Source organism: Streptomyces sp. M41(2017), assembly GCF_002078175.1.
Classification (GTDB): domain Bacteria; phylum Actinomycetota; class Actinomycetes; order Streptomycetales; family Streptomycetaceae; genus Streptomyces.
The window spans coordinates 1-82,610 of record NZ_MWFK01000004.1 but is presented as its reverse complement, the minus strand read 5'-3'; the positions used below and the strand labels follow the sequence as shown (position 1 = coordinate 82,610).

The window sequence follows — 82,610 nt, the reverse complement described above, 5'->3', positions numbered from 1 at the left end:
TCGCCGGGAGCGGCCGTGGATGGGCTTCAGTACTTATTCATTCCCTGAATGGAACTGCTCTCTATTTGCCTCATATGAAGGGGCGAGAGAAGGAGACAAGAATGCCATATGTGTTGCGTCCGCATCAGATTGAGGCCGTTGATTCGGTTCTAAGGATTCTTTCGGAACCGCCCGGAGGGCGTATGCCGCCTCAGGGTCTACGAACACAGGTAATTGCCGCGACTGGGTCCGGTAAGACGCTGATTGGTGTGGAGTCTGGGAATCGCCTGTCGGCGCGTCGTGTGCTGGTGTTGGTGCCGACGTTGGACCTGCTGATGCAGATGGCCGGCGCGTGGCGTGCTGGTGGTCGGCGTGGGGCGATGGTCGGGGTGTGCTCTTTGCGGGCTGAGGAGAGTCAGGGCATCCCGTGTACGACGGATCCGGCGGAGTTGGTGGCGTGGACGTCGGGGCCGGAACCGGTGACGGTGTTCGCGACGTATGCGTCGGTGGGCCAGGGGGTGTTGCAGCGTGCGCATGAGGTTGGCCTGCCGGTGTGGGACCTGATGGTCGTCGATGAGGCGCACCGGGTGAGTGGTGATGCTGGTCGTCCGTGGGCTGCGGTGCATGATCAGCAGCTGATTCCTGCGGTGCGTCGGCTCTATATGACGGCGACGGCTCGTGTCTGGGAGGCGGGGGGTGAGGGACCGCGGTTGGTGGCGAGTATGGATGAGGACTCTCCCGTGTTCGGGCCGGTGGCGTACAAGTTGCGGCTGACGGAGGCGATCCGGCTCGGGCTGGTGGCGTCGTATCAGGTGCTGTGTCTGGACATCCGTGACCCGGACCTCTACGCCGCGCTGACGAGCGAGGACACCGGGTCCGCGGCCGTACGTGGGGCTCGACTCGCGGCGGTTCAGGCGGGGTTGATGCGCGCTGCGGTGGAGGAGCGGTTCCGTCGGGTGCTGGCGTTCCACAGTCGGGTGGGTGAGGCGGAGGCGATGGCGGCCGGGGTGCCGGCGGTCGCGGGCCGGCTCGCTGAGGAGGATCCGCAGACGTTCCCGCCGGCGGAGCGTGTGTGGGCCAACTGGCTGTACGGCGAGCACGCCCCGTTGCATCGGCGCCAGGTGCTGGACGAATTCGCCTCCGATTTCTTCGGAGGGGCAGAGTTCGAGGGGCGTGATGTTCCGGCTGCGTTGCGTGTTTTGTCGTCTGTGCGCGTTCTCGGGGAGGGGGTTGATACTGCGCAGTGTGATGCGGTTCTTTTTGCTGATGCGCGGGGGTCGATGATTGACATCGTGCAAATGGTCGGACGGGCGTTGCGGATGCAGCCGGGGACGGGGAAGTTGGCCTCGCTGATCGTTCCGGTTTTCCTCGGGCCGGATGAGGATCCGAATGAAATGCTGACCACGACGTCCCTGAACACGTTGGCGAAGGTCCTCGGGGCCCTGCGGTCTCACGACGCGGAGACGATCGAGGCGCTTGCGGATCCTCGGATCCGCAACAGCCGTCCGGCGCCTGAACAGGACGCAGAGGAGGGCCAGTTGGGGAGCGGGGAGGGCGGCCAGGAGCAGGGCGAGGATGGTGCGCGGGTGAGTGGGGCTGCGGCGGGGGTGCTGCGGTTCAGTGAGGAGCGTGATCCGTTCGCGCTGGCGCAGTTCGTGCGGCTGCGGATCATCGACCCGGAAGGCGCGTACTGGCGGCGTGGCATTGAGGCGGCGACGCGGTGGCTGCGGGAGACCGGGAACACGGAGCTGCGGGTGCCGTACCTGTTCATGGCGCCGGCGGAGTGGGGTGCTGTGGGCGGGTATCCGCTGGGGCGGTGGATCGCGGACGTGCGTCGCTACTACGCGGCCGGCACCCTGGAGGCTGCGCGGGTCACCGAGTTGGAGACGCTGGGGATGGTGTGGTCGGCGTGGGACACCGCCTGGGCGGATGGGCTCGCGGTGGCCAAGGACTACGCCGCGGTGCACGGGCATCTGGTGCCGGCCACGAACGCGGTGTGGGGCGGGGACGGGATGGCGTTGGGGGTGTGGCTGAAGAACCAGCGTGCAGCCGCCCGCAAGACACGTGAGAACGCCGAGCGGCGCGCCGCCGGGGAAACGGGTATCTCCGCGGCGGGTGAACTGTCTGAGAGCCGTCTGGAGGCGCTGGATGCGATCGACCCGGCCTGGTGCCCGGCGTGGGGGATCGACTGGCAGCGCGGATTTCACCTCACCCTGCAGTACCTGCGCTCCGCCGGCGTCCTGCCTTCGCGGGCGGGTGAGGTGATCGTGCAGGGCGAAGACCTGGGTGCTTGGACGATCGCGCAGCGGATCGGGTGGGACAAGCTGACACCGGTCCAGCAGTGGATGCTCGACAGCGTCCTCGGGCTGGAGCCCGCGGGTGAGGGTGAGTTGCAGCCGGTGCGGAAGACACAGGCGGACCGGTGGGCCACCCACCTCGCCGCGGCCCGGCAGTTCCACGCCCGCGAGGGCCATCTGCGCGTCCCGCGCAAGCACGTGGAAGAGATCGCGGGTGGCGACGGACAGGTCGTTGGCCTGCGGCTTGGTGGGTGGCTGGACAATACGCGCCGCCGGGCTGACAAGCTCAGCGCGGAGCGTCGGGAGGAACTCGAGGAGCTGGGGATGCGGTGGGGGTGACCTGGTATCCGGAGCCGGTTACGGGCGGGTGGTAGGCCGAAGCGCGGTAGATGTCACCACGGCGGGCGTGTTGCCATCAGGGCCGCCAGCGGGGCCTGCCGGGCTGACCGCCGGGGCACGGGGTGCAGCTCGGGTGGCTGGGTGGGTACATGAGCTGGCGACGCTCCCCCTGACTTCGCGCACTGCTGGTGATAGGTGGCGCCACAGCCACCGTGCTTTGTGCGCTTGAAGTCGCAGGTCAATCGACACCGATGGTGACAACTGTCGTGCTTCGGCACACGCTCTCGCGGCCGGAGCTCCTGTCCAGCCCCGCTGTCGTCGGCCAGCCGAAACGACCCCAGCGCGGCCTGCTCCGGCTTCGAACCTCATCAGCCGGGATACATCAGGTGCTCACCTCGGTGATGGCGTCCGCGATCAGGACGGGCAGGTGGTTGATGGCGCGTTCCAGGAGCCGCTCGATCTGGACCGCGTGCCGGCTGGTGTCGACGCTGATGAGCGTTCCCCAGACCGCAGGTTGGTAGCGGGCGAGCATGGACAGCGTGTACAGCACGGCCCACCAGGCCATCAACGGGTGTAGATCACGCTTCATCGAGCCCAGGACCGGCAGGAAGTAACGGCCCCCGGCGTAGCCTCGGGTAATGGTCCGCAAATGGGCCTGTCGTTCGGCCATGGTGGCCATCCCGTCGAACCCCGTGCCCATGCCTTCGGGCATCATCCAGTTCATCGACAGTTGGCCCCCGGCGTCGTCGTAACGGACGTAGTTTGGAAGCGCCGCCGCCCCGACATTCGAGTAGCTCTCGTGCTGGGCGACAGCCGGGTAGGCGGTGAGTAGGTCGGCCAGCGCCTCACGAGTGCCGGCCGTGACGACCCGGTCGGGGATGTTGCACACGAAGACGCTGAGCAGGGAGTGGTCGCCTTCGTCGACGCTGCCCTCGCTCGTGTAGAGAGGGGTGAGCCGGTCCCTGGTGGTAAGCGGGTAGCGGAGGTTCGTCGGCAGCAGGTCCCATATGTCTTCCAACCGCATCGGGTCCTTTTCCCACACGGGTGAGTCGAGGACTTCGCTGACTTTCACGAAGCTGCCCTGGGTGCCGAACGGGTCGGTGCGGATCTCGATGTCGGGGAAGGGCAGATGGAGCGCCTTGCTGCTGATTCCGTGGGTGTCGAGGCGCCAGTCCTCACCCTTGAGGGACCAGGCGGCGGCCGTGATAGCGCGGCCGGCCTGGCTGAGGCCGTAGAAAGCCAGGATCGGGCTCGTGGCCGGGCCCACGACGGCGGCGGCGTGGAGCAGCTGCTGAGTCTGCTCCAGAGCCGCCGTGTAGGTCTTGCGGCGGGAGGCGCTGCTGGCTCTGGCCGGTGGATTGGAGCGGCTGGCCCGCAGCCGCTCCCACGCCTCATCGGAGTCGAGATCGCTGTGCATGACCAGGGACGCTACCCGGCTGCGAGTAGCCCGCGCCGCAGATTTCTAGCTTGCGTGACTAGGCAGCGGATGGGGCTGGATGGGTGTGCCTGATCGGCCTGCTGTCGTTGGGTCAGCTTGCTGAGTGCACCGCGATGTCCTGGTCTTCGGCGAGGCCGTCTGGGATGAAACGTGAGTAGCTCTCGCGCAGGTGTTGGGTGACCCGTGCGTCTGTGGCCTCGTAATTCAGCTGCCGCTGGAAGAACAGCAGCTTCTTCTCGGCTGTATCGAAGATCTCGGCCCAGCTCTTGACCCAGACCTCGTACTCGTCCTGATCGTCGAGCAGCCCCGCTGGCTTGTCCTTCTGCCGGATGTCCCGAAGGACCTTCTCCGAGTAGTCATAGGTGATGAGGTAAAACCGCCACTTGCAGCCTTCCACCCCCCGGTACTGCGGGTTGTCCACGATCGCGCGGGCGTAGCCCTTGATCTGGTCGAGTTCCTTCTTGCCGACCTTGACGGTAGGGCGCTTGAGCTCGATCACGAGACGCTCGGTGGAGTCTTCGTCGCGTCGGCTACGGAACATCAGGATGTCCACCCGGCCGCGGCGGCCATCCGGCTGCGTGGCCACCAGTTGATTCTCCAGGACGACGTCCTCGCCAAGTTCGTCCAGGTGAGCTTGAAGAACGTTGGTGAGCCCGACCTCGGTGCGTGCCCAAGCCCAGTCATCGCCGAACATCCACAGGTTCTGGGCGATCATCGGGTGAAGCTGGTCGACCTCACGGAATTCACGCCGCAGCGCGTCGTCGGCGAGGATCTTGCGGAGTCCGCCGATGACGTCAAGGCGGTTGGTCACCTCGGTGGCGGCGCTGATGACGTGGGCAAGGTCGGTGCTGTGCAGGAGATTCTTCAGGTGCCGACGGTCGTCCAGGCTGAGGGCCAGGACCTTCTCCAGGATGTCGTGAAGATCGCCGGGGTTGGACTCAAGTGCCGTGCGAATGAGATCTACAGAGAGCCTGCGGGCCATGCCCCTGCTTGGGAGAGCTTCGCGGGCCACTGTCACTACGACGTCGAAGGTCTGCCGCTCGATCGTCTTCGTCCCAGTCGTCGGCCCCTCCTGGTACGGGTAGATGCCCTCGTCCTTCAGCTGGCGGACGACCGCTGCCGAGATCTGAGCGCCTCGCAGAGCCAGATACTCCCGGACAGCCTTTGCTGCGGCGTCCAGGAGCGCAGCGTGGGTCATGGGCATCATGTGGAGGTCGTCCACGGTGAGGTTGTTAAACCGGTCGGACCGCAGGTAGGGGGTGAAACTGACGATGCTGTCTGACCAGTCCTTGCCCTCCTCGTACAGGGCGATGCCGTCGGCGTTGCAGATGAGCATCTTGCGATCGCTCATCCGTCGGTTCCACTCCACGACGGTCACAACCGCCGATGGGCCGTCGTCACTGTCCTCTTCCGGCAAGGCCAGCGGGAGGTCGACAGGCTCGCCCACGATGATGTCGGCCGGGTCCAGACGCCTGCCCTCGTACGTGACGGTGACGTCGGGGTAGGCACGCAGGTAGAACGCGAGCTTCGCGGTGAGATTGGGTACTGCGTCGTCATGTTCGAGGTAGCGCAGGGACTTCTCTTCGGGAACCCTAATCCGGACTGTTGTTCCCGGCTCTTCTCGGTCGGGTTCCGTCTCTACGACCTGCCAGATGGTGGCGTGGTCAGCGTCTCCGCTGGCACGGACGCCGACCAGGGTGTCGTCTACCAGGGCTGCGGAGTCCCAGGTGAGCTGATCTCCAAGAGCAAAGGCGAAGAGCCGTCCTTCGCCGTTCCTGCCATGCAGGATGCGGGTGTTGTCCTGGGTGTGCGTCTTGCCGGCCTTCCACGTCTCGCCGTAGCGGTAGAAGGACTCATGAGCGCGATCCGGCGTCATGCCGTGGCCGTTGTCGGTCACCACGATCTCCGTGATGGCGCCCAGAGCGGAGCGCTGGAACCGGATGTCGACCTTCGTGGCATTCGCGTCGAGGGCGTTCCACACTAGCTCCGCCACGGCGGCAATCTGTTGTTTCTTCTTGAACTGGAGGATCTTCGCCTCACCCACGGACAGCATGAATTCCGTCGTGCGCGAACTCGCCTGTTGCGGTAGGGCGGCGATAGCGGCCTCCATCGCTACCGCTGCACTGGACGGGCGCTGTGCGTCGTGTTCCCCTGACATGCGGTGACCGTATCGGCTTCTGCCAACGCGGTACACATCGCAGAGGGGAGAAGCGAGGGCTCTAGCTGGCACACGAGAACAGACAGTGCGGCTCGTGCGGCCGGTGGGCGCCGGGTGCGATCAGTCCACGTCGGCTGAGGCCAGAGTGACCACGAGCGCGATGTGGGAGACGCGCTCAGACAGAGCGCTGCCGCCGTGCTCCGCTCGCGCATCGGTTGAGGTCCGATCCCGACCTTCATTGATCCTCTGAAGGGTCAGCGGCAACGTAGATCAACTCTTCTGTCTCACATTTTCGGAATGGAGTGCTGGTCTACGGGGGCATCTGCCTTACCGAGGGATGATCAGATCGGTGAACTGGCCCGTGGCGGGCATCCGTCCGCGGTTGAAGACGACTGCGATGAACACGACCACCAGTGGCAGCAGGGGGACGAGGGCAGCGTCGGGCATTCCGAGGACGGCTGCACCAATCATGATCATTACGACAGTGAGTCCTATCCCGATCGCTCGCGTGCGCTCTCTCGGTACGGCCGGTGTCGCGCCCTGGAGTTGGTCTGCGTCGAGGAGATCATCGATTCGGCCCTCTGCGTAGCGTTCGGCGATGGTTAGGAGCATCACGGTGAGGTCTTCGAGGGCTCGGCTCGATTGGGAGTCCTACTGCGCCCCACCACGAGTGCCGCATGAGCCTTGAACTGTCGTTCGTTGTGCCGCCTGGCTCTGGCGCGGCGGGTTCGGTGCGCTCTCCGCCTGGCGGCCGCCATCCGAACTGGCGTCGAAGCAGACCGGCCGCAGCACCATCCCGTCGTCGAGGACCACACCGACCGCACCGGTGTGACAAGGCCCGAACTCCTACGTCGTCCACCTCTCCCGCTCGCCGTCCTCCACAGACCCGCTCCTTCCCGCCTCGCCTGCGGGAATCACCGAAGAGGTGACCAGCACCTGGGGCGGGTGATGGCCCGCATGCGGGAGATGGGAGCACGCGGTGTCGGATCCACGATCGCGGGATCCGGACAGGGCGACAGTTAAATCCTGACATCCTGCCCACTCGGACCGCCCGCGCTCTCCGGCTGGCTCCGGCGCTCAGTCGTCTGGCCGAAAAAGTAGCCCAGGACGATCAGGAAGCTGTTACTGATCAGCTCGGAGACGGTCGTGCCCAGAAACATCGCCACCACCAGCGTTACGGCCAGCCCGACGAGGAGGATCGCGCCGATCATCGGCGCGATCGCGTCACGGGCCAGCAGCTTCGAGCGGTAGGACCACCGGCGTTCCGACAACTGGATCTTCAGGAGTGCCAGATCGCGCTCGCGCTGGAACTGCAGTGCGCTCTCCTCCGAGGCCACGGCCCGCACCGCAGCCTCGGACTCGACGGACTGCCGCTCCAGCTCGTCCAGCTGGTCGACGAGCGCCTGTCGTTCATCGCCCTGCGGCAGCCGGTCGATGAGCTCGCGCAGACCCGAGATCTTCTGCTCGCTGCGCAGTTCATTGAGTCGGTCGACGATGAGCCTCTTGCGCTGGAGCAGGACTGGCAACAGGCTGACGCCCTCTTCCGCGGAGACGACCCACGTCTTGAATGTCATTCGGGGAAGCTGATCAACGTGCTCGATAGCGTCGTTGACGCGGTCGAGCGTCGCCTCCAGGCCTTGCAGATCGGCGGCCTTGATCTGGGCACTCCCGAGCCCCATCCCCTCCAGAACGCGCTCCGCCATTTCGGCGAAGTTCCACAATCCCGTCACTTGCGCGTGCAAACCCATGTCTGTACTCCGTCCCCCGAAACCTGGCACCCAGGTGCCACCTTGGTCCAAATCGAAGCGGTTGGCAGCGACTTCTGGAATCCGCAAGCGCGGCCGCCGCGTCGTCGATTCGGATCGTGCTCCGGTCGTGACGTCATCGGGCCCGAAACCGTCGTGTGCGACGCCGCTGACACGGGTCTGTCTGCCGCCCGTGGACCACTTCTGGTGAGGGTAGGTATCAGTCGGTACAGGTGTCGACCATGGAGGACAGGGCTGTCTTCTCATCGTCGGTGGTGGTGAGTTTGAAGACCGCCTTGATGTGGATGTAGTCCTTGCCGTAGGTACACCAGAAGGCGTGGTTCGCGGGCTTCCAGTCAGCGGGACCGCTGTCGGACTTCGAGGAGTTGGAGGACTCCGAGGCGATCAGCAGCTGCGGGTCCGTGAGGTCGTTACCGAACGCTTTGCGCTGATCGGCAGTCCACATGTCAGCCCCCGAGCGCCAGGCTTCCGCGAGCGGGACCATGTGGTCGATAGTCGCATCAGCGACAACGGTGACGGTTTTGTCGTCGTAGGCCGAGTACCAGGACCCGCTGGCTGGCTGGCAACTGCCGGCCTGGCCCTGCACATCCTTGCCGTCACGGGCGAGGAGGTCCTGGCGGGTGGTGCAGCCATCGGGCTGGGAGGCCCAGATGTCGAACTTGTCGCGGGCGTAGCCGTCCATCGAATGCGGTGCGGCGACCGTTAGGGCTGCGAGCTCGGTGCGCGCCGTGGTGGTCGACGGCGGGGCGGGCGGCTCGGCCAGAGCCTGTCCCGCGAACACGCCGAGGATGACGAGCGAGGCGGTGGGCAGGCCGAATACGGCGCGACGGAACATGAACTCTCCAAAAGATGTGGGGGGTTGGAGATGCGCCCTTGAGGTAACCGCAGCCCGCGCCCGCCGCGCTACGCGCGTCGACCGGACGTTTCAACCCCTCCACGCCGCCTCCACCCCTCTCCCCCACCACGGAGGCAGAGACTGCGGCGGGGCGGACCGGCACACGGCCGGCCCGCCCCGCCTGGTCCGTTCAGCGCTGGATGCCTCCGGGATCCGTGGCGGAGGCACCCAGCTCAGGTGGGGTCAGCGGTGGTGGTGGCCGCGGTGACCCCAGGAAGCCTCGTCGACCAGACGCCGGTGGTCGTTGCGCAGGGTCGCGGTGTCGGAGTCGTTGTCCCACACGTAGTTACGGCGGTCCTGGTAGACATCGCGGCGGGTGTCCAGGCCGGTGCCGGTGTGGACGCGGACGGTGGCCCGGCCGCCCAGACGGTAGTGGTCGAAGGTGTAGGTGCGGCCGTCCTCGTCGGAGAGGGTCCAGCCGTCCAGGTTCACGCCGTGGCGGGAGTAGTTGGTGATCTCCACCCACTCACTGTTCAGGGAGCGGTTGGAGCGGTTGTCCCAGCCCGGGGAGTCGTACTGGACGCCGCTGATCTCCACCCGGTCGCGGTGCGGACGATGGTCCGCGGCGGAGGCGGGCACGGCGATCGCCGCAGTGACGGCCGCGGTGGTCATGGCGGCGGCGGTCAGACGGCGAGCAGTCGTGGATACGGTCACAGGTTCCCCCTGCATTCGTGCGGCCCAACCCCAACACGCCCTGGTGGCGGCCGGGTTGTGCGGTGTGCGGGTGACGGCCGGCTTGGCCGCGCATTCACACCCTGCCCGCCGTGGCGGCGTGATGTGAACGCGGCGCAGGAGGCGTTGCTGGTTGCTCACACCGCCGTGACACTCGCCTGCAATGTCCATCTATGTCATGAAGGATTGACCGGGCCATCCGAGAAGGGTCCAACCCTTGGGAGGACTGGGCACCGCCTCTGGCCGTAGGCCTTGCGCCGCGGCGGAAAGCTCACCCGTCACCCGTAAGTGAGTAACAGCGCCCCGGCGAGAAGACGTCCAGCGGAGCTGCGCAGCAGCTCTTTCCACGCGGCGTTCCTGCAGCGCTCATCCTCATCGTGATCGCCGAGCCGCGTGAGAGACCCCTCGTGACCACCGCCTGACGGTACGACCGGTGGTCGGCGGCAAAGGCGGCCGCGGCGATCGCCGCGGTAATAGCCGCGTCGGGTCAGCGCGGCGGCGCATCGTTCTGCGGCAGTGCGTGACGACGGCCTGGGAGGAGGGTCGTCGACTGGGCCGGCCGTCGGCTGCTCATCCGCGACAGCGACGCAGGCATCCTTCACGCCTTCCCAGGAACGAAGAACGGGCGTGATTCGCACAGCGACAACGACGGCGACCAGCGCCGATGAGGACCGCCGTATCCGGCTGCCTGTTCCGTCGTTGGACAGGACAGCGCGCAGGCTACTTCCCCCGGCCCGCCGCGCAGTCGTTGAGGGCCCCTCCCGTGCGTGCACCACCGGGAGCGGGCCCTCAGCCCTTCCCCGGGCCGCGGCGAACGCCGGATCGGCACTGACTTCACCGCGGTGTGCCAGGGCTCGAAGGCCCGTCGTTGAGCAAGCCATCGCGCTGTCCGCCCTACTCGCCGGCGTGGACCGCCTGGACCGTCCGCTACCTGCGGCGAGACCGCACTCCGCCTCCGGCCGATACAGATACCGACACCGAGTAGGAGCAACTGCCGCCCCGGCACACCCCGGCAGCTCGATTGAGACGACAAAACGCTGGGCACCGAGCTGCCCGGAGCTCGCGCCCTACGCGCGCAGCCACCGCATCAGGGCAGCCGGCTCCTGTCCGGACGGGGCAGCCACCCGCGCCGGGGACTGGGGAAGCGGTGGCGTGTCCGGCTGCGGGAGCGGGGCAGCCAAGGGCAGCACCAAGGCGCATCTGGTCGCTAGCGATTAGCCAGTCACGATGTAGCCCCGGGGCTGGCCGGGGCGGTCGCGGTGCTGTCGGGATTTCGCGGATCATGCGCTCCGAGCCACTCCTGAAGTTCCCGGTGGCGGAACTGGTAGGCCGATCCCGACACTCGAAGCAGGCCCGCTCCGTAGGCCCAGCGCAGGAAACGGCCGAGCCGCCATGGAAGCTGTCCGCGAGCGCAGAGCAGGAACACCAGATAGCGTCGACCCGCCCCGGTCAGGAAGTACAAGCCGACCAGGAGGCCGAGGACGAGAAATACGGCGACATCTCCGAACGTGAGGGTCCAGGAGTCGAGGCTGATCTGGACCACCTGGGTGAGCACCAGTCCGCCGGGAAGGAGCATCAGGGGGATTAAGCCGAAGCCGACCACAAGGTCGTGACGGATCGCGTGGTGCGGGTCTGCGCGGGGCTCGACGATGGTTCCTATCGAACGGCCGTAGGTCAGCCTGCGCCACTTCTCCGCCCAGACCAACCGGCCAGAGTCGGACGGCGTCGTGGACGTCGGCTCCCTGGTGATGGGACCTGTCAGAGCACTCAGTATCCCAAAAATGATTCCGGCGGGGAGGCTAAGGCCGGTGAAGACAAGGGTGCAACTCACCAGGAGGAACAGCTGTTTTCCCACGTCGAGGGAGAGCGTCACCAGGTCGATGACGCCCGAGACCAAAGTCAGGGCGGCTGCGGCGAGGAAGCCGATCAGGAAGCCCGAGGCGCCTGCTCCGACGATGCGCCGCCCTATCAGCCGCAGCCCGACCAGGGTGCCCAGTCGGCCGATCTGCGCGGCGCGTGGCACGACTCGGCGTGTCCAGGCACGTAGCCCGAACGGCACAATGAGCACGACGGTGTAGATCGTCCAAACCTCGCTCGCCTCAGGCTTCGCAAGCTGTCCCCACCCGCGCAGGAGTGCGGCCCACAGCAAGACCAAGAGCAGCTCGGCGATCCGCACCCGTCGGGGCATGAGTTGCCAGAGCTCGTGCAGGTAGAGGTCCGTCCTGGCCTTCGGCAGCCCCTGGGCTAGGACGCCGAGCCATCTGCGGACGGCCTCTACGGAGTAGCGGTCGGGAGCGGTGGGGTGCAGGGCTGATGCTGCGGGAAGGTAGAGCCCGAGCAGGTGCTCACCCGCCTCCTCAGCGGAGGTGAAGGCCAGCAGATCGGCCGGGTCGCGTTGGTATGCGAGTTCGGCATCGCGCTGCTCGTAGACGGTGGCAGCCAGGTTCAACCGCCATGGGGTGTTCAACACGGCGGCAAGGTGAGCCGGTTCAGATCCCGCCAGGCGTCTGAGCACCGGTTGCCAGCGCTGGGGGGCGGCCGTGCGGTCGGTGAGGTAGGTCACCGCCTCGATGGCGGACACCGCTTCGATGCGGACGCGGGCCGCGTCCCGCACTCGCACCTGGCGTCGTGCGAGCCGTTCGTAGAGATCGGTGCGACAGGTGAGCACGGCCGGCGCGCTACCCCCTGTGTCCTGGTAGGAGTTGAGTTCCTCCAGGACCTGGTAGGCCCGGCTGCGGGCGAGCGGGGTGTCGTCAGCATCCATTTCGTCCAGGCCGTCGAGTACCGGAAGGATCCGGCGGCGTTCGACCAGGGCAACAGCCCGGCGTCGGCTGATGCCTTCGGTGGCAAAGCGGTCTGCCACTTGTTCGGCCAACCACGCCTTGAGCGAGAGGCCTGGGCTCCAGCTCGCCAACGAGAATCGCACCGGGACCGGATCCGACCGGTGCCGGGTCCGGTCCGAGAGCAGTGCCAACAGAAGGTGGATGGCCAGCAGGGTCTTCCCGGCACCCGGCTCGCCGGTGATAACCAGACGAGCGGGGTGGAGCGCCAGGTAGAAAGCCTGGGCATCGCTCAGGTTCCCTCGCTCCTGGGCGCCAGCCGCGTTGTTGGCCAGCTCCGGGATGCATCGGAACACCAGATCTATTCGGTGTCCTCCGGGCCCCAGCAGTCGGGAGGCATGTTCTGTCTCTTCGGCGAGGACCTGGCTGGCTATTCGGGCCGCTGCCTCGTCGGTCCAGGTGTCACCGATGCTGGTGCCGGCGCGGATGCCTCGCGGTGACGTGCCGTCAGGATGGGTCGCTCCAGCCGGTCCGGTGGCGACAACAGCAGCTGCTGGAGGCTGCGTCATCGCGGCGATGTTCGCATGCAGTGCCAGGAGCCAGTCCCGATTCAGCCGGAGACTTTCGGCCAGCTTCGCAACCGTGATCGCGCTGGGAGCCGGGGCACTCATGCTGAATGCCTGGATCACAGTTGTTTTGCCGAGTCCGGTCCGGGCGACCAATTGTGTCTTCGTCAACTGGTGAGTCGCCCGCCCCCGCTCCAGTGTCTGACGTAGCAGCACGAGTGCGTCACGCCCGGTAACCGATGCGGTGTCGTGGGCGGCCTCGATGCCGTCCTGCTGAGCCACGCCGCCCCCTAGCGCACGGTCCCTTTTGGTTCAGAAAGGTTCAGCCGAACCACGTCGAACCTTCTCGAGAGCAGTGTCCACCCTGTCAGCACCCAACACTCGGGAAATGGGGACTACTCATGAACACTTCGACCAAGGTGGCCGTCATCCTTCTAGGCGCGGCCAACATCGTCGTCATCGCGCTGATGGTCGGCTGGACGGCCGGCCTCTTGGCCCACCGGGACGGGGCTGGCTGTTCGCAGATGATCGGCCGGGCAGCGATCGCCTGCGGCGGCACCCTGACCCTCGCTGCGACCCTCGTGCTGACGATCTCCCAAGTCCTCCAGTGACCAGGCCCTCCATTTGGACGGCGCACAGTCTCGCGAGGCTCTCTTGTTGCCTGGCACATTGCGCCATACGCGGTGTGCCAGCTGCCCTTCTAGCGATCAGCGGCGGGCGAGTGCTTGGAGTCCCAGAGACAGTCGAGCTGGGACGGTGCGGGGAAGCTTCAATTTCGTCGCCGAACCAGTCCAGACATGCCAAGCACTGCCCCATCGTCCTGCGCCACTACTGGACACGATCTCAAGCGTGCGCTCGCCTTGACCGCTGTTGGCGGCGGCACAAGGGTGCAGGGCCGGACGTCGTGTCCGGTCACCTACGGCGTCGTCGCACAGGACGTCGCACACCCGTTCCCTGTCTCCCACACCGTGAGGGTGCCCGACGGCTGACAACTCGACCGTCCGCTGCCCGGGTTAGGGTTCCCAGCCGTGGCCCGGCCCGGCCCGCTCTGGATGGGACCGGGCTACTTACCGCGCCGACGTTTGCCGAAGAGCACCTGGCGCAGGGTCGATTGCTGGTAGACGTCAGCGCTGGCGGCAGAGCATGCCGGACAGAGCCAGCCATCCTCGGGCGCAGCGACCGATGCGTCGTCCTGGCCTACGGGGCAGGTGGTCGGCAACCCGCACCGCTCGCACGACACGACCTCGCGCGCGGCTTCCGGCTCGGGCGGCTCCGTAGCCCACCGCTCCTCCTCAGCCCGCTCACGCTCGCGTTCGCGCTGGGCCAGCTCTTCGTCGCGCCGAGCGCGGCGGGCTGTGTCCCGGGCCTGCCATGCCCGGTGGTCGGCCGGGTTGTCGAGCGCGTCGGGGAGCGTTTCCCACTGCCGGTGGCCGCACCGCCACCACACCGATGCGTGCGGGCCGCCGGCTTGTAGGCGGTCCAGGGTGGTGAACAGGACGGGGATGGCGTCGCTGAAGTCGTAGTAGCCGTCCCGCTCCGGCACCGGGATACCGTAGCCGCGGTCAGCCTGATAGTTCCCGGACCAGACCTGTCGCGTCCCTTTCAGGACCGTGGTCATGCGGTTCTTCAAGGCCTGCGGTCCGATGCGGGTGCCGGGGTTGAAGACGAACACCAGCGGCGGGTGACCGTCCCGGTGCGAGGGCCGGTAGTGGGTGCGCCACAGCGGCATCTCACCGCCTACGGAACTCTTCGTCGTCAGGCGGAAGTAGCGCAGGTACCTCTCGAACTTCGTCTCCAGCGTCTCGGGCGGCTCGGTGCAGTTGTCGACCTCCACGAACAGCACCGGCAGGCCGGCCTCCGGCGCCGTGAGGACCGCGTCCGCACGCACACCGGCCCGCCCGCTCCGGCTGGACGGAGCGGCGAGCGGGACTTCGGTCGACCAGGAGCCGACCCATCCGATCCCCGGCGACGCGTCTGCCGGCGGCACGGGTCCGGCGGTCGCAGTGGCGGGCGCGGGGCTGGTCTGCTGGCGGGGCACGGGGCGGGTCGCCGTGGCGGGGGTGCGGGTGATCGCGATGATCGTCTCGTTCACCGCCATCGCATGCGGCGCCCCCGAGCGCGCCGCACCGCGGGCGATGCCGCCCATCTCCCCCACTGGCCGTCCCAGGACTTCGGCGGCCGCGTCCAGGCCGACGGGGGTCAGGTGCCAGATCTTGTGGCCGTCCCGGCTACTGCCCTCGGACACCACCAGGCCGTGCCGGGCCAGGTCCAGGGCGGCGTTGCGGAAGCCTTTGTTGTCCTTGTGGCCGGGCGCCATCAGCCGGTGCATCTGGTCCGCGGTCGCCAGCTTCAGCACCCCCAGCGCCGCCAGCACGTGCCCGCGCACTGCGGTCGTCGACCCGTACGGATACGCCTTCGTCCCGCCCACCCCGAAGCCACTCCCTCTCGCCCCTGACTGCGCGACCGTGCGCATTCGTGGCTTGATCGCGATCACCGTACTGCGCAGCCCTGACAGCACCACCGGAGCCGACTGCGCAGACGCGACGATCAATGGCGACGGTGCGCACCGTGACAGCGTGGACTGCGCACAGCCACCGCGGTTGCGCAGTCTGTCCCGCGCAACACTCCGATCCCCCGCTCGCACTGCGCAACCTCCTGCACATGCCCCGCGCCCGGTGTTCGGTCATCGTCCGCACGGGGCGGGATCCGGGGTCAGCCGGTGACAGCTGGCCGTGGCGCCGAATATCCGCCCCGTGCGGAACGAACCGGCCCCTCCCGCAGGGCGACGGCAAGAGGGCCGGCTCGCCTTCACCGTAGGAGTGGAGGGGCCGACCAAAGCAACCCGACCAGGCACATCAATTTCCGGTAACGAGCCCCCACCAGTACCTACTTGACCCGACCACAACCCCCACCACCGCAGGTCATAGCCCCAGCACACGGAGCTCCAGGAGCCGAAAAATCTTGCTCTGAGACGGTCCGGCCCTGGCCCCACCAGTGGCCCCACCGGTCCGACCACAGACCCGACCACGCGCCCCACCGAAACCCCCACCGGTGACCACGGACCCGACCACAGCCCCCACCAGAGGCCCCACCGGTCCAGGTCAGGCCGCGCTCCACTCGTGCGCAGGACCATCCCGCCACTGAACCCAGCGCGGATCGTCCAGCACGGCGTCGGCGTCGGCGATGCCGGCCGCCTAGAGGAACACCACCAGGTCGTGATCGCTGTATGCGGTGCCGAGGATCTCGTCACGCCCGTGCCGGTGCACACTCACCCGCCGGCCGCCCGACAGAGACGGCCGGTGCACAACGACCGGCGCACTGGTCATCCACCCAGCGTGCCGCCGGCGATGCGCTCCGGCGACCTGGACGCGACCTCTGACCTGGCGCAAGGAAGGTTGAGTGATTCTCAGCGAAGGTTGGTGACCGCAGGCTTCTCTGCCCAGCCGCTTCCGGCGCGGAATTCTCCGGCGGTCGCTAGTGTCGGCCCATGTCCAGTCCTGGAGACGTGCCGCCGGAGATCCTGAACCGGTCGCGGTCGATCTGCCGGCAGCTGCCCGAGTCATACGAGGAACCAGCCTGGATTGGCGTGCGCTGGCGGATCCGTACGCGGACGTTCGTCCATGTCTACACGCCGGACGTGGATCGCTACCCGGTCTACGCCTCGTATGCGACCGCAGATCAGGAACTGGTCGTGATGACTTTTCGGGTACCCGTCGACGACCTGCTCGGCCTGACCGCCGGTGGGTTCCCGTTCCTCCGTGCCGACTGGGGCCATAACGTCGTCGCCACCGTTCTCGGTGACCACACCGACTGGACCGAGCTTGCGGAACTGATCACCGACAGCTACCGCGAGATGGCCCCGAAGTTCCTCGCCGCGCGGGTCCCCCTCCTGCCACCGATCAGCTGACCGGCGATGGGTCTCGTCTCCCGCCACAAGGACCGAATCCGCCAGAAGCAGCCGCTCAACCTTCGCTGAGAATCACTCAACCTTCATTGCGACAGGCCAACCTCGCAGCGGACTCGCCACCCGTTCCCACTTCCATTAGATTCGTACACGTGATCGATTCTTGGCGGGATGCCGAGCCCGCGCCAGCGCCGGACAGGGCGGCCCGGGTCCATCGGTACTCGCCATACGAAGTGATCCGCGTGAACCTGTTCGTGGACGGCGACTCGTACACCGGCATCGCCCGCGCCAGCTACGAAACCGCTGGCCGACTCGCCTACAGCCTGCTGCTGTGGCCGCGCCCCGACCAGTCACCCTCCGGCTGGTACTGGTACGACCCCACACGCATGCGCCGCCGCATCTACCCCGACACAGGACTCCGACCATGACAGCCCTCGGAAATCCGGTGGAAGCACGGCCCTGGCGGGAGGGCGACGGCCAGGCGCCGACGGTGTGGACCTGGCCTCTCACCGATCCGCCCGCCTTGTGGGTACGCCACAACGGCAGCTGGAGGTGGGCGAGCGTGACCGCCCGGCATGACTGGCCCGACGGCCGCACCGCCTACCAGGTACTCATCGACACCGACGGGACCACGTCGAAGTCGCACCGCACGTTCTGGTGGCCCCACGACGGACTGCGCGTCGCCCACCACAGCGCCGCCGAACCCACCACCGAACCTGGCCGCGGCGGAGACCTGCCCCGCCCACCACGACGAACAGCCAGCGGCCGATGAGATTTCAGCACGCGCACTACGCCCAATCGGTGCCGGCGTCATCACCTATCTCGTCACCGCAATCCCAGTCCTGGACCCCGTGGCCGCCGCGATCCCGGCAGTTAGGGCGCTGAGTGTCGGTCAGGAACAGGCCCGGACGGGGCCAGTCAGTGCGTTCGACGCGCAGGCGAGGCATGGGGTCCTCTCGGAGGGGCGGGGTATTCGGGGTGCCATGGGGACATCGGGTGGAGCGAAGAGCGCAGTGGCCGTCTGGTGGTCAGGGACACCGCGATCAGTTCGGTTGGCGGTGCTGGCCCCTTTGTTGATCGCCGTCTGGACGGTCGGCGCCGTGGTCTGGCACGTGCTCACGGGTCACTCGTGGCTGGAGTCGTTCGTGTACGCGTTCGTTTTGGGGGCGTCGCAAGTAGCGGTCCAGTTCTGGATGGACCACCGGCAGAAGCGGCGGCAACGCGACCAGTGAGGGTCAGCCGTAGAACGTGATCCGCTTGATCATGGCTCTACGGATGTTGACCGTGGTCCCGCCCCCTGAATCGGCCGCCGCTCTTTTTCCGGTCGGTGTCCGGTCCTGCCCCCGCTACGCTCCTGACGCGCCGCGTTGCTGGTTGAGACGGTCGGATCCGCCATATCGCGCGCGCTGAGTGAAGTGTCAGGGGCAGTCGGACGACGAATCGATGACCGACACAGCCGTGGGACAGTGCGACAACGTGGGGGCACGCATGGAGTGGGGAACGGTTGTCAGCGTTGTCGCTGGCGGCCTCATAGGCCTCAGCGGCGACACCATCGGCAGAATCGGCGCCCGGCGCCAAGCTCAGCGGGCCCGACAGGAAGCCCTGGAGGATGCTGAAACGGCACGACGGCGCGCTATTGAGGACGAAGGCAGGAAGACCCGGGAAGACCGCCAGCGCCACGGAGTGGAGAACATTCTGCGCGCCTACCTGGAGCACCCGATCATGCTGGTCGACCAGGCCCATGAAGACACGGTGCGAAGCGCCACCAAAATATGTCTCGTCCTGGGATCCGAGCAGTCGTTCCTGTTGGACGAAGAACTACGCCACCGCATCACAGAGATCTGCTATCTCGTGGACATCGCCGCAGCCGGCGGAGTACCGGGATACTCCCTGCCAGAGATCGCTTTCCTGTCCAGGAGCGAAACACGGATGCTCCTGGGGGCCTGGTCCCGCGGCAGCGAGCTGCCAGAATCCATCGAAGGCTGGCGCGAGATACGGCGGTTGCGCCCGCAGATCGAAGCCCAGTGGCAGGCGAAGCTCCGCGACAGCGGCCTGTCCATCAGCGTTCCGCCGCTCTCCATCTACTGAAGGCCCTGGAGCAGCGCGAGACATGACGTGACCCTCTACATGCAGCAGCTCCCGACCGGATCCCGGTCGGGAGCTGCTGTACGAGCTGTGGTCGTGAAGGGCGGTCGCCTACGCGGCGAAAGGCTCCATGAGGCTTCAGCCGAACGATCTTCCTCATGGGCTATAGGTGAGGCCCGGGGACACTATCCCTTCACGTCCACGCCCTCTACAACAGAGCGGACTCCCACCGCATTCCCGGGCGTTGACGCGGCTCACGGCTCGCCGGGCGTCGTCCCGTCCGGGCCGGGCATCTCGGAGCGCAGGACCTGCAGGGTCTTCTCGCAGGCGTTCGCGATGTGCTCCCGGAAGGGCGCAACCTTCGGGTTCGTCACCGCTTCCCGTCGCAGAGCGGCGAGTGCCTCGATCCACTCGACCGCGTCCTCGGGCAGCGTGTAGGGCTGCCCGCTCAGACGCTGCGCCGGCCGCGGCGCCGCCGAGCCCCGGCCGGCGTCCTGGACTATCTGGGGTCGCACCACCGTCTCGGTGCGCTGCACGATCTCGCGCACCGGCTCGGTACTGCGGCCGCCCTTGCTCACCGGACGGCCGGCGCGTTCCTCCGCGCTGCGCACCTCCCAGGCCCGCCGCCGGTGCACCGGACTGCAAAAGCGCGGCGGCCGGCCCCGCCCGCTATACGCGACGGGCTCACCGCACCAGGCGCAACTGCGCTCCACCAGCTGCTCGCGCACCATCGCTTCCTCTACGGGAAGGCGCTGCGACGCAGCCGCGACTGCGTCTGGCTGCGCCTCGTTGCCAGCGCTTCTTTTCGTCACAAACGAAACTCTATGGCCCTTGTTTCTGGGCTCTCCGACGGGGCCCCTTCCCCGGGGGCTGAGCGCCCCGTCAGTCGGAGCGGACGCCAGATGGCGTTCCGTCGGGCGTCGGCTGCATCAGGTCAGACGTCTGCGGGTCGGGACGCGAGTCGAGATCTCTCCTCGCACGGCCGAGGTTGCGCGCCTTGCATACCGGTCGTGTACCTCTGATCGCCCACGGGGTCTGAAGGCAGGTAACCAACCCAGCAGACCCACCAAGACGGCAGACATTCAAGAGCTCCAGGCCCTCGAATGCCCCGGTCCGCCCTGCCAGTTTCAAGGACTTGCGCCGCTTACTGCGCTACCCGCCAGAGTGCCGCCAAAGAACTGAACCGCCCCTGTTGCTGTCCTGCCCCACCCCCACGAACCAACGGGTGAAGGCACCCTGCCCTGCCCCCTCACCCCTTGGAGTCCCACGATGGAACGGCCCACCCTCCACGACGCTTTCAGCACCCTGACGGGCGGCGCTCTGGCCGCGATCGGCGGGCTCTCGTCATGGATCGCAGTCTTCGTTCTACTCCCCCGCCTGCTCATGGCACTGGCCCACCTCATGACGCAAGCCTGTACCACCTGGACCACTGCACGCCGTGACTCCATGTGGACCAGACACGAGGAACGCCTCCTGGAGCTCGTCGACCCGCTTGTCGCCTTGCAGCACCTGGAGCGGGTACGACGCGACAGCGTCCAGAGCACGGGGCAGAGCCAGGCAGCCGCGGCCGCCGACTCCGGGAACGAGGGCCCTCCGCAGGAATCGCCCCCGTGACAGCGACGGCGCCAGCCGCGCAGTGGAAGGGATACCGCGTGACCTGGACACTGCCCGAACCCATGCTGAGCACCCCCACCCCCCGGCCTGACCTGCCCCCGGGGATGGCGGGTGAGCCCAAGTGGGACGGATACCGAGCGCTGCTCTCCGTCGACGCCGGGAAAATGGAACTCCGCTCCCGGCGCGGCACGGACCTGCGCGCCGCGTTCCCGGACATCGTGACCGGGGCCGCGCAGCTGCGCGACGGGACCGCCTTGGATGGTGAACTGGTCGTGTGGGAGGAAGGCCGGCTCGCGTTCGAACGTCTCCAGCACAGGATGCAGAGACGCGGCCCCGCCGCGGCCCGGGCGGCGAGCAAGTGGCCGGCGCACTTCGTCGCCTTCGACCTCCTGCGCCTGAACGGCAACGACATCACCAGCTGGCCCTACCGGCGCCGCAGGACCGCCCTCGAATCCGTCTTCTCCGCTCGCCGGCTCACCGCCCCATGGACGCTGTGTCCATCGACCACCGACCAGGACGTCGTGAATGAGTGGCTCACCTGGAAAGCCGTCGGCATCGAAGGCGTGATCTACAAGAGACTCACCGAGCCGTACAGGCCAGGAGCCAGGGGATGGTTGAAATACAAACCGCGCGAGACGACAGAAGCCATCGCCGGCGCGATCACCGGCCCTCTCGCGATGCCCCGCACCGTGCTGCTCGCCAGATACGACACCAACGGCAACCTTCAGTACGTGGGCCGGACCACCCCTCTGGCCGCAGCCGCGAGCAGCACCCTCGCTCCCCTACTCACTGTGTCAGCCGGTGAACATCCCTGGACGGGCTGGACGTTCTCAGCTGGGTGGGGCAGCCGCGAAACGCTGGACGTCACCCTCGTACAGCCCGACGTGGTCGGCGAGGTCGGGGTCGACGTTGCCCGCGATGGCGCCGGGCGCTGGCGCCACCCCGTTCGATGGCACCGCGCCCGCTCCGACCTCTCCCCCGTCGATGTCCCCGCATCGAACCCCGATGAAGAGGAGGACTTCACTGATCGGAGCACGTCCGCACAGCTTGGGCACTCCCATTGGGTCATGGTGGGCGGCAGCCACGATGCGCCCGGTCTCGGGCGGTAGGCCAGCAGTTCCATGTCCGCTGTCGGCTCACCGCAGCACGTCCGGCTGCCTGGCAGACCATGAGGGTCACCGTCGTCGGCGGGCGCCGCGTGTACCGCCTTGATGCCCAAGACAGAAACGTCCAGCCCGGAACCCTGGGAACGAGTCTTGCGCAGTTCGCGCGTCACGACGATCTCCATGGCGCCACTTTCACGGATCGACCCGACCATCGCACCCCGAGGACATGACCTCGTCTCTGGCCTCCGGCACACACGCCCACTCCTGAGGGACACCAAACAGCTCCGCCCTGGACAGATTCATAGCGGGGCTGGAGGCCAGCACGACACCCTTCGCCTTCGCTTCCTCGCTTTCTGCCGGACCAGGCCGGGCCGTGCGGCACCGTGTGTCGCCGTCAGCGCCTCGCCGTGCCGAGCTGTTCGGGAACGCCCCGCACGTAGGGCCTTTCGACGGACTCGGGAAGAGAGCAGCCTCGTTTCCTGCCGGTGGAACCTGTGGCTTTTTTGGACCAGGTCCGGGGGTGGTCGCCTGCGGCGAGGAGGGCGTTGATACGGCGGACGAATTCGTGTCCTGGCAGCGGAAGCTCAGAGTCTGGCTCTCGTAGGTAGCCGGTGGTGACAGCTTGGGGGATGTAGCTCATGAGTTTGCTGACTCTGGCTGGTCGGGATCGGACCGTCTGCTTGGCCAGGTGACGCAGGACGCGCATGAATTGTGCCGTCGAAGCGCTGGTGATGCGATGTTCGGCGGGGTTCCAGCTGCTGTCTTCGATGCTTGGGGGCTGTGGCGGGGTCTGTACGTCGTCGGCTTGCTGATGCCACCAATGGGCAGCGGCACTCTCCCCCAGTGCCAGGTGATGGAGGTAGAGGCAGTAGGCGGCAGCGCCCTGTCCGGCGCCGGCCGCGTACTGCCACCAAAACCGGGCGCCCTCGGTGGTGTCGGTCAGCTGCAGGACACAGGCGAGGATGAGGGCGCTGCGTGGTTCGGGCAGCTGGTCGGTGACGAACTTGACGACGGTGGCGGTGGGCGTGTGGCGGACGAGCGTTTCGCACAGCGCGTACAGGTCCTGCGCGGCGGCGTTGGGCTGGTCGTCCTGTCCGAGGGCGACGTCGCAGGAGGGGTCGGCGGCCCGCGGGGTGGGACGGGGGACGACGTCGTGTGGCACGGTGCGTTCGCGCACGAGCAGGGCTCTGGACAGGAGCTCTTCGATGCCGGTCACGGGGTGTTCCCTTCGGTGGTGAGAGGCGTGCACAGCACGCTGTTCAAAAAACGTGTGGCGTGGCGTTCGTTGGAGCGCACGGTGGCCAGTGAGGCGCCCAGCAGCGCAGAGGTCGATTCGACGAGGAATCCGCACAGGCGGCGCAGCACCATGACGTCGAGTTGAGCGGCAGGCAGTCGGCTCATCGCGGCGAACAGTTCAAGGCTTTCCGTGATCTGGTCCATGGCGTCGTCGGGAGTCTTCAGGGACCGCAGTGCGACCGTGTCGAAGGCGGCCTGGCCCATTTCGGGGCGCCCGTCGCGGTGCGGGGTACGGGACATCACGGTGGCGCGGAGGACGTTCCAGGAGTACCGGCGGGTGTCGTGGCTGGCGAGGGCGTCGTTCCACGACAGCCAGAGGATGTCGAAGGTGTCGGATACGGCGGCGTCGCGTTGTTCGTCGTCGAGGAAGGCCTGGGCGAAGAGGCTGTAGTCGTTCTCCACGAGTTCCCGGAATGCCTGGTGTTCCAGCGGTGGCGGGGTGGGGGCGGTGGTCAGGATCGGCGTGTGGTCGGTGCAGTTTTCGATCCAGTCGCTGCTCTTGTGTGCCTCGAACGCTGCTTGTCGCCATAGCCGGTGCAGGGGCCAGCTCGGCATGTCGAGTTCGGTGGCAAGTAAGGAGACGATCTCCCATCGTGGGTAGAGGCCGGCGCCGCGCAGTAGTTCGGAGAGTTTGGATTTGGCGAAGCGGAGGCGGGTGCTGAGTTCGCTCAGGGTCAGTCCGCTGGCCAGGTAGCGGACGCGGAGGGGATCCAGCCATGCGCGGTGGGCGCTGCCGATGTTGGGCAGGACCGGGCCGAGCTTGCGGCCGGGGCGTGCAGGAGTGGGTCTGCCCGACGGTGCTGGTGGTTCGAGGGGGGTCGTCACGGGGCGTCTCCCTCTTCGTCTCCTGCGACGTCTGCGCGCCTGTTGGGCCTGGCGGTGGGGTGGGAGCGCGTGGCTTGGATGATCTGCTGCACCGTCAGGGCAAGGGCAGGGGCGAGTGCGACGACCGCGGTCGTCTGGCCGGCTGCGACCAGCACTGCGCTCCAGGCGAAGACGGTGGCCGTGATCGTGATGACCACTATGGGACGAGGCTTCATGCATAGCCCTCTGTGCTAGTTGGGAGCGGCCGGTGCTCCATCCGGAAGGAGGCACCAGTTCACAGCCAAGCGGGTGCCGAGCCGGCTTGGCTGAGAGGTCAACCAGCATGGCCAGTGCGGCAGTTGCCACGCCACGTGATCACGGAATCACGGAACAATGTCGATCACGGGGATGCGGGCGGCGACGGGGAAGCACCGGGCGGGGCGGGAGGCAAGGAGGCACGCTGGTGGGTGGAAGTTCCCAGTTCTCCTTGCAATTGCACGTCTGAGCGACGTCAATAGAACGTGACGCCAGTTGGTGTCGGCCTTCCATCCGGAAGCGCCCGTCCCTGTGCCGAACACTGGGGGAACCGGGCATCGCCGCTCTCGCCTGGCCAGCCAAAGAGGCCAGGCGAGAGCGCACGTCCCAGCGGGACCGTGGCGACGGTAGCCACAGCACTGACACTCCGCGCCCCCTCGTCCCGAACAACGGCTCGCCTCGGCGCGCGACTGCGGCCCGGGCCCACCCGCACGCGGTGAGGGCTCAGGTTGGATCACACGACGCACGAGGGCATATGAGGCCGAACGGGCCGGGCTCAGGACAGGGGCGTCGCTTTGCGCGGAGGCGGGATCATCGGGAGAAGCTCCCACAGAGGACGGTGACCCGTGGCCCACTGTGCCAGCACCCGACGGTCGACCAGGTGCAGTCGCTGCTGCCGGGCAAAGGCGCGGCCCGGGTCGGAGATCCGCCCGTTGGTCACCATGACGACGACGTCACCCTTGTGGACGGGGCGCCCTGTTCCGTTCAGGGTCTGTAGATCAGGGGTGCCGACCGCGGATCCTCTGTCGCCGCTGCGACGGTGCTTGCACTGGATGACCCAGCGCCGCCCGTGCGGGTCGGTGGCCTTCACGTCGGCGCCGAGGTCTCCCCTACCGCCCACGCGCAGGGCATCAGCGCATCCGTCCCGCCGCATCAGGTCCCGGACAGCGAACTCGAACCCCTCGTGGGTCAGGGAGTCGATCTGAGCGAGCCCGTAGCGCAGGGCTCGCTGCTGTACGCGCTCCCATTCCTGGCGCTGGGTGCGCTGCTGCCACCACCCCCCGCCGGCCAGCGCCGCCAGCACGAACACTGCCAGCAGGATCCACCAGTGCGCCAGCAGCCAGTTGACGATGACGACGACGAGGCCGACGGCCGCCACCGTCACGACAGCGGCGGTGACGAGCTGGGATTCCTGCTGCTTACGGCCCCGGCTAGGACGTCGGGCAGGCCGTCGCCGGGCGGGTCGACGGGCGGTCACCGGCTGCTGCCGAGGGTGGAGAAGTCGATCGGGTAGGAGACCGCCGGTGCAGGCCGCTTCACCATGACCTTGGGGCTGTCGAACTTGATCGGATAGGACACGGTGGGACGGGGTTCAGCTCCGCGAGGTGACCGGCCGCTGTTCTCACTGAAGAGCACCGGGTACTGACCGGGCGCCTTCCGCGGTTCAGTGTCTTGAGCTGCCTGGCCCCCGTTGTGGCCAAAGGCCACCACCGCCACGGCGACGGCGGCAACGATCGTCATCTCCCGGCGGGCACCGGGCGCCCAGCGGTAGTGACTGCGCACGACCGTTCCGTCGGACTTCACATACTTTTCGATGAACGGCATCTGATCCCCCCACAGGTCCTTCGTGTCGTGTAAGCGCCATCGTGACGACGAGCACTGACAAAGGATCAGCCGTTGGGCAGTCTGGTCGGCGACGTGCGATCTTTCAGGACATGCGCAGGTCAGCGCATACTGCAGACCCTGTCCCAAAGCTTTCGAACGCCGTTCGCTTTACAGTCTTTTTTCGTTGTACGACACACTCCAAGCGGAGTCTGTTGACCCCTGAGGCTGGTAGGCGCGATCACAACAGGTCAACCCAGCTGTGGCTTGTTAGAAACCGGCTGCACCGTCAGCCTCAGGAGTTGGACGTCGCCGGCACGGAAGGACCGCTCGGGAGGCGCGCCGCGTGGACTGAACGATGGCGGCCGCAGGGCGTTGCCGAGGAACGGCCACCCATCACGGTGCTAACTGGGGCCAATGCGCGCACGTTGATCACGTACTCCTTTGAGCGCAGTTCGTTAACGGGACATGTCTGAGGAGTCGAATTGCCCTCGCTGCGCCGGACCGATGGACTGCCTTTGGTTCTAGGAGTCTGGCCCGAGGGAACCATGGCATCTGCGTGCCGTGTGAGAACGATGAGAACATTCATCGTTGGAGCCATCAGCCGCTGCCCGATCCTGCTCACTGGCCGGTACCCAGGCACCTGCACCTCTGCGAGATGGCGGATACCTGGCCGCTGCACAGTCTCATGGGGGGCCCGAACCCGTTCATGTATCTCAGCAGGCGTGACGCGAAGCCGGAGCCAGCGGTGCAGGGTGCTCCTTCATCGCCGCCACCGAGAGACGTTCCTGGAACTACCTCCGGTACCAGGCCCTAGAGCGGGTTCGTTGTCCGCGGACAACAACCGTCATAGCAGTGCCCGGTGCGGCGCCACGATTTCGCGGCCTGTCCCGTACCTGGCGAGCCCGGCCCGAGCGCAAAGGCACAACGTCTGCAACGACGGATCCCCCACCCCACCGGCGGGGCTACGGGTAGCGATCTGCTACGCCGTGGAGTAGCCAGACCCAGTCTGCGTATCCGTCTCCCCGGCTTCGGAACCGTTGTGGAGGGCACCAACAGGAAGCATGACGAGTGCGGTTGTCCCACCGGAGTCGGACGGCCGGAGTTGGATGCGGATGCCGTGGCGTTGCGACAGCCGGCCAACCACGAACAGACCCATCCGGCGGGAAACAGATATGTCCACGGTGAGCGGCGAGGCCAGCCTCTCGTTGATCGCGGCAAGCTCCTCGGGAGATAGGCCGATACCGGCGTCATGGATCTCGATCAGCAGCCGGCCATCAGGCAGGGCATGGCCGGTGACCTGGACTGTGGTGTCGGGCGCGCTGAACGAGGTGGCGTTCTCCAAGAGCTCCGCGAGCAGGTAGACGAGATCGTTCACGGCGCGGCCAGCAATCTCGGCGATCGGAAGAGAGGCACCGAGCTCGATGCGCTTGTAGTGCTCCAGTTCTGTGACTGCGGCGCGTAGCACGTCAGTCAGCGGGATGGGGCGGCTCCAGACAGGTGCGGGCTCCTCCCCCGCTAGAGCGAGGAGATTCTCACCGTTACGACGCATCCGGCCTGCCAGGTAGTCGATCTGAAACAGCGAGTTCAGACGTTCCGGGTCGTTCTCTCGGGACTCTAGGCCCGAGATGAGCGTGAGCTGGCGTCGGATGAGGCCTTGAGAACGCCGCGAAAGGTTGGCAAACATTGCCTGTTCAACCGCGAGGCGCACGGCTGCGCGCACCACGTTGTCCATGGCATCCGCGACCCGACTGATCTCAATATCGGCATGCACGCCCCTCGCTGACGATGGCAGTGCAAGAGGTGTCGTATCGCCCGTTGCGAACCGGCTCGCCAACGTGGGGAGTTCCGAGGCAGCGCGTTCAGCCTCCATCCGCAGCTGCTCAAGCGCGGTCCTGCGCGACCGGTTAAGTCGCAACCCCCACCGCCTCCGGGGCGCCTTGCTGAGAGATACGCGGCGATCCGCGCTTCCGGGAGTCGTGGTCCCCCACTGGATCTCCAGGTGTTCATCCAGGAGCTGTTCGGCAGCACGAAGCTCGCTCACCAACTGGTCATGGGCGTGAACCACAACGTGCTGCTGCTGCAGGGCCGCCACTAGCTCGGCCGAGTGCTGCTTCCACTGCACCTCAAGCCGGTCACGTTCAGCGACAACCTGCGCCATTGCCTGGCGCACCACTTCCAGGTCGCGGTCGCTTCCTACCCGCACCTCCAGCTGATGCAAGCTCATCTCAAGCTCACGCCTTCTTTGTTGCTCTGCCTGCAGTTCGGCTCGCAGCTCCCAGACGGCCTCCTCGGCCCGTTCAGCCCGTTCTTGAGCCGCCGCCACCGCATCTACGAGCATGTAGACCTGGTAGCGCTGCGGCTCGTACGTTCGGCAGGCCGCCAGGTACAGCTCCCTCACAGATGCACGTACCTCAGCCCCCATGCGGCTGTGGGTGCGGGCGAGGATCGCGTCGTCGAGCTTGCTGATGAAGCTGATCTCGGGCAGGCGACGGCCGCTGAGGTAGCGCGACAGAGTGGTGGCGTCGATACCAGCGAGGCGTTCGAACTCTCCCAGGGTCATTCCGAGGTGTGTGTAGAACTCCCGGAGTCGGGTGACCCAGGCCGTCATCTCGGGTGTCAGATCACCGCTCAGTGGGCTGAGCGGACGGCCTCGACGTGGTTCTTGCATGCCCGGCAACAACTCCTCCCTGCAGCCATCCTGTCAGGGGTTGTTGCCCCTCTGCGGCACGAATGTCATCTCCGCTGGTGCAAGAAATCCGGCCCTGCGAGGTTCGTGATGCGCTGACAGCGCTCAACGCACCCTTAAGGGAGAAAAACATGCATATGGCCGGGCTGTGTATCGAGTTGGCCGGAGTGGTCGTGCAGCTCGCAGCGACGCTGCTTGCAGCACGTGGTGCTTGGCGTAGCCGTCGGGGGTGCCGTGGGAGGAAGGACCTGGATACGACGAACGAGCCCTGACAGCTACCCAATCCCCCGTGTCTGGGGTTGTTGTCCGCGGACAACAACCCCAGACACGGGGGATCCTGCTGTCCTGCACCATGCGGGGTAAGTAAGGTAGCGCCATGACCGCCCCATACGACCCCAGTGATCGGGAAAAGGTAGTCGCCAAGCTGCCGGCACCTCTACGCAAAGAGTTGAAAGTCCGTGCAGCTGAGACAGATACCGACATCCAGGACGCCGTGACGCAGGGCGTCGAGGCGTGGCGCAAGGCCAAGAACCGTCCGCTAGTCGACACCACCGGTGGCACGTCCTTCGCGACGTACCTGCCGGCCGGGCTGTACGACAAGCTCAAGAAGGACTGCAAGTCCCGCGGCATCACGTACAACCAGGGCGTTGCCCAGGCGATCCGCCTGTGGCTCGACGAGCATCCGTCTTCCCGTTCCAAGCCGCAGCGAGGCACGGGTGCGCGCCGCATCATCTTCGGCAACCAGAAGGGAGGGGTCGGCAAGACGTCGGTGTCCGCCGGCGTTGCCCAGGCTCTGGCGGAGTCCGGCCACCGCACCCTGCTGATCGACTTCGACCCTCAGGGCCACCTGACGAAGCAGCTCGGTCATCCGCTTATCGGGATCGACAGTCCAAGCCTGGCCAAGCACATGCTCGGCGAGGTCAAGGAAGGTGAGCTCGCTGATCTGTTGGTGCCGATAAAGGGCGGTGACTTCGAGGACCACCTCTGGCTGCTGCCGGCCTGCAAGGACGCTTTCCTCCTGGACGCCAAGCTGGCCACGAGCCGCGTGGTACGTATCAAGGAGACCGCGCTCGAGAAGGCGCTGGAGCCGTTGGAGAGCGACTTCGACTTCGTCGTCGTCGACTGTCCCCCGAGCCTCGGCTACAGCATGGACACGGCGATCTACTACTGCCGTGCCCGCGATGGTGAGGACGTCGGCACGTCGGGGATCGTCATCCCGGTGCTGTCCGAGGACTCTTCGGCCGACGCGTACGACATGCTTGAGGAGCAGATCCAGGACCTGGTCGAGGACTTGGACGTGGACATCGTCCAGCTCGGCTTCGTGGTCAACATGTACGACAGCCGCAAGGGCTACGTCGCGACGTCCTCGCTCGAGGAGTGGCAGAAGATCGGGGAGCCTCCGGTACTGGCGATCGTGCCGGAGCTGAAAGACCAGCGGGAAGCGGTGCGGGTGAAGGCTCCCCTACTCGCGCACGCTCCCTACTGTGAACAGGCGGAAGCAATGCGGACTATCGCACGGAGGATCAGCGGATGAGCGTCGCCGACCGGTTGGGAACCGGCTCTTCATTCAGTGAAGCGCGGCGTACCCGCAGTGCCCGTGGTCGGGCGAAGGCTGTGACGCAGGGGGATGTGCCCGCGTACGAGCTGGTTCGGCTGCGGCTGGATGAGGTCTCCCCCACTCCCCTCAATCCGCGCCGCAACTTCGGCAGCGACGAGGACAAGGCTCGTTTCGGCGAGGAGCTGCGCCAGGCGCAGCTTGCCGCGTGTGTCGCGGTCTCCCGCCCTGCCTATCTCGCCCTGTGGCCGGACCACGATGAGCGGATCGGCAAGGCCGAACACGTCCTCGTCAACGGCGAGCGCCGCTTCCGCAGCGCCGTCCATGTCGGCCTGGATTCCCTGGACTTCGTCGTCCGCGACGACCTGGCCTCCAGCCGTGAAGCGTTCATAGACCACCTCCTCAAGGAGAACCTGGAACGCGAAGACTTCGATGTCATCGAGCGAGCTCGCGGTGTCGAAGCACTCGTCACGGTCTGCGGCGAACAGTCCGAGCGAGGCGCACGCTCCCGAGCCGCTGAACGACTGGGCAAGGACCGCTCCTGGGTGACCAACCAGCTGAGCCTGCTCGACCTTCCTGAAGAGATTCAGATCATGCTCAGCTCGGGCGACCTTCCCGAGCGAGACGGCCGGTCTTTGGCCAGGCACTGCAAAGAAAACCCGGGCGTGGATGCGGCCGACCTTCTCGACTACCTCAAGGATGCAAAGGCTGTCGCCGCGCGAAAGCGCGCCGAGGAGCTCGCCGCTGTCCAAGCAGTGCGGTCAGAGACTGCGGGCAACTCGGATAGGCGCTTGTTGTCCGCGGACAACAAGCAGCAGCCAGATGGAAGCGAGTCGGAGAGCACTGCGGACTCGGGTAGTTCGTTGTCCGCGGACAACAAGTCCGAAAGGGCAGCCGTTCCGTCTGATGCGTCCTCGGTTGAGATAGCGGCAGTCGTTGCTCCGGTTTCTTCCTTGTTGTCCGCGGACAACAAGGAAGAGCAGCCGCCGGCATCTCGTGCAAACTCTCGGGGTTTGCCCCCGCAGCAGAGGGGCTCGAAGACTCCAGTGGCTGCGGTCGCTCCAGTTAGCCCGCGGCAGATCGCTGACGAACTCGCCGAGCAGCTCACCGCGGATCAGCTGACTGAGCTGATCGAGTTGTTGATGGAGCGGGTCTCTGCGGGCACATCCTCTAGCTGAGTCGTCAGCCCCGCGTTCCATCAAGATCGGTCTCGCCCAATTGGGCGAGACCGATCTTGATGGGTGTTCCTGCAGTCTTCCCCCCCTTGGCACGGGGGACGCGACCGCCCTCGTACCCCAGCGTCCTTCTCCGGTCTCACCCAGATCGGGATGAGGGCTTGTTGTCCGTGGACAACAAGCAGCGGGCAAGGTGACGGAGCTGAGGCAGGAGGACACCCCTGGCGGTCGTTGTCCGCGGACAACAAGGTCGTCGGTTCGGGCGATCCTTTGGGGCAGGGGCGAGCCCTTGCGCGTTGGCTTGGCGGAGGCGGTGCGGTGATCGCTGGCCATCGGACAGCCGGCGACGAAACCACCTGCCACGGCCATCTTCCTTAGGATCGCGCACAGAGAAGAATCGAACACCTCGAACACGGCGTCTTGGTGACGGCCTGTACGTCTAGGCTCGCTGACCATGACCGACGACTTTCATGAGCAGCTCGCCGCGTATGACCGGGCCGTGGCCCTGTCGCGTGAGACGTACTCCGGCATGACCTCGGATGAGCGGACCGTCAGGTCGGTCGCCGGTGGCCACCTTGCCGAGCATGCGCCGAGCAATCGCGCTAATCCGACGTGCACGGGATGCGACGGAGCGCCGTGGCCCTGCGACATGGTTCTTGGGGCCATCAAGTACGTCGACCCCCGGTCCAACTAGCGCGCCGGAACCTCTCGCAGGCGACCGGCCGGGGTCCGCTCAAGCTGAGTAGCCACCCGCGCGCTGGCAATGCGATCTTGGTGGATGCTCTGAAACGGCTATCCTCCGACACCCGAGAGGGCCTCCCGGATCAGCCCGGGAGGCCCTCTCGACGCATGTGGAGGGAGCCGGCCCCGCACTCTGGGGCCGGCTCTCCGCAGTCTCACGCTGCAACGCGAGGCCATAGATCCCTGTTCGGCATGCGATTGGAGTCAGCAGCAACCAGGGCAGGGCCCGCCGTACTCGGTGAGCTCCTGCTCGCGGATGGTGGCAACAACCCTCGGCTCGTGCAACCGCGATCGGCGCACTGCTGCATCAACTCGTTTATTTACCATCGGGCACCGGCAGCGCTCTCATTTTTGATGCAGCTTCGGAAATCCCAGGCCATCGCTACAGAGGCGGCACGACGTTGACTCTGCGTGGCCTTTCTCCGCCTGACGGTCGTTAAGTTGCGGTGAGACTGCGACGCATCAACCCCCTTCGAGGAGGCGTCCGTGGTTGGGATACGGCCCGGTGCTCCTGTCACCATCATGTCCACGCACCACGCGGGGGCGGCTGCAACTGCCCTGTGGTTCGTACCCGATTGGAGTCAGCAGCGTGTCCGGTGGCCCGCCGGACAGAACACAGGGAGCATCCATGTCCAAGCCTCATTCCGTCTCGTGTGTAGACAACGGGACTCCGTCCCTTCGACGCCTCAGCGGCGCCGAGGCAGTCGTCATCATCGTGATCATCACCGTGGCGGCGCTACTCGTCAGTGTCGCCGGTATGACCTTGCCGCTGGTACTGCAGCTTCTCTCGGGCGCCGGCTCAACCGCCGTTGTCCTGGTCTGCCTGCTGACCGGCATTCCCGGCCGGGGCTTTCGAAAGGCGCTTCGTGCCTTCCTCACCGCGTCTGCATGAGGTGATTCTCATGTGCCGACCCGAGAAGCCGATCACCACCAGCAACAAGGCACTGCGTGAACTCCAAGAGTGGCTGCGCAGCCAGCGGAAGCGCAGTCAACAGGGCTACCGAGCGCTGTCGGTGCGGGCTGGTTGTCACGCTACAACGCTGCAGCGCGCAGCGTCCGGGCTGAACGTGCCGAAGCTGCCAACCGTGCTCAACTACGCTCGCGCCTGCGACGCTTCACCCGAGGAGGCAAGGATCCTGTGGCGCCGGGCTAGGTACGAACAGACTCGCCGCGCCCGGGGTGGTCGTAGCCTTTCCGCTCCGCGGCCAGAACTGGTTCGCGACTTCGTCGATTTGAGCGCCGCACTCCAGGACCTGCACGAAAAAGCCGGTTCGCCCCCGCTGCGGACCATGGAGCAGCGGGCGGGCGGTTACGGCGCTCTGCCTCGGAGTACCGCACACCGCATTCTGACCAAGCAGACAATGCCGCACAGTTTGCACCAATTCCAGGCTTACTTGAGATCCTGCGAGGTGGCGGAAGCGGAGCGGCCAATCTGGGAAGCCGCCTGGACACGTGCATGGCGCCACGAAAAGCAGCAGGACGACTTCACAGCTCGTGCGCCCAGCGAAGCTGACGTGTCGTTCATGCAGGATCTCGTCTTCAGAGAAAGTGGGCGCGAGGCTTACGAGCGAGTGACGCAGCAGCTCTGGCGGCACCGGTTTGTCCAGAAAATCCGTAGGCCCGGCGCTCCTGCCGTTGAGACCACTGATGACGGCAGCCTTCGTCTGCAGGTGTCTGTCCCGACGATGCGTCGTAAGCGGAGACACGGAACAGGGAGCAACCGGGCCGCAAACACGACGTATATGCATGATCGCCCGTTGCCTAGTCAACTGCCCATCTTTCTTGATGAGCCTGCGTTCCTGTTCTGACCACTGAAGCGCTCGATCGTGTACTGCCGTACCAGGCTGAGGGGGTGAAGCTGCTGCTTGTTGTCCGCGGACAACAAGCAGCAGCGGACTGCGGTAGATCCAAGTCAGTGAGCCGAGAGTTGTTGTCCGCGGACAACAAGGCGGGCACGACGGAAGCCCTCTCCACACTCAGCTTCAGCCCAGAAACCGGCTCTCCATCCAGACGCAGAGAAGACTGACCGCTCCGCTGCCGACGCCGTAGGCCACACCGCGGGCCAGCTGCCTGTGAAGCTGCCAGCGCAGCAACCGGCGTCGCAGCTTCCTTATGTGGACATGCAGTGCTTGAGGAATTCGTGCCTTGCTGGCCGCCGTCTTGCTGTCGTCGCTCATGACGGACCTCCGTGATGTCAAAGATCAGTTGAGAGTCGGGGAATTCCGCCCAAGGCCCGAGAAGACTGCCGGGTGAGTCGCTCCCATCTCGCCGGGCTGACTGCCCCGCTGTGCCGACTTTGCACCCGAGTCCGTTGTCGGGACAAGGCCTCATGTTCGGGGGCGAGTTAAGGAAGAGCCCAGCTCAACAGTGGTCTCTGACGGCAACAGTAAAGGGGCAGAACAATGTTGCTCTCCAACTTCCCAATCTGAGCTTGATCGTGGACAGCCGATGGATACGACCATTGCAGTAGTCGTCGCGTGAGCGTCGACCAGGGTGAGGTGGTTCGTGCCCCGACATCTTCAGGTTGCCTAGGCAGATCCGGGAGTAGCCCGGCTGACCTCTGATGCCCGCATGAAGCGGAGCTTCCTTGAATGCCAGGCCGACCACGACCTCCGATGCTGGCTCCCTGAGAACACGACGAGGCCCCGGCCTCCGGAGGATGCGGTGCCGGCCTGAGAGACGGAGCACGGACCGTCTCTGCCGGAAACGTAAAAGGGCCCGGACCTCCGCAATGCGGAGGTCCGGGCCTTGGCGAGCCGATCGGCTCTCACAGAGCCCAGTTGGCGAACAGGTCGTGGTCAGGGTTGGGGATGGCGGTGGCCTTCAGCGCTGCAGCGGGGTGGCGCATGGCGGTGATCGGTACGACGTCGGGCTGGTAGTCGGGTGCCCATGCCATGCGCCAGGTGTCGTCCCACTCGCAGCTGCACGGGTGGTCGGGGTGCGGGTGGTAGAGGAACGCGCCGTGGGCGTGGACCGCGCGGGGGATGCGGGGGATGAGCACCGCGGGGTCGTCACCCGGGTACAGGTGGAGGCTGCGCCAGCCGTGGACGCGCGCCATGTAGGCTGCCGCGGCTTCGATGGTGTCGGCCCACGTCTGGTGTCCCAGGACGATGAAGCCAGCCGGGTAGAGGGCGTCGTCCCCGGAGCTGGAGTCCAGGCCGGTCACGAGCAGGCCGCGGTGGTCGATGAAGCCGTGCCCTTCCTTACCGTCGGCGCAAGGAGTCCAAAGATGCTCAGCAGGCTCGAGCGTGCCCTCGTCTGTTTCGCGGGTCGCGATCTCGTACGTGGTCGTCATGGGTGAGGGAGTCCTGTCTGGGTGCAGGTGGGCAGGGGTTGTGGAGGCGGCCGGCCAGGAGACGTCCGGCCCTCTTCTTGCCAACGCGGCGCATGCGGACTGCGTCATGGGCAGGCGCCCTCCGACCAAGATCGAACTCGCCCAATTGGGCGAGCGGCCCGGATCGGCTTCCTACGGGGGCTGGCGCGCCTGCCCGCCGCATCGCGGGGTTGGTCAGGATGCCTGCTCCAGAGCGCGAGCCCTGCGGGACCCCTTCGTGGCCGCGGCGAGCCGGGCGCGGTTGCGGCGCTGACGAGCAGGCGTCATCGGGCACGGCATGGGCCCGTTCATTTCGTGGTCGAGGCGAACAACACGGGTCTGGGCGACGGTGAGTGGGTTGTTGCGGGCGGCGACGGCTCGTTCGCGGCGGGCCTTGATCTGGTCGGCCAGGGCGTCGACCCAGTCCGGTCCGAGCCGGTCCGCGATGCGCTTGCGCAGAGTGTTGCGCTCTCGTGGGGTGGTGGCTGCCCAGATACCGACGCGGGTCGCCTGCTTGTTGACCAAAGCCCACAGCAGGCAGTCCGAGGCCGCCGGACAGCCGGCGCACGCAGTGCGTGCCGCTTCGATCCGCTGCCGGGTCTCCTCACCGCCAGCGGTCCGGTCGCCGTTGGCGAAGTCAAACCTGCCCGGCTCGCTCTGGCAGCGGGTCTGCGCGGTGGGGAAGGGGAAACGGGGATCGGTGGGGAGGTGATCGTTGCTGACCTTGACGACACCGCTCATGACAGGGCCTCCATGAAGAGCATTTCGGCAAATGGGAGCTGGACCAGGACGTGCGCGTACTTGGGCAGGGGAGAGGTGTTCATGCGGCACCCGCCGGAAGGTGCGCGCCATCGCGGCCGGCACGGCGGCCGTTCACGGTCTCCGCGTAGGCGTCGCCGTGCGTCGCCCGGTACGGGAACGCCTCCCGCCCGGTTTTCACCTCGTACATGGCCTTGTCCGCGCCCCGTAGGAGGCGGCTGGCGTCCTCGCCGGGTAGGTCGCCAGCGCACGCGAAACCGATCGACACGGCAGGTTCGAGGACGTGACCGCCGTCCAGGGCGAAGGGCCGTTGCAACTGCTCGCGCAGCGCGGCCAGTTCCTGGAGCGCGGCCGGTGCGGGCAGCTGGACGGTCAGCCCGAATTCGTCACCGCCCAGGCGTGCGGCGCAGGCGTCGGGACGGCCGGATATCCAGCGGGTGAGGCGGTGGCCGTAGACGCGGATGAGGGCGTCCCCGGCCGCGTGCCCGAACGTGTCGTTGACCGCCTTGAGGCCGTCGCCGTCCAAGACCAGGACGTGGACGTCCTCGCCGCGGCCGGTGCGCAGCAGGCGGTCGATATGGTCGACCAGGACGTCCCGGCCGTGCAGGCCAGTGAGCGGGCAGCGGCGGGCCGCGTCCGCGAGACGGTGGGCGGCGGCCGCGCGCCGGCGGGCGAGGACGTCGTCGACGACCGCGGCCAGGGCGAGCGGCACCGAGGCCGCGACGATCAATGTGCGGACGGGCTGCCGTAACAGAGTGGCAGCAGGCATGATGGATCTCCTGTCTCGCTCCTTCGGAGCGGGATCGAGAGAGGCGCACCCCGAGCTGTCCAGGCTGGTAGGGGTGCGCCTCTTGCTGTGCGCGGCGTCACGCCTGGGATAGGCGGACGCTCAGGCATGCTGGAGGTGCTCCCGTCTCACGACGGGGATGAAGCGGTCCGGGACGGTCTCTTGCGCCTTAGCCGATGCTGCGGGCCGTCCCGGGGCTGCTACCGCCATGTGCCGACGCCACCGCGGGGCGCGAGGCCTGGCCCGTTGGCGTCAAGTTCCACCCGGTCACCCGTACGCGGAAGCGCTGATGAAGCCTGCACAGAGGCAGGGTCACTTGCACGCTTTGATGAGCTTCGAATTCATTGGCAAACGTCAGCTGAGCTTCCACCCTGGCTGCACATCAACTGGGTGAGGCTCGCAGCAGATCTCGGGCACGCCCATCTGCAAGTGGAGGACTGATGGGCAACGTGGCGGGTCGGCTTGCAAGCTGTGCGGGCGCCCTGACCTTGGTCGGTATGGCCTTTGTTCAACCAGCATCGGCATCGACTCTTCCCCCGCCGGGGACCTGCACGAGGATCGAGAGTGACTCCAACCCCCGGCATTTCTACTGCTACAACACGCCCGGCATCCGGGTTGAGTGGGCTGGTGAGACGGCTGGCTACCTGCACACCAACCTCAACTGGTTTGTGTGCCGATACGAGGGCGACCGGACCGGTGGTGGCGGTCCGCACCCGAATCGCTGGATCTACACGTTGGCCGATGCGGCCATCACCCATGACGGCTGGGGCTTTGTGAAGGACAGCGACGTCAACGACGAGACCAACCCTTTGCCTCCATGCTGACGCCGCGATATCGCTGGTGCCGGACGTGGCGCACTACAGGGTGGTGCCTGTGCCCGTAGCTGATGCTGCGGCCTCCGCCCCTGCCCGGCGTCAGCACGCCAGGCAGTGGAGTGTCGCTCAGGCGGCGAGCCCGTGCCCGCGAGAAGGCGGGGGTGCGAGATAGGTGGAGGGATCCGCGGGAGTCCCGTCATGGCATTCCTGGCAGGAGCCGAATCGGCGCAACGGGATGTCGTGGTGGTAGCGGCGGCAGCATTTCGGGCACCGCTGCCTGGCTTCCATGGCCCGGTCCAGGCCGCGCTCCATCGCCAGCGTCATCGGCCGAACGGGCTTGGCGAGGTCGATGCGGTACAGGAACGTCGGCCGCGTGCAGACGCGCTCGGGGTAGTTGCGGCACTTGCGGCAGCGCAGCACGATCGGCGTCTGCCCGGCCGGGCGCAGGCCTTGGGCGCGCAGCTGGCGACGGGTGGCGAGGCCTTCCGGCGCAGTGCGCCAGTCATACTCCTCTAACAGCCGGTTCCCGTCGACAATCCGGTCGGCCATCACCGGGTCCAGGCCGGGGTGACGCGGGCGGGGCGGTGCGGGTAGCGGGGGCCGGGGCGCTGGGGGCGGGGCCGGCCGATCCGGCGACGCGGGCGGGGGATGAGCATCAGCAGGTCCTCCAGAACACGGATGAGCCGACAGCTGCGCCCCGCCCCGCCGGGATCAGCAGGACGGGGCGCGGGGCTGCGGCGAGTGCGGGTCAGGTGGAGCGGGGCGTGATGTGCAGCGGGCCGGGGCTGCTGTGGCCCGGGCGCGGGGTGGCCGGCGGGCTCGCCGGTTCACCGTGCAGGTGCAGACCTACCCAGTAGCCGACGAGCAGGCCGACGGTCAGCAGCACCTTGTGCCTGTTGGCTCGCCACCAGGTCGGCTTCGGGGGCTCGGTCAAGATGCCTATGACGGCAGGGCCCTTCGCCACGAATGATCTCTCCTTCAAAGATTGGCAGGGGTGGTGCTGCGGCCGGGCGGCCTGTCCCGCACCCGATCCGCAAAGGCGGAGCTCGGGTGCCAGGCGGGTGGTCCGGCAGCGGTTACAGGCCTTTGGCGTCGGCGAGGCCGGCGGCCTGGTCGACCATGCGGAGCGGGACTCGATCGTTGCCGTGGGCGTCGTTGAAGGACGGCACGGAGTCGACGTCGTCGCCGAACTGGCGGCGGATCGCGTCCAGGAGCACGGTGGCGGCGTCACTTTCGAGGCGGCGGTCGCCGCCTGCTTCGATGCGGATGGCCCCGAGCATGCAGCGGGCACCGTCGGTGTCGACCAGGGTGTTCGTGCACCAGCCACCGCTGACAAGCCTGCGGTGGGCGCGCTGTAGAACGGCGGCAACCGGGGTGGGGTACCGGTCCGGCGCCGTGGCGGGCGGGGTATCGATGGGGCCGGTGACGACGTCGGCGAGGTCGACGGGCTTGGTGTCGATGTGGGCGGTGTTGACCTCGTACGCAACGGCTGCTTCGTCGAGGCGTGCCGTCATGGCCGCGTTGACGAGAGCGAGGCGCTCTTCGAGGGACAGCGGTGGGGCGGCTGCTGGCACCGGGGTGGTCGGATCGGGTCGGGCGAGGGACGACAGGCGGGTGGACATCGGCGCTCCGGGAAGGGCACAGCTCGCAGGCGCCACCGTCATGTGGGCCGCGCCCGCAAGGGGGATGCTGGGGAAGGGTGGGCGACCTGCTGGCGTCAACGTGGTTGGCGTGTGGGCCTGTTGCCGCCCGGTCGTTGTGGCGGACAGCCTGTAGGCAGGGCGGCCAAGGGGAGGCGCGGCGTGAATTTCGTGTTCGTGTGCGGCTGGTGCGATGAGGAGAACGTGGTGTTCTGTCGGCGGGCCGGTTTTTGGGGCAACCAGTTCGAGGATCCGGAAACGTTCGACTGCTGGTCGTGCGGTGGCACCTGCACCACGCCCTACAGCCCGTGGACTCCGGCGTGATGTCCTCGGGCAGAAAACGGTGTGCTCCTTCGCCGTAGGCCTGGTCTAGAGGCCGGCAACGAGTCCGGCGAGTGAGCTGAGCGCGCCGTTGATGAGGGGCGCCAGGCCGGTTGCGGCGAGGGTGAAGCCGAACAGGGTGCAGGCCAGCATGGAGCCGAACCTCACGTAGCCGCCCTTCAACAGGACGATCACGATGACGGCCAGCAGCACGGCAGCGGACACGGTAAAGACCACGATCAGTCTCCTTGATGGGGTGATCCGGCCGGGGTATCCGGCCGGCTGAGGTGCGAAGGGGCCCAGGCTGGTGTGGCCGGGCCCCTTCGCGTGGGTCAGTCCTGGAGGACCGGTCCGAGGTCGGCGCGCAGCTCGCGAAGGACGTCCTCGTCGGCGCCGATGGGCACGAGGACCTCGCGGGCCTTGCTGCCGTCGGCCGGGCCGACCAGGCCGCGCTCTTCCAGCGCGTCCAGCAGGGCGCCGGCGAGGGCGAACCCGACGCGCAGCTTGCGCTGCAGCATCGACTGGGATCCGAACCGGGTGGTGACCACCAGGTCGGCGGCCAGCATCAGCAGCTCGGCATCGACTCCCTCGGGCAGCTGCTCACCCTCCACCGGTCCCTGCTCGGGGCCAGCGGTGACGTCGGCGCCCGCGGGGGCGTAGACGCCGTGTTGCGGCTGCCGGAGCTTCCCGTCGACGACCAGGTCACTCAGGGCGTTACGGATACTGCCGGCCGCGGCGTCGACCTGCTCGCGGACTTCCTTGGCCGTCATCTCCCGGTCGACGACGGCGAGGATCTTGTCCTTGACGTTGCTCTTCTTCGGCTTGCGGGCCGCCGGGGGCGGGGTGAACGAGCCAATCAGGGCCGCGCCCCCACCGTCCCCGTCGTCTTCCCTCCCGGTGGGCGGCGGCATCGTCCACTCGTGCCACAGACCGAGCGCGCTGAGGGCATCGATCTCGCGGTCGGTGAGGGTGTTGATGGCTCCGCTGGCCGGGAAGATCTCGTCGAGTCCGTCGGGGGAGCCGTCGTCGGGCAGGTGCACGTACAGGGTGCGCATCATGGTGGCGTCGGAGCCGGTGACGGTGTGCCCCATGCCCTGCGTGGTTTCGCCGGGGACGTCGGTGGCGGTGCCGAGCATGCGGTCCATCAGCGACATGTGCGCGCCGAGCCGGTCGGGGACCGGCGGGAGGTCGGTGTCCCCGGCGAGGCCGCCGGTGGCCTGGCGGGCGGCGATCCCGCCGGTGATGCGCAGGACGACGCCGATTCCGCCCTGCACCTGGTCGCGCAGCGAGCTGGACCCGCCGAGCTTGTCGAGGTTGAGGGACTGCCCGGCGAAGATGACGCCGATGCCGAACTTTCGGCCCTCGCGGGCGAGGACGTCCGTCATCTGCGCAATCTCGTCGCCGAACAGGTCATCCCCGGTGAGGGAGTTGAACTCGTCCAGGACCAGGGTGAGCGCCGGGTAGGGGGAGTGCGGGGAGTAGTCGTGGCCGGCTTCGGTGTTCATCTGGCCGCGGACGTCCATCAGGGCGACCGCGGCCTTGAGCAGCCACCAGGTGAAGACGGGGCCGGAGCCCTGCCGGTCGACGTGCCGGCCGACCGCGGACATCTGTGCGTCGGGTCGGGCGGAGGTCACCCAGCTCGCCATCCCGGCCAGCGCCCACGCCGCGCACATCAGCGCCAGTGACACGGTTTTGCCGGAGCCGGTGACGCCGACCAGGAAGCCGTGGAAGGTGCCGGACGCGGACCGCATGTGGACCTTGGCGTCGGATCCGTCGTGGGCGGTGCCGATCGTGTAGCGGCCGTACGCGTCCAGGGTGAGGAGCTCGCGGGTGGCGCGGCGGGCGACCTTGAGCGGCGCGGCCTCGTAGAGGGTGACGAGGACTTCGTTGCCGCGGCTTTCGACGACCAGGCGCATCTCTTCGGCCTTGACGCCGAACGCGGAGCACAGCTGGTCGAAGTTGACGCGGGCGACCTCGCCGGGTTCCACGGCGGCGAGGATCATGCCGCGTGCGGGTAGCTGGCCCTGGGCGTGCTGGCGTTCCACCCGGACGATGGTGCTGCCGGGGATGGCGCCGCCCGGGCGGGAGATGAGCGTCGACCAGAGGTCGTCGATGCTGCGGCCGGCTTCCTGGGTGGGGGCGACGGTCAGCCGGATCCGGCCGGGCCCGTGCTCGGTCTCGCGCAGCGACACGGCCAGGGTCGGCACGCCGAAGCAGGCGGCGATGACGCTGTCGTCGATTTTCGAGACGGGCTTGCCGGTCGGGGCGACGATGTCGCAGGTGAAGTCGGGGTGGCTGGGGGAGATCGTCTGCTGGATGTTCTCCAGCCGTGTGCCGAGGGCGACTTCGTGCTGGTCCCACAGCCGCATCACCAGGCCGGCGAACCCAGACGGGTAGACGGTGGTGAGGTCGCCGGGCGGGGTCCAGGTGGAGCGGCTGGCGGGAAGCCAGGCTGACATGAGGGCACCCCAGCCGACGGCGAGGGGGATCTCCCACCAGCTGTTGCCGGGTGCGATGGCGGCCGTCGCGTAGACGGCGCTGCCGGTGAGCGGGCCCATCAGGCGCTGTGCGGAGCGCAGCGCCTTGGGGAAGTCGCCGTGCTTGACGCGCTGGTACAGCCACCAGGTGCTCACGCCGCCGATCGCGGCAACGGTCGCGTGGGCGGGCAGCAGTTCCATGTTGGGCAGCACCGCGAGGGCGGCGGTGGATGCCCCGTAGGCGGCGAGTTCTGTCTTCGCCCGTGTGGGCATCCTGCGCATCACGGCAGATCGGTCCTTTCCAGGGTGAGGGGCAAACGGGTGGGGCTGCACCAGGTCGGATGCAGCCCCACGGGGTCGTGCGGTCGGGTCGGGTGCGAGTTAGAGGGGCTGGTAGAAGCCGGGCTTGGCCTGGCGGGCCCTCGAGGCGGTGGCGGCGGCGTGCACCGGGCCGTACTCCGCCTGGTGGGCGGCCTTGACGTCGGTGGCGGCCTGGTGGGTCTGCTCGGCGGAGCTCAGCAGGCGCTTGCAGCCGCCGACGACCTGCCCGAACGCTTCACCGACCTCGGCGACGGCCGCGACGTGCCGGGCATCGGCTTCCGCGGCCGCGCACAACTCCGCGACGACGACCGCCGAATCGGCGTTGGCGCGCATCCGCTGTGCGATCTGCTCGGCGTGCTCGAATAGGCCGGCGGCCGCCTTCTGCAGGGCGGTGAACTTGGCGTTGATGGACAGGTAGCCGTTGGCGGCACCGTCCGCTGCGACGGCAGGAGCGATCTCTCCCATGGTTCTCCTGGTCAGTTCTCGTTGTGGATGCGGGCGCTGGGGGCGGCCAGGCCGGCGTCGATGGCCGCGGTCTGGGTGGGCCGGTAGTCCCGCTCCATCGCGGTCTCTTCCGCCTCGGCGAGCTCCGCGGCGTTCAGCGCGGACTTGGCCATGCGCTCCGCGTTGCCGGCGAGCATCCCGACGCTCTCCATCAGCACACCCATGGCGCGCACGGTGCGCGCGCCGGTGATGTTGTGGTGGTTGGCCAGGTCGTTGGCCATCACCTCGAGCTCGGTGAACAGGCGCCGGGCCTGATGCATTAACTGCTTGCAGTCGTCATAGGTCTCCATCCCCTCGGTGGTCAGCCGGGTGAGTGCCTTCACGGCACCGTCGAGGCTGATCTCCGTGGCGTGCCGTCCGGCCATCGCATTCGCGGGCGGGGGCGTCACCTGGACGACGGGGGAGGGGCTGGATGCGGATGGGGGCATAGGGATGGGGTCCTTCCTGCGGGTGGTTCCCGGCCGGGTACCGGCCGAGCGTTGCGGTGCGCGCGAGAGGACGGGGGTGCCGCGCGCGGGCAGCTGGCGGCGCGATGGGGCGATGGCCTCCGGTTCCCAGCGGCGGGCGTGGGTGCCGGGCGGGTCGACCTGCTCCACCGTGATCGTCACGTTGGTCTCGGCGTCCGTGTCGAACGGCGAACTGCGAGGACCGGAATGGCCGGGCTCCGGACCGGTGCGCGCGCCCGGTCCGGGAGCGGCTCCACCCGGGCCGGCCTTGGCCGAACCGGGCCGAGCGGTCCGGCCGTTGGTGCCGGGGGAGGGGCGGCGGGTGCGGGGACCGCCCCTGGCTTTCCACTGGTCGCGGCGTTTGGACCAGCGCTCGTTGACCGCATCGAAGACAGCCGAGCGGAACGTGGTCCGGCCGTTCGGCGACCAGCCGTCATTGACGCCGGGGGCGCCGCCCGAACCATCCTTCTTCTGCTTGCCCGTCGCGTCCGTGGATGCGGCGGTGCGGGCCTGGCGGTTCTTCCACCGGTCCTGCAGCCGGTCCCCGGCCGCCTCCCAGAACGTCGGCGCCGTGGCACCTCCGCCCGTGCGGGACTGCCGGGTCTTCTTCAGCGCGTTCTGGATGGCCGCCGACCGGTCGCCGGCAGCTCCTTTCTGCTGCGCCCCTCCACCGCTGCCTGCAGGACCGGGACCTTTGCCCTTGCCCTTGCTGAACCAGTCGGAGACGGCCTGCCGAGGTGAGCGGCGACCGGCACCGCCGCTGCTGGCGCCCTTGCCGCCACCGGTGCCGCCGCCGTGTCCGCCCGACCCCGGGCTTCCCGGGCCCTTGCCGTTGCCGCCGCTTCCCTTGCCGTTGCCGTTGCTGCGGCCGCCGCCGGCTCCCGGACGGCTGCCGCCACCGAACAGCCCGGCGCCTGCGCCTCCGTTGCCGCGTCCCGAGGTGCCGTCCGGGCGGCCACGGTGACCGTCGTTTCGGGTGCCGCCGCCGAACAAGCCGGCTCCGGCACGGCCGTGACTGGAACGGCCGCCGGGACCGTGCGGAGAGCCGTTGAACAACCCTCTGCCGCCTCCCCGCCAACCGCCCGAACCCAGTGCGCCACCGGCCCGTCCGGGGCTGCCAGAGCCCCGCCCGAGCGCGCTGCGGCCGTAGTCACGGCTGGACTGAACACCCCCGCCGCGATGGGTCTTTGCGCGTGCCGCGTCGGCTTCCGCGCCGTGCCGGGTGGCATCGGCGCCGGCCTTCGCGGCGAGCAGTTCCATCTCCCGCTGGTGCGCGGCGGCTTCCGCCCGGCGGGGCCCGGATTCCTGGATCCAGGTCTGCAGCCCCTCAAACGCGGCCAGCGCGATCGCGAGGATCGCGGCGAGCGACAGCGCGCCGGTGCGGGGCGGGCCCGCGTCGGGTGGCTGCTCGCCCTCGCTCAAGCCCTCGCTGCGCAGCGCCGCCCCTGCCGTGGGCGGGGGCGGCGCGTGGGGTACTTCGGGGGCGTCGAAAGCGGAAATTCGAACAGGCCCGGGGGCTGAATCGCGGTCCTCGTCGGGGCCGTCCAGGGTGACGGGGGGTGGCACGGACGGGGGCGGCGGGGAGCCGATCCGGGGCAGTTGACGGACGTTGTCCGGGGGGTCGTCGTCGGACACGGGGCCCTCCTCTCACGGTTACTGCCGGTGAAGGAGAAGAGGCGCCTCGTACGCGTACGCGTACGCGTGGTTGGGAGCCCCGTCAACCCTCATTTCGGCGGTGATGATGATGACGATGACGATTACTGGCAGTGATCCCGGTAGATGCGTTCCAGCTCCGCCGACAGCGCGTTGAACACGCTGTGGTCGCCGGTGCGGCGGGCCTTTTGGATGGCGGAGACCTTCACCAGGTCGAGCCAGACGCGGAAGAACTCCTCAGGCCCGCGCTCACCGGCAGCGCGGGCTTGTTCGAGTCGGCGGTTCCAGTGGGCGGCCTGCTTCGGGGACAGTGGCGTGCCTGCCATCAGGCGCCTCGCCGCTGCTGGCCCGGGCCGAAGAAGTCGCCCAGCAGCCGGGCCTGCCCGGCCGGTGCGCCCTCCTCTGTGCCGGGGGCGAGACGCTGCAGGGTCTGGTCGGCACTGTTGTAGGCAGTGACCTGCACGTTCTGCTTGCGCTGCGCCTTCTTCAGCGCCTTGTCCTCCCGCCGGCGCAGCACCACCTCAGGCTGGGTCTCCTCATAGGCGGCGACCACGCTGTTGATGGCCTTGGCGGCCTTGCGCATGGCGCGCGCGGTGTCCCGCAGCGGCCGGACCCGCTTACGGGCACGGGACGCCGCCGACAGCCCCCAGGGCAGGTCACCGTCCAGGCGGCGGCCCTTCAGATCGGCCTCGACGGCGTCGGCGAGGGCGTCGTAGGCCTGCGCGTCGGAGAGCAGGCTGCCGCGGTGCTGCGCCTGCCAGCCCTCCCGCTGTCCGGGGAGCGCCAGCGCCTGCACGCCGGTCGTCACGCGGGATGCAATGTCCTTACTCATCAGGGGTTTTCTCCTCAGGTGGGGTGGTGCGGGGATCCGGATCCGGGGGAAGGTTGGGGCGGCGTCTCGGCGCCTTCACCGTGTCCCCGAGTTGTCATCAGCAGCTCGGGGGCCGGTGGAACCGTCGGACGGGTGTTGCGCCAGCTCAGGGCCGGTAGCCGCCTGCCAGCAGTTCGGCGGCCTCCTGGCGGTACTCGGAGGCGGTGCCGGGCGAGGTGACGGCGAGTTCGCGCTGGATTTCGGCGAGCGGCAGCCGGTCGGTCTGGCCGTCGACGGCGAGGATCATTCGGGCGACCTTGCGGACCGCGCGCTGGCGCGGGCTCAGCTTCGCGGCGTCCTCGATTTCGACCGCGCGCCGCTCGATTTCGGCAGCGGCCAGTCGCGTTTCGGCGGCGGCCAGTTCGGCTTCGGCCTCACGCCGCCGGGCCGCTTGGACGCCGGCGTCGGCGTTCGCCTGGCGCTCGGCTTCTTCGGCGGTGAGCCGCTGGGTTTCGGCAGTGACGCGCTGCGTTTCGGCAGCGGCCCTCTCCGTTTCGGCAGCACGCCGGTTCGCTTCGGCGGCGGCCTTGCGGGCTTCGGCAGCCGCCTGGGTTTCGACCGCCTGCGCCTCTGCAGCGGCAGCACGGTCGGCCTCTGCCGCCTGCTTCCGCTTCTCGGCTGCCTGGCGCTCCAACTCCGCTGCCCGCAGGTCCGCTTCGGCTGCCCGCTCGCGTTCCTGTGCGGCCTGGTGCTCTGCCTGCTCCTGGCGGGCGCGGGCTTCGGCCATGAGAGCCGTCTCCAGCGCCTGCTCTTCCTGCTCAGCAGCCCGCTCGGCGGCACTGGCCTGGGCGCGGGCGTGTGCCCGGGCCTGCGCGGTGGTGCCCTCCACCTGGGCTCGCACCGCCTCCAGCTCCCCGTCGGCCTGCAGCCGGTCCGCCTCGGCTCGCTTGTCCGCGACCTCCCGGCGGGTGTCCGCGTCGCGGCGTCGGCCCTCGGCTTCCTCCGCCCGCTGCTGCGCCTTGGCTTCCTGCTGCTCGGGCATGGCGAGCGCTTCGTCGACGGTGTAGCCGTAGGCGGCCATCTTCATCGGCAGCAGTTCATCGTCGCTGGCCTTGGCCAGGTCGCCTTTGTACTTGCGGGAGAGCCACTGTTTGTAGGCGGTGAGTTCCTGCTGGCGGCGGATCATCTCCGGGTAGGAGGTGACGTTGTGCAGCCGCATCCGCCGGTAGAAGCGCGGGGTGCCGATGGGGGAGAGGATCCAGCGGTGCAGCGGGATCCGGTCGGTGGCCGTACCCGCTTCGATCTGCGTCTTCTTGATGAACAGCCGGCGTGCGGCCTCGACGCCGATCACGAACAGCAGCGGCATGACGCCGTGCGAGGCCGCCCTGACCGGGTCGTCGCTGATGTGGCCCTGCGAGGACGCGTTGAACCAGATCGTCGCGAACGTCATCACGTGGGCGGCCGCCCGCAGCAGCGGCCACGGAGTGTCCTTGCGGATGAGGTACAGGTCCAGCGCGAGAAACACGATGATCGACGCGTCCACGCCGACCGGGAACCAGGGCGCCAGATCGGGGCTGAATCCCCAGCTCAATGCCTTCTTCGCGAGGGTGCTGTAGGACATCGCGAAGCCGATGGCGCCGATCAGCGGCCCGCCGGTCGCGGCGGCCACCGACAGGATCGTCATCAGCCGGTCGCGTCCGGGCTTGACCGCGTTCCGCTTCGGCGTCTGCGAAACGGTGGAGGCCGCTCCCGAAACCGAGCGGGGTGTCTCCGAAACGGTGGTGGGTGGGCGCGAATCGGGAGTGTCGGGTGCCGCGCGCTGCGGCACGTCAGTGATCGCCATGAGGGCCTCCGGGAGAGGGGGTCAGGGGGGTGCGCGAAACGGCGGGGGCTGCCCGCGAAACGCGGGCGGCTGCTCCCGAAATGAGCAGGCGCGGCGCCGAAACAGGGCCGTGCGTGCTGTCAGTTGGCCGGGCGCCGTGGGCGTGGAAGGCGTCAGTGCGTGGCGAGGGCCGGCCGGTGCGGGGCGACGATGCGGCCGTCGGGCAGCAGTTCGCCGGTGTCCGCGAACACGAACACGCCGTTGCACAGCAGACTCCAGCCCTGTTCGGGCTGGCCGGCCACGACACGGGCGCCCTCGGCGTCACTGCTGTCGGCGGCGGGACAGGCCGGGGTGTGCCGGCAGAGCGACGGCGGCTGGCGCCGGGAGGTCGACGGGGTGGGCGCGATGCGCATTGCGATGCCTCCGGAAGAGGTCGGGGTGGGGTGCGCGGCTGCGCGGCTCCCCTGGACCGCGCACGGCCCCAACCCACAGGAGTGGGTGGGGCCGTGCGGGTCAGGCAACCGACAGAGGTGGCGGTGTCGGCTGAGACAGTGGCTCAGCAGGTCAGACGTGTACGAACTCCATGGCACTGACGACGCGGGCGCCGTGGAGTGCGACGACGGTGAGCGGGCGGCCGTCACGGGTGCACAGCTGCTCGCCGCGGGCGTTCTTGGTGTGGACGTGGGTCTCGAACCCGGCGACCAGGTTCGCGCCGATCACGCGGTGGGCTTCGTCCTCGCTGACGATGGTGCGCTTCGCGGACAGGACCGGTCCGGCGAACGTCTGGTAGGTGGTCTCGAATCGCATTCGCTCTCCCGAGAGTCGGTGTCAACGCCGCTGCTGGCGCTGACGGTTGAGGTAGGCGTCCTGAAGGCGGGTGAACGCCTCGTACAGGCGCTGTCCGGTGGGGCAGCGCCTGGTGTCGGTGCAGGTGGTGCAGGTGCGGGCGTGCTCCTGGTGCGCGGTGTGCGCGTCCTGGTAGCGGCGGTGCAGATCGTCAGACACGGGCTACCGGCCGATGGCGATACAGGCCGCGCAGACGCCGCCAGGCCAGTCGTCGAACCAACCGCTACACCGGCTGCACTGCCCGGCGCCGCGCAGTACGTGCAGGTGACGTAACCGAGCGAGCCGGGCCTTCACCGGGCCGCCGCCTCTCGCACCAGACGGTCGGACGTCGTCCACACGGTGCCGATGACGAAAGGTTCACCGTCCGGGCGCAGCACGTCGCGGACGATCACCGCCCACTGCGCGCAGCGTCGGTGGAGTAGGCCCCGGGCGCGCTCGGGGTCACGGGTGACGGAGAGGACCTCGAAGGCACCGTCGCTGTTCTGGTAGATCGCACCCGGCTTGCGGGGGCCGATCTGCTGCTCGACGACCAGGCGCAGTGCTTCCAGGATCGTCGGGTCGCCGACGATGTGCGCGGTACGCGGGTGCGGCCGGCCACCGGACGGGGTCGGCCGGTCCGGCGTCCGCTCGTGGGGGACCGGGCGGCGCGGCAGCTCCGGCCGGGAGGCGGCCTCGGCAGGGTTGATCAGTGCTGTCATGCTGGGCATGCAGGTCGTCCTCTCTAAAGGGACCTGCGACAAAGAACCCCCGGGGAGGGCAATCCCTGGGGGTTCGTCGCGTCATGACCCCGCCACCGAACGGGGCGGGAAGTGCGTCCTGCGCACTCCGCCGGCCACCGAGTCCCGAAAAGGCGAGCTCGGTCGGCGGCGGGCAGCACAGGCTGCGAGGTTGCACGACACCTGGGGGTGTCGAATCTCCGATAGATGCGGGCTGCTCGTCGTCCGGGAGATCCGTCCGGACGGGTCAGTCACAGCAAAGGTGTGCCGCATCGTTCTTTAGCGTCATGGGGGTGTCGACCCTCCGTACTACCCGTCAGTAATGAGCGCCTGGCTGCGTCTTACCGCCTCCAGGCCGCCAATGCTGAGCGCCTAACGGGTTGTTGCACGTGTCGACTGCCACCACCGTGGGTGATGGCGCCTCACGACGGATCTCCACTCACTCAGCCGGTGTGGTCACGGCTGTCGTAGCTGTGGTGGATCACGCTGTGGAGTTCTCAAACAGCTGACGCTTCCCTTGAGCCCTCGCGGAGCCCTCCGGGGCGATCAACCTCGTTAACGAGGTGAGGCAAGTACACTCTTGCTCGTTAACGATGTCAAGAAGTTCGCTAACGAGCTACACTGCGTAACACAAAGCCTGTGCCGATCTCGGCACCCGTTCCAGTCCTCGATCACGAGCGGCCGTAGGATCGCTAACGAGGTAGGGAGACGGGACTACGTATGGCGAGCGAGAACGGGCCTCAGCGGCCGAAGTATCAGCGCATCGCGGATGACCTCAGAGAGGCCATCGCGGCTGGTCAGTACGGCCCTGGCGATCGCTTGCCGGGGGAATCCGCGCTGGCGGAGCAGTACGACGTCGCGACTCTCACGGCCCGGCAGGCGTTGAAGGTCCTTCGGGTCGAGGGGCTAGTGGAGACAAAACGCGGAGCCGGCGCTCGCGTCGTCTCCTTCCGACCGATCCGACGCCGCGGCATCCAGCGTCTCGCCCGGGACCATTGGGGCGAAGGGAAGTCCATCTGGTCGGCGGACGAAGAGCGACCGGTGTCGATCGATGTTCGAGTCGATACCGTTCCCGCGCCTGCGCACATTGCGCACTTGCTTGGGCTGGAAGAGGGCACTCCTGTATGTGCCCGCTCTCGGCGTTTCGTGCTGGATGACCGGTCCGTCATGCTCGCCAGTTCGTACCTGCCACTGCAGCTGGTCAGCGGCACGGCTATCACCCGTGTCGACACTGGGGAAGGCGGCATCTACGCCCGTCTTTCCGAGATTGGACACGCTCCCGCGCACTTCCGGGAAGAGATCCGGTGCCGGTTTCCGAGTTCCGATGAAGCACAGCGCCTTGAGCTGCCCACAGAGCGGCCGGTCATCAAGCTGTTCCGTACCGCCTATGACGCTGAGGGTTCCGTCGTGGAAGTGAACGAGATGACCATGGACAGCGCTTCGTACATCCTGGAGTACGACTTCAACGCCTAAGTTCCAAATCTTCATAATTGGCCTCCGCCTGACAGTTCCTCTGTGTGGGGCCCATCACAGCGGCTGTGCTGGCGAGCCAACATCACAGCGGCTTGTCGAAGCCTGTACGCATCCTCATTCACGGGATTTCAACATTCGCGTACACATGGGATTTCCGGCCTGCACTCTAGGCTCGCGGCCATGAGGATGACGGAGCGGCAAGGGGTGGGGAAGCAACGCGCAGGCTGGCGCCCGGACAGGTTGCGTGAGCAGCGCGAGGCTCATGGCCTGACTCTGGAGAAGGCGGGTGAGCGTCTTAGGGAAGTCGCTGAGCAGGCCAAGCTCAAGGGCATTCCCGCAGCGAATCCCCAGACGTTGTGGCAGCACGAGCAGGGTGAGGTCTACCCAGGCCCGCACTACCGGCGCGCCTACTGTCTGCTCTACCGCGCCACTGAGCCCGACTTGGGCTTTCGTACCGCCTTGCCGGGTGAAGAGACGTCCTTCAAGCTCACGCCGATGGACGACCGTCTCAACGGCGCTCAGGTCCTGGCGGTCGAGCGGGCGATCCATCGCATAGCTCCCGGCGATGGCGATGCCGATCACTTCTCACTGCAGCAGCGCATCATCGACGCGTGGAAGCGCCGGCACACTGGCGGTGACCCGCACCGCCCTGTGCTGATCCTGGTTGGTGGGTTCGCCGGCAGCGGGAAGACCGAGTTGGCCCGGTTCTTCGTCCAGCTCACGGGCTGGCCGCTCCTCGACAAAGATCCGCTGACCCGGCCGTTGGTGGAGCGCCTCCTAGTCGCGCTGGGGGGCGATCCGAACGACCGGCACACCGAGCTTTACAGGAAGGAGGTCCGGTCCGTGGAGTACGACTGCCTCATGCAGTCGGCCATGGCCAACATCAAGTGCGGCATCTCCACGGTGTTGAGCGCGCCGTTCATCGCGGAGATGACCGACGCGGCCTGGATGCAGCGCCTGTCCAACAGGGCGGCGTCCATGGGTGTCGACGTGTTCCCGGTCTGGGTGCGCTGTGACGAGGAGTCGATGCGGGAGTACATCACCTTCCGCTCTGCGGCCCGGGACGCGTGGAAGCTCCAGCGGTGGGACGAGTACATGGCGACCATCGACCTGGACCTGCGGCCCGCGGTGCCGCACCTGGTCGTCGACAACCGACTGGGGACGGCAGTGTCGCTTGCGGACCAAGCCCGACAGGCGATGGGGACGGTATACGCGTGACCGCGAAGCAGGGACTTGTCCTCTATGGGCCGCCAGCTGCGGGCAAGGACACTGTGACCGCGGCACTCACCGAGTTGCACCCGGCGAGATACGCGCAGTTCGCGCGGCTGAAGGTCGGGTCCGGCAAAACCGCCGGCTACCGGATGAGCACGGCGGAGCAACTGCGCAAGCTCGAGGCCGCAGGCGACGTCGTGTACGCGAACCACCGCTACGGCAACACCTACGTCATCGACAAGCCTGGCCTCGACACCGTGTTCGCGGCCGCCGTGCCGGTGATACACCTGGGACAGATCGACGGCGTCCGCGCTGTGGTCGACGGCTATCCGGCCGACTGGGCGACGGTACTGCTGTGGTGCCCGCGCGAGGTGACCGCGCACCGTTCCGAACGGCGTGGTGACAGCGACACCACGGCACGTCTGGCGGCGTGGGACGCCACCCGCCACGACCTGGACGCATGCCCGGAGACGGTCTGGGACCTGACCGTGAACACCGCGGTGGCATCACCGTCGGACGTGGCGCGGCTCGTCGACCAGCTGCTGGCTCAGCGCGCGGGAGCGGCGATGGCATGAGCACGGGCTACGGGCGGGCGAGTCGGTCCAGGGCATCGTTGAGCGTGAGCTCGTGGTCGTCCTTGACGTCGTTCCACCGTGCCAACGTGGACGCGGCAGCGCGCAGCATCTCCGGCGGGAGGCCTGCGTCCGCGAGCATGTCGGCGGCTTCCTCCAGCTCCGGGCCCCAACGCCAGGCGCGCGCAGCGGCCTTGGCGACGTACTGCGGTTCTGCCAGGTACGAGTCGGTACGCCGGGAGGCGACGTCGATGAGGTCCTGGTCGACGCCGTGCTCGCGTGCCATGCCGACCGCGAGCGCGACAAGCACGCGTGAGGTCTTCTGGAAAGTGGCGTACGACAGCTTCAACGCCGAGGCCTTCCCGACCTCTGTGCCCAGCGTCGCGGTGTGCACGGCGGTGCCTGCAAAGAGCGCCTCGATCCGCGCGGTCGCGTCGGACGGCCCGGACAGATACAACGTCGGTGACTTGCCCCCGGTTGGCGGCGAACCGACGACACCTCCGTCCACGACGGCTTCGGCGGAGGGGGTGAGCAGGGCCGCGATGCGCAGCATGCGGTCGGGGTTGATGGCGTTGGCGTCGACGTATGAGCCACCGAAGCCGTGTGATGCCACGTCGGCTGCGAGTTCTTCGGCGGCCGCGGGCGGGCAGAGGCTGATGACGACGTCGCTGCGGTCCAGCAGCTCGGGAAGCGTGGCCACCGGTGTGAGACCGAATCGGGCAGCCCGCTCTGCGGACGCGAGGCTGCGTCCGGCCTTGCACCACAGAACGTCGGCGGCGTTGGTCGCGGCGCATGCTGCGACGGCGGCGCCCATGCTGCCGGGGTGGAGGATGCCGACGGTCGGCTGGTCCACGGTGCTACTCCGTCTCGTTGAGCAGGATGGTGATCGCGTCGGTCACGTCGTCGACGACGTGGTCCGCGGCGAGAAGATCGTCCGGCCAGGGGCGACCCCGCAGCCAGATGGTGCGCAGGCCGGCTTGATAGCCGCCGCCGATGTCTCCGGCTGGGTTGTCGCCGACCATCCAGCCGCCGTCTTCAAGTCTCGAACCGCAACGGGAGGCTGCAAGGTCGTACAGGCGCCGGTCCGGTTTACGAATTTCCAAGTCGCCCGAGACCGCGACGCCGTCGACAAGGTCGGCGAGGCCGGTGGCGACGAGTTTGGCTCGCTGGATGTCGCTGGCACCGTTCGTGATGACGCCGACCGTCCAGGTGGCCGCTCGCAGGCGGGACAGCCCTTCGATGACCTCGGGGCGACAGGTGACGGCGGCTGCCATGCGGTCGACGTACTCCTGCCACAGTTGCAGCGCTGGCGCATCCAGTCGGAACGCTTCCCGCAGCCGCTCGAAGTCAGTTGGAGCAGCTCGCTGGACCAGCTCTGCCAGCAACCACGCTTCGACATCCGGCCCGTAATTGCGCTCGTTGCACAAGTCGGCGATGGCGTTGGGGAAGACAGCTGTGCGACCGACCAGTGTGTTGTCGAGGTCGAAGAGGACGAGCCGCATGGGTGTGACCCTAGGCGCATCGCCACTCGACACGCCGTCAAGTCCTCGATGGCGCCTTACGACAGATCACTTTCGTGTAGCGTTCGGGATGCCAGTTACTGAAGGGAGGCGTATGTCGACCGCGCAAGAACTTCCCGCGCCGATCGAGTCCTTGCTGAACCGGGCCGCTGCTCTTCCAGGCCCTGCAGAAAGGGCTCGGCTTCGCCTGGCCGGAAATCTGACCCAGGCCGAAGTGGCAGATGCCCTCGGCGTGCATCGAGTGCAGGTGGCCCGGTGGGAGACCGGACGGGCGGAGCCACGGCAGCCGCACCGCCAGACGTACGCCCGGTTCCTGAACGCACTTGCCTCGAAGTTCCCTCAGCAGGACTGACGCCTGATCTAGAAGGAGAGCATGCAACCTCCGTAAAACGCCGAAGCGGCCCCCGTCGCCACAACGGAAGCCGCTTCCCAGCGTTCGACTCAGCCGATTCCAGCGCCCTGAGTCGTGAGCAGCGAGGTGACCTCGTCTGCCGGGTGATGCCCGTGAGCCAACAGGCTCGCGTGGTCACCTATACCCAGAGTATGCGCAGGAATCTGCGCAACGCCACTATTCCGGGTCCCTGCTAGGTCACACGCGCTGATCATGGCTCCCCTCATCTGGGGAGATGACCCCTTGCACAGCAAGCAACACCCACCGCGCGCGGCGATCGCAGCCGCGGCTCTGGCCTGCCTGAACCCTGCCCGGTCTGTCGCGGCCGGCGTCGCGGGGGAGGTAGGCCGGTGATCCAGCACATGAACCTGGTCTTCCAGGCTGACGGGTTGAGCGTCGGCGAAGGCGCGTTTCTGATGGCGTGCTGCAACCACACCGACGCCAAGGGCTACGTGATCGCCTCCATGCAGCAGCTGGCGGACGAGGCCCACATGAAGGAGTCGGCAGCCAAGGCGAACAAGCAGAAGCTGATCAAGAGCGGTCTGCTGGCAGCCAAGGAGCGGTACAGCCCCAAGAACAACGCGCGGATCGCCGACCTGTACCGCGTAAACCTCGACCTGCTGGCGAGCATGAAGCGGGCGCGCACCGACTACGGTCCGACGCTCGTGGAAGAGCTCACCTTCAGCGCCCCTCAGGAAAACCGCAGGTCAGACCCCGGGTCGGATTCCGACCCCTCCCCCCGTCGGATTCCGACCCCCCCGGGTCGGATTCCGACCCCCCCCCGGTCGGATTCCGACCCCACACCCCCGTCGGATTCCGACCCCCTTCTCCTTCCTTCTAAATCTCCCTCTTCTCTCTCTCCTGTCTCAGCCCACGCTGAGGGTGCTGCGAACGTCCCGACGGACGGAGAGAGAGAGACCGATGCTGCGCCCCAAGGGCCCAACCCCTCAGGGGCTGAGCTGCCTCAGCAGCGCGAGCAAGGGAAGGCACACTCGGCAGCAGGACGGATCGTGGATGCCTACGCCGCTGCCCTGGGACGCCCGTTGCTGAAGGCCACGCATGCCCGGCTGGAGGGTCAGGCCACTGAGTTGCTGGCGCAGGGGCTGCCGGAAGGGTGGCTGTGTGACCGCGTCCGGGAGATGGCACCGCGGGGCTGGACTAACCTTGCCCAGCATTCGGAGCGATCCACTGTGCCGGTCGCCATCGAGTCCGGTCGTTCGAGCAAGAGCAAGCGCGGTCTGCCGGAGTGGTGCGGCGAGTGCGGGCCTGGCACTCCCGCTGCCCTGCGCAATCCCCGGTTCCGGACTCTCGGCGAGCTGGGTTCTGGCGAGAAGTGCGGAAACTGTCATCCGGACCGCGTGGCTCTCGTGGATGCCTCGTGATGAGCCGCCAGGAGCAGACGATGGATGACCGCAGTGCGATTGACGCCCTGCTCGCCGCCGCCAGCCCCGACCGGGCGCCGCTGCCGCCCGCCGAGGAGCGGCGCCGGCGGCGCGAGGAACTCCACCTCTCGCGTGCCCAGCTCGCGGCCGCGCTTGGGGTCAGCACTTCTACGGTCGGGGGCTGGGAAGCAGGGCGGGAGCCAGGCGGTGAGCTGCGGGAGAAGTACGCGTACTTCCTCGAGGGCGCAGCCGCCAAGCTGAACGCCGCCGCGGTGACCGCTCCAGCGCCCAACGACGTCGCGCCCATGGACGAGCCCACCGACGAGGGCCGGGCCGTCGTCCTGGACGACGTCGGCGAGCTGGCCGCGCCGCAGCCGTGCGTGTTGTGCGGGCAGCCGGCGCGCCAGCAGGTCGAAGGCTTCCCCCAGCATCTGGATCCCGTCGAGTGCGCTGCCTCGGCACCGGCGTCTGCACCCGTCGTGTCCACGAAGCCGCAGCCGTCTGAGCCGCGGGTACAGCCGGCCCGCTCGCAGGCTGTGCCGAGCCAGCGGCCGGGCAAGGCCGCGCGCACCGGGTGGCAGGGCGGCCGGGCTGCGGCAACCAAGGGTGTGAAGGTGGCACCGGTCGGCCGTCGGGTGAAGGCAGCCTCGGACATCGTCGACCCGATCACCTCCGCCGTGGCGGCCGTCCTCGAAGAGCACGCCGGCGATGTGGAGGCGGCGACGACCGCGCTGGTGAAGCGGGCGATCCCCGACGCGATGGCGCTGCTGGACCACACGCGCAAGGGCGGCCGGTACGACGTCGTCGCGCACCCGTGGCTGCCGGACATCCTGCGCAAGCAGTCCGCACGTGGCGCCGACCAGATCTGGGAGGCCCGCCCGAAGTGGACGCGGGGCGAGCTCCCGGCCGGTGCGCACGAGGTGACGGCGTTGGACATCAACGGTGCCTACCTGTCCGCCCTCAAGACCCACCTGCCGCTCGGGCAGCTCGAGCACTCCACCGGCAATATCCACGACCGGAAGCGCGCCGGCCTGCACCTGATCACCCCGCCCGTGTGGGAGCACGACGCGGTCCTGCCCAACCCGGTCGGCCAGCGCGACGAGCCGGGCCCGCTGTGGGTGACCGAACCGACACTGAGGCTGCTGCTGCGGGTATCCGGTCCGAAGTACGGGCTGTGCGACCCGCCGGAGATCCACGAGTCGTGGACGTCCGGCTCCACCGAGGGCCTGCTGGAAAAGTTCCGGACCACGCTCCGCGACTCTCGCGACCGCGCGATCGCCGAGGGCGATGAGGTGACGCTGGAGTACGTGAAGGCGATGTACTCCAAATTCGTCTCCACGCTGGGAGAGTCGAACTACAACCGCGAGCTCTACCGCACCGACTGGATGCACCTCATCCGCTCGCAGGCCTTCGCCAACCTGTGGGCCAAGGCGTTCAAGGCCTACGACGAAGGCCTCATGGTCGTCCGCGCGATGGGCACCGACGAACTCCACCTCATCGGCGACTGGCGGGCCGTCTTCCCCGAGGGCCGCGGCGTGACCGAGGTGAAGGTCAAGGACGTCTATACCGTCGGAAGTGATCCACAACAGCCCGAGAACGCCCCTGGCGGTGCCTCCTAGCGTCGATCACCTGCCTCGGCGTCAATTCCCCCGCCGGGGCGGCCAATCGGCCCCCAGGAGCCCGTACAGTGATCCACAGACCTTGAGGACCGGAGACCATGCCTGAACGCAACATCGAGTTCGGGAAGTTCGGGGCCCGCGGCATCAAAGGCCACGAGGCCGTCGCCCGCCAGCTCGACCAACTCGCCGGCTACATCGCCACCCCGATCACCGCACGCCGCGGCCTGAGCGCCCGGCTGAACTACCTCACCCGCACCGCCCACGCCCGCGCCGCCGCGGCCACACTCGGCTTCACCCCCACCAAAGCCCAGCTGCGCGGCTGGCGAGACGGCAGCATCACCCCGCGCCGCGCCACGCTGGAGAAGATCGAGCAGGCCTACCGCACCGTGCGACGGGAGAACGTCGCCCGCTACCTGCTCGCCCGCCTCAACCGCGAAGGCCGCGGAACCCGAGTGGAGATCCACCCGCTCAACCAGTCCCAGGTCGACCGGCCCCGCCAGCGCGAAGTGGGCCTGCGCCACATGAACGTACGCCGCTGGGACCGCATCGTCGCCGCCTGGGTCGTCGGCGCGGACCAGGAACTGGACGACGCGTGGGTCGAACAGGTCATCGACCTCGGCTCCCAGTGGGGTCAGTACGAGTACGTCACCAACGTCGGTTTCGCTGCGTAGGGTTCGCCCGCCACGGGCTTCCCGGGGCCGTCAGGGTTGCAGCAGCTGGCCGGGCGGCGTCTCAGGATGGCGGACCTGATGGCGTAGTTGTTTTTCCACCTCGTACCGGTTGAAGTTCTTCGTTCGTGCGTAGCGGGTGACGGCCTCCTGGACGGCAGCGGCAGCCTCGAACCACACCTGCCGCTGCTGGGCCTGTTCGGTGGGGTCGTCGAGCTGCCGCAGCTGTTGATGTGCGTTGTCGGCAGCCTGCTGCAGGGCGACGAGCTCCGGCGTGAGACTGCTTCGATGCGATGTGGGGCGCGGTTGCGGGCCGTGGGCCGGAGCGGTCGGGGTAGGACTCGTTTCAGCAGTTGGTGGGGCCGGTTGAGCCGGAAGCCAGGTAGCGGGAAGCCCGATGCCGGGAGCTGGAGCGTTCGGCATCACGTGAGCCGACGGGTTGCAGGTTGGCCGGTTGCGGCTGGCGCGCCCCGGCAAGTCGACGTCCGGGACGGGCGGCAGTCTGGTGTCGTCGCTGCGGAGGTTTTCGAGGCGGTCGTGGTCGGCGTCGGTGACCCAGAAGCGATGGGTGGTGGTGCCCATCCGGAACTGCACCGGGACGATTTCGGCGGCCGCGGTTTTGCGCACCAGGTCGTCGAAGAGGATGTCGCGCGGCTTGGGCGTGGCATGCGCGCGGCCGCACCGGCGTACACCCTTCGGGCAGGGATACAGGGCGCGGATATCGCAGCGCCAGAAGTCCATGACGCGGAAACCAGAGACGACACGCAGATCGCCGGTCTTGGCGATCACGTGCGCGGGAAGCGCGTCACTGCGCGTCCATTGAGTGTCGTTGCGGTGGGCGTAGTCGCTGCGATCCGTGTGCCACGCGGGGGTTATACCGTTCTTCTCCGCTTTCGCCGCACGGGCGCGGACGCTACGCGGTCCCTCGACGCCGGCGGAGGACAACTGGACTTCCCAGCCGATGCGTAGGCCGTCGGTCCCTTCGACAAGGGTGTCGGTCTGGATCCAACTGCGCCCCACACGGGTGCGGACCTCGTTGTCGCCGCAGAAGCCTCCCTCTGCGGCCGCCCGTAGGATGCGGTCTTGGTAGGCCTTGTGTTCGTCGCTGATAGGGACGAAGTGTCGTTCTTCGTCCTCGCGCCGCTCGTGAACGGCCTCCCGTCGGCCGTTGGTGCGCAGGCGGAGGTGCATCGGCGCTTCCACCCCAGCGTCTTGGCACACGCCGCCGCAGAGCAGATCCCGTTCGGCGACCGTGACGTTGCGTGCCGCTTGGAGACGGTCCATGTCGTAGATCGTGTCCCAGAGCCCGGCAAGCTCCTCGTGGCCGAGGTCGTCCCTGTTCAGGTCCAGGTGAAGGCGCAGCTTCTTGTGCCAGACGATGTTGGCCAACCCACTACCTGCCCGTCTAAAGGAAATGGCGTCAAAACCACGGTAGAGGGCGGCACTGACAACCGGCAGATGGTGCAGTCGCATTTCGTCGCTGGCACGGATGTCGGTACGGCTGCAGATACTGCTTTACGCGTCGACACGACGCCCTGCACTGTCCGGGTCTGGCTCGCCGGCGCCTGCTCATCCATCCGCGCGACCTCGCATGATCGAGCAGGCAGGTCTTGGGCACCATGCGGCGGGAGGACGTCGTCGGCTTCAGGTTGCACGCCTGAAGTACGAGGGCCGCGGAACCCGTGTGGAGATCCACCTGCTCAACCAATCCCAGGTCGACCGGTCCAGCCAGCGCGAAGTGGGACTGCGCCACATGAACGTGCGCCGCAGCGACCGAATCGTCGCCGCCACGGCCGCCAGCGCCGACCAGCAACTGGACGATGCGGAACGCCGGCTTCGCAGCCCGGTCCCCGCATTTTTTGACGCTAGGAGAATTGCGTGTCTTCCATTTAGTGAACCCGGCAGGCAGGCTACGGTATTTTGAGTTGGAATGGCCGCGTGTCTATTTCACCTTGAGTCGCGTGCGGTCTATTACAGCACTAGAATTTCAGTTGCTGGCAGGGTTGGGAAATGGCCCCCAGTCGATGACTGTGCCGTCGTACGCTGCGTCAGTGAAGCGAACCGCGCCCCCGCCGTGTGTCGAATTGGCGAAACTGAGGGTACCTGCGCTCAGGATTGTGTTAGCGAAGCTGACGGTGCCACCGTTGAAAAGCGAGACGCGAAAATCGCCCTTGATGCCACTGAAGGTTGCGTTGTCGAACCTGACCGTGCCGCCGCTGAACGTTGTTTCGTTGAAGTATAGGGCTCCACTACGCAACTCTGCGCTGGCGAAATTGATCATTCCATCGGTTATCTTTGCGAGGAGGAAGGTAAGTGTGCTTCCGGTGAAATGTGCGCCGGCGAAATATACGTTGCCGCCGTTGAACTCGGCTTGATTGAAGCTGATTATGCCGCCGATGAATCGCGCGTTGGTGAACCAAACTCTTCCGTTAAACTTCGCGCTGGAGAAGTCGATCTCGCCGCCGCTAAAGGTCGCACCGCGAAAGTCGACCGTCCCATCAGCGAACAGTGCGTGGGAAAAGGATATAGGTCCGTCAAAATGACTTCCGCTGAAGTTTCCTCCGTCGAAGACCGCGCCGGTGAAGTCGAGACGATATCCGCACCAGGATGTGTTCGCATCGCGGTCTTGGAGATGCGTGCGGATGACATTGATGACTGTAAACCGTACTTCTCTTTCTCCGACTCTGTGCCCTGGAGCGTCGAGGCTGGACTCGTAAGGCATACGTAGATAGGCACACAAGACGTCGATGCAGACCTGGCGTTGCTCCTGCCAGTCGTCGGCAAGGCGGGCAAGGGCGTAGACGCCGGCGAGGCGAACGGCCGCTTGGTCGTGGCCAAGCTGTTCAGCCGCTGTGGTGTAGCGGTCAGCAAGTTGACTTGCATCGGCCCGATGTGCGTCGCCCTCAGACAGAAGCTGCTTGCGGTACGCGTAGAGGCCGGCAAGAACCGCACCGACCAAAGTCAGCACTGTGACGGTGGCCTTGATCACGTCGTTAACGTCGACGGGCTCGGCCGGGACCTGACTTCCGGCTGCTTGAGCGAAGTGGTCATAGGCGTACTGATAGATGGCCCACGCGGCGACCCCGACGGCCATCATCGCGACGGGCGCTACTATCCAGACAGGCCAGAGGTTTGGGGTGTACCGACCGCGGGAGGCGTCGCGCTTGCGCCGGAGTGAGATCGCCATCTGAGGATCATGGATCCCAGAGCCCGCTCTGTGCGGAGTTTGTCGAAAAGCGCTTGCTCTCGGGCGCCCCTCGGCGCTGACAACCGGCCTGCCCGCCTGAACCTGCTCTGAGTGGATCAGAGCTGTGAACCGCCCTCTGCGAGAGAGGGTGCTTCACAGCCCTGATCCCAAAACTGCTGTGCAGGGTTGTTTCCTGTCCGGGCAGTCCCTTGATCTGGCCTTGGCTGTGTCCCGAGGTTTCACCCCACGCCTCCGTCTTCCACGGACCGCAGAAGACGGTCACTGTTGACAATCAGAACCGTCTGAGGCGCCTCAGGCTCAGCTGGTGGCGACGGAGGCAGAGGCAGAGAGGGCTGCACCGACGGCTTTCCCCACGGCAGCCAGCCAGCAAGGGCCGAGAAGATGTAGCTGATGCCGAGGAAAGTTGTAGCAAGCTCCCCAGGAGGGACACGCCTTGCCAGCAAGAGCACGGTGCCACAGATGGCACACACCATGATGGAAGCAAGAGAGAAGAGCACGACAAACAGCGACGGCGCAAAGGCCGCGAAATTGAACAATTCAGACATTAAAGCCTCCAGATATGAGAAAACCCCCCAGCGGGAAACCAGGGGGGGGGTGACGGTTTCTTTACTTAGTTAGACAAACGAAAAGGGCCTCGCGCGCACCAGTGGTGACGGAGAGCCCTGCGGTTTCGGGTATGCGAAAATCGCCCTTGGCTTAAGGATGCCACAAGGACTGACCCCATGTCAACCACGCGGCACACGGGGGGAGTTCGCTTCGTACGGCTTAGAGGTTACAGCCGCCCAGCCCGACAGGCAACGCCCCGTACCGGCCATAACGGCTCTTATGCGGCTCTCAGCCTCGCCAGACGAGTCGTAGGGCAACAGCAGACGGAGCTCACCGGCCACGGAGAACATTCACAATGAGCGACGCCCGGGCGCTACCGTGGATCCACCGCTACGCGTAGGAGAGCGCCATGAACCAAGAACCGGCCGCACGCCAGCCCTTGGAGCCCGCGGTCGCCGACGCGATCCGCGCTTACGCTGCTCGCACCCGAGCTGATGCTGACCGGCTTGCTGGCGCCCTCGAGGACATCGCAGCCAACGGCCTGCCGGCTGTCGAGGACTGCACCCCGTGGGAGGAACTGCGCGAGGCCCACCTTGCCCGCCTCACCGCGCAGCGTCCGGCTGTCGCCTGATGCCTGCACGCCGCCGCGCTCAGATCGCCTTCAGCGACTCCGCGGCGAAGCAGCTGGAAAACCTCACCGACGAACACCAGATCCATGCCTTGGACCGCTCCCTGGTCGCCATCTCGGTCGACCCTGACATCGGCGATCCGATCCCCGGCGACACCACGCAGCCGGAATTGCGGCAGTACGCCGACGACACCGAACACGTCCGCGTTCTGTACTTCGTCACGGCCCTACGCACCGTCGTGGTCGTCGCCTACATCGAGGTCTGAGCTCTCCTGCCCGGTTGGACCGTGCGGTTGTACCCAGGAAGCCGCAGGGGCCTGCCGACAGAAGTCGGCAGGCCCCTGCGTTCGGGGTGGGTATCAGGCGCCAATGGCGCCACCGGCGCAGGACCGACGGCTTCCTCGCCTGCCCGTAGCCTGAACCCAAGCCCCTTGCAGCGAACCGCCTCTTTGCCCCGTTGGCGTTGCCGGAGTCGCGTACAGAGGAACAGCGCCAGAACCTGAGCTTATGAGCGAACCCACGCCTCCAGAACCGCCGCGGCATGATCCGTCCCAGCCTTCGTGGGGACACGATGCGCAGCAGGGGCCGCCACCGGGCTGGGGACAAACCCCTCACGGTCGAGGCGTGCCCTACGAAGGCGAGAAACCACGCAAGAGACGCCGGAAGTGGCCATGGGCGCTCCTAGTGCTGGTTCTCTTGGTGGCAGGAGGATGCGCGGCCGTCATTGCCGGCATCTCGCATGAGGCGTCCAAGACGGTCGAGGTGGAATACACGGTCACCGGGAACGCACGAGACGTGGACATCACCTACTCCGTCTGGAACGACGACGGCATCTCCACGCGGTCCGAAACGGTCAAGAAGCTGCCATGGAGGCAGGTGGTGAAGACGAAAGGCTTTACAAAAGGCGGTTCGCTCCTCATCAGCCTCAGTGGCTCGGGAGGCACCGCCACCTGTTCAGTGACTGTCGACCACAACGCACCGAAGAAGTCCACGGCCTCAGGGGCGTCAGCCGCCGCTTCCTGTTCCGGCTTCTGAGGCCGTTACGTCACACGCCCTGCCATTCGGCCTCGTGATGCACCGCCGGTCCAGCTGCTCAGGGTCAGATGTCGGATTTGTGGTGCCGCTGGCGTGGCTGGGTGCGGCCGGGCCTTTTGCCGTTCCTCTGTCCTGTTCTGTCCCTGCCAGCTTCTCACAGGGCGGAATCAGGACAGAGGAACGGCAAAAGGGTCCGTCGTGCGGCTGCCGAGTGACCGAAGCGATGGTCGCGGCCTCGGCGACCACTCGCTGCCATCTCCGCGTCATGCCGCCGTGCCAGCCCGGCCGCGTCGGATGTCTCCCGCCCAGCGCAGCGTCTCCAGTGCCAAAACCACCTACCGGTCGTGCTGTGCACGACCCGGCCCACGGCCGGGCATCCCCTAGATGTCTCCGTCGAGCAGTGGCCCCGGGGGTGAGAGGAACGCAGTCTCAACGGTTCGAAGAAGCGAAGAGGAGGCACCCGCTATCAGCGGAGTCCGTTTCATGTCGCAGGGCATCCCACTGCTCGTGTAGGGGCCGGGCCGGGCTTGCTGCTCTTGCTGAGCACGCCAGTGGACGGGTCCGGTAGATAGCCGACCGTGCGCTGGTCAACCAGGCTCATGGAGCGGAATGGCCCCACCGGCTTGGAATACGTGTGGCCGTCGTAGGAGTAGCTGATGACGAGACTCCACTCGTAGTTGCCCTTGCACGCCTGCGTATCCACACGGACAATCGCTGGATCCTTGGCGCTGACAGTGAAGCCAGGGCCCAGAGGGTTGGGCGGGGCTTCGTCATCTCCGCTTGCTCGCTGACCTACAACGCCGCGATCAGCAAAAAGTGGTTTGTCCAAGTCGAAATCGAAGACTCGACCGTAGGAATCCCCACAGCCGCCGTTCACCTCAGCGACCCAGGCAGGCGGATCGATCTTCTTGGGGAATCGGGTCGATGGCCTGATGTCGTTGATGATCAGAGTTTTTCCTGTTTTGGCGCTCAGGGTGAGGTACAGGTGGCCGGCACCCCATGTGCCTCCTCCGTTGGCTGTCACGGGGATCCGGAAATCTTGATCATTTGAGAGGAAAGACGCCAACGGCTTCCCTCCCGCGGGCATCGCCACAGAGGTCGCGCCGTCGCAGCTTGTGATCGTCGGCCAAGACTTCGTCAGGAGCAGTAGCCCCTTACTGTTCCCGGACTTCGATGTGGCCGTGGTCCCGGCTGTCGCGCCCGGATTGTTCTTCGCGTCATCATCATGACCACTTGGCCACGCGATGAACGAGACCGTTGCGATCACCGCTACGGCAACCGCGCTGAAGGCGATCTTGCTTCGTGATGGCGATGAGGCAGGGAGCCGGTCAGCTGGTGGAGCGGGAGGGGGGAACCGAGGGCCGGGATCGCCACCGCATCTGCGATAGGCCTGAGCCCACTCGTCTAGGACTTCGGCGACGGATTGGTTGTGCTGGTTGGCCCAGATCCGGACGAGTAACTCGACGTACCGCCAGTCTGGGGGTGTCAGAAGCGCAGTACTGAACAGCTTGCTCCAGGTTCCTACCGATGGAGACCTATCCAAGCCGGTGACGTCCTTGACTACCTGATCACCGAGGTCCGGTAGCTTGGCGAACACGAGTACGGGCGGGACTTCGCGGAAGGCGTCGAGAGCCTCCCGATACTTGGGCCAGTCGCCCTGCGTCACATCATTCAGGAGATCTCGCCATGTTCTGACCGTACTCATCTTTCGATGCCCTCCTTCGTCTGTGAGCACAGGATCCCGCACGGGGTGCCTCTCACGACGGGGGAATGACTAGTACGGAGGAACCCGGTGAACGGCTCAGGGGCTGCGCAAGCCTCACCTGCACATACATGGTGAACGACGTTCAGAATCATTTAGTAATGATCTTGGTATGGAGTCCCGCAGGTCCCCTGCGGTCTGCTCGCTCCATGCCGCCTCCGCGGCTGGGACAGCACTTCAGCAGCTGACCCTGGATACGAGCAAGGAGGGAAGGCTCATGGCCACTCCAACTCCCCCCATCCCGCCCGCGCCTCTGGACCAGACCAAGAAGGTCATGGCCGTAATCATCGCTCTCCTCTGCGGCGTCGTTGCTGCTCTACTTGCTTATGTTCTTTGCCAACACCTCGGCGGCACTCCGCTCGTCGGATTGGGCTACTCCGGCGGCTCCTTCATCGCGCTCACCACCCTCATCGTGATGCTCGAGAAAGAACTCGGTCTGCTCTGACAACACGCCGGGAAAAGCGCGCAGCAGCTCTAGGGGGCGAAGACACCATGCTGCTCAGCCCCGACCCACGAACAAGGTCGCATCCCGAAGCTCCTTGCGCTGAATCAAGCGTGATGGACCGCAAGTTCAAGCGACCTGCTCTACGCCGAGGAAGCGATCCCGCAAGTCGCAATAACCCTCCTACCTCCCCTCCGTACCGGTTCCGCCCTCTGACGTTCTGCAGGGGGGGTGGGTGTAGAACACCCATTACGGAGAACGGCAAGAGGGCCGGTGCCGGGCTGGGTGTCACGCGTCGGGCGGCGGCCTCCGTGCTGGTGCCGACTGAGGCCGGCGCCCCCGGAGCGGGGTGGTGGGACGGAAGGCGTCAGCATGATGTGTCCCTCTCCGTGTGCGCATCTGTGGCGGGCCCAGTTCTACCCACCCGTGCATTGGGCCGGGCAGTCATCGTCGTAGGCGCCAGGTGCCGTAGAGGCCGGTGACGGCGGCGCTGATGACGGAGAAGCCTCCGTCGCCGACGGCGCGGTAGACGCCTGCGCACAGGGCGAGGAGGCCGAAGAGGACCAGGCCGTCCAGGAGCGGGTAGCGCGGCCCGTTTCCCGCGGGCACCGGCTCTGTCTGGTCGGTGGGCGGCTGGTTGGGGTCGGGTGGCTGGGGCGTTGCTTCGATGTCGTTCACGTCTTCAGGACACCCCGTCGGCAGCGCAAGATCCCAGGGTTTTGTACGGTCCCGCTGGAACCCGGACAGTGCAGGTCACGCACGGGACGATGTGATCCGTTGCTGAACGGTGCGGGGTGTTCAGTTCCGTTCGTCCGATTACCGGGACGTTCGGCCAATACCTCCTCTACCGTTGCCTTTCTCTACAGAGAGGATCCTTCCGGTGGCAGAAAGTAGCCCCGGTGAGGTGGAGGACTCCGCGGAACTGGCCGCGTACCGGGAGGCCCTGCACGACTTCGCCGACGAGCTGAACCGGCTCCACATCAGCTTCGGCGCCCCGCCCTACCGCGAGATGGTCAGGGCGTCGGTGCGGCCGAAGCTGACCAACGCGGGTATCAACGAGGCCCTCACCGGCCGGCGCCTGCCCTCGCAGGAAACCCTCCTGGAGTTCGTCCGCGTCATCAGCACGCTCTCCGACACCCCGCCCGGTGCAGCCGGCGCGCGGCTTCGCCCGGAGCTGGCCGCGCACTGGCGTGGCCGCTGGCAGGACGTCAAACTCCGCCAACGCCAGGCCCAGACCCCGCTGCGACACCTGCGCGCCACGGTGAAAGAGCTCGTCGATGCGGCCCGTGAGGAAGCCGAAGGAATCCGGGCCGCTGCGCACGAGGACGCGGCCCGCATCCGCAGCGCGGCGGAAGCCGATGCCGAACGCCTGCGCGCCCAGGCCTCATCCGAGGCGGCCGAGCTACGGCAGCAGGCCGCGCAAACCGCCACGCCGCCCGGTCCCGAAGCGCGAAAGCGGGACAGTGCTGAGGTCGCGTTGCGAGGCAAGAGGCGAGGGCAGCTGATCAGCGGGCTGGCCAGCCGACGGTGGGTTCCGGCCGCTGTGGTGGGCGCTCTGGCCGTCGCCGCCGTCACGGTCTACGCCGTGACGGGCGGATTCGGCGGCCAGCCCGATTCCTGTACCTCGGCCTTGGAGCGCCCGGCCGGTGTCGTCGCGCGGAGTGGCACCGGAAACGGTCGTGGGACGGATGGTGTGGTGGACCGGGCGGCGCTGGACTTGCTGCCGCAGGCTTTCATCACCATCTTCCCCGGCTCCTGGCCGACGAAGACGTTCGTATCCACGCCGCCCTCCACTGCCGAACCCGACCCGACACCGTCCACCTCACCCACTCCTACGCCCACCCTCACTCCCAGCGTGAGTGCCACCATCACTGCGCGGTCTGGGCACCGATGCCGGTAACCGCGGCTGGCACAGCGAGAACCGCCGCGGCCGGCACGCGCCGGGAGGCGGCCGCGGCGGGTGCAGCGCGGCTGGCCGGGAAGCCGACTCGCTCGTGACGGTGGTGGTCAGGGAGCGGGCGGGGGAGTGTCGGGTTCGCTCGAATCGGTGCCGGGGCGCTGCGTGCGGCGGGTCCAGTAGCCGCGCCACCAGTCCAGGCGGTGGGCGGAGTCCTGGGGGATGAGTGCCTGCAAGGCGGACTGGGTGAGGACGACGAGCAGGCCGGCGAGGGCGAGAGTGAGCACCATGGGCCAGGGGGCGCCGGCGAGGGAGACGCTCAGGACGCTGACGCTGGACAAGCCGGCGCCCGCCAGCGCCGGGACACGGGAGGGACGTGCGGTGGTCGGCGGGGTGGTGGGTGTGATGGCCATGAGGGCTCCTGCATCCGGTTCGGGCGGGTGGAACGCCCACGGTCCGGGCTGCTGGATTTGTGCAGAACGTGATCGCAGCAAGTCGCAATAAGTTCAAGGGGGAAGAAACGTGGCGCGTCCGGGACGGCCGCTGCGGCCGGTCGCCGAGAATCTGGTGGCGCCGGTCAAGAGCTGGGCGGAGACCTTCCGCAACACGGTGGTGAGGCCCCTGGTCGTGGGGGATGATCCGCTGACGCTGGAGCAGGTCGCCGCGTGGCTGACGGAACGAGCTTCCCCAGACCAGCAACAGCAGAAATGGGGGCAGGCGGGAGCGGACCGGCTGCAGAGCGTCCACTCCGGCCGCGGCCAGTCCTCAGTGCAGCGCATGGTCTCGGGCACCCTGGTCCCCACACGGGATGTGGTGCTGGATCTGCTGCAGCTCCTCGAGGACCGCGGCCTGCCGGTGGGCCCGGAGGCTGTCGAGAAGCTGTGGCGGCTGTACCGGCCGGCGCTGCGCAGCCGGCGCCCGGACGTCGCCGAGGCCTACGACATCATCGACGAGCGGGACACAGCCCGCACGCAAGCCGACCGCCTGCTCCAACAGGTCCAGGTACTGCAGGCGGACCAGAGCACCTCTCTGCTTCGCCTTACCCACGCTGGGCTGAGACTGCTCACCGCCCACCGTGCCCTGGCCTTGTCGCAGAAGGAACTGAAGACCAGTGCCCGCTCCCTTGAACTCGTTCGTGCCGGCGAGCACCAGGCGCGCGAGCACCTCGAAGCGGCCGTCGACCGCCTGGACCGGCTCAAGGACGCCTACGAACAGCTGCGTGAACAGGCCCTGGCCGTCCAGCAGAACGCCACCAAGGATCACGCTCAGTGGCAGGAGCGCCAGGCTGATCTGCTGGAACGCCTGTCCCTGGCCGAGGAAGCGCTCGCCCGGACCGTGCAGGACACCCAGGACGCCCGCCAAGAACTCCAGGACGAACGCCGCAACTCCGAAGCCGCCCGCCACACGGCACACACGGCGCAGGAATCGGCCGGCCAGTCCCGGACCGAGGCAGCCGCCGCACGACAGGAAGCAGCCGCCAGCGAAGCCCGCCGACTCGCCGAAGCCGCCGCCGCACAGCGCACCATCCACGACGCAGAAGCCGACCACGCACAGGCCCTGAACGCGATCACCCAGCTGGAAGAGGAACTGGGCCAAGCCCGGACAGAACTGAAGACCGCACGCCGGCGACTGGTACGCGCCGACGCCGAACTGCTGCGCACGATGCGGGAACGAGCCGTGGAGGCAGACGCCCAGGACGTCCTCTCCCAAGCCCTGACAGCGATCAAGGACGATGCGGGCTCGACACAGCATCTGATGATTCCCGCAGGTCCTGAATCAATCGATGACACCAGGTCAGAAGACATCCCGGACGACCGCAGAAGCACAGGGGCGGCGTCGCACCCAACCCCCGATATGAGCAACGACGTTCCGCCCCGGCCGGGCGGGAGCGACCCGGAACGCCGGACGGATGACGGACCGCAGGCCAAGCGGGAAGCGGCCGCCGGCAACACGAGCCGGCCATGGATCGGTGATCCGCTGCCGGATGAAGCGGAACCCGTGCCGCTCTACAGAGGGCCAGATCCATATCAGGATCACGTCAGTCCTCAGCTGCGCAGGGCGATCCGGTACCGGCCACCGGGCTACCACCGCAGACTCGCCCTCCTCGTGGCCGCTGCAGTCACCGTGGCAGCGGGTGTACCCGCCCTGGTGTGGTGGTCCTCCCGCCAGGACACGCCGCTGGTGCACGGCCGTGCAACGCCCACCGGCAGCGGAACCCCGAAAGCAAAGAAGACGCAGAGTCTGCCGCCCCAACCGGCAGCGGACTCTGTCGCTGACATCGGCGACCAGCCCGTGAACACGAGCACGATCATGAAGCTGCCTGCCTGCACCGGTTTCAGACTGTCCCTGCGACTCAGCTCCGAACGCAACACCTACTCCGGCTCGGATCCACACCTGACACTGACGATGAAGACCATCGGAGAAACAGGCACGGTGTCCTGCAGGGTGAACGCCAGCCGCACCGACGCGCCCCTCACCATCGCCGCCGCGGCGCAGGGCACTTCGATCTGGAAGTCCTCAGCATGCGCGGAAGGGCACTCCGGTCCCCGCTGGCTCCAGGCAAGCCACAACAGTCCCGCCACCATCGACTTCCACTGGAAACGGATCGCCAGCGGCAAGCACTGCGAAAAGGGGCAAACCGCCCCCTACACCACCTATCTCGCCGAGGTCTCCCTGGCAGGCACCGCTCCGGCGCAGACGAGCTTCGTCCTGCAGCCCAAGGAATCCAGCAAGCCATCGGCGACACCGACTCGAACCCCGTCCCCCAGCAGATCCGCTTCGGGCGACGCGTCTGCTTCGTCAGGCGGCTCGAGCGGAACTAACGGAGGCTTGTGGTCCGGCGGCACCGCGCAGACCCCGTCAACTAAGCGCGCCTCCCCTTCCAGCGAGGCCACCAGCGCCAACGGCGGTGGGGGCGCCAATGGGGGTGGTGGCGCCAATGGAGGGACAGGCGCGAACAGTTCTACCGGCGGAGGAGACGACGGCCTCTTCGGCGGCAGTAGCTGACTCAGCGGGGCGGATTGTCCGCCGTCCGGCTCTACTCATCGCGTCCGTTGATGGCGCTCGCGAAGCTCATGTCTTGCTCAGGGATGGAGCGGAAGCTGGTCATCCGCCGAAGAGTACTGCCAAGATCTCGACAGCTGCCGGTGCCGAGATCATCGCAGGCAGTAATCTTCCCCTGACCAAGGAGATGTCATGCGCATGCCCCGAAGGGCGTTGCTGGTACCTGCTGTGGCCGCTGTCGTTCTCGCCGGAGCGGGGCCGGCGTTCGCGGACGACCCGACAACAGACCCGGCCGACACCGTCGCGACGGCGCCGCCCGCCCAGCCGGAGGAGACGGACCTCACCGAAGGAGCCCCAGACGTCCCTGCGGCAGCTCCCTCTGACGCCGCCTACCAGGTGCCCTCCAGCCGCGGTTGCGAGCAGGGCTGGTACTACAAGGCCAGCAGCAAGTCGAAGGACTACCACAAGGGGGTCGGCGCCGAGCAGGCCAACCACAACGGCACGTCCCGCACCGCCAAGTCCACGTTCACCTCGGACGTAACCGGCACGGTAGGCATCGCCTACACCGGTGAACTCAACGTCAAGGGCAGCGCGGCGGTCATCGAGATCTCCGGAAAGTTCGGAGTGACCGTCTCTGCCTCCCTCACCGCGAAGCTCGGCAACGCGATCACGGTGGACACCCCCGCCCGCAAGACCACGTACGGCCGGTACGGCGTCTACCGTTTGAAGAGCTACGGCTACAGCCAGTACACCTATGTCAACTGCGGGAAGGGCGCCAAGCACAACGTCACCATCTACACGCCCCACCGCGTCGGCTGGGCCATCTGGGAGGACTGACGTGTCACGTCGAACCCGCGCAGCCCTGATCCTCGCGTGCGCCACGCTGCTCGTCCCCCTGACTGGCTGCTCGTCCGGGCATGACGACAGCAAGGCGTCCCCGGCCACACATTCGTCCGAGCCGTCCGCGAAAGCCACTCCCACCCCGAGCACGACACAGCCCGCGGTCCAGCAGCCTCCCGAGCTGGACGCCGGAGAGAGGCTCGCCGGCCGTCAGAAGGCGACCACCGGAAACGCCGCCCTCGCCTTCACCAAGGGTAAAAAGGGAGACGCGCTGATTGTCGCGGTGCGCTGCCAGGGCGCCGGGAAGATCAAGGTCGCTGTCCGGTCCGTGCACATCTCCTTCCCCCTGGAATGCCAGGCCGGCGAAGTCAGCACCACCTACAACCAGGTCGCCGTCAAAGGCGTGGAACGCAACGGCGTCGTGTCCGTCGAGGCATCTTCTGCCGTGCACTGGTCCATGACGATCGGCCGCGGTACCCCAGCCGAAGAGGAATCGCCCACCTCGACAGCAGAGTCCCTGTAGCCAGCCTTTGGGTGGTGGTGCCGTGCGCAGCGGCACCACCACCCACACGGGCAAGTCGGCCCAACCGACATTGCCCGCGTCACCGTGCAGCGACCGGCGGTGGCCTGATGCCCGCACACCGCCGTGCGCAGATCGCTTTCAGCGACGCAGCGGCGAAGCAGCTCGAGAGTCTCACCGACGAGCACCGGATTCACGCCTGGACCGTGCGCTGGTCGCCATCTCTGTCGACCCGCACATCGGCCGTCTGTCTGGTCTGGTCGTGTCCGACTTGGTGGTCACCGACGCGGGCGCCACCGCCGAGGACACGGTCAGCGTGAACGCGGACGCGGTGCAGCTGGTGGTGGAGCTCGTCTCGCCGGGCAATCGCAGGATGGACCGCAAGGTCAAGCCCCTGCTCTACGCGGAGGCCGCGATCCCGCACCGCGCCTGATCGCCAGCGAACGCCGCACCGGCCGCTACGTGGAGACGGTCACCGCCCTCGCCAGCATCACCACCCAGCTTCGTGCGCCGTTTCCGGTGGACATCGACCCGGCGGGCCTCGCCCGCCAGTAGGTGGTCAAGGGGGCGCCGATTCCCCTACCGGTCTCCCTACCGATTCCCCTACCAACTCCCCTACCGGCACTCTCACACGGGCCCGTACGATCCGTGCAGGTCAGGCCCCTTGACTAGGCCCAACCGGCCGTCTCGACCACCCTCTTACCTACCTCCAACCTGGACTGCCCCCTGTGAAATGGCGGGGGCAGACCAGGACGGAGGTGCGGCGCGAGGGTTCGGGGGCCGCCTGCTGGGTGTCGCGCGTCGGGCGGCGGCCCTCCGCGCTCGCGCCAACGGGTGCGCGGCGAGGCTGGGTGAGGCGGGGACGTCATGACGACGCGTCCCCGGCAGTCTGCTCGTACTCGAACGTCGCGACGGCCTCCACCACGGCGCGCTGCCGACTGCGCGCGAGGCCGCCGTGCTCGCGCGCAGTCGGCAGCCAGCCCGCGCCGCGGACCGCCCTCACGGAGCAGCACCTCAAGCGCCCGCGCTCTGACGAGCAACGCGTTCCTTGACTGCAAGGCCCTACCTCATCGGCCCTCTGGAAGTCCGGTGTTGGGAGGTTCATTCTGAGAGCGGCCGCGCGGAGGATGGAGTCAGACACGATGATGGGTCCCCACACTGAGCTCGCGCTGGATGGTGAGACGCTGTCAAGCTATCTAGAAGCTGCAGGAACAGTGGCAGCAGTGATAGTCGCGCTCTTCATTCAAGTCTACCTAGTTTGGCGGCGGCGACCGGTTCTCTCCCTATCTATATCGGAAGACAGGGACTCGGAGGATAACGTCGTTGTCCGACTTGAAGGACACGATCCCCCAATAATCGAATTCTGGGTCCGAGCGAAAGTGGAGGTCCGAAACGGTCGGGATGCCGCCGATGGAGTCAAGGTAATCGTTGCCAAAGCGGAACGTCCAGCGTGGGACCCAATAAAAAAAGTCATACCATCCGGTCACCCCCTAGCGTGGTCCAGCATCGGGGGAGCGGCTCAGACGATACTCCCCGGAACCTGGCTTCGCGTCGATGTCCTGAGGTACAGAATTCAATACCCGCAATACCCGAGGCAAGTTGAGATGGCTGTAACACCCGGAAGTCACAGCTTCGACAATAAAGACCTTCAACGTGTCTTAGGGGCCGACGGGCAGTACAGCATCACGGTATTGCTCGGGGGGCGTAATTGCAAAACAAGCACATGGAAAATTTCGTTTCACCACCTTGCCGATACTGCTGCGGAAACGGATGAAGAAATAATGGATCAAATCCGAAACATCCGCGTAAGCAGAGTTCGCTGAAGGGTGCCCGCCGCGGACCTGCGGTGGGCGTCGGTAAGCCGTCGCAGCACGCCAGCGGGCAGGCGAACGTTTTGCCGCCCTCCGCGCATGCGCCTCAAGGGTGCCGGCGCACCCGGAGCGGGGCGGCGAGACGGGAGCCGTCAGCGCGACGCGTCGGCACCCGCCTACTGCTCGCTCCGTCCCAGGGAGTGAGCAGCAGGCGGCGAGTGGATGCATCCTCGGTCACAACTCCTGCTGACACCACCACCGCCATCTTCACGGGGGCCGCCAGAGAATCCATGCATCACCGGTCTGTTGGTCTTGCCGTGAGCACGGCAAAATGTCGCCATGGACCAAGGGGTGGCGGGGGTCTGGGCAGCGAGCGTCGCGGGCTTCGCGAGTGCAGCCGGCGCAGCCATGGGAGCAGGACTCGCAGCCCGCGGGGCACGGGTACAAAGCCTTCAACAAAGCGAGTTGGAGAAGCAGCGTTCAAACGACGAGCAGCGTCGACAACACCACGAGTGGCTACGTCAGCGATGCCTCACGTTTCAAGAAAAACTAGGATTCGCGCTCACCGCGTTGGACGACCTCATGTACGCCCTTGTCGACGGTCAACCCACCAAAGAAGCACGGGATAAACTGAGAAAAGCAGAAAGCGACATGATCCAAGGCCACTTCGATTGTGTACTCGTGTGCGGAGTGGATGAACTGACGCGCATATCCGTAACAAGCCTTGAATGGTTCGAAGAGGCTACAAAAGCAGTTGATGCGCTCCGTAAGGATCCCGGGCATGTGGCAGATATTGAGTCACCGCTTAACCGGCGGTGGATCGATCGACGCAGGGGTCTCGTCGGTGCCTATGAAATGTACGCAGGAGCGATTCACCGAAATTTTCGTCCAATATGAGCGTTACATACTTCGTTTTCGTGATGAAGTCCCCTGCGGTTCCCCGTAGGCCGGTCACTGTCGTCGTTCAAAGCGGCGAAGACTGTAGTCCTGCCCAGATCGGCCTGCCTCGCCACTTGGGTCTTGGTCAAAGCTTCCGTGCCAAGACGCTCTCGAAGCCTCCAACGTAAATCTCTCAACGCTTGGGCTGCCTCAGCGTCCGTCACCTCCCCAAAGGTGCAGTTCATGACTGTTCATCTTCGTACGGTTGGACCCTGACGCACACCTGAATCGGCAAGGTCGCTGCATCCGCTCGTCCTCGCAGCGAAGGAGCTGGCTGTGTCGTCGCCCTACACCATCGTTCTCACCATCCTGGCCATCAGCGTGGCGATGATCATCGCGACGCTTACAGGGCTTGCTGCCGGGCTACTGGCCCATGCGGACGGTGCCAGCCCCGCAGCAGCAATCAGCCGCGGAGGCGTCGCCTTCGCAGCAACGCTCTCCCTGCTGGCAGTCCTGGCCAGCACCGTGACCGGCCTTCTCACATGAGTGGAGTTAGAGGGAAACGATCAGTTGGACCGTGGGGGGCGAGCGCTCTGCCCTCACCCACCGGTCGCGTCGTTCTGCGGCGTTCACTCTCCGCCTACGTGGCCGGCGCAGCGGTTCGCGCCTGGCTCACAGAACAGGCCGTATCCCCTCTTGTTGATGGTGATGTTGATGGCCATGTAGGGCTCACGGCTGATCGTGATGGAGGAGCCTGCCGGGTCGTTCGGGAGGGCGTCGACTACGGTGCCGGCGGCTTCGTCGGCTGTGCGGCCTTGGTGGAGAGTTCCGGAGGCTTTGCCTCCCATTTTGGCGCCTTGGTCGCAGGGAGGGGCGTGCTCGGAGCACTGCACCATGGTCAGGTAGCGGTAGGTGAAGGTGCCGTCGGCCTTGATGGTGATGCTGGCGCCGGACCAGCTCCAGGTCCCGACGAACTGCGCCAGTGGCCCTCGATTTGCCGGCGCGGAGGCACTGGGGGAGCTGGGGGCGAGGTCGCCGATCCAAATACGGGCATGTGCGGGGTCGGAGGTCTCCCAGGACCTGCGCGAGGCGAGGACCACGACCTTGTCCTTCCAGGCGGTCAGTGCTGTCAGCGCCCGCAGCTTGTCGAACCCGTTGGCCCGGGTGGCCTGTTTGCTCCATTTCTTTCCGTCGGCGGAGAACCAGAGGGCGCCGACCGCGGAGTTGTCGGCCGAGCGTGCGGAGCCGATGGCGATGAAGCCGCTGCCCGCCGCTGTGACGGCGAGCATTTCCTGGTCTTTGCGGGGGACGACGCCGGCGTCCGGCAGGCGGCCCGCGTCGAGTGGCGCGCCGGTGTGCCAGCCGTTGTTGCCCTGTCTGTACCAGGTGTGGGGCTCGGTGGTGTGCTCGACGTTGTCGTCGGCCTGGCCGCCTGCCAGCACCATGGTGTCGCCGTTGCGCGCGAGGTGGTCGAACTCGTTGCCGTTGTCCGGCAGAGGCTCCTTCTTCCATCCGTGTCCGTCACGGGAGGTGAAGAGCTCATCCGCGGGCCGGAAGTCACCGGTCGTGCAGTTCGTCAGCAGATGGGAGGCGTCCTCGGCGACGAGGATCTCCGCTGAGGCCTCGCTGCCCTCGTGGCCGCCGCAGGGTGTCTCGAACAGCTTGGCGGGGCGCCCGGCCTTCTTCACCCGCCACACGCGCAGACTCGCCTGCTGCTCGTCGGGCTTTCCGCTGCCCGGCGTCACCTTGGTGACCACCAGAACTCCCCGCTCTCCGGCCGCCACCGCGACGGGTATCTCCGTATCGGGGGACCGGGGCAACAGCATGGGGCCCTTCCACGATGACCCGTCGTTGTTCGTACTCCACAGCGCCGTGCGGGCAGGCGAGAACCCCCGGCCGCCCAGGATCCACGTGGTCGATCCGTATGAGGCGAGCGACTGAACGGTTGCTGCCGTGCTCATTTCTTCCGGGGTACGGTCCCGCCAACGACGGCCGTCGCGACTGGCGAACACCTTCTGCGGCACATCGAGTGAGGTGGTGGGCAGGTAGCCACTCGCAGCGAACAGGGCCCGGCTGGAGGAGGCCATGGACGACGGGTAGAAGTCGACGAAGTCTGCCGGGAGTTCGGCCACAGGGATGCTCTGCCAGGCCGGTGCTTTCGACAGTGCCTGCGGCTTGTCGGACCCGGACTTCGAGCCGGACCCGGTGCACGCCGTCAGGAGGAACAGGCCGGCCAGACACACGACGGCCCTGCGACCTGTGGCGAGGCGATGGTTCAGGAGGCGCATGTCTTCCCGTCCGTCAGCGGTACGAGGCGGGTGGAGGTGGAGGGGTCCGGACACAGCCAGGTCGCCCGCCGGTCCGCCGTCGTCCGGAAGGGCTTGCCCTGGTCGTCGATGCGAAGCTCGCCCCTTTTCCCGTTCCACGCCCACTTCAGCCGCAGCGTGAAGGTCACGTCGTGCGCCCGGGTGGATGGCTGGAGGACGAAGTGTTCCGGGTCGCTGCCGCTCACGGTGTAGGGCCAGCCGGTGTCGGACAGGCTTCCTCCGTCCCCTGCGCGGGCGGCGGCTCTGACCACCTGGGGGCGGGTCTGGTCGAGGTTCACGGAAAGGTTGCGATTGGGCGGGTCGCCCTGACACACCGCGGGTATCCGGGTTCCTCGTAACGGCTCGTGCTCGGAGAGGACGTCCACAGACAGGCCGAGGAGAGTCACGGTCTGTCCGTCCCGCCCCTGGACGGTGAAACCCAGGCCTGTCTTCGAGGCCGAGACACCAGCCGCCGGCCGGGGACCGGGAACCATCTGCGATGCACCGACAGCCCCAGGAATCACGACTGCGTCGCCGCACTGCCAACTCGGAGCATCTGCCACGAACGTCAAGGGCACCGGCCCTGAGCCGGACGACGCGGCATGCGAAGGCTCCTTGGACGAAGGGTTCTTGTCGTCGGCGCTGAATGCGCCGCTCAGCCACAGCGGGATACCGACGGACAGGACAACCGCCCCGGCCCCGGCAGCAATGAGCCACCCCCGCGGCCCTGTCCGGGACGGCGGCTCCAGTACAACCACGTCTGCGGAAAGCGGCGGGGACGGCTGGAGAGTCGGCTCCGATCTCTTCGGGTCTGCGCGCTCCCACAACTCGTGCAGCTCCGAGATCTCCTCGCGGCTGAAACGCAGCACCGTCGCGATCGCCGCGACGGTCCGCCACGACGGGCGGTCGGGACGGTCATTGAGAGCGTTGCTGATCGTCGTTCTACCCCGGCGTGTCCGGGTGCTCAAATCGCCGGGGCTCAGGTCTTCGGTGCCGGCTCTTTCCCGGAGCTGCTGGCGCAGCCGGGCCAGCGCCTCCTTTGCCTCACTGCTCTCCATGCCTTGTCCCCCTGGCACAAGCGCTGTTCAGGATCGTTCATCTTCGTACGGCTGCACCCTGTCGCACATCCGAATCGGCAATGTCGCTGCATCGCTTCCGTACGTGCAGATGAAGGAGCTTGTCGTGACATCGCCTTACACCGCTGTGATTGCTCTCTTGGCCGTCAGCGTGGCCGTGACCGTCGCGATGCTCGCGGCGGTCACGGCCGGCTTGCTCGCCCGGGCTGACGGAGCCACTCGCGCCACCGCGGTCAGCCGCGGCGGCATGACCTTCGCGGCCACTCTCACGCTTGTCGCTGTTGTCGTAGCCACCGTTGCCGACATCCTCACCTGACCGTGATCCGGCGCAGCGCAGCCGGCAGGTACGGGTGTCCAGTTGGAGCGGCGCCGCCGAGGCGCGGGTCAGCGTCGCAGGCGCCAGGTGCTGAAGGAGCTGGCGACTGCGGCGGTGATGATGGAGAACCCGGTGCGGCCACGATGGGGTAGACCCCTGCTCACGAGGCGAGGAGGGCGAAGAGGAGTGGCTGCTCAAGCAGCATGAGGCGGTGGCGGCCGTCCTCAACCAGTCTCGGTCGCTGCGGCGTTGAGGACTGCACGCCGTGGGAGGAAGCGCTCGAGGCTCCCCTCGCCCGCTTCACCAGGCAGCGTCCGGCTGTCGCCTGATGGCTGCACGCGGCCGCGCTCAGATCGCTTTCAGCGACTCCGCGGCGAAGCACCTCGAGAGCCTCACCTGAACTGCGGCAGTACGCCGATGCCATCGAACGTGTCCGCGTCCTGTACTTCCTCACCTGCTGAGTGGGCTCCGCGTTGCCGACGGTATTGCCGGAACAACAGAATGCACGCACCACAGGCGTGACCTGAGTTCCTGGCATAACCGGGCTTCAAGACGCCACCAAACTTCCCTACTGGTGTCCCTACCGACTCCCCTGCCGGCGCTCTCCCGGATGTGCCTGCCATCTGTGCAGGTCAGACCCTTTAGCCACGCTCAACCAGCCCCACGACACCCCTCTTGCCTCTCCCCGTACCTGTCTGCCCCCGTTATAGAAGGGGGTGAAGATGGGCGCAGAACAGGTACGGAGGAGAGACAAGAGGGCCCGAGCCGGCCTGGTGGGTGTCACGCGTCGGGCGGCGGCCTCCGCGTTCGCGCTGGACCGAGCCCGGCCCTGGAGGGGGCGGTGAGAACCGGTCAGCCCGTGGCAGGGGTGACCGGTTGTCAAGGCGCTGCTGTCAGCGTCGTAGGCGCCAGGCTCCGCTGTGTCGAGCCAGTTCGCTTGGGCTTCAGCGGCGAGTGTGTCAGTGGTGGCCGGTAGCCTTGAAGTGGCAATTGCCGGAAGGAGCCACAGTTGGCCGGGTTCAAGATCAATCAGCGTGGGATTGACCAGATGATGCGCCAGATCCAGAAGGGTGTGGAACGCTCGGCGCAACGCCATCCGATCACCGTCCCGATTGATACGGAGGCGGCCATCCGTTCCGGCAGGCATGGCGACATTGAGCTTGACCCGTACTTGCCGAAGGCCTTGCTCTGGCTCCACGAGCGGGCAGCCGAGCAGCGCGGGCACTTCCAGGACATGGCGGTGTTCACCGAACGGGAACACCTTTCGCAGGATGAGGCCGGGGGCCTCGCGCTCCAGTTGGAGCAGCACGGTTTCGTTCAGATCGCACGCAGTTTCGGCGGTGACGACACTGCGGTGCATTTGACGGACGAGGGTCGGGTAGAGGTTCGGCGGCTCAAACAACTCGCTGGTGACCGCGTCCGCCGCGCCGACTACGCGACCAACGCTCTGCTGCGATGGCTGTACGACCAGCACGCGTCAGTCGATCCTGGGAGGTTCGCAGACACCCCCACCGCCTACTTCGCTGGTACTCCGCTTACTACTGGGGAGATCTCCGGAGCTGTTGCCGAACTTGTCGGCTGGGAGTTCGCGGAGAGCCCGATCCAACGCAGCCACAACGATCCGTATCTGTTGCGGATCACCGACGCTGGCAGAGCCTGCATCCGTAGCGGTCGCGCAGTAAGGAACCACATGGACACCCAGAGCGCTGCCGGGACCACCAATAACTACCACGGCAGCACCGTCGTGCACGGCGAGGTTAGTGGCGGAGTGGTTCTGACTGGTGATCACAACACGGTCAACGCCGGCAACGGTATCGATGCCGGAGCCCTCGCCGACCTTGTACAGGGTTTGCGGGACATTACCCCACAGCTCGGGCTCGACCCGGTCGATGCTGAGGACTTCCAGGCCGAAGTCGCTGAACTCGAACTCGTCGGCGGTGATCCAGAGCAGGGAGGCCGGATCTGGCGCAGGATCATGCGCCTGGCTGGCCCCGCGCTGACCACGACCGTGGCCACTGGTGTCGGCCAGCAGTTCGTCGAACTCGGTGCCAGCATCTACAACTAACCAAACCGCTATGAGGGCACCGATCTCGTACGTGACCGGCACCTTCGTACTGTCACCCAGGTTGGCCGCGCCACAGCGAGCACGTCAGCAGCTTTCGCCCTGGTCGGAGGAGGCCACCCAACAGGCAGGAACCGGCTCCACGCGAGCTATTGGGCCCGCGTGCAGCTGACGCGGTGCGCGCCTATGCTGCCCCTACGCGAGCTGATGCCGACCGATTCACGAGTGCCTGGAGGACATCGCGAGTAGCGGGCTGTCGGCTGTTGAGGGCTGGATGCCTGTGTCGTGCAGCAAGCAGGTCCTGGCAGTTGCGCCCGCTGTCGGCCGTCCTTCGGACGACTTCTTTGAACGGGCGCCGCGGCGTACTCCTCTTGCAGTTTTCACGTCGCATCCCAAAAGACGTCGGCATGGGTTGAGTGAGGCCAACGCTGCGGCTTGGACGGGGCATGGGGGTGAGGAGTGTGATGCGAAAGTTGTCAGCATTCGTTGCCGGCGGTTCCAGCCCAGCTCAGAGGGCGAGCAGCGATACTCCAGGACTGCTTGAGGTATCACCGCTGCTGCGTTATGTCCTGATATGCGGGCATTCACCCTTTTGGGTGAACGTAGAAGAATCTTGCCGGACAGCTAAACGGATCGAGGGCTGACGTACTCTCTACTACGTAGGGGTCTTTCACTGGGCTCCTTCACAAGGTGCGCGTTTGAGCGCGCCGGGATTAAGCCTCTACCCGAGCTCCGGGCAAAGAGACGCGGGGACGAGGCTCGATGGGGCGAGGTCTGTGATCTCGCCCCATCAATCTTTCTGCTTATTTGAGTAGCGCTTCAGTTGCAAACTTGAGGCAGGCCAATTGCTAACCCATTGCGACTGCATGCCCTTGGCAACTGCGTTGTTCTGTGCACGCCAAAAATCCTGGGGCCATGGCATCACGCAGGGTCTCCCGAGAGCTTCTGCAAGTTTCTTTAAGCGGTCGACTGTATTCGAGTCGTTAAAATGTCAATCCAAGTAGATGTATCACGCATGATGCCTCTAAATCTTGACGCGCTCACGTCATTCTTCTTCAATTGAAAAAGCCGTGTAATTCACGTACATAGGGAGATTTCCCGCCCGAGAATTTCGACGCATCTCAGGCACCGGATAAACACTCTGTACAACGCTTTGTGCCGCGTCGGCGTCTGGGCACAGGAGGGGAAGAACCGAATCTGGAGGTTCTCCTTGACGTCCGCGTCGAGGAGGACGGTGACGTCCGCGTCGAGGAGGACGGTGACGTCCGCGTCGAGGAGGACGGTGACGTCCGCGTCGAGGAGGACGGTGACGTCCGCGTCGAGGAGGACGGTGACGTCCGCGTCGAGGAGGACGGTGACGTCCGCGTCGAGGAGGACGGTGACGTCCGCGTCGAGGAGGACGGTGACGTCCGCGTCGAGGAGGACGGTGACGTCCGCGTCGAGGAGGACGGTGACGTCCGCGTCGAGGAGGACGGTGACGTCCGCGTCGAGGAGGACGGTGACGTCCGCGTCGAGGAGGACGGTGACGTCCGCGTCGAGGAGGACGGTGACGTCCGCGTCGAGGAGGACGGTGACGTCCGCGTCGAGGAGGACGGTGACGTCCGCGTCGAGGAGGACGGTGACGTCCGCGTCGAGGAGGACGGTGACGTCCGCGTCGAGGAGGACGGTGACGTCCGCGTCGAGGAGGACGGTGACGTCCTCAAGCAGCTCACACGCGGCAGCGCGGCGGGGGAGCCGGCCAAGCTGCCGCGACCTCCCCGCCGAGCTGCCGGTTACTCTTGTGGCTACTCCCAGGACTCGTGGATGTAGCGTCGGGCTTGCATCAGATGAACGCGAACCGTGCTCTTGGCGACGCCGAGGTCCTCCGCGACCTGATCGACACTCATGTCCGCAAGGTAGTGCAGCGCCGTCGCACGCTGCTGCTGCTGCGGAAGTTCATGCATCACAGCCATGATCGCCATCCGCAGATGGACGTCATCCGTGACGTCACGCTCGATGCCCTCAGAGCCGAGCTCCTCCACAGGCACAAGAGTGGGTGCCTCCGTGGCCTGTTTGGCCAGGAGATTGCGCAGCACCGTGCGTACGTACCTGTCGGGGTGTTCGATGGAGCGCCACCGCCCCAGCACGGCCAGGAGGGCTTCTTGCACCGCGTCCTCGGCCCACCCGCGGTCGCGGGTCCCACGGGTGGTCTCGCGCACCAGCCTTTTGAAACTTTTGTCGTAGAACCGGCTGAACTCTGCATCAACGCGAGGATCGTTGATCTGAGCCGTGGGCTGCGAGACACCGCGACCACTCAAACGAGCGGCTCCCGCGCTGCTACTCGCCATCGGGCGACACCACTTTCTCCGTTGACGTCGTCGGTGTCGACTGTTGGTCCGTACCGGCATGCGTCAGGTACACGTTGATGCCCAAGATGGTGGTGCTGATCAAGGAGACCAGCAACGAGACAAAGGCGATCTTGGTGCCGGGCTCCCAACGCGACCACCAGCCCTTGG

79 protein-coding genes and 4 pseudogenes are annotated in these 82,610 nt (G+C 67.0%); 37 read left to right on the top strand and 46 right to left on the bottom strand.

Features of this window, described 5'->3' with window-relative positions; all coding sequences use genetic code 11:
* Positions 1 to 101: 101 nt before the first annotated feature.
* Positions 102 to 2,615, top strand: a complete 2,514-nt coding sequence (locus B0675_RS39645; RefSeq protein WP_081224678.1) for a DEAD/DEAH box helicase — start codon at positions 102 to 104, stop codon at positions 2,613 to 2,615.
* 382 nt (positions 2,616 to 2,997) lie between these two features.
* On the opposite strand, the gene B0675_RS39640 is transcribed toward B0675_RS39645, so the two are convergent.
* The 7 genes from B0675_RS39640 to B0675_RS39610 form a co-directional block, all read right to left on the bottom strand.
* Positions 2,998 to 4,032 (bottom strand): YaaC family protein, encoded by a 1,035-nt coding sequence (locus B0675_RS39640; RefSeq protein ID WP_081224677.1) that lies wholly within the window; start codon positions 4,030 to 4,032, stop codon positions 2,998 to 3,000.
* A gap of 112 nt (positions 4,033 to 4,144) precedes the next feature.
* Complete coding sequence (locus B0675_RS39635) at positions 4,145 to 6,211, bottom strand: ATP-binding protein (RefSeq protein ID WP_241540207.1); 2,067 nt, start codon at positions 6,209 to 6,211, stop codon at positions 4,145 to 4,147.
* 327 nt (positions 6,212 to 6,538) lie between these two features.
* The gene (locus tag B0675_RS42390) at positions 6,539 to 6,682 is read right to left on the bottom strand and encodes a hypothetical protein (protein ID WP_241540206.1); all 144 of its coding nucleotides are present in this window, start codon (positions 6,680 to 6,682) and stop codon (positions 6,539 to 6,541) included.
* 548 nt (positions 6,683 to 7,230) lie between these two features.
* On the bottom strand, positions 7,231 to 7,959 hold the full coding sequence (locus B0675_RS39625; protein ID WP_081224674.1) for a hypothetical protein: 729 nt from the start codon (positions 7,957 to 7,959) through the stop codon (positions 7,231 to 7,233).
* A gap of 217 nt (positions 7,960 to 8,176) precedes the next feature.
* Entirely contained in the window at positions 8,177 to 8,812 is a 636-nt protein-coding gene (locus tag B0675_RS39620) for a DUF1524 domain-containing protein (RefSeq protein ID WP_081224673.1), read from the bottom strand.
* 243 nt (positions 8,813 to 9,055) lie between these two features.
* Positions 9,056 to 9,541 carry a lamin tail domain-containing protein gene (locus tag B0675_RS39615; protein ID WP_081224672.1) on the bottom strand — a complete coding sequence of 162 codons (486 nt, stop codon included), beginning with the start codon at positions 9,539 to 9,541 and terminating at the stop codon, positions 9,056 to 9,058.
* A 1,225-nt stretch (positions 9,542 to 10,766) separates the two neighbouring features.
* Positions 10,767 to 13,172, bottom strand: coding sequence for an NACHT domain-containing protein (locus B0675_RS39610; protein ID WP_081224671.1), 2,406 nt, complete (start codon positions 13,170 to 13,172; stop codon positions 10,767 to 10,769).
* A gap of 119 nt (positions 13,173 to 13,291) precedes the next feature.
* On the opposite strand from B0675_RS39610, the gene B0675_RS39605 reads away from it, so the two are divergent.
* Complete coding sequence (locus B0675_RS39605; RefSeq protein ID WP_081224670.1) at positions 13,292 to 13,501, top strand: hypothetical protein; 210 nt, start codon at positions 13,292 to 13,294, stop codon at positions 13,499 to 13,501.
* A gap of 452 nt (positions 13,502 to 13,953) precedes the next feature.
* Here B0675_RS39605 and B0675_RS39600 read toward each other — a convergent pair whose 3' ends face one another.
* Together B0675_RS39600 and B0675_RS39595 are read right to left on the bottom strand one after the other, a co-directional pair.
* A complete protein-coding gene (locus B0675_RS39600; protein WP_143661176.1) occupies positions 13,954 to 15,408 on the bottom strand; it encodes a replication-relaxation family protein in 1,455 nt (484 codons plus the stop codon).
* A gap of 583 nt (positions 15,409 to 15,991) precedes the next feature.
* A pseudogene (locus B0675_RS39595) lies at positions 15,992 to 16,216 on the bottom strand (hypothetical protein).
* Between the two features lie 161 nt (positions 16,217 to 16,377).
* Between B0675_RS39595 and B0675_RS39590 the strand changes: the two are divergent.
* From B0675_RS39590 to B0675_RS39575, 4 genes are all read left to right on the top strand, one after another.
* Positions 16,378 to 16,797: an MmcQ/YjbR family DNA-binding protein gene (locus B0675_RS39590; protein WP_081224668.1), complete on the top strand. Its 420-nt coding sequence runs from the start codon at positions 16,378 to 16,380 to the stop codon at positions 16,795 to 16,797.
* Between the two features lie 239 nt (positions 16,798 to 17,036).
* Positions 17,037 to 17,222 carry a hypothetical protein gene (locus B0675_RS39585; RefSeq protein ID WP_143661175.1) on the top strand — a complete coding sequence of 62 codons (186 nt, stop codon included), beginning with the start codon at positions 17,037 to 17,039 and terminating at the stop codon, positions 17,220 to 17,222.
* The gene (locus tag B0675_RS39580; RefSeq protein WP_081224666.1) at positions 17,219 to 17,566 is read left to right on the top strand and encodes a hypothetical protein; all 348 of its coding nucleotides are present in this window, start codon (positions 17,219 to 17,221) and stop codon (positions 17,564 to 17,566) included. The genes B0675_RS39585 and B0675_RS39580 overlap by 4 nt, the downstream gene beginning before the upstream one ends.
* A 671-nt stretch (positions 17,567 to 18,237) precedes the next feature.
* Positions 18,238 to 18,882 (top strand): hypothetical protein, encoded by a 645-nt coding sequence (locus tag B0675_RS39575; protein ID WP_143661174.1) that lies wholly within the window; start codon positions 18,238 to 18,240, stop codon positions 18,880 to 18,882.
* A 251-nt stretch (positions 18,883 to 19,133) separates the two neighbouring features.
* On the opposite strand, the gene B0675_RS39570 is transcribed toward B0675_RS39575, so the two are convergent.
* Entirely contained in the window at positions 19,134 to 19,610 is a 477-nt protein-coding gene (locus B0675_RS39570) for a hypothetical protein (RefSeq protein WP_143661173.1), read from the bottom strand.
* Between the two features lie 538 nt (positions 19,611 to 20,148).
* Between B0675_RS39570 and B0675_RS39565 the strand changes: the two genes are divergently transcribed.
* Together B0675_RS39565 and B0675_RS39560 are read left to right on the top strand one after the other, a co-directional pair.
* Positions 20,149 to 20,493 carry a hypothetical protein gene (locus tag B0675_RS39565; protein ID WP_081224663.1) on the top strand — a complete coding sequence of 115 codons (345 nt, stop codon included), beginning with the start codon at positions 20,149 to 20,151 and terminating at the stop codon, positions 20,491 to 20,493.
* 62 nt (positions 20,494 to 20,555) lie between these two features.
* Positions 20,556 to 21,602: an ATP-dependent DNA ligase gene (locus B0675_RS39560; RefSeq protein ID WP_241540205.1), complete on the top strand. Its 1,047-nt coding sequence runs from the start codon at positions 20,556 to 20,558 to the stop codon at positions 21,600 to 21,602.
* Between the two features lie 391 nt (positions 21,603 to 21,993).
* On the opposite strand, the gene B0675_RS39550 is transcribed toward B0675_RS39560, so the two are convergent.
* From B0675_RS39550 to B0675_RS42515, 7 genes and pseudogenes are all read right to left on the bottom strand, one after another.
* On the bottom strand, positions 21,994 to 22,815 hold the full coding sequence (locus B0675_RS39550; protein ID WP_081224662.1) for a hypothetical protein: 822 nt from the start codon (positions 22,813 to 22,815) through the stop codon (positions 21,994 to 21,996).
* Positions 22,812 to 23,720 (bottom strand): sigma-70 family RNA polymerase sigma factor, encoded by a 909-nt coding sequence (locus tag B0675_RS39545; RefSeq protein ID WP_081224661.1) that lies wholly within the window; start codon positions 23,718 to 23,720, stop codon positions 22,812 to 22,814. Before B0675_RS39545 ends, B0675_RS39550 begins: the two co-directional genes overlap by 4 nt.
* Entirely contained in the window at positions 23,717 to 23,935 is a 219-nt protein-coding gene (locus tag B0675_RS39540; protein WP_081224660.1) for a hypothetical protein, read from the bottom strand. Before B0675_RS39540 ends, B0675_RS39545 begins: the two co-directional genes overlap by 4 nt.
* Positions 23,936 to 24,510: 575 nt before the next feature.
* Complete coding sequence (locus tag B0675_RS39535) at positions 24,511 to 25,212, bottom strand: restriction endonuclease (RefSeq protein ID WP_081224659.1); 702 nt, start codon at positions 25,210 to 25,212, stop codon at positions 24,511 to 24,513.
* Complete coding sequence (locus tag B0675_RS39530; RefSeq protein ID WP_081224658.1) at positions 25,209 to 25,559, bottom strand: hypothetical protein; 351 nt, start codon at positions 25,557 to 25,559, stop codon at positions 25,209 to 25,211. The genes B0675_RS39535 and B0675_RS39530 overlap by 4 nt, the downstream gene beginning before the upstream one ends.
* Positions 25,560 to 26,610: 1,051 nt before the next feature.
* Positions 26,611 to 27,339 (bottom strand): annotated as a pseudogene (locus B0675_RS42385) (ATP-binding protein); the annotation flags it as partial.
* Between the two features lie 678 nt (positions 27,340 to 28,017).
* Positions 28,018 to 28,167: pseudogene (locus B0675_RS42515) on the bottom strand (helix-turn-helix transcriptional regulator); the annotation flags it as partial.
* A gap of 454 nt (positions 28,168 to 28,621) precedes the next feature.
* On the opposite strand from B0675_RS42515, the gene B0675_RS39520 reads away from it, so the two are divergent.
* The 5 genes from B0675_RS39520 (at position 28,622) to B0675_RS41180 (ending at position 33,524) form a co-directional block, all read left to right on the top strand.
* Complete coding sequence (locus B0675_RS39520; RefSeq protein ID WP_081224656.1) at positions 28,622 to 29,779, top strand: ParA family protein; 1,158 nt, start codon at positions 28,622 to 28,624, stop codon at positions 29,777 to 29,779.
* Complete coding sequence (locus tag B0675_RS39515) at positions 29,776 to 30,978, top strand: plasmid partitioning protein (RefSeq protein WP_241540204.1); 1,203 nt, start codon at positions 29,776 to 29,778, stop codon at positions 30,976 to 30,978. The genes B0675_RS39520 and B0675_RS39515 overlap by 4 nt, the downstream gene beginning before the upstream one ends.
* A 451-nt stretch (positions 30,979 to 31,429) precedes the next feature.
* Complete coding sequence (locus tag B0675_RS39510) at positions 31,430 to 31,669, top strand: hypothetical protein (protein ID WP_081224655.1); 240 nt, start codon at positions 31,430 to 31,432, stop codon at positions 31,667 to 31,669.
* Positions 31,670 to 32,344: 675 nt separating this feature from the next.
* Positions 32,345 to 32,608: a hypothetical protein gene (locus B0675_RS39505; protein ID WP_081224654.1), complete on the top strand. Its 264-nt coding sequence runs from the start codon at positions 32,345 to 32,347 to the stop codon at positions 32,606 to 32,608.
* 10 nt (positions 32,609 to 32,618) lie between these two features.
* On the top strand, positions 32,619 to 33,524 hold the full coding sequence (locus B0675_RS41180) for a helix-turn-helix domain-containing protein (protein WP_143661172.1): 906 nt from the start codon (positions 32,619 to 32,621) through the stop codon (positions 33,522 to 33,524).
* Between the two features lie 174 nt (positions 33,525 to 33,698).
* Here the strand turns inward: B0675_RS41180 and B0675_RS41175 are convergent, their stop codons facing one another.
* The 4 genes from B0675_RS41175 to B0675_RS39490 form a co-directional block, all read right to left on the bottom strand.
* Positions 33,699 to 33,893 (bottom strand): hypothetical protein, encoded by a 195-nt coding sequence (locus B0675_RS41175; protein ID WP_143661171.1) that lies wholly within the window; start codon positions 33,891 to 33,893, stop codon positions 33,699 to 33,701.
* Positions 33,894 to 34,483: 590 nt separating this feature from the next.
* A complete protein-coding gene (locus B0675_RS39500; RefSeq protein WP_081224653.1) occupies positions 34,484 to 35,011 on the bottom strand; it encodes a hypothetical protein in 528 nt (175 codons plus the stop codon).
* A 213-nt stretch (positions 35,012 to 35,224) separates the two neighbouring features.
* Entirely contained in the window at positions 35,225 to 35,770 is a 546-nt protein-coding gene (locus tag B0675_RS39495; protein WP_081224652.1) for a WhiB family transcriptional regulator, read from the bottom strand.
* A 79-nt stretch (positions 35,771 to 35,849) separates the two neighbouring features.
* Complete coding sequence (locus B0675_RS39490) at positions 35,850 to 36,557, bottom strand: GGDEF domain-containing protein (RefSeq protein ID WP_081224651.1); 708 nt, start codon at positions 36,555 to 36,557, stop codon at positions 35,850 to 35,852.
* 458 nt (positions 36,558 to 37,015) lie between these two features.
* Here B0675_RS39490 and B0675_RS41170 point away from each other — a divergent pair, with 458 nt between their 5' ends.
* Positions 37,016 to 37,399 (top strand): hypothetical protein, encoded by a 384-nt coding sequence (locus B0675_RS41170; protein WP_143661170.1) that lies wholly within the window; start codon positions 37,016 to 37,018, stop codon positions 37,397 to 37,399.
* A 117-nt stretch (positions 37,400 to 37,516) separates the two neighbouring features.
* On the opposite strand, the gene B0675_RS39485 is transcribed toward B0675_RS41170, so the two are convergent.
* The 3 genes from B0675_RS39485 to B0675_RS39475 all read right to left on the bottom strand — a co-directional run bounded on the left by B0675_RS39485 (position 37,517) and on the right by B0675_RS39475 (position 39,012).
* On the bottom strand, positions 37,517 to 37,939 hold the full coding sequence (locus B0675_RS39485; protein ID WP_081224650.1) for an RRQRL motif-containing zinc-binding protein: 423 nt from the start codon (positions 37,937 to 37,939) through the stop codon (positions 37,517 to 37,519).
* 199 nt (positions 37,940 to 38,138) lie between these two features.
* Complete coding sequence (locus tag B0675_RS39480) at positions 38,139 to 38,354, bottom strand: hypothetical protein (RefSeq protein WP_081224649.1); 216 nt, start codon at positions 38,352 to 38,354, stop codon at positions 38,139 to 38,141.
* A 112-nt stretch (positions 38,355 to 38,466) separates the two neighbouring features.
* A complete protein-coding gene (locus tag B0675_RS39475; RefSeq protein ID WP_081224648.1) occupies positions 38,467 to 39,012 on the bottom strand; it encodes a hypothetical protein in 546 nt (181 codons plus the stop codon).
* A gap of 180 nt (positions 39,013 to 39,192) precedes the next feature.
* Between B0675_RS39475 and B0675_RS41685 the strand changes: the two genes are divergently transcribed.
* Positions 39,193 to 39,354 carry a hypothetical protein gene (locus tag B0675_RS41685; protein WP_179165574.1) on the top strand — a complete coding sequence of 54 codons (162 nt, stop codon included), beginning with the start codon at positions 39,193 to 39,195 and terminating at the stop codon, positions 39,352 to 39,354.
* Positions 39,355 to 39,399: 45 nt separating this feature from the next.
* On the opposite strand, the gene B0675_RS39470 is transcribed toward B0675_RS41685, so the two are convergent.
* The 11 genes from B0675_RS39470 to B0675_RS42370 all read right to left on the bottom strand — a co-directional run bounded on the left by B0675_RS39470 (position 39,400) and on the right by B0675_RS42370 (position 48,938).
* Positions 39,400 to 39,588, bottom strand: coding sequence for a hypothetical protein (locus B0675_RS39470; protein ID WP_081224647.1), 189 nt, complete (start codon positions 39,586 to 39,588; stop codon positions 39,400 to 39,402).
* 95 nt (positions 39,589 to 39,683) lie between these two features.
* Complete coding sequence (locus B0675_RS42375) at positions 39,684 to 42,110, bottom strand: DNA translocase FtsK (RefSeq protein WP_241540203.1); 2,427 nt, start codon at positions 42,108 to 42,110, stop codon at positions 39,684 to 39,686.
* Between the two features lie 99 nt (positions 42,111 to 42,209).
* Positions 42,210 to 42,614 carry a hypothetical protein gene (locus B0675_RS39460; RefSeq protein WP_081224646.1) on the bottom strand — a complete coding sequence of 135 codons (405 nt, stop codon included), beginning with the start codon at positions 42,612 to 42,614 and terminating at the stop codon, positions 42,210 to 42,212.
* Between the two features lie 11 nt (positions 42,615 to 42,625).
* A complete protein-coding gene (locus tag B0675_RS40925; RefSeq protein ID WP_143661169.1) occupies positions 42,626 to 44,734 on the bottom strand; it encodes a hypothetical protein in 2,109 nt (702 codons plus the stop codon).
* 122 nt (positions 44,735 to 44,856) lie between these two features.
* Entirely contained in the window at positions 44,857 to 45,078 is a 222-nt protein-coding gene (locus B0675_RS39445) for a hypothetical protein (protein WP_081224643.1), read from the bottom strand.
* A complete protein-coding gene (locus B0675_RS39440) occupies positions 45,078 to 45,584 on the bottom strand; it encodes a hypothetical protein (RefSeq protein WP_143661168.1) in 507 nt (168 codons plus the stop codon). Before B0675_RS39440 ends, B0675_RS39445 begins: the two co-directional genes overlap by 1 nt.
* Before the next feature lie 145 nt (positions 45,585 to 45,729).
* Positions 45,730 to 47,406 carry a DUF2637 domain-containing protein gene (locus tag B0675_RS39435; protein WP_081224641.1) on the bottom strand — a complete coding sequence of 559 codons (1,677 nt, stop codon included), beginning with the start codon at positions 47,404 to 47,406 and terminating at the stop codon, positions 45,730 to 45,732.
* Between the two features lie 152 nt (positions 47,407 to 47,558).
* Entirely contained in the window at positions 47,559 to 47,798 is a 240-nt protein-coding gene (locus tag B0675_RS39430) for a DUF5999 family protein (protein WP_081224640.1), read from the bottom strand.
* 151 nt (positions 47,799 to 47,949) lie between these two features.
* Positions 47,950 to 48,192, bottom strand: a complete 243-nt coding sequence (locus B0675_RS39425; RefSeq protein ID WP_081224639.1) for a hypothetical protein — start codon at positions 48,190 to 48,192, stop codon at positions 47,950 to 47,952.
* A 21-nt stretch (positions 48,193 to 48,213) separates the two neighbouring features.
* On the bottom strand, positions 48,214 to 48,390 hold the full coding sequence (locus tag B0675_RS41680; RefSeq protein WP_179165573.1) for a hypothetical protein: 177 nt from the start codon (positions 48,388 to 48,390) through the stop codon (positions 48,214 to 48,216).
* 131 nt (positions 48,391 to 48,521) lie between these two features.
* A complete protein-coding gene (locus B0675_RS42370) occupies positions 48,522 to 48,938 on the bottom strand; it encodes a hypothetical protein (protein WP_241540202.1) in 417 nt (138 codons plus the stop codon).
* A 729-nt stretch (positions 48,939 to 49,667) separates the two neighbouring features.
* Between B0675_RS42370 and B0675_RS39415 the strand changes: the two genes are divergently transcribed.
* From B0675_RS39415 to B0675_RS39405, 3 genes are all read left to right on the top strand, one after another.
* Positions 49,668 to 50,420 carry a GntR family transcriptional regulator gene (locus B0675_RS39415; protein WP_081224638.1) on the top strand — a complete coding sequence of 251 codons (753 nt, stop codon included), beginning with the start codon at positions 49,668 to 49,670 and terminating at the stop codon, positions 50,418 to 50,420.
* 180 nt (positions 50,421 to 50,600) lie between these two features.
* Positions 50,601 to 51,638 (top strand): AAA family ATPase, encoded by a 1,038-nt coding sequence (locus tag B0675_RS39410; RefSeq protein WP_241540201.1) that lies wholly within the window; start codon positions 50,601 to 50,603, stop codon positions 51,636 to 51,638.
* Positions 51,635 to 52,207, top strand: coding sequence for a guanylate kinase (locus B0675_RS39405; protein WP_081224637.1), 573 nt, complete (start codon positions 51,635 to 51,637; stop codon positions 52,205 to 52,207). Before B0675_RS39410 ends, B0675_RS39405 begins: the two co-directional genes overlap by 4 nt.
* A gap of 7 nt (positions 52,208 to 52,214) precedes the next feature.
* Here the strand turns inward: B0675_RS39405 and B0675_RS39400 are convergent, their stop codons facing one another.
* Both B0675_RS39400 and B0675_RS39395 read right to left on the bottom strand, forming a co-directional pair.
* Entirely contained in the window at positions 52,215 to 53,057 is an 843-nt protein-coding gene (locus tag B0675_RS39400) for an NAD(P)-dependent oxidoreductase (RefSeq protein WP_081224636.1), read from the bottom strand.
* 4 nt (positions 53,058 to 53,061) lie between these two features.
* Entirely contained in the window at positions 53,062 to 53,706 is a 645-nt protein-coding gene (locus B0675_RS39395; protein WP_081224635.1) for an HAD family hydrolase, read from the bottom strand.
* Between B0675_RS39395 and B0675_RS42650 the strand changes: the two genes are divergently transcribed.
* From B0675_RS42650 to B0675_RS39375, 4 genes are all read left to right on the top strand, one after another.
* The gene (locus B0675_RS42650; protein WP_347111311.1) at positions 53,639 to 54,076 is read left to right on the top strand and encodes a helix-turn-helix transcriptional regulator; all 438 of its coding nucleotides are present in this window, start codon (positions 53,639 to 53,641) and stop codon (positions 54,074 to 54,076) included. The two genes, B0675_RS39395 and B0675_RS42650, sit on opposite strands and share 68 nt — an antisense overlap.
* A 389-nt stretch (positions 54,077 to 54,465) precedes the next feature.
* A complete protein-coding gene (locus tag B0675_RS41165) occupies positions 54,466 to 55,497 on the top strand; it encodes a hypothetical protein (RefSeq protein ID WP_143661167.1) in 1,032 nt (343 codons plus the stop codon).
* Between the two features lie 20 nt (positions 55,498 to 55,517).
* A complete protein-coding gene (locus B0675_RS39380) occupies positions 55,518 to 57,116 on the top strand; it encodes a helix-turn-helix transcriptional regulator (protein WP_081224632.1) in 1,599 nt (532 codons plus the stop codon).
* Positions 57,117 to 57,214: 98 nt separating this feature from the next.
* Positions 57,215 to 57,787, top strand: coding sequence for a transcriptional regulator (locus B0675_RS39375; protein WP_081224631.1), 573 nt, complete (start codon positions 57,215 to 57,217; stop codon positions 57,785 to 57,787).
* A 30-nt stretch (positions 57,788 to 57,817) separates the two neighbouring features.
* Here the strand turns inward: B0675_RS39375 and B0675_RS42365 are convergent, their stop codons facing one another.
* Positions 57,818 to 59,173 carry a hypothetical protein gene (locus tag B0675_RS42365; protein ID WP_241540200.1) on the bottom strand — a complete coding sequence of 452 codons (1,356 nt, stop codon included), beginning with the start codon at positions 59,171 to 59,173 and terminating at the stop codon, positions 57,818 to 57,820.
* 262 nt (positions 59,174 to 59,435) lie between these two features.
* Between B0675_RS42365 and B0675_RS42360 the strand changes: the two are divergent.
* Positions 59,436 to 59,606, top strand: a pseudogene (locus B0675_RS42360) (transcriptional regulator); the annotation flags it as partial.
* Positions 59,607 to 59,771: 165 nt separating this feature from the next.
* Here B0675_RS42360 and B0675_RS39365 read toward each other — a convergent pair.
* Positions 59,772 to 60,971, bottom strand: coding sequence for a pentapeptide repeat-containing protein (locus tag B0675_RS39365; protein WP_081224630.1), 1,200 nt, complete (start codon positions 60,969 to 60,971; stop codon positions 59,772 to 59,774).
* A gap of 976 nt (positions 60,972 to 61,947) precedes the next feature.
* Here B0675_RS39365 and B0675_RS39360 point away from each other — a divergent pair.
* The 3 genes from B0675_RS39360 (at position 61,948) to B0675_RS41155 (ending at position 63,201) form a co-directional block, all read left to right on the top strand.
* A complete protein-coding gene (locus tag B0675_RS39360) occupies positions 61,948 to 62,169 on the top strand; it encodes a hypothetical protein (RefSeq protein ID WP_081224629.1) in 222 nt (73 codons plus the stop codon).
* Complete coding sequence (locus tag B0675_RS39355; RefSeq protein WP_081224628.1) at positions 62,169 to 62,432, top strand: hypothetical protein; 264 nt, start codon at positions 62,169 to 62,171, stop codon at positions 62,430 to 62,432. The genes B0675_RS39360 and B0675_RS39355 overlap by 1 nt, the downstream gene beginning before the upstream one ends.
* A 358-nt stretch (positions 62,433 to 62,790) precedes the next feature.
* Complete coding sequence (locus B0675_RS41155; RefSeq protein ID WP_143661165.1) at positions 62,791 to 63,201, top strand: hypothetical protein; 411 nt, start codon at positions 62,791 to 62,793, stop codon at positions 63,199 to 63,201.
* A gap of 481 nt (positions 63,202 to 63,682) precedes the next feature.
* On the opposite strand, the gene B0675_RS41150 is transcribed toward B0675_RS41155, so the two are convergent.
* The gene (locus B0675_RS41150; protein ID WP_143661164.1) at positions 63,683 to 64,906 is read right to left on the bottom strand and encodes a hypothetical protein; all 1,224 of its coding nucleotides are present in this window, start codon (positions 64,904 to 64,906) and stop codon (positions 63,683 to 63,685) included.
* 274 nt (positions 64,907 to 65,180) lie between these two features.
* Between B0675_RS41150 and B0675_RS39345 the strand changes: the two genes are divergently transcribed.
* Positions 65,181 to 65,408, top strand: a complete 228-nt coding sequence (locus B0675_RS39345) for a hypothetical protein (RefSeq protein ID WP_143661163.1) — start codon at positions 65,181 to 65,183, stop codon at positions 65,406 to 65,408.
* Between the two features lie 441 nt (positions 65,409 to 65,849).
* On the opposite strand, the gene B0675_RS39340 is transcribed toward B0675_RS39345, so the two are convergent.
* Positions 65,850 to 66,083 (bottom strand): hypothetical protein, encoded by a 234-nt coding sequence (locus B0675_RS39340; protein ID WP_081224625.1) that lies wholly within the window; start codon positions 66,081 to 66,083, stop codon positions 65,850 to 65,852.
* A gap of 202 nt (positions 66,084 to 66,285) precedes the next feature.
* Between B0675_RS39340 and B0675_RS39335 the strand changes: the two genes are divergently transcribed.
* Positions 66,286 to 67,305, top strand: coding sequence for a hypothetical protein (locus tag B0675_RS39335; RefSeq protein ID WP_143661162.1), 1,020 nt, complete (start codon positions 66,286 to 66,288; stop codon positions 67,303 to 67,305).
* A gap of 107 nt (positions 67,306 to 67,412) precedes the next feature.
* Here B0675_RS39335 and B0675_RS39330 read toward each other — a convergent pair whose 3' ends face one another.
* Positions 67,413 to 67,715, bottom strand: coding sequence for a hypothetical protein (locus tag B0675_RS39330; RefSeq protein WP_081224623.1), 303 nt, complete (start codon positions 67,713 to 67,715; stop codon positions 67,413 to 67,415).
* A gap of 109 nt (positions 67,716 to 67,824) precedes the next feature.
* On the opposite strand from B0675_RS39330, the gene B0675_RS41145 reads away from it, so the two are divergent.
* The 4 genes from B0675_RS41145 (at position 67,825) to B0675_RS42645 (ending at position 72,098) form a co-directional block, all read left to right on the top strand.
* Positions 67,825 to 70,308: a hypothetical protein gene (locus tag B0675_RS41145; protein ID WP_143661161.1), complete on the top strand. Its 2,484-nt coding sequence runs from the start codon at positions 67,825 to 67,827 to the stop codon at positions 70,306 to 70,308.
* Positions 70,309 to 70,497: 189 nt separating this feature from the next.
* On the top strand, positions 70,498 to 71,142 hold the full coding sequence (locus B0675_RS39315) for a hypothetical protein (RefSeq protein WP_143661160.1): 645 nt from the start codon (positions 70,498 to 70,500) through the stop codon (positions 71,140 to 71,142).
* A gap of 1 nt (position 71,143) precedes the next feature.
* Positions 71,144 to 71,668, top strand: a complete 525-nt coding sequence (locus B0675_RS42355) for a hypothetical protein (protein ID WP_241540199.1) — start codon at positions 71,144 to 71,146, stop codon at positions 71,666 to 71,668.
* A 259-nt stretch (positions 71,669 to 71,927) separates the two neighbouring features.
* The gene (locus B0675_RS42645) at positions 71,928 to 72,098 is read left to right on the top strand and encodes a hypothetical protein (RefSeq protein WP_347111307.1); all 171 of its coding nucleotides are present in this window, start codon (positions 71,928 to 71,930) and stop codon (positions 72,096 to 72,098) included.
* Positions 72,099 to 72,530: 432 nt separating this feature from the next.
* On the opposite strand, the gene B0675_RS41675 is transcribed toward B0675_RS42645, so the two are convergent.
* Positions 72,531 to 72,668 (bottom strand): hypothetical protein, encoded by a 138-nt coding sequence (locus B0675_RS41675; RefSeq protein WP_179165572.1) that lies wholly within the window; start codon positions 72,666 to 72,668, stop codon positions 72,531 to 72,533.
* 1,147 nt (positions 72,669 to 73,815) lie between these two features.
* On the opposite strand from B0675_RS41675, the gene B0675_RS41140 reads away from it, so the two are divergent.
* A complete protein-coding gene (locus tag B0675_RS41140) occupies positions 73,816 to 74,373 on the top strand; it encodes a hypothetical protein (RefSeq protein WP_143661159.1) in 558 nt (185 codons plus the stop codon).
* Between the two features lie 318 nt (positions 74,374 to 74,691).
* Positions 74,692 to 74,901 carry a hypothetical protein gene (locus B0675_RS39300; RefSeq protein WP_081224619.1) on the top strand — a complete coding sequence of 70 codons (210 nt, stop codon included), beginning with the start codon at positions 74,692 to 74,694 and terminating at the stop codon, positions 74,899 to 74,901.
* 83 nt (positions 74,902 to 74,984) lie between these two features.
* Here B0675_RS39300 and B0675_RS39295 read toward each other — a convergent pair whose 3' ends face one another.
* Positions 74,985 to 76,643 carry a hypothetical protein gene (locus tag B0675_RS39295; RefSeq protein WP_081224618.1) on the bottom strand — a complete coding sequence of 553 codons (1,659 nt, stop codon included), beginning with the start codon at positions 76,641 to 76,643 and terminating at the stop codon, positions 74,985 to 74,987.
* Positions 76,631 to 77,719 (bottom strand): helix-turn-helix transcriptional regulator, encoded by a 1,089-nt coding sequence (locus tag B0675_RS39290; RefSeq protein WP_081224617.1) that lies wholly within the window; start codon positions 77,717 to 77,719, stop codon positions 76,631 to 76,633. Before B0675_RS39290 ends, B0675_RS39295 begins: the two co-directional genes overlap by 13 nt.
* A gap of 109 nt (positions 77,720 to 77,828) precedes the next feature.
* Here B0675_RS39290 and B0675_RS39285 point away from each other — a divergent pair, with 109 nt between their 5' ends.
* The 3 genes from B0675_RS39285 (at position 77,829) to B0675_RS39275 (ending at position 81,924) form a co-directional block, all read left to right on the top strand.
* On the top strand, positions 77,829 to 78,053 hold the full coding sequence (locus B0675_RS39285) for a hypothetical protein (protein WP_081224679.1): 225 nt from the start codon (positions 77,829 to 77,831) through the stop codon (positions 78,051 to 78,053).
* A gap of 1,009 nt (positions 78,054 to 79,062) precedes the next feature.
* Positions 79,063 to 80,118: a hypothetical protein gene (locus B0675_RS39280; RefSeq protein WP_081224616.1), complete on the top strand. Its 1,056-nt coding sequence runs from the start codon at positions 79,063 to 79,065 to the stop codon at positions 80,116 to 80,118.
* Between the two features lie 1,152 nt (positions 80,119 to 81,270).
* Complete coding sequence (locus tag B0675_RS39275; protein ID WP_081224615.1) at positions 81,271 to 81,924, top strand: hypothetical protein; 654 nt, start codon at positions 81,271 to 81,273, stop codon at positions 81,922 to 81,924.
* On the opposite strand, the gene B0675_RS39270 is transcribed toward B0675_RS39275, so the two are convergent.
* Positions 81,900 to 82,442: a sigma-70 family RNA polymerase sigma factor gene (locus B0675_RS39270; RefSeq protein WP_179165571.1), complete on the bottom strand. Its 543-nt coding sequence runs from the start codon at positions 82,440 to 82,442 to the stop codon at positions 81,900 to 81,902. The two genes, B0675_RS39275 and B0675_RS39270, sit on opposite strands and share 25 nt — an antisense overlap.
* Between the last annotated feature and the right edge of the window lie 168 nt (positions 82,443 to 82,610).

Bases quoted from the DNA above. Each gene is read 5' to 3' on its own strand.
- B0675_RS39645 (WP_081224678.1), top strand. From the start codon at position 102: ATGCCATATGTGTTGCGTCCGCATCAGATTGAGGCCGTTGATTCGGTT.
- B0675_RS39640 (WP_081224677.1), bottom strand. From the start codon at position 4,032: ATGCACAGCGATCTCGACTCCGATGAGGCGTGGGAGCGGCTGCGGGCC.
- B0675_RS39635 (WP_241540207.1), bottom strand. From the start codon at position 6,211: ATGTCAGGGGAACACGACGCACAGCGCCCGTCCAGTGCAGCGGTAGCG.
- B0675_RS42390 (WP_241540206.1), bottom strand. From the start codon at position 6,682: ATGATTGGTGCAGCCGTCCTCGGAATGCCCGACGCTGCCCTCGTCCCC.
- B0675_RS39625 (WP_081224674.1), bottom strand. From the start codon at position 7,959: ATGGGTTTGCACGCGCAAGTGACGGGATTGTGGAACTTCGCCGAAATG.
- B0675_RS39620 (WP_081224673.1), bottom strand. From the start codon at position 8,812: ATGTTCCGTCGCGCCGTATTCGGCCTGCCCACCGCCTCGCTCGTCATC.
- B0675_RS39615 (WP_081224672.1), bottom strand. From the start codon at position 9,541: ATGCAGGGGGAACCTGTGACCGTATCCACGACTGCTCGCCGTCTGACC.
- B0675_RS39605 (WP_081224670.1), top strand. From the start codon at position 13,292: ATGAACACTTCGACCAAGGTGGCCGTCATCCTTCTAGGCGCGGCCAAC.
- B0675_RS39590 (WP_081224668.1), top strand. From the start codon at position 16,378: ATGTCCAGTCCTGGAGACGTGCCGCCGGAGATCCTGAACCGGTCGCGG.
- B0675_RS39580 (WP_081224666.1), top strand. From the start codon at position 17,219: ATGACAGCCCTCGGAAATCCGGTGGAAGCACGGCCCTGGCGGGAGGGC.
- B0675_RS39575 (WP_143661174.1), top strand. From the start codon at position 18,238: ATGACCGACACAGCCGTGGGACAGTGCGACAACGTGGGGGCACGCATG.
- B0675_RS39570 (WP_143661173.1), bottom strand. From the start codon at position 19,610: ATGGTGCGCGAGCAGCTGGTGGAGCGCAGTTGCGCCTGGTGCGGTGAG.
- B0675_RS39565 (WP_081224663.1), top strand. From the start codon at position 20,149: ATGGAACGGCCCACCCTCCACGACGCTTTCAGCACCCTGACGGGCGGC.
- B0675_RS39560 (WP_241540205.1), top strand. From the start codon at position 20,556: ATGCTGAGCACCCCCACCCCCCGGCCTGACCTGCCCCCGGGGATGGCG.
- B0675_RS39540 (WP_081224660.1), bottom strand. From the start codon at position 23,935: ATGAAGCCTCGTCCCATAGTGGTCATCACGATCACGGCCACCGTCTTC.
- B0675_RS39530 (WP_081224658.1), bottom strand. From the start codon at position 25,559: ATGCCGTTCATCGAAAAGTATGTGAAGTCCGACGGAACGGTCGTGCGC.
- B0675_RS39520 (WP_081224656.1), top strand. From the start codon at position 28,622: ATGACCGCCCCATACGACCCCAGTGATCGGGAAAAGGTAGTCGCCAAG.
- B0675_RS39515 (WP_241540204.1), top strand. From the start codon at position 29,776: ATGAGCGTCGCCGACCGGTTGGGAACCGGCTCTTCATTCAGTGAAGCG.
- B0675_RS39510 (WP_081224655.1), top strand. From the start codon at position 31,430: ATGACCGACGACTTTCATGAGCAGCTCGCCGCGTATGACCGGGCCGTG.
- B0675_RS39505 (WP_081224654.1), top strand. From the start codon at position 32,345: ATGTCCAAGCCTCATTCCGTCTCGTGTGTAGACAACGGGACTCCGTCC.
- B0675_RS41180 (WP_143661172.1), top strand. From the start codon at position 32,619: ATGTGCCGACCCGAGAAGCCGATCACCACCAGCAACAAGGCACTGCGT.
- B0675_RS41175 (WP_143661171.1), bottom strand. From the start codon at position 33,893: ATGAGCGACGACAGCAAGACGGCGGCCAGCAAGGCACGAATTCCTCAA.
- B0675_RS39500 (WP_081224653.1), bottom strand. From the start codon at position 35,011: ATGACGACCACGTACGAGATCGCGACCCGCGAAACAGACGAGGGCACG.
- B0675_RS39495 (WP_081224652.1), bottom strand. From the start codon at position 35,770: ATGAGCGGTGTCGTCAAGGTCAGCAACGATCACCTCCCCACCGATCCC.
- B0675_RS39490 (WP_081224651.1), bottom strand. From the start codon at position 36,557: ATGCCTGCTGCCACTCTGTTACGGCAGCCCGTCCGCACATTGATCGTC.
- B0675_RS41170 (WP_143661170.1), top strand. From the start codon at position 37,016: ATGGGCAACGTGGCGGGTCGGCTTGCAAGCTGTGCGGGCGCCCTGACC.
- B0675_RS39485 (WP_081224650.1), bottom strand. From the start codon at position 37,939: ATGGCCGACCGGATTGTCGACGGGAACCGGCTGTTAGAGGAGTATGAC.
- B0675_RS39475 (WP_081224648.1), bottom strand. From the start codon at position 39,012: ATGTCCACCCGCCTGTCGTCCCTCGCCCGACCCGATCCGACCACCCCG.
- B0675_RS42375 (WP_241540203.1), bottom strand. From the start codon at position 42,110: ATGCGCAGGATGCCCACACGGGCGAAGACAGAACTCGCCGCCTACGGG.
- B0675_RS39460 (WP_081224646.1), bottom strand. From the start codon at position 42,614: ATGGGAGAGATCGCTCCTGCCGTCGCAGCGGACGGTGCCGCCAACGGC.
- B0675_RS39445 (WP_081224643.1), bottom strand. From the start codon at position 45,078: ATGGCAGGCACGCCACTGTCCCCGAAGCAGGCCGCCCACTGGAACCGC.
- B0675_RS39440 (WP_143661168.1), bottom strand. From the start codon at position 45,584: ATGAGTAAGGACATTGCATCCCGCGTGACGACCGGCGTGCAGGCGCTG.
- B0675_RS39435 (WP_081224641.1), bottom strand. From the start codon at position 47,406: ATGGCGATCACTGACGTGCCGCAGCGCGCGGCACCCGACACTCCCGAT.
- B0675_RS39430 (WP_081224640.1), bottom strand. From the start codon at position 47,798: ATGCGCATCGCGCCCACCCCGTCGACCTCCCGGCGCCAGCCGCCGTCG.
- B0675_RS39425 (WP_081224639.1), bottom strand. From the start codon at position 48,192: ATGCGATTCGAGACCACCTACCAGACGTTCGCCGGACCGGTCCTGTCC.
- B0675_RS42370 (WP_241540202.1), bottom strand. From the start codon at position 48,938: ATGCCCAGCATGACAGCACTGATCAACCCTGCCGAGGCCGCCTCCCGG.
- B0675_RS39415 (WP_081224638.1), top strand. From the start codon at position 49,668: ATGGCGAGCGAGAACGGGCCTCAGCGGCCGAAGTATCAGCGCATCGCG.
- B0675_RS39410 (WP_241540201.1), top strand. From the start codon at position 50,601: ATGAGGATGACGGAGCGGCAAGGGGTGGGGAAGCAACGCGCAGGCTGG.
- B0675_RS42650 (WP_347111311.1), top strand. From the start codon at position 53,639: ATGGCGTTGGGGAAGACAGCTGTGCGACCGACCAGTGTGTTGTCGAGG.
- B0675_RS39395 (WP_081224635.1), bottom strand. From the start codon at position 53,706: ATGCGGCTCGTCCTCTTCGACCTCGACAACACACTGGTCGGTCGCACA.
- B0675_RS39380 (WP_081224632.1), top strand. From the start codon at position 55,518: ATGGATGACCGCAGTGCGATTGACGCCCTGCTCGCCGCCGCCAGCCCC.
- B0675_RS39375 (WP_081224631.1), top strand. From the start codon at position 57,215: ATGCCTGAACGCAACATCGAGTTCGGGAAGTTCGGGGCCCGCGGCATC.
- B0675_RS39365 (WP_081224630.1), bottom strand. From the start codon at position 60,971: ATGGCGATCTCACTCCGGCGCAAGCGCGACGCCTCCCGCGGTCGGTAC.
- B0675_RS39360 (WP_081224629.1), top strand. From the start codon at position 61,948: ATGAACCAAGAACCGGCCGCACGCCAGCCCTTGGAGCCCGCGGTCGCC.
- B0675_RS39355 (WP_081224628.1), top strand. From the start codon at position 62,169: ATGCCTGCACGCCGCCGCGCTCAGATCGCCTTCAGCGACTCCGCGGCG.
- B0675_RS41150 (WP_143661164.1), bottom strand. From the start codon at position 64,906: ATGAGTACGGTCAGAACATGGCGAGATCTCCTGAATGATGTGACGCAG.
- B0675_RS39345 (WP_143661163.1), top strand. From the start codon at position 65,181: ATGGCCACTCCAACTCCCCCCATCCCGCCCGCGCCTCTGGACCAGACC.
- B0675_RS39330 (WP_081224623.1), bottom strand. From the start codon at position 67,715: ATGGCCATCACACCCACCACCCCGCCGACCACCGCACGTCCCTCCCGT.
- B0675_RS39315 (WP_143661160.1), top strand. From the start codon at position 70,498: ATGCGCATGCCCCGAAGGGCGTTGCTGGTACCTGCTGTGGCCGCTGTC.
- B0675_RS41140 (WP_143661159.1), top strand. From the start codon at position 73,816: ATGGACCAAGGGGTGGCGGGGGTCTGGGCAGCGAGCGTCGCGGGCTTC.
- B0675_RS39295 (WP_081224618.1), bottom strand. From the start codon at position 76,643: ATGCGCCTCCTGAACCATCGCCTCGCCACAGGTCGCAGGGCCGTCGTG.
- B0675_RS39290 (WP_081224617.1), bottom strand. From the start codon at position 77,719: ATGGAGAGCAGTGAGGCAAAGGAGGCGCTGGCCCGGCTGCGCCAGCAG.
- B0675_RS39285 (WP_081224679.1), top strand. From the start codon at position 77,829: ATGAAGGAGCTTGTCGTGACATCGCCTTACACCGCTGTGATTGCTCTC.
- B0675_RS39270 (WP_179165571.1), bottom strand. From the start codon at position 82,442: ATGGCGAGTAGCAGCGCGGGAGCCGCTCGTTTGAGTGGTCGCGGTGTC.